The sequence below is a fragment of the Marivirga arenosa genome, assembly GCF_030503895.2.
Lineage (GTDB): Bacteria > Bacteroidota > Bacteroidia > Cytophagales > Cyclobacteriaceae > Marivirga > Marivirga arenosa.
In genome coordinates this window covers 115,343-230,685 of sequence record NZ_CP129970.2, presented here as the reverse complement: position 1 = coordinate 230,685, position 115,343 = coordinate 115,343, and the positions used below count along the sequence as shown (strand labels likewise).

Here is a 115,343-nt window from a genome sequence, read left to right as displayed (position 1 = left end):
TCATATTTGCCTTCAATCATTACATCCATTATTACTAAGGAAGGATCATGATCCTTTATGAATTCAATGGCATCTTCTCCTGATGTTAGAATATTGAGCACTTCATAGTTTGCTTTAAGTAGCACCTGTTTTAAGTGCATACTTACAATTGTTGAATCTTCAACTATTAAAATGCTTTTCCGCATACTGATTTATTAAATACAATTAAATATTAGGATTATAATAATAGTGAAATTCTTAAATTCTACCATACAAATTTTAATTTTTATGGTTCGATAAAATCTTAGAAATCGATGTTTAATGAACTGGGAGATATACTATAGGTAAAAATACGTATTAAAAAATATGTAATTCTAACCATGGTAAAATACATATTAATATTGATTGATTACAATTCTACCCGCTGTACTTTTACATTATCATTAAAACTTAAATGTCATGGTAAAAGCAGCCACTAAACTTGAAGAAAATATTAAGACTAAATCAGGGGAATCTTTAAGGTCCCAGTCAAATGGACAAGATTTAGAGAATCACATCGCAGCAGTTAATAATTCATTTGCATCAATTGAATTCGATCCTAAAGGAAATATTCTTTGGGCAAACGATCAATTTTTAGAGGCTGTGGGCTATTCAATTAATGAAGTCAAGGGTGAGCACCATAGCATCTTTGTAGATCATGATTATGCAGAAAGTGCTGAATACAAAAATTTCTGGAAGTCACTAGCAGCTGGAAACGCTCAAAGTGGAGAATTTAAAAGATTTGATAAGCAAGGAAATGTGCTATGGTTACAGGCATCTTACACACCTGTTCCAGATGATAAGGGTAAAATTGTAAAGGTTATTAAATATGCGTTTGATATTACAGAAAAGAAAAATGCTGAATTAGATGCTATTGAAACTGCTAAGGAATACGAGCAAATCAAAACTGAACTTCAAACCAGAATGGATCAGATTAATGTGGCTTGTTTGGTTTCTGAATCAGATTTGAAAGGTAATGTGATTTATGTAAATGATAAGCTTTGCGAGGTCACAGGATATACTCGCGAAGAATGTATGGGACAGCCACATAGTATGTTTAGACATCCAGACTCACCAAAATCAATATTTAAAGAAATGTGGGCTACTATTGGTAGAGGTAGAATCTTCAGGGGTGAAATTAAGAACAAAAAGAAAAATGGGGATCCTTACTATGTGGATGCCATCATTGCACCAGTAATGGGGCCAAACGGAAAGCCAGCTAAATATATTGGAGTAAGATATGATATTACTGAACAAAAACTCAAGGAGCAGGAAATCCAAAAAGCAATGGAAGAGCAATCGGCTGTAATTGAGGTGATTAGAGCTATGGCTAAAGGTGATCTTACACAAAGAGTAGAAAATGATTCTGATGTAGCAGCAGAAGTAAATGGAGCATTAGATAATTTAAATGAGGTTTTAAATAATATAAATAATGGTGCTGAAGTTGTCTCAACTTCTTCTGGAAATCTATTAAAAAGAAGTGAAGGGATTAAAAATAGTTCAAACGAGGTAGCTTCTGCTATTTCTCAAATGGCAAAAGGCGCTCAAGATCAGGCATTAAGAACAGATGAATCTTCGAAATTAGTTGAGGGTGTATTAAAATCTTCTGAGGAAATGCAAGGGAAAGCAGACTTCATTAAGAAAACTGCTGAGGATGGTCAAAAACGATCCGAAGAAGGCCTAAAAATCATCAAGAATTTAGTTCAGAATATGACGGGTATTGATAGCTCTGCAATTAAAACTTCTGAATCAATTGCCATTCTAACTGAGAGAGCTGAAGAAATTGCTAGAACTTTAAATGTTATCACGGATATCGCATCTCAAACTAATTTACTGGCACTAAATGCAGCTATTGAAGCAGCAAGAGCTGGGGATGCAGGTAGAGGTTTTGCGGTTGTAGCTGAGGAGATTAGAAAATTAGCTGAGGATTCAAGAAAATCTGCCGTTGATATTGAAAAAATAATCAGTGATGTTCAGAAAGATACAGTTTCAGCAAGCAAAGCAATAGAAAGTATGCAGACTAGTGTAAAGGAAGGCGGCAATGCTACTAAAGATGCTGAAAATATATTTGTTGAGATTGCAGGCTCAAGCGATACAACTTTCCAACATTCAAAAGAGATTTTAACAGCTTCAAATGGTCAAAAGGAAGCGATTGAAGCAGTTGTGAAAAATATTGAACAAATAGTAGTAGTGGCTGAAGAAACAGCTGCCGGAACTCAACAGGTGGCAAGCTCATCTCAGGAGTTGAATGCAGGTATGGTTGAAGTAACAGATGCTAGTAATCAGCTAAGTCAAATTGCTGAAGAGTTGAAAGCAGGAATCAAAAAATTCACTTTAACTAAAGCATAATATGGAAGCTGTAAAGGAACAAAAGATAACAGAAAACGAGCAAAAATCTCAGCTAATTATATTTCGATTAGGTGATGAAGAATACGGATTGCAGATAGGTCAAATCAAAGAAGTTGTACCTACTCCGCATATTACTCGCTTGCCACAAACTCCTCCTTATGTGAAAGGAGTGGCCAATATCAGAGGGAATATTATTGCTGTAGTTGATTTAGAAGAGAAGTTTGGATTGAAAGGAGAGAATGATTCCAATGCAAATAATTATACACTAGTAGTGGAAAGTGATCAAATTAAAATGGGAGTATTGGTGAGAGAGCTACCTAATACATTAAATGTTAAGAAATCTCATATAGAAGATTCAGCTAACATTATACAAGATGGTGGAGCTGAGCAGTCATACATAAAGGGTATAGTAAAGCTGGAAGACAGATTAATCATCATGTTGGATGTTTTCAAGACTATGTCAGAGAATGAATTAAATACAGTATTTAAAAATAATAAAGTTCATGAAACTGTTTGAGCATGCATTGAATTTAGGTGACATGATTGTCACAAATGAGCCTACCAACATTGCGTGTTATGGATTAGGATCATGTGTTGGACTTTTCATCTACGATAGAGTAAATAAAATATCAGGAGCGGCTCATGTAGTTCTTTCAGATGAATTAGAAAAGCACACGACTTATAATGCAAAAACAGCCTTTGAAAAGATTATTGAAGAAATAGAAAAAATAGGAGGTAATAAAAATGCATTAAGGGCAAAAATAGTAGGAGGGGCGAATCTATTTAATACTGGCTTCAAAACAGGAGAAAATAATGTTAAAGCACTGAAAAAGTTGATTTTAGACAATAAAATCTACTTAGCAGGGCAAGATACAGGCGGTAGTAAAAGTAGAACTGCTCGATTTAATACAATAAATGGGAACCTTAGTGTTTCCTCACAAAATTTAAAATACGCGATTTAAAGAATAGTAAAATGGGAAAGAAAGTTTTAATCGTAGATGATTCGCTTTATATGCGAACACTTATAAAAGACGCACTTGAAGAAGGTGGATATGAAATCGTTGGCCAAGCAGCTAATGGCGAAGAAGCTATAGATTTAGCCTTTGAGTTACAACCAGACATTATCACTTTAGATAATATTTTGCCAGACATGATTGGCACTGATATTCTAAAAGTTTATAAAGATGAAGGTCTACCATCAAAGGTATTTATGATCAGTGCAGTTGGGCAGGATTCAGTGATTGAAGAAGGTATGGGATTAGGAGCTGAAGATTACATCGTAAAGCCGTTTACTTCTGAGCAATTGGTTCAGGCACTTTCTAAATAATGACCAATGCCAAAACCATATCGACACTAATCGTAGAAGATTCTGCTCTGATGAGAATCCTACTTTCTGACATTTTAAAATCAGATCCTTCAATTGAATTGGTAGGAACTGCTAAAAATGGAAAGGAAGGAGTAGAAAAAGCAAGATTACTCGAACCAGATGTAATTATATCTGATATGATTATGCCAGACTATGATGGTGTTTATTTGGTTGAAAAGGTGATGAAGGAAAGCCCAACTCCTGTTATTTTATTGAGTTCTCTTGAAAAAAATGACGGATTGGTATTTGATGCTTTACAAAAAGGGGCATTTGATTTCTTAGATAAGCCTAAAGATGATATAACCAATTCAATAAAGGCGAAAAATTATCCTTTAACAAAATTGGTAAAGGCTGCGGCTGAATCGAAAATAAAGAAAATTAAAGTTAAGAAGAATAATCACAGTCATGCATTTAATGGTTCGGCTGCTTATTCTGCTATTGTAATTGGGGCTTCTACTGGAGGCCCAGGGGCAATCGAAACCTTACTAAAGCAACTGCCTAATAACCTGATTTTACCTGTTATTATTGCGCAGCATATGCCTGATAGTTTTATCACTTCTTTTGCTAAAAGATTAGATACGCTATCCGATTTACATGTGAAAGTTGCAGAGTCAGGTGAAGAAATTAAGTCAGGTTACATATATATAGCACCAGGTCATGCTAATATGAGGTTAAGAAAAAACCCGCATTCTGGAGCTGTTATAGTGAATTTTACGGATAAGGTGTATACAGAATTCAATAATCCCTCAATTGATTGTCTTTTGGAATCTGCATCTGAAATATACGGAAATAAAATGATCGGTCTCATTTTGACAGGAATGGGAAGAGATGGTACTGAAGGTTTGAAAAAAGTAAAAGCAAAAGGTGGGATTACAATTGCTCAAGATGAAGATACCTCAGTTGTATATGGTATGCCAAAAAGTGCTTTTGATTCTGGCGCTACAGATCGATTGGTGCCTTTGAATCAATTGGGAGGTTACATTGTAAGCTGTTTATAGAATATTATGGCTATGTCAAATAAGGAACAAGAATATAAAAAGTTATTTATCTCAGAGGCTGATTCAAGCGTGGAGGAGTTGGAAACACTACTTACACAATTAGAAAAATCACCTAAGGATCAGAAAACGATTGATTCAATCTTCAGAATTACGCATACCTTAAAAGGTAATGCAGCTGGAATGGGGTTTGAATTGATATCTAAATTTTCTCATGCGCTGGAGGATTTATTTTCGGAGATCAAACAAGCCAACATTAATATAGAAAGTGAAATTTTTTCTACTTTATTCAAAGCGGTTGATACTCTAAAAGAACTTGTTCAATCTCTTTCTGATGACAGCCTTAATGTTCGTTATAGAGGAATCCAGCGTAAGCTTGAGGTTATTGTTGAAAACAGTAAAAAGCAAGAATCCTATGCAGAAACAGCATCTGTAAAAGAAGTTGAGGACAAAGAAAAACCAGCAAAAAAAACCAAAGCAAAGAAGTCAACCGCTAAGCCAAAAGCTACAAAGAGTAAAGCTGTTGAAAAGCAGCAAAATGAGGAAGCAAAATTGGAAGAATTACGATCAGCAGTTGAAGCAAATCAAAAGCAAGAAGTAAGTAAAAAAGACCCAGTCTTTGAGCAAGAAATTGAGGTAATTCAAGAAGAAAAGGAAACTAAGAAAATCAGTTTTTCAGACATGGTACAAGTGCCCGTTGAAAAGCTCGATAATTTATTAAACTTAGTAGGAGAATTAATCATCGAAAGGGATAGATTAATCACAGCCCATGAAGCCAATGTTTCAAGAAATGAATTTAATAGCTTAAAAAGAGTATCCTCTGATTTACAATATTCTGTAATGGATGTAAGACTTGTACAAGTTGGCTTTTTATTCAATAAATTTCACAGAGTAGTAAGAGATGCTGCTTCAACTGAGAAAAAGCAAGTAGATTTAATTATTGAGGGAAGTGAAACTGAAATAGATAGAAATATTTTACAAATTATTTCAGACTCTTTAATTCACCTCATAAGAAACGCAATTGGTCATGGTATTGAATCAGAAACGGATCGAAAAGCGCATAAAAAGGAAATAGTAGGAAAATTAACCTTATCAGCTCGCAATGAAAGCGAAGGCGTAATCATTGATATAAAAGATGATGGAAAGGGAGTTGATGTAGATAAAATCAAACAAAAAGTATTAAATAAGGGCTGGGTTGACGCTGCAACCTTAGAAAAAATGTCAAAGGAAGAAATCATTTCTTTCATTTTTGAACCTGGCTTTTCAACCAATGATGCAGTTAATAGTATTTCTGGTCGTGGTGTAGGAATGGACGTGGTGAAAAAAGCAATCGATTCAGTTGGTGGAAATATAAAAGTAGAAACTGAAGCGGGTAAAGGAACTACTTTCTCATTAATACTGCCTTCATCAATGGCTGTTAAATCTACCTTATTATTTGAGGTTGGCCACAGTCAATATGCTGTACCATTAACCTATACCGATGCTGTTCTGTCACTTCAAAGGAAAGAGATATATAAAATTCAAAATAGGTTAATGATCAATCATCAAGATCAAACCATTGAAACTGTATTTTTAAGTGACTTATTCTTCCCAAATGAGTCAAGTGCAAAAGTTGATGCCTTAAAATCAGATGCAAAATGGAATGTGGTTTTAGTGCAATACAATGGGAAGAAATTAGGCTTAGTAGTAGATAAATTATTACAGCAAAAAGAAATAGTTGAAAAACCGCTTAAAAAGCCAGTAGATTTTGTACGCTATGTAAGTGGCGTTACCATTCTGGGTAATGGAAAAGTTTGTTTGGTTATTAACATACCACAAATCATTCAAAAATTATTTAATCATTCTGTTAACGTTAATGCTACTGCTGTAGCCTAGTATTTATGGAAAAAATTAGTAAAGACATAAAAGCAATTGCGGAGAGCATTTTTTTCAAAGGATATGAAAAAGCAAGTCAATCATTTTCGAATTTATCAGGAGAGGATGTTTCAGTTAAGAATTTCGAAATATTCTTTGGTGAGTCCGATGATTTATTAAAGAAAATAGTGAAGACTAAAAATCCTACTATCTTGATTACAGATATAATAGGGGAGGCAAAAGGTAAAAGCTATTTAGTTTTTAGCGAGAGAGATTCAAAAGCTATTCCAGAACTATTAATTAATAGAATGAAAAGCTTGCAGCACAATCCTGATTTTGAAGAGATAATTTTAAAAGAAGTAGATAATATGGTTTCTGCAGCTGTTATTACTGAACTATCAAACCAACTAGATTTAAAAATTTATGGTGATGTTCCTAAAATCATTTTACCAGAGGATGCAACTCGAACTTGGTTGAATGATGAGATTGAAGACAATCACCAAATGTTTGCAATTCTTTCTACCGCCAATTTTTCATTTGAAAGTTGCGGTAAAATCAATCCCTATTTTATCTGGATTTTAGATAAGCAATTTCAATCTACAATGAACCAAAAGAAATTTACTCATGCGAATTGACAGAAACCATTGGTATTTATTATTAGGATTTGGAGGAATGTTAATTGCCTTTGTAGCAAGTATTTTTCTTACTCTAATAGTAAAAACCATAAATCCATACTATCACCTTACTATTTATGCCGTAGCCTTCTTTTTCTTTATCGTAATGGTAATGAATTATATAAGAGAGAGAAAAGGCATAAAACAGATTTCAGATTTAGGTACAAACTTAGATGTGGATGATTCTAAATTTGAGTTCAAATCATCTAATAAATGGACTCAGAATTTTTATAAAGACATTCTAGCAAATCGTCAAAAAATTAAATTGGCAACAGATTGGATAAATGATATTGCAAATGGGAAGTCAATTGAATTAGTAGATAGTGAAGAAAACCAATTAACAAAAGCTGTTATTAACCTACAGTCTGAATTGACTACCTATCGAACTAAAGAAGAACGCAGAACGTGGCAAGCTGAAGGTTTAGCAAAATTCTCCGAATTATTACGGACCTACAATGAAAATATGCGTGATTTCGGATTTCAAATCATAAGTGAAACGGTAAAATATGTAGAGGCTAATCAAGGTGCGATCTTTTTAGTTCAAGAGGAGGAAGAGGAAGAATACTTGGAAATGGTTGGATGTTACGCTTATGAAAGAAGAAAATTAGCAAAAAAGAAAATATACAAGGGACAAGGACTTGTTGGGCAATGTCTACAAGAAAAAGACCTTATTTATATAACGGATGTGCCAGAAAAATATGTTAAAATCACTTCTGGATTAGGGCATGCATTACCTCGCCATATCATCATCATTCCATTACTGAATGATGAAAAAATGGTAGGAGCAATGGAAATAGCTTCATTCAAAATTTTAGAAGACTACCAGATTAAGTTTTTACAAGATTTGGCTAAAAATATTGGAGCATCTTTATCTGTCATTCAAGTAAATGAGAATACTCAAAAGTTATTGGAGGAATCTCAAAAAATGTCAGCTGAACTTCAGGCAAATGAAGAGGAAATGCGTCAAAATATGGAGGAAATGGAGGCTACTCAAGAAGAGATGTCTAGAAATCAACTTGAGTTAGATGGAGTTTTCAATGCTATAAATAACACCTTATTAAAAGCTGAAATTGATGTAGAGGGTAATTTTAAAAGTGCGAATCAAAAGTTTAAAGATTTCTTGAAATGGTCAGATGATGATTTGAAATATAAAAAGCATGAAAATATTTGTCGTGATCAGCAGCGATGTAATGATATTTGGAAGGCAGTGAGAAGCGGTGATAATTATATAGTAGAATATGAAACCAAAACTTCTAAAAAAGAGAAAGTTTGGATAGAGGCTTCTTACTCCCCCGTTTTAGATTTTAGCGGAAACTTGAGTAAGATATTAATGCTGGCTCAAGATATTACTGAGAGAATAGCTAATGAGGAGGAGCAAAGAAGGCTTTCATTAGTTGCTGATAATACTGATAATTCGGTAATCATAACGGATAAAGAAGGCTACATTGAGTATGTGAACTCTGGTTTTGAAAAAATGACGGGCTATACTTTAGAAGAAATAAAAGGTAAAAAGCCAGGACATTTCTTGCAAGGGCCTGAAACTAATCAGGATACCAAAAGAAAAATTAGTCAATTGTTAAAGGAACAAAAGCCGATTTATGAGGAAATTTTGAATTATGATAAAAGTGGAAATAGTTATTGGGTTTCATTGGCAATCAATCCTGTTAAGGATGAAAATGCAGAATTGAAAAACTATATTGCTATTCAAGCAGATATTACACATACCAAAAAATCAGCATTAGACGCAAAGTATAAATTAGAGGCTATAGGAAGATCAAACGCGGTTATGGAGTTTGATACCAATGGTATTATACTTGAAGTGAATCAAAATTATCTTGATATTATTGGGTATGATAGACATGAATTAATCGGAAAGCACCATGAAATCATGGTAGATAAATCTACATCAGAATCTACAAATTATAAGAATTTATGGGAGAAGCTTGCAAAAGGAGAATTTGTAACTGGAGAATTTAAGAGATATACTAAATCTGGAGAAAAGGTGATCCTAAAAGGTGTATTCAATCCAATATTTGACATCAATGGTAAGGCGATCAAGATAGTTAAATTTGCTACTGATATTACACAGGAGAAGAAACTAGCCAAAGATAACGAAAGACAGCAAGTTGAATTGCTGAATCATATGGAAGCTATAGATAAAACTATTGGCTCATTAGAATTTAATGAAAAGGGTAAAATTGTTAGGGCTAATGATATTTACTTGAGTATAACTGGTTTCAAATTTGAGGATATTAAAGGTAAGTCATATTTTGATTTACTTCCTGAGAAAGATCGATTTAAGCCTCAATATCAAATGATGTGGGAAAGCCTTCAAAATGGCAAGTTCTTCTCTGGAGAGTTCAAACAGGTTGATAGCCAAGGGCATGAGGTATGGCTTTCAGGTACAATAAATCCAATTTATAATAATTCCAATAATCTGGAAAAAGTGCTTCTATTGGCCCAGTTTACAACTAAATCTAAGCAGAAATTAAACGAATTGAATGGGTCAGTTTCTGCTATGAAAGGAGTAATTCCAATTCTTGAGGTTAATACTGATTTCAGCTTAAAGAATGCGAATCCTTTATTTTTTGAAGCCTCAGGTTATAGTAGAATGAATTTGAAATCAGTAAATTTTAAGGAGAATTTTAATTTTGAAAAAGGCATCACCGCTAAAACAGTATTAACTGATTTAGAAAATGGAAAGAAAGTTGAAACCTATTTAGAATTTAAAACAAAAGAGGGTGATTGGGTAGGCTCAAAAGTGAGCCTAGCAGGTGTTCAAAATCTTGATTTAGAATTAGATAAGATAATCATTCTTTTCACAGGAATGGTAGATCATAAAGTGCAATTGAAAAATGTCAACTGAACCCATTACAACGGCAGTAGAAATCACTGATGAAGAAATGCGCTCCATTCAGGACGCCATTATGAAGCGCTATGGAATTGATTTTTTCAACTATGAACCTAAATCATTCAAAAGAAGATTACAGAGGATTTACCGGAAGTTTAATTTCAAATCAAGCTTTGATTTATGGAGCAGAGCACTAAAAGATAAGGATTTCGTGCATGAATTCATTAATGAGGTTTCGGTTGGATTAACTTCACTCTTTCGTGATCCAGAATTTTGGAAAACATATAAATCATTATGTAAAAGTCAGTTCAAAGACCAATACAGGATTAACGTATGGCATGCTGGTTGTTCGTCAGGAGAAGAGATTTATACAACTGCAATAGTTTGGGATCAGCTAAACTTTCTTGACAAAGTAAAAAGTACTGCAACGGATATATCATCAAGATCTTTAGCGCAAGCGGAAAGTGGAAGTATACTTAAAGCAAAATTACCTGAGTACGATCGCAATTTAAAGGAATTTGATTCATCCATTAACATTCATGACTATTTTGATGAAGATAAAGATGAAATTGTCTTTAGAGAGAAATATCTTCAAAATGTAAAGTTTAAGAACTCAAATTTAATAATGGAAGATTATGGAGTTCATCAATATGATATTATTTTTTGCAGAAATGTTTTGATTTATTTTGATGGGCCAGCTAAGGAAAAAGTGATTGAAAAGATTTACAATGCCTTAAAACCTGGAGGTTTTTTCATTATCGGTTTCTTAGATAGTATGTTGAGTTATCTTGATGAAGATAAATTTGAATACTATGATCTAAGGCAAAGAATATTTAGAAAGAAGAATTAGTTATTACCATCTAACAAAAAAGCCTTTCAGATGTCTGAAAGGCTTTCTTAGTAAAAATATTCTTAAGCTTATTTCTTCTTTGCAGTAGTTTTTCTGGTAGTACGTTTCTTTTTTGGTTTCTCTTCCACAATCTCCTCTTCAACATCAGTAAGGATTCTACCACAGTGCTCACATACTATTAGTTTCTTTCTATCTCGAATGTCAGCTTGTCTTTGAGGAGGTACTGTATTGAAACATCCACCACATGCACCTCTTTTTACAGGTACAACAGCTAAACCGTTTCTAACATTTCCTCTTAATCTTTCATAAGAAGCAGCCAAACGATCTTCTAATTTTTTAAGGGCTTTTTCTCTATCTTTTTCAAGTTTAGCAACCTCTTCTTCTGTTTCAGATTCGATATTTTCTAATTCAGAACGTTTAGCGTCAAGATCTTTCAATCTATCCTCATGTAAAGCCTTAGTTTCTTCGATTCCTTTTTCTTTCTCCTCAATTTTAGCTTGCGCTTCTTTTATTTTTTTTTCGTGAATCTGAATGTCTAATTGCTGTAATTCAACTTCTTTAGTAATAGCATCATATTCACGGTTATTTCTAACGTTCATTTGCTGCTCACCATATTTAGCAATTAGTTTTTCAGATTCTTTGATGCCTTGTTTAGCAGCATCAATTTCATCTTTTATGGCTTGAACATTATCGTCAAATTTCTGGATACGAGTTTCATAACCCGCAATTTCATCTTCTAAATCAGCTACCTCGTCAGGTAATGCTCCCCTCACTTTTTTAATATCGTCAAGTTTTGAATCGATACCTTGTAATTTTTTCAAGGCGTCAAGCTTTTGTGCTACAGTACTTTCCATGCAGTTAATAATATTTTATCGGATTCGTGACAGTCTGTCCTAAATGGAGTGCAATATTAGCAAAATTTTCTTTCAATATTGCATAAAATATCTCATTTGTAAAACGTTCGCTCTCATAATGCCCTATGTCCGCTATAATAAGGCTTCCATCGGCATCAAAAAATTCATGATATTTAATATCTGAACTAATGTATATGTCGGCTTTTAGTGCTTTAGCTTGTGAAATTAAAAAAGAACCTGATCCTCCACAAAGTGCAACTTTTTGAATTTTACGGTTAATTTCGGCTGTATGTTTTATGACTTCCAAATCCATTTTTTCTTTTAAATAGTCAAAAAACTCTTTAGCTGGCATAGGTGAATCAATTTCACCTATCATTCCAGAGCCTAAATCATCAAAAGTATTTTCTAATTGATGTAAATAGTAAGCCACCTCTTCATAAGGGTGGGCCAATTTCATTGCCCCTAATATCTTTCCTTTCATGTGCATTGGAAAAATGACTTCTATTTTAGTTTCTTCAACCGATTCTAATTTTCCTTTTTCACCTATACTAGGGTTAGCCTTATCTGAAGGTAAGAAACTTCCCGTTCCCTGGCTTTCAAATGCACAATCAGCATACTCTCCAATTTGACCAGCTCCAGCCTTATGCAAGGCTTTCTTTAAGTTTGCTGATTCTTCTTGAGGAACAAATACACTTAATTTTGCTAGCTGCCCCTTCTTCGGGCTTAGTATTTTTAAGTTCTTCAAACCTAATTTCTCAGCAATTTTAGCATTTACACCATTTTTAATATTATCTAAATTGGTATGGGAAGCATAAATGGCAATATCATTCTTTATTGCTTTGATAACAGTACGTTCCACATAATTACCACCGGTAAGTTTTTTAAGGCCTTTAAATATTATTGGGTGATGAGCTACTATAAGTTCGCAATTTTTTGAAATGGCTTCATCAATAACTTCCTCAGTCACATCTAAGGTGATTAAGATATTGCTAACATTCTTAGAAGCATCCCCCACAATTAGTCCTGCATTATCATAAGATTCTTGATAAGCGAGGGGCGCAATCCTTTCTAAATGTTGGACGATATCCTTTATTTTGTTCATATTTGTTTTTATTTCAATTCTGTCAAAGTTATAAAGTTTTACAGCCCTTGCAAGTCTTCAAAAATAAGTATTGGCAATTATTAATGGCTCCTTTTAGTATTTTGTATAAATGGATTATGCAATTCCGAAACCATTTATACGACATTGAGTACAAAGCTGTTTTTAATTTTGAACCTAATGTAATTGGAGTTGGAAACTTATCCATGGGTGGTACTGGAAAAACCCCCTTTGTTGAATATCTGATACGATATTTTATTTCCACTGGAAAGTCAAACAAGGTGGCCACCTTATCACGGGGCTATGGAAGAAAGACCAAAGGATTCAGATTGGCAACTGATGAAGATTCTGCTTCATCATTAGGAGATGAGCCGTTTCAAATTTATGAGAAGTTTAAAAAGGATATTAGGGTATCGGTTGGAGAGGATAGAGTATTGGCAATTCCTAGTATAATTCTTGAAAATTCTGAGGTTGAGACAATTATCATGGATGATGGCTTTCAACATAGAAGCGTAAAGCCTAAGTTTTCAATTTTACTTTCCGATTATAATAATCCATTTTATGATGATTTTGTCGTGCCTTCTGGCACTCTTAGAGAGTCGAGGCGAGGTGTTAGAAGAGCAGATGCAATCATTATAACTAAATGCCCTGATAATTTAACTGATGATAAAAAAACTGAAATCAAGAATAGAATATTGAGTTACACTGATAAAAAGGTGTTTTTCACAAAAGTAGATTATCAAGAAGTAAAGCATACTTTTGATAAACGAAAAGTAGATGAAAAAATAATTCTAGTTACAGGAATTGCACATTCTGGAAAATTTAAAAGTCATTTAATAGAATCCGGATACAAAATAATGACACATTTTGATTTTCCAGATCACCATAATTTTTCTAAAAATGATATTCAAAAGATTTATGAATCAGCAAAGAATCAAAATGCTGATATTCTCACAACTGAAAAAGATTGGGTAAGATTAATTAGTCACAAAGGAATTACCAATGAAATCAAATCCATGCTTTTTTATCTCCCTATCGTGGTACAGTTTTTGGAAGATGAGAAATCTTTTCAGCAATTACTTGAAGATTCTATTAGAAGAACTTAAAAAATCCATGAGTTTACTTAATTTTGCGTCTGTTTTGAGAAAAATCTTATTCCTAATATCGATTTTATGCTTAGGCGCAACCTATGTTCGTGCTCAAGTTACGGATGATTCCACTAAAAATGTTTATGGAGCAGAAACTACTCTATTTACAACGGAAGAGAACATCAAAAATAATATTCAGCAATATCAAATCATAGATACAAGTTTAACCAATACTCATAATTGGGATCCTGTTAATATCAATGATTATTATTATCAAAATTTAGGGACAGTAGGTACTGCAATGCGTCCTGTTTTCTATGAACTACCAGATGTTATTGGCAAAAGAAGTGGTTTCAGTGTTTATGACACTTACATGAAAACGCCAGAGGAATTTAAGTATTTTGATACCAAATCACCTTATACTCAGTTAAGGTCAGTGCTGGGTGGTAATTACAGAGCATTCATTGGTATTGATTTTTCAAGAAATGTAAATGAAAATTGGAATGTGGGTTTTAGTTTTAGAAGATGGACAATCGATAAGCAAATTGGTCCATTGCAAAGCAGAGGAGATTTAAATGTATTATCACATTCCTATGATTTTCAAACCGATTATCGATCCCCAGATCGTAAATATCATGTATTATTTAACTTCGGCAGAACCTTCCATAAGGTGAATGAAACAGGTGGTATAAGAGACACTACGGCTGTAGTAGATAGTACTGGAGCCATTCTTTACAATCAATTATTTGATTATGATGATGAAGACATCAATTTAAGAAATGCAGAGGGGGGCGAATTAAGACAACAGTATCACCTTTATCAAGAGTATAAGCTAAACTCATTGCTTCAGTTTTATCATGAATTTGATCGAGCCAATAGAATGAACATCTTTAATAATAGTAGTCCTTCTGCTGAAACAGATGTAAATTATTTTGATCAGTTTTTAATAAGAACAGACTCTACTGTTGATCAAACAAGATTTGTATATTTCCAAAATGAGGTTGGGTTAAAAGGGAGTATCGGAGATGTTTTTTATCGTTTCTATGCAAGGAGAAAAGACATCAGGTTTACGGGTAAATATTTAAACACGGTTAACCCTACAGTTGAAAATTATGCTGGAGGTTATGCTCGATTTGCCCCAAGAGAAAATTGGAACTTGACCGCTAATGCAGAATATGAATTAAGTGGTAATTATAAAATTGCGGCTTCTCTGAAAGTCCCTTTCTTTTCGGTAAGTGCCACTTCTATGCAATTTGCTTCCCCATTCTTTTATGAACAGCACTTTGGAAATCATGACTATTGGCAAAATGATTTTAGAAGCGAACAAGTTCAAAAGCTCAGTGGGAAATTAGATGTAAAATGGAGGGATTATTTAAGGATTCAGCCTAAACTGGATTTACAACTCATCAGTAATCATATGTATTTCGATACTTTGGCAATGCCCCAGCAGTCAAATAATTCAGCTACACTTTTGCAGCCTGGTTTGGAAGCTAAAGTAAAATATGGTGTCATGAATCTTGATCTTGACTACATATATACATTAAAGGAAGGTACTGATGCCGATTTATTTAGAATTCCAGAGCATTTTTTAACATCTGATTTGTATTATCACAAAGTTTTTGAAAAGAAATTAGAGGCTAGATTGGGGATTGAAGCGCATTATAAATCAGCATATTTTGCTGATGATTATGATCCTGTTACTCAGCAGTTCTACTTACAAAATAACTTCGAGGTCCCAGGTTATGTAGTACTTGACTTTTATGTGAGTGCGAAAATCAACACAGCTCAATTGTTTGTTAAATTCAGACATATAAATCAAGATTTAATTGCTGGGGGATACTTCACTACTCCTTATTATACTGGGCAAGAAAGAGTTGTCGATTTAGGAGTAACTTGGTCTTTCTTTGATTAAAGGATAATGGAAAAAGAGAAATTCACATTAGGATTAGAATTACCGACTGACCCAAGATGGGTTAATATAGCTGAGAAAAATATTGAGGATATTTTAGTTGACCATGCCTATTGCGAGCAAAAAGCGGCCACCTCTTGCATCAGTTTAATCACCAACTTTCCAGAAATGGAAGAAATGGTAAAGGTGATGACTCCTGTAGTAGCTGAAGAATGGTCTCATTTTGAAAGAGTATTAGAGCAACTTGATAAAAGAGGTTTTAAATTGGGTTTTCAAAGAAAAGACGAGTATGTAAGTGAATTAATGAAATTGGAGGTGAAAGGAGGTAGCAGATCTTTCCAATTGAGTGAAAAGCTTTTAATCAATGCTTTAATTGAAGCCAGAAGCTGTGAGCGATTCAAACAATTGCATCTCCACATTCAGGATGAAGAGCTAAAGAAATTCTATTATGAATTAATGGTTTCTGAAGCGAGTCATTATAAGAACTTTATTAAGCTTGCTGAATTGTATCAACCAAAAGAACAGGTTAGAGCAAGATGGGAAGAACTTTTGGAAGCAGAGGCTGAAATCATGAAAAATTTAGAAATAAGAGAAGATAGATTACACTAGCTTACTTATATTTATTTAAACTGATATTTCTTTGACGGGTTGATTTAAACCTTTTTACCTCATCTTTTCTTAAAGCTTCATGTTTTGTTTTGCGACCTTGAACTCTTTTTCTCCACATTCTAAAGCTTGAAGGCTTCATTTCTTTGCGCATTATTTTGATGGTTTGCTTTTCAGAAATGCCAAATTGATTGTATATCGCATCAAAAGTGGTTCTGTCTTCCCAACCCATTTCTACTATTCGGTCTATTTCTTCAGGTTTTAGATCCTTAATTTTCTTCATATCCAAAAAACAGACTATTAAGCGTAATGTTTTTTAGATTAATAGAAAAACATATAGCTAATCAAAATAGCGGCAATAATTCCTACAGCATCTGCTATTAATCCACAACTTAAGGCGTAGCGTGAATTTCGAATATTAACAGCTCCAAAATAAACAGCTAAAACATAAAAAGTAGTTTCAGTTGAACCTTGCATAACACTCACCAATCGTCCCACGAAAGAATCAGCTCCATGCACTTCCATAGCGTCCACCATCATACCTCTAGCACCACTTCCACTCAATGGCTTCATAAGTGCAGTTGGGATACTCGGAACGAAATCAGTATTCAATCCAACAAAGGCTACAGCGGCTTCTAAACCATCTTTTAATAATGACATTGCTCCAGAAGCTCTAAAAACTCCAATTCCAACTAGTATTGCAATTAAATAAGGAATAATCATAATGGCATAATTGAATCCTTCTTTTGCCCCTTCTACAAATGATTCATAAACATTAACCTTTTTGCGAACTGCCAAAACTATAAATGCTACGATAATTGAAAATAGAATTAGGTTGGCAATATTCGAAGATATCGGCCCAATTTCTGATTGACTTAGACTGCTAAAATACCAGATGATAGCAGCAATAATAGTACTTAAAAGTCCTAAGGAAATGATAATATTTTTGTGAAATAAATTGATTTTTTGAACGATGGAAACTGCAATTAATCCGCTTAATGTTGAGAAAAATGTAGTTAGCAATATAGGAATGAAAACATCAGAAGGGTCTGCTGCTCCCAGCTGCGATCTATAAACCATTATGCTTATGGGTATAATAGTTAATCCGGAAGTATTCAATACCAAAAACATGATCTGGGCATTACTGGCAACTTCTTTGTTAGGATTTAATTCCTGCAAGCTATGCATGGCTTTTAATCCCAAAGGGGTTGCAGCATTATCTAAGCCTAACATATTGGCAGAGATGTTCATTAGCATGGCTCCCATAGCGGGATGATCTTTTGGAACTTCTGGAAATAACTTTGAAAAAAGTGGAGAGGTTATTTTGGCTAAAATATTAACCATTCCTCCTTTTTCACCAATTTTCATTATTCCCAACCACAATGACATCACGCCAGTTAGCCAAAGGGATATTTCAAACCCTAGCTTAGCATTATCGAAAGTAGCCTTTGTAAGAGCAGGAAATATTTCCATATCGCCCAAGAAGAGCCATTGAAACAGAGCAAAAACAAAGGCAATTAGGAAAAAAGCAATCCAGATATAATTTAAAACCATGTGCGCAATTAATCATTAAAATCAAGATTTTGCAATATACAATGGAATAAAGTAGTATAAATATTTGATGATAGTGAAGTATGGATTTTCCTATTTGCAGTAATTATTCAGTATATTGATGTTTAATTATCAACCAAAACCTAACCTATGAAAGAAGATTTTCTGCATTATGTATGGCGATATCAAAAATTTGATAATAAAAATCTGCTTACCACCCAAAAATTAAGCTTAAAGATTATAAAAACTGGCTTTCCACATACTGACTCAGGGCCAGATTTTAAGCAAGCGAAAATAAGGATTGATGATATTGAGTGGAATGGAGCAGTGGAAATACACATTAAATCATCAGATTGGAATCGTCACGAACATCAACATGACGAATCTTATCAAAACGTTGTTTTACATGTGGTCTGGCAAAATGACTTAGCCATTCATCATCCTGATGGAAGTTTGATTCCTACGCTGGAATTAAAAGACAGAATAGATATAGACTTAATTGAAAAGTATAATCAATTACAAAAATCTAAAGATCATATTCCATGTGCTTCTCAATGGCCAAAGGTGGATTCTATTTTAAAATCTCAAATGTTTGAAAAAGCATTAGTAGAAAGATTGCTTAACAAATCTGAAAAGGCAAAGAGTATGTTTGAGAATGAGGTTCAAGATTGGGAACAAGCTTCATATTTTATGTTACTGTCCGCTTTTGGGTTTAAAGTAAATCAATATCCTTTTGAGCGATTAGCTGAATTATTACCCTATCAGATAATTAAAAAATATAGATCATCTGTTTTTCAATTAGAAGCTTTATTGTTTGGTGCAGCAGGTTTTTTGGAATTTGATTTTAGAGATGAATATCCAAATCAATTAAAAAATGAGTGGCATTTTTTAAGACATAAACATGCTGAAGTATTTCAGAAGGAGTTGAAATTTTTAGAATGGAAATTTTTACGCTTAAGACCAGCAAATTTTCCGACCATCAGAATAGCTCAATTAGCTCAAATATTCCATCTGTTTGACTCTTTATTTGAAGCTTTCGTAATTGAAACAAATGCAAAAATTCTTTTAAAGAGACTAAAAGTAGGGGTTTCGGATTATTGGATGAATCATTACCAATTTGATAAATTAAGTACGTCTAAAAACAAACAATTGGGTGCTAATTCAATAAAGATAGTTGTAATTAATACAATTCCGCCACTTTTAGCATCATATGCAAATAGTATAGTTGAAGAAAAGTATATGGATAAAGCTTTAAGTATTCTCAAAGAGCTAAAGCCAGAGAATAATTATATCACGAAAAAATTCACTGTAATTAATACGGAATTCAATTCAGCTTTTGATTCACAAGCAGCAATTCAATTACATAATGAATATTGTCAGCCGAAAAGATGCCTCGATTGTACTATTGGCTTATCTTTGTTGAAGGCATGAGCGCAATTTTTTTTCATCTTTTAGTTATTTCACTCATAATATTCGGTTTCAATCGAAATATTAAACGAATAGAGGATAAGCTAATTTTTAATTCCTTTATAATTTTGAAAATTAGCTGTGGGATTTTAGTAGGCTTATTGTATTGGTCTTACTATGGAGGTAAGGGGGATACCATTTATTTCTTTGAACAAGCTCAGGCCTTATTTCATTATTTTAAAACTGATCGAATATCCTTTTTAGAATGGATAGGATTAAATCCTTTACCACTTACTCATGCTGAGTTTTCAGCTCAATCAGAGCCTAGGACTTTATTTTTTGTCCGAACTCTAAGCTTTTTCTGCGCACTTACTCAGTCTAATTATTTTACAATCAGTATTTATTTTAGTTTCATTACTGCTATAGTAGGTTGGTATTTTGTAAAAACAATAAGTGGCTTGAGTCATGTAAATAAATATGTAGGTGCATTTGCATTCCTTTTTATTCCTTCAGTTACTTTTTGGAGTTCAGGTGTATTGAAGGAAACTATGATGATGATGTTTCTTTTTGTTTTTGGTATTTCAATTGTTAAATGGACTCAAAATTTTAAAAATTGGTATTATGTAATACCTCTTATAATTAGTCTATGGATACTGTGGAAAGTGAAATATTATGTACCTATTACGCTAGTTCCCATTGTATTTATTACCCTTTTATTTAGTCAAAATGCCATTTTTAACAATCATAAATTCTCATCAAAACTCGTTTTATATTTTGTATTAATAATAGCCTGTGGGATGTCTTTTGCATTTCTTCATCCCGTCTTCAATAGTGGGAGGTTTTTTGAGCTGGTGAGGATTAGTCATGATACTATAGTTGAGAATACTTCAGAAGCTTTGATTGATTTTACATCAAATAATAATGATGCTCTATTCTTTTTGTTTAATCTTCCGAAAGCTTGGATTACTGGGTTTTTCGGTCCTTATTTTTGGGATGCTTTTAGTACTTTTTCATTATTCTGGATTGTTGAAAAAACAATATTTACGACTTTATCAATTTTAGCTTTATTTATTTCCTTTAGAGTTAAATTTACAGAACAGGAAAAGTGGTGGGGAATTGCCATAATTCTATACTGCAGCGCGCTTTCAACAGTAATCACACTTTCAAGTTCCAACTATGGAAGTTTGGTAAGGTACCAGGTGGCTTACATGCCCTTTTTATGGTATTTAGTATTAATGGTTTTGAATAAACATAAACTTAATTTAAAATAAGAATAGCAATATTGCGCAAGGAAAGTAGAAATCTTAACTTTGTATTTCTAAAATTCAAATATGGATAAAAAACCAGTAATAATATTAGGAGCAAAAGGTATCGGACCATCTGCTGCGGAAATTTTTAAAAGCAATAATGTGGAAATTTATTGCTTTTTGGATGATGATAAAAAGATACATGGAACTGAGATTGATTATGTCTCTGTGCTTGGGGAAACGGATGATGATGGCTTCTTAAAATATATTGGTAAAAAATGTGATGCTTTTGTGGCTGAAGATAATATGAAAGCTCGAAAGAAAATTACCAAAATGCTGAATGACAGAAGAAAAACAATGCCAGCTAATGCTATTCATGCACAAGCAATTGTTTCTGATTCAGCTCACTTAGGCTATGGTAATTTTATAAATGCAAGAGCCGTAATTGGAGCATCAGCAAAAGTTCCTAATCATTGTTTAATTCACTCTGGCGCTATAATAGAGTATAATGTAGAGTTAGGTGATTATGTACAAGTAGGAGCAGGTTCCCAAATCAATAGTGGTGTTCAAGTAGGAGAGGAAACCTTTATTGGGTCAGGTGTTACCATTGTATCTGGGGTTAAAATTGGAAAAAAAGCCAATATAGGAGCAGGTTCTGTTGTGATTAGAGATGTGAAAGATGGAGAAACCGTATTTGGAAACCCAGCTCAGACAATTGAAAATTAAGTATTAACAAATATAAAATCACCTTATTTACACTAAGGAGGAAATTATGGAAAATTCAGAAAACAAGTACAAAGTAATTCTTTATTACTGCTATGCAGAAATAGAAAATCCCGATGAATTCAGAGACCAGCATCATATGATGTGTCTTGAATTAGACTTAAGAGGTAGAATTATTGTGTCAAAAGAAGGTTTAAATGGTACAGTTTCAGGTTCTATAGAAAATGTAGATGAATACATGAAGAGAGTGAAAGCAGATCCTCGCTTTGCGGATACTGATTTCAAAGAGGATTTTCATCCTTCCCATACCTTCAAAAAATTAAATGTACGTCACAAACCGGAAATTGTACATTCTAGTCTTTCTCATATCAATCCTAGGAAAAAAACAGGCGCTTATGTAGAGCCTGAAAAATTCAGAGAGATGATTAAGAATGAGGAAGATATTGTTATATTGGATGTTCGTTCAAATTATGAACATGAGCTTGGAAAATTTAAGAATGCTATAACTTTAGATATAGACAACTTTAGAGATTTTCCAGATAAAATAAATGAACTAGAGCAGTACAAGAATAAAAAGATTGTGACTTATTGTACGGGTGGGATTAAGTGTGAAAAGGCTAGTGCATTTTTGTTGGAACAAGGATTTGAAAATGTTCATCAACTGCATGGTGGGATCATTAAATATGGATTAGAAGCAGAAGGAGAGGATTTTGAGGGTAAGTGTTATGTATTCGATAACAGACTTTCTGTTGATGTGAATAAAGTGAACCCAAAGGTTGTTTCAGAATGCTTTGTTTGCGGTACAAAATCTGACCGCATGGTGAACTGTGCTAATCCTACTTGCAATGTTCATGTTCCAATTTGTGAGAAATGTGGTTGGGAAATGGAAGGAGCATGTTCTCCAGAATGTAAAGAACATCCAGAAAAGAGAGAGTATGATGGTACAGGATACTATCAGAAGAAAACCAATGGATATGATCCATATAAAGGGTTTCAAGGTAAATTAGAGAAATCAAAACTATAGAATATAATATGAAATATCCTGAGTCAGAGTTAATCCTAAATAAAGACGGATCGGTTTATCATTTAAGTTTAAGGCCTCAGGATATTTCAGATGTGATCCTTACAGTAGGAGATCCCTCTAGAGTTCATAAAGTCAGTCAGTATTTCGATAAAATCACTTTTGAAATGAATAAAAGGGAGTTTATCACACATACTGGTACTTATAAAGGTAGAAAACTCACAGTCATGTCGACCGGTATGGGTACCGACAATGTTGAGATTTTAATGACAGAATTAGATGCTTTAGCCAATATTAATCTTAAAAAGAGGGAAGATAAAGCTAAACAAAAATCATTAAAAATTATTAGAATTGGTACTTCCGGTGGTTTACAGCAAGACTTACCAGTTGATTCTTTATTAGCTTCACAATTTGCCATAGGTTTAGATACCTTAATGCAATTTTACCCATTAGAAAGAACAGAAGCTGAAACGAATGTAGAATCAGCGCTTCAATTAGAAGTGGGCCTACCGTTTAGACCTTATTGTGTAGAAGGGTCTTCTTACCTTCTGAAGCATTTTTCTGAAGGTATAAATATAGGGAATACCATTACATGCCCAGGCTTTTACGCCCCTCAGGGCCGAAAATTAAGGAGTCCTATCAAGTTCCCTAAAATTGTAGAAAGCTTATCTATGTTCCATTATGGTGATTTATGGTTGACTAATTTTGAAATGGAAACAGCTGGCTATTATGCAATGGGCCGACTTTTGGGACATGAAGTTTTAAGCTGTAATGCTATCATAGCTAATAGAATTAGTCATGAGTTTTCTAAAAACTCTGATAAAACTATAGATTCATTGATCAAATTTGTGTTAGATAAAGCTTCTACTTTGTAAAATCTTAATATTTTTATATTTAGTCTGTAGCTCTTCAGTTATAGTTTATCGAAAATCATTGATTTTAACAGTATTTAATCCTATTTTGAAAAATAAGTTTCAATAAATGAGGGTTTTATATCTGTTAATAGTGCAATTTTTAGCTATCCCTGTAATAGCTCAAACACAGTTGGGAAATACTGATTTTAATCATTTAAATGTGAATGATGGTCTTGCCCAGAATATTGTAGAGGCTATTTATCAGGGTTCAGAGGGATTTCTATGGTTAGGAACTCAAAATGGATTAAACAGATATGATGGTTACAACTTTGTAAGTTATGAATATGTATTAGATGACTCTTCTAGTATCAGTAATAATTATATTAAAGATATTGTAGAAGATAAAAAAGGGAATTTATGGATTGGAACTTATGGAGGCGGGCTTAATAAATTTGATAAAAATTCCATTTTTAAGCATTATATAAATGATCCTAATAATCCCTATTCAATAAGTGATAATGTAGTATATCAAATATATAAGCAATCAGATTCTATTTATTGGTTAGGAACTAAGAATGGATTAAACCGCTTTCATTTACCTTCAGAAAAATTTGAACACAAAGTATCTCCTAAAAGCAAAATACCTCAATTAAATAATCCAGTAGTGTATTGCATTAGTAAAGCTGCCTCCATTAATGAAATATGGGTAGGTACTCGGAATGGTCTTCATAAAATTAATTTAGATACATTCAGTTCTGAGCTCTATTTGAAAGGAGATAATGGATTATTGGATGATGATATTCGTGATTTATTTTTAGATTCCAAAAATACCCTTTGGGTGGCTACAAAACTTGGTGGATTACATTATAAAGAGGCTAATTCTGATCGTTTTGTTAAGATTGATTTAATAAAAGACAGTAATCGAAATGTTTATTCAAGAAAGATTTACGCTGCTGATAATCAAGGTATATGGTTAGGAACTTTCGGAGATGGATTATTCCTTATTGATAATAATCGTAAAGTAAAATACCAATTTAAGGAGAACCAATTTAATCCGAAATCAATATCTAGTAATGACATTGTTGAAATTTTTAAAGATGAATCTTCAAATTATTGGATAGGAACACATGGTGGTGGGGTTTCTTCCTTCAATTTAAATAGTAAGAAATTTGATTTATATCAGGCTGATGCTAAAGATCCCAATAGCCTTTCATCCAATGCAGTAAATTATATTTATGAAGATACTAGAGGGAATATTTATGTAGCAAATGATGCTGGTATAGACTTAATAATTGAAAAGGAAGACGGATTAGAATTTCAGCAAATTATTAAAAGTGATTCTAAATTTCCTGACGACAGGGCTTGGTTGCTATATGAAGATTCAGATAACATTTTATGGGTTGGGATGTGGAATTATGGATTATCCAGATATGATCGAGATACTGGTAAATTAATTTCATATACGCATGTTAAAGGAGATTCTACTTCTATCCCTACTAATTTTATTGAAACTATATCGGAATCAGATGATGGAAAACTATGGATTGGTTTGTTAGGAGATGGTGGCCTAGCAATTTTTGATAAGGAAACTATGAAATTCAAAAGCTACCTACATGATTTAAATGATCCAAATTCATTATCTAATAATAGAGTTCATAAAATTTTAATTGATTCAAAAAATAGAATATGGTTAGGTACAGATTATGGTCTTGATTTGTACAGACCAAAAACTGATGACTTTAAGCATTTTCGATATGATCGAAATAATCCTTATAGCATAAATTATAACGTTATCAGAACCATTTCAGAAGATAGAAATGACAATATTTGGATTGGTACTGGTGGTGGAGGTATTGCCAAATTGATTGAAAATGGAGATAGTATTTATTTTAAAACCTACACAGAAGAAGATGGCTTGGTTGATAATAATATATCAGGAATTACAGAAGATTTAAATGGTAATTTATGGATTACTACTTATAGTGGGATATCTCTTTTTGATACTAAATCAGAAAGCTTTGTTAATTATACAAGTTCTGATGGTTTGCAAGGAGAAGAGTTTGTAAGAAGCTCTATAACAACCTTAGAGGATGGGAGAATATTTGCAGGGGGGTTCAATGGTCTTAACGTTTTTAAACCTGATGAAATTAAAAGAAGTAATTATTCTCCTGAAATTAATGTAATATCTATAGGGATAATAAGTGAGGAAGGCGAGAGATCGATAGATGATTTTACTACTGATACGGTTTTCCTTAAATATAGTGATTACATATTGTCCTTCGAAGTAGCTTCTACCGATTTAAGTAATCAGGGAGATAAGAAATATGCTTATAAATTAGAAGGATTCAATAAGGACTGGATCATGAATAATGAAAGAAGACATTTCTCGTTTACAAATTTACCTCCAGGAGAATATAATTTGAAAATTAAGGGCAGTAATGGGGATGGGATTTGGTCTTCTAATATTAAAGAACTTTACATTAAGGTAGATCCTCCCTTTTGGGCTACCAACTGGTTCCGTATTGTAGCTATAGTTGGTTTAGGGTTTCTAATATTTATCTACATTCAATTAAGAGTTAAATACCTTAAAGCTGCACAGATTAGGCTACAATCAAAAGTTGAAGAAAGAACTTCAGAGTTGGAATTGGCTAACAGGAAATTATTAGAGAACCAAAACCTAGTAATCAAACAGAAGGAAGAAATTACGAAGCAAAATGAGGAAATTGCTAGTAAAAATGCTATTATTCAAAAGCAAAATGATGAGCTTAAACTAAATAATATTCAGCTCGAGGAAGTAGTAAGTGAAAGAACACATGAATTAAGAGAGGCAAATGATGATTTGAAAATTGCCAAACATGAATTTGATACCTTTTTCTATAGAGCAGCTCATGATTTAAAAGGTCCCGTTTCAACTATATTAGGTTTATGCTATTTAGCATTAAAGGAAGAGGATAAAGTATTAGCCCATTCTTATTTTGAAAAGATAAATATAACGGCAGAAAGAATGAATAATATTCTTTTCAATCTTCAAAAAATCAATAAGCTTAAGCAAGAGGGATTAAAAATAAAAAATCATAATCTTCGTCAATTAATAATTAGTGCTGCGAAAGAAAATTTACCTGATAATGAGGACTGGCAACAATTCATTGATATTGAATTGAAAGCTCAAGATGAAGATATCTTAACAGATATGATGCATTTGAAGATTGTATTTTCTAATTTGATTGATAATTCAATTAAATTTTCAAAACGAGGAGAAAAACCAAATGTATTAATTCAATTTGAGAAAGATGAAAAGAATCATTCTTATCAAATCATTTTTGAAGATTTTGGATTGGGTATTAATCCTGATATTAGAGACCGCATATTTAATATGTTTTTTGTCGCTACAGAATATAAGAGAGGATTAGGGCTTGGTTTATACAGTGTTCGCTTAGCAGTATCTAAATTAGGTGGAAGCATACAGCTTGATAAAAATAAATCTGCATGCTTTAGAATTGATATTCCTATGCCGGAAATTCCTAAAGAAAAAATAAGCTAAAGGAGAAATTATATTTAAGATTCCTTATCCCATATTTTTTCAGCTTTCTTTCCTATAAACCAAAAGGAAATAGCTATAATTCCGAAAAATAATGCTTTATGGAGTTCATCCCAGAAATACTCAAAATAACGTGTGTAGAGATTGAGAAAGATAAAGGAAACTCCAATGTTTTTTAATGTGGAGTCTTCCTTTTTAATACCAATTAGGATAGCCGCAAAACTTGCTAGAAGAAGGATTAAGCTATACCACCATAAGTAATATTGTCTTATTTCTAACCATTTGTCATAACTATCATAATTTCCGAATATGGTTAAAAACCATAATGAAATGAAGAATACTAATAATGCACTCCAATAAGTGGGTTCAATAAAAATTTTCAACCTGTTAGATCTTTTAATTAAAGGACTTACTGCAAATAAAATTAATCCTAGAATTGTAAATCGCATGGGGAAATTCATCCCTATAAATCGGTATTCACTTTTGCCTAGATCATGAGTAATAGCACCATAGGCTATCAAAAAGGAAATAATTCCAAAAATCCACAATAACTCCTGTTTTCTGAATGAAGCGATTATAAAATACAAGATTGAAAGTAAGAGAATTATAATACCTGGATTTTCTTCTAAATTAAATACATAGGAAGTTAAGCCAGCAGCTATTGCTAAAAATATAGCACCAAAAAAGGAAAAGATGTACCGGCTATATTTTTTGTTTTTAACCTTGTCATTGAACTTTGTATCAAGCCAAAAGAATACAATACTTATTAGGAAGAAACTGATTGACTTGGTTGAATAAGAAGTTTCAATTAAAGAATCAATTAGTTGTAATAAAGCGTTGTCAGCAAAAATGCTTATTACGGCTATTAATAGGCTAACAATTGCAAAGAGAAAAGAATAATAAGCTAGATATTGCCAATTAAATGACTTTTTATCAAGGCTTTGCTTTAGCTCCTTTTCTTTTTCTTCTGATATTTTCCCTTCAGTTTTCCAGTAATTTAATACCTTATCAACTGTTTCAATGTCTTTTTTATTCAGCTTCATGAATTTCGAAAGATACTAGATTATTTAGAACTTTTATCTTTTTTAGTTCCAGCATATAATTCATATTCTAGCAATCTACATTCTATTTTTGCATTCATAAAAGGGATTCTTCTTTTGGTTCGAAGCCCTATTTTCTTGGCTAAATTTAGGTTTCCAGTAAATATATAGCCTGTTTTTCCTTTACAATCTCTTTTAAAGAAATCACCTATCTGGCTATAAACCTTGGCTAATTCAGCCTCATCACCTAATCTTTCCCCATATTCTGGATTCAGAAAAACCACACCATTATTTTCTGGAATGGTGCTGTCCCTAAAATCTTTCTTTTCAAATTGAATATATTCAGCTACTCCAGCTTCTTCAGCGTTTTGTTTTGCTGCTTGAATGGCTATTCGACTATAGTCCCCTGCAATTATTTCAGATTTTATTGGGATTTCATTCTCTATGGCTTTCTGCTTCATATTATCCCATTCATTTAGGTCAAAATCTTTTAAATAATGGAAGCCGAATTTTTCTCGGTTAAGCCCTGGAGCTTTATTTGCTGCTATACAAGCAGCCTCAATTGCTAGTGTACCAGATCCACACATAGGGTTTACAAATGATTGCTCAGGTCTCCAGTTTGACGCTAAAATAGTGGCTGCAGCTAATGATTCCATCATTGGCGCTTTTCCAGGAATTTTTCGGTATCCATGTTTTGCTATGGTTTCACCTGAAGTGTCTAAGTAAACAGAAACCTGATCTTCTTGCCAGTGCAAGAATACTACCATCTGATTTCTTAATGGACCAGAATCTGGTCTTTTCCCTGTTTTATCTTTCAAACGATCTACAATGGCATCTTTTACCCTAACATTCGCAAATTGTGTATTTAATATTTTCTCATTGTTAACGTATGAGGTAATACATAAGTAACCCTCTTCGTTTAAATAGTCTTCCCATTTTACTTGATAAAGTTGTTGGTATAATTTATCAGGATTATTGGCCTTAAATGATTTGATCAGAAATAAAACTTTATTTGCCGTTCTTAAATGAAGATTAAGATACATACAATCGTTTTTTGTGCCTTCTAATGCAACATCCAACGGACCTTCATGAGATATTTTGTAACCATGAGATTCTATTTCTTTCCTAAGGATAGGAGCTATATATGGGGGGCAGGGGAGTACAATTTTACTTTTTTCCATTAGGCAAAGTTAAAACAAATTCATGACCCATTTCCATTCGATTTTGAATTCCTTTATATTCGCAATCCAATTTGAATAATAAGATTATGAAGCAGTGGTTTTTGTGTAAGGTGAAATACCAAAAAGAAGATGAAAATGGTAGGTTGAAGTCAGTAACTGAGCCTTATTTGGTGGATGCGGTTTCTTTTACAGAGGCTGAAACTCGTATTTACGAAGAGATGGGCGAGAGAGTAAGAGGCGAATTCATGATTACGGGTATTAGCAAAAGTAAAATAGTAGATGTTTTTCACTATGAAGATGCTGACATCTGGCATAAATGTAAAGTGGTATATTATGTTGCAGAAGAAAGTGGAAAGGAAAAGAAAATTACCAATCAAATGATTGTGACTGCTAAGAATGTGAAAGAGGCTTACGATAGAATTTATTTAAGCTTGAATAATATGCTAGTTTCTTTTCAGGTTCCTGAAGTAATTGAAAGCCCTATTATAGAAGTATTTAATTATAGTGGTGATATTTCTCCTGAATCATCTGAGCTGGAGGAAGAATTATCTCCTGAAGAAAATGAATAAAAAAATTCCCCAAGGACTATATTTCCTTGGGGGAAACCATTTTATTGAATATTTAAGCCCCAATCATATTCATAAAATGAATAATCATAGTTAGATGGTATTTTCTGATTTCTATATTTATTGATGTAAGCCATTACATTTTCAGCCTTCATTTTAAAATCTCTGTCATACCATTTGAAAATCATGGATATCTCAACCTTATTTTCTTGATTATTAACTTTTATAAAATCAGGATTATTGATGGAGTTTCTGGTTCTTTCATTTAATTGGGCATCTAAATTATCAGCTGTAAATGCAAAATCTGCTAATTCAGGACAACCAATTGCTGCACATGAAAAGGCAAAATGAACTCTAGGATCTCCATAAGGAATAATCACTTTACCTTTTTCAATTTGATCCAGTGTCAGCATTTCTCCTCCAACATTATGCTTCACCTTATCAAAAAAGCCGTTTTTATCTAATGCAGATTTAAGCGGGTAATATTCTGTAATTTGTCTGATTACTATAATGTTATAAGCATTTATGTATAATGCTTTGATTTCATTATCAGATAATGTATTTATATTAATAGTAGCTAATGATTTGTATAGTTGATCAACTTCATCAAAGTTATTTTTCAAATTTTTGTAATCGACTTTACCGTCCATTACATATTTTTTAAGAAATTGATTTGCTTGCTGATTGAAATCTCTAAGCTCTTGTCTGTAAGCCATTAAGCTAATACTCGAAAAAATGATGGCGAAAAAGGTTAAATTTATTTTTTTCATAATTAATTAGTTTTTCATCAACAACGAGAACATTTTAAGTTTGGATTGCTTTTTATTGTCTTCGAAATGACAATTGATTAGTTTTAATAAGCTTAAAATTGAAAATCATCTAACAGAGCCCTAGAAAAAAGCTTATGCGTAATATTGTAATAATTGGAAATGGTATTTCGGGTATCACAGCCGCAAGGCATATTAGAAAAAAAAGTGATGATGCTATTACCATCATTTCCGCAGAGACCGATCATTTTTTCTCTAGAACAGCTTTGATGTATATTTTTATGGGGCACATGAAGTATGAGCATACAAAGCCTTATGAAGACTCCTTCTGGAAGAAAAATAAGCTCGATTTATTAAAGGATAAAGTTGAATCCATTGATTTCAAAACTAAGGAACTATACCTAAAGCAGTCTGATAATATAAAATATGATGTTTTGATTTTAGCCTTAGGTTCTAAGCCTAATAAATTTGGATGGCCCGGGCAAGATTTAGATGCGGTTCAAGGGTTATATTCTTATCAAGATTTAGAATCAATGGAAAAGTGGTCTGAGTCAACTCAAAAAGCAGCAATTGTAGGTGGAGGCCTTATCGGTATAGAAATGGGGGAGATGCTCCATACGCGTGATATAGAAGTAACATTTATAGTTAGAGAATCTAGTTTTTGGAATAATGTTTTACCTCCTGAGGAATCGGATATGATAAATCGCCATATTCAAAAACATGGATTTAAGTTACTTTTAGAGTCTGAAATTTCTGAAATACTAGATGATGGCAATGGACGTGCAACTGCGGTTAAGCTTCAAAATGGAGAAGAGATTGAGGCTCAATTTGTTGGGTTAACGGTTGGTGTTTCTCCAAATGTTGATTTCTTAAGAAAATCTGATTTAAAGGTAGAAAAAGGAATTATTGTAAACGAATTCTTTGAAACCAATCAAGATCAAGTTTATGCCATAGGTGATTGTGCCCAGTTTGAAAATGCCCCTGCAGAAGATAGAAGGCCAATTGAACAAGTATGGTATACAGGACGTATGCATGGTGAAACTGTGGCTAGGACTATCACAGGAACTAAAACTTCCTACAAACCAGGGGTGTGGTTTAATTCAGCTAAATTCCTAGATATTGAATATCAAACCTATGGACAAGTGCCAAATTTTCCTGATGATGAAAATGAAGTGCATTTTTATTGGGAGCATCCAAATGGAGAAAAATCTATTCGCTTAGTTTTTGATAAAGATAGTAAATTCCTAAAAGGGGTGAATGTGATGGGGATTCGTTTTCGTCATGAAATATGCGATAAGATGATCAAAGAAAAGTGGGAGATGAAAAAAGTATTTCAAAATCTAAAGTCAGCTAATTTTGATCCCGAATTTTTCAAGACCTATGAAAATGAATTGATTGAAATGTACAATAACAGATATCCTGAAGAGGCTGTGAAAGTAAAAAGAAATAAAATATTAGGATTATTTTAATATATCATGAAGAGCTTGAAAATTACACATAAAGTAGGTTTAATAGTATTTACAATTGGTTTTTTTACTTTCTTAAGTTTATTCTTCTTAAGTAAATTCCAGCTTGATCAATCATTATTAAAGCAAGAGTTAGGAGAATCAAACTATGAAATTGTCGAAAGCTTTAATTTAGATATTTATCAAAAAGAATATCAAAGTCAATTTTCATTTGTAAATGATGTTAAATCAATATTTGATAATTTTAATCAAAAAATTCAATCAGATTATCAGATCAATAAATCTCTGGCTGAGGAGATTGTAAACCGCAATGAAGGAAATACATTTGATGAATCAACCATAGCATCATCTTTTGAGAAGAATGATAGTGAAGTTACCCAATGGCAGCTAAAGCAATTTCAGGATTATACTTCATGGATGAGTGGAAGAGAATTTGATTCAAAAACTGAAATGAAATCTCAATTGGAGAAAGTAATTAGTGATGTAAATAATTCTATTATTTCTCAGAAAGGATTCAGTAATAATAATGTTAAAAATACAGTTTTCAGTATTGTAAAGCAGTCTCATTCAGGTATTATAGCTCAAAACCCATTATTATGGCTGCTATTATCTATTGGAATTCCAATTTTAGGAGCTTTATTGTATTTGCTACCTCGGTTAAGAACAGAATCAGCAGGAATTAAAAATGACGGTATTTTTCACAGCTCTTTAAAAAACAGAGGGTGGATTGGTATTTTGCTAGGCTCATTTTTAATCGCATTCTATATATTCTTATACTGGTTTCCAGAATATATGACAAGCTGGATAATCATAGTAGATCCTGTAAGTGAATTATTAAGCGGGAATCCTGCTAGTCAATGGTTTATGTATGGATTCTTATATACCCTAGCCATATTGGTAATGGGTATTAGAATGATATTAAAATACAGACATAGCCCGTATCAAATGGTTAGAACAGTTTCAGTCATGTTCTTTCAATTAGCCTTTGCTTTCGTAATACCTGAAATTTTGGTTCGCCTGAATCAACCTTATATGGATTTGAAAAATATGTGGCCACTGGATTATGATTTCTTTTTTGACTACCAGCTAAATGAGAAAATAGAGGCGGGTACTATCGGTATTTTTATGCTAGGTTGGGGAATAGCCTTGTTTGTTATTGGCGTACCTGTATTTACTTATTTGTATGGGAAAAGATGGTATTGTAGCTGGGTTTGTGGCTGTGGTGGACTTGCTGAGACTTTGGGAGATCCTTATAGACAATTATCGGATAAATCTTTAGGGGCATGGAAAATTGAGCGTTGGATGGTTCACAGTGTCTTGGTTTTTGCTGTATTGATGACTGCAGCAGTGCTTTACACGTATTTTTCAGGTAATTCAAATGTCCTAGGAATTAGCAGTTATCAAATAAGAGCTGTTTATGGCTTTGGGGTTGGTTCAGTATTTTCTGGTGTTATTGGTACTGGCTTTTATCCTTTAATGGGAAACCGAGTTTGGTGCCGTTTTGGTTGTCCATTAGCCGCCTATTTAGGAATAGTTCAACGTTTCAAATCTAGATTTAGAATTACGACTAATGGCGGGCAATGTATCTCATGTGGTAACTGTTCTACCTATTGTGAAATGGGTATTGATGTAAGATGGTATGCGCAGCGCGGTCAAAATGTTGTGCGTGCAAGCTGTGTGGGTTGTGGTGTATGTTCATCTGTATGCCCAAGAGGAGTGTTAAATCTTGAAAATAGAGATGAAGATGGAAGATTTAACCAGCCGTCACTAATTGGAAATGATAGTTTTGATAAGTAATTACTCCATCAAGCCTTTTATGAAATCAGTCACTAAATAAGAGAGTAATTTACCGGTTTGAGGGTCTTCTAGTCCGTTGTCTAATTTTGCTGCTGCTTCACAGATATGGAAGTAACTTGGCTTTAATTGGTAAGCAGTATTGTATGCATATTTACGTGCTTCCAATGCACTAAAACCAGTTGGTGTCATGGCCGAACTTAAAACATTTTCAACACTATCCATATCAAGTTCAATACCCGCTATTCCTTTTGTGTTTTCTATAAAATGATGTAAAGCTTTATCGAAACTTATTTTATTTCTAAGATAAATATCTTCATAGAAATACCATTGAATATCTTTTTGCTTGCTCATTTCTTCAAGCATTGTCTGACTATTATAATTTTCATGCAGACCTAATATATGATAAGGTCCAAGGAATCCCTCATGCCTAACACTGCTGAAAGGATTACCACTGTGTCTTCCTTCCAATTTCCTGAAATCAGCATGTGCATCCATATTAATGACAGAAACTGGAGAATTTTTAGCTTGGCTTACTCCTTTAATTATTGGATACGCATTGGCATGACTTCCGCCAATAATTATCAATCTTTTTCCGGCTAGACTGATTTTTTCAATTAGCGGACTTATGGAATCATCTATCAAACTAACTTTTTCTCTATAGTCTTCTGTTGACTCACATTCTTGAAAGATTTCCTGAAATTGGAAGCTTCCTAAAATATGAATAGGATCTCCGTTTAGTCTATCAGTATTTTGAACATTGAGGAAAGCATTTAAAAAGGCATTCCAAGCAGTGTGTGTCCCTGATTTTCCTAAATTACCTTTTACACCTATTGATTCTTCTATTCCTATAATTACGTATCTTGCAGTACTATTTTCAAAGTCTGAACCATAGCTAATTTTTTCTCCAATCTTAATTTCACCCTCTCTTTTATGGGTTAATGTAAAGAGTGTTTCCTTATCTAGGTATTTAAAATTTGCTATATCCATGAGCCGTTAATCATTACTTTGTCAATACTTTGAGAACCAAAAGCATAAGGTAAATAAGCTAATGAGGGAATTTCTTTAGTGAGAACTAGATTAGCTCTTTTTCCACGGGTAATTGATCCTACTTCTTTTTCTGATTCCATAGCAAATGCTCCATTGAGGGTTGCGGCATTAATTGCTTCTTCTGGAGTCATTTTCATTTGAATACATGATAATGCAATCAATAAAGGGATGTTTCCACTAGGAGAGGAGCCAGGGTTATAATCTGTCGCTAATGCAACAGCAGCACCTGCATTAATTAATTCTCTTGCAGGAGGATATTGCATTCTTAAGAAAAATGCGGCAGAAGGAAGTAGGGTTGAAATAATATCATGAGACCCTAGTAGCTCAATTTCTTCTTTACCTAATGTTTCCAAGTGATCGACTGAAAGCGCATTAGTTTTAATCCCTAACTGAACACCACCGCTATTATTTAGCTGGTTAGCATGAATTTTTCCTTTTAAACCATATTTTGCACCTGCATTTAATACCTTTTCGCTCATTTCCTGATCGAAGAATCCTGTTTCGCAAAAAACATCTATATAGTCCGCTAGATTTTCTTCTGCTACAGCTGGGAGCATTTCTTCAGTAACGATTTTAAGATATGCTTCTTTATTCTCTTTGTACTCAACTGGGAAGGCATGTGCCCCTAAAAAGGTAGATTTAATAGGTATATCAACACTTTCTTTTATCCTTTTTACTACTCGAAGCATTTTCAATTCAGCCTCTACCGTTAAGCCATACCCACTTTTGATTTCTAAAGCTCCAGTTCCTAAATGCATTACTTCCATGACTCTTTTCATGGCTTGCTCGTATAATTCATCTTCAGAAGTCTTAGCTAATTTCTTAGCTGAATTTAAAATTCCACCCCCTTTCGCGGCAATTTCAGCATAACTAAGGCCTTTAATTTTATCAACAAACTCTGACTCTCTACTTCCTGCAAAAACAATATGAGTATGAGAGTCGCAGAATGCTGGTAAAATAGATTGACCTTTTACATCATATATTTCATCATTGGAGTCAACAGTTAAAGAATCCATATCCCCATAAGCTGAGATTTTGCCATCTTTTATTTTAAGATAAGCATTTTCAATAGAAGGAAGAGTACTTAGCTCATTACCTCTTAATAACTTATTTTCTTCTCTAATTCCAAAAAGTGACTTTATGTTGGTTAGGATCATGATTAAAAAGTGGTTTGCAGGGTGAAGGGTGATGGATGTTTGAAGAATTTTAGTCTTTGATTTTTAAACATTCTCATTACCCTGAGTTGATTAATGTGTATTATTTAATTTTTGAACGATAACTTATCATCATATTCATTAAAAGGTAAGCTTGATCATAGTTATTTTTAAAACATTTACTGTCAATGTATTGTCTTTTTTCTGCTTTATATAGGCAAGTCACAACCTCTGCTAATGACCTGATTGAGTATCCTAAAAATTTTTTGTTTTCAGGTAAAGATTGAAGTATTGATCCTTCTGCAATATTTAAAGCAATTGAATCAACGGCTCTTCTGATTTGCGATGTTAAATTATAATTTTCAGTTTTAGGGAACGCTTCAGAAATTTTATAAATTTCCTCAGCAAAATCCATTGACATTTGCCAGATTCTAAGCTTTTCAAATTTAAAACTCATAATTGTAAGCTTGGTTGATTCATTCAATCTAAATAAATCTACTCAAGCTTACAAATGTATTATCCAACATCCATCATCCAACACCCATCAAAACTCAGCGTTATCAGGTGTTCTTGGAAATGGAATTACATCTCTAATATTTCCCATTCCTGTCACAAAAAGCATAAGCCTTTCAAAACCTAGTCCAAATCCGCTATGAGGAGCGGTACCGAATTTACGAGTATCTAAATACCACCAAAGTTCTTCTTCTGGGATATTCATCTCTTTCATTCTTTGAGTTAGCTTTTCTAGTCTTTCCTCTCTTTGAGATCCGCCTACAATTTCACCAATGCCAGGAAACAAAATATCCATTGCACCTACAGTTTTGTCATCATCATTCTGACGCATATAGAATGCTTTGATATCCTTAGGGTAGTCAAATAGTATGACTGGTTTTTTGAAATGTTTCTCAACTAAGAAACGTTCATGCTCAGATTGCAAATCAGCGCCCCATCCTTCAATAATGTAGTTGAATTTTTTCTTTTTATTTGGCTTACTGTTTCTAAGAATTTCAATAGCATCAGTATAGCTAACTTTCTCAAAATCATTATTTAAGATAAATTCTAGTCTTTCAATTAAGCCCATTTCTTGCCTTTCATTCTGAGGCTTTTGCTTGTCTTCATCATCAGCTCTTTTAGCAAGGAAAGCTAAATCATCTTTACAATTATCTAAAGCATATTTCACCACATACTTTAACATTTCTTCGGCTAAAGCCATATTGTCTTTTAAGTCATAGAAGGCCATTTCAGGCTCTACCATCCAAAACTCAGCTAAGTGGCGGGTGGTATTAGAGTTTTCGGCTCTGAAGGTTGGGCCAAAAGTATAAATTTCGCCTAATGCCATTGCACTCAATTCACCTTCTAGCTGACCAGAAACGGTTAGGTTTGTTTCCTTACCAAAGAAATCTTGTTTGTAATCAACTTTCCCGTCATCAGTCATAGGGATTTTGTCCAAATCAAAATTGGTTACGTGAAATGTTTCACCCGCACCTTCAGCATCATTTGCTGTTATGATTGGAGTATGAAGATTATAGAATCCTTTTTTATGGAAAAATTCATGTATCGCAAAAGCTAAAGAATGACGAATTCTAAAAATAGCGCTAAAAGTGCTACTACGCATTCTTAAATGAGCCTTTTCTCTCATAAACTCCATTGAATGCTTTTTGGGCTGTAGTGGATACTTTTCAGGATCAGCCTTGCCTAATACTTCGATAGTCTCAGCAAGTATTTCAACTGACTGGCCAGCTCCTTGAGAAGCTACTACTTTTCCTACTACATTTAAAGCGGCTCCTGTCGTAATATCTTTAATGATATCTTCAGAGATAACCTCTGGGTCGGCAACAATCTGAATATTATTGATAGTAGAACCATCATTTAGCGCAATAAAAAAAACAGGCTTTCCACCTCTTTTTGTTCTTACCCATCCTTTCACATTTGCTTGTTGCTCAGTAGCTTCACTAGCTAATAGTTCTTTGATTTTAATTCTTGCCGGAACAGTCATAAAATAATTACGTTTATTTTTTGTAAATTTTAGTCTGCCAAAATTCGATATTATTGGCTTTTTATCAAAGATTTCAAGAATTTAAAATAAATTTGGGTAAAGAAAATTGGCACAATTTTTAGTTTAATCCTTTTATGCAAAAATTAGTACTCACACAATCTTTAGGACAACGTTTGTCTCCTCAGCAAATTCAGTTTATAAAACTGTTGCAAGTGCCTACTGCTGAGTTGGATACGAGAATAGAAGAAGAATTAGAAATAAATCCAGCCTTAGAAGAAGGAAAAGAAGAGCCAGAAGAGGATAATTTTGAAGAAGATTATGAGGAGGATACTACTGATGATTTTGACATAGAAGATTATCTTCATGATGACGAAGCGGGCTACAAAATGCAGGGTGATGGCAATAATCAGGAAGAGGAAAAGGAAATGCCCATTGCAATGGGTACTACTCTAAATGATCAATTGATGACCCAATTGGGCTTTTTAGGGCTTGATGAACACCAATATAAAATAGGGAAGCAGCTAATCGGTAGCATAGAAAGTGATGGTTATATCCGTAGAGATATAAGTGCAATTGTTAATGATTTAGCATTTTCACAAAATGTAAATACTGATGAAGATGAAGTTGAAAGTGTATTAGCCAAAATTCAAGAATTTGATCCTGCAGGGATTGCTTGTAGAAATTTACAGGAATGCTTACTTCTGCAGTTAGAAAGAAAAATTGACCAATCTGAAACCGTTCAGTTAGCCCATCAAATCATAGATGAATGTTTTGAAGAATTCTCAAAAAAGCATTATGAAAAAATAGTGAAGAAGCTAAATGTTGAGGATGAGGAACTTTTCAAAGAGGCTATTGATACCATTAAAAGATTAAATCCAAAACCTGGTGGATCAGGATCAAGTGCCGTAAGAACACAGTATTTAATGCCTGATTTTATATTGACCAATCAAAATGGTGAATTAGTTATTACATTAAATTCTAGAAATGCACCTGATTTACGGGTAAGCCCTTCATATTCTGAAATGCTAAAAGCCTATGATAAAGGAGATAAAAAGGATAAAAAACTGAAGGAAACTGTTGGTTTCGTAAAGCAAAAATTAGATGCAGCTAAATGGTTTATTGATGCCATTAAACAACGTCAATTCACTTTGTTGAATACTATGCAGGCCATATTAGAATATCAATATGAATTCTTTAAAGAAGGTGATGAAAGTAAACTTCGCCCTATGATTTTGAAGGATATTGCTGAAAAAATTGATATGGATATTTCCACTGTTTCCAGAGTAGCTAATAGTAAATCGGTGCAGACTGAATTTGGTATATATCCATTAAAATTCTTCTTCTCTGAAGGTATAGCTACAGAATCTGGTGAGGATGTTAGTTCAAGAGAAGTGAAAAATACATTGAAAGAATTTATAGATAAAGAGGATAAAAGTAAGCCACTTTCTGATGATAAATTAGAAAAACTATTAAAAGGTAAAGGTTATAAAATTGCCAGAAGAACCGTAGCTAAATATAGAGAACAGTTAAATATTCCAGTAGCACGTTTAAGAAAAGAATTATAGTGAATAGGTTCTGGGCGCATTTCATATCAATTGTTTTTCAACCCTTACTCATTCCGAGTTATATATTTTTGGGCTTAATATTTTTATTGCCTTATGCCTTAAATATGTCTGATGAAATTGCCTGGAGGTTTATTTCTATGGTTTTTATGACCACCTTTTTAATTCCCTTGATGGGGATTTTATTGTTAAAGTTTACCCGAAATATTAGTAATTTGAATATGGAAGATAAGAAAGAACGTATCTTTCCATTTCTATTTAATGCTATATTCTATGGTGCTACCACCTATCTTTTTTGGGAGAAATTTCGATTTCCAAACTTGGTGACCGCCATACTTTTATCTATAACGCTAAGTATTGTAATTTTAACTGTTATCACCATATGGTGGAAAATTAGTGCACATGCTATTGCGATAGCAGGTGCTACTGGGATTTATTTGGCTTTATTATTACAATCTGAACCTTCTAATTTTTATTATGCTGTTGCAGCTTGCTTTTTGTTGTGCGGTTTGGTTGGAAGTGCGCGATTACAATTGGCAGCTCATGATTCTAAACAAGTCTGGTATGGTCTCCTGATTGGCTTTTTTGTAAATTTTCTCACAATTTTGATTCTAAATTAAACAGATATAAATAATGTACGAGTTTTTAAAATATGAACTTAATGATGGTGTTTGTACCATCACATTCAATAGACCAGATTTTTATAATGCTTTTAATGATGGAATTAGTTATGAATTTCAAAAAGCATTAAAAGAGGCTGGTAAAGACGATGAGGTAAGAGTAGTGGTTATTACCGGTGAAGGGAAAGCATTTTGTTCAGGACAAGATTTGAAATCAGCTCGTGATGAAGATGATAGAATGTTTTATAACTCATTAGAAAAGAGATATAACCCTATCATCAGAGCAATGAGAAAACTTCCTAAGCCTATCATTGCTAGATTAAATGGAGTAGCCGCAGGAGCTGGTTGTTCTTTGGCGCTAGCTTCAGATATGATTATAGCTGCTGAATCATCTAAAATGATCGAAGTATTCATTAACATTGGTTTAGTACCTGATTCAGGATCTTCTTTCTTCTTGCCAAATTTGGTAGGATATCAAAAAGCGTTTGAATTATGTGCTATGGGTACAAAAGTTAGTGCGCAAGAGGCTTATGAACTAGGTATTGTCAATAAGGTGGTAAAAGATGATGAGTTAGATGAAGCAGTGAAGTCTTACACTGATTATTTTGCAAAAGCACCTACAAAATCAATAGGGATGATTAAAAAGATGTTAAATAAGGCAGCTACTTCATCATTGGATGAAATGTTAGAGTATGAAAAATATTCGCAACAAATAGCGGGTACTTCAGAAGACTATAAAGAAGGTAAGCAGGCCTTTTTAGATAAAAGAAAACCAGAATTCAAAGGGAAGTAAATAATCTAGAAGAAAGCTTTTGTATTAAATCATTTTTAGATAGTGAAATTATTTTCTAAAAATGATTTAATTGGAAATTAAAGAATCTGATAAAATTTCAATATTCTTGATTATACTATTTATCGTTGCAGTGTCACCATAATTTAAGCTGATAGGCAAAGAATACACAAAATCTTTATCTCTTTGAATATCATCTATATCTACGTCAGTTTCACATTCTACAAGCTTAGCGTATACAGCATTAGTATACGCTAAGCTTGTTGTTATTTCTTTTTCTTCCAATAGTAAGTTTAAAATAACTGATGAGTCCGTATTGGTTATAATCGTGTCATGTTCTATTCCGATAATATCATTAAAAGACAGGCTCCAATCTAAATTATAAGCATATAAAAATTTTCTTGGACTCTGTGTGGTAATATTACAATCGGAGATTTTAGTAAAAAAATTAAAATAGCTTGAATCGTTTATTTCAAAATAACTTTCAATATTTACTTTACCATTTATTTTTGCTAATCCGTTTAAATCTCTTAGAATATCCCAATTTCTCGAATAAACACCTTCTATTTTAAAATTAGTTTCTTTAAAAAAAATGATGGCTTCTTTTTGTTTTAGATTTACTTCTTCCTCAACATCATCCATTTTTTGTGATGGAGCTGGTTCGTTTTTTTCGCATGCTAAAAAAAGTATACTAAATGCTACAATAAGAGTTAGTTTTACATTCAAATATTTGGTATTTTATCATTAAAATAAGTATAAATAAAAAATCCACTCAAAAATAACTTAAGTGGATTTTCTTTAATATTTGTGACCTTGCCAGGATTCAAACCTGGAACCTCTTGAGCCGTAATCAAGTGCTCTATTCAGTTGAGCTACAAGGCCATTTAAAAATTATTTTATTGTTCAAAATTAGATTGAGCAATAAGCTTTCATTCGCTACGTTTGCTAATGAGTTTGCAAAGGTAAATAATAATTTCTTATAAGAAAAAGGATTTATTTATTTATCCTCTGCATAAAACGCTATCTTTGTCGTTCGAAAGTAAAATTCAAAAAAATACTAATGAAAAAACTATTCGTAATTGCGATCATATTATTCACTACAGTAATAAGTATGCATGCACAAAACATGCAAGAAAAAAATACATTTGGACCAAGGCCTAATTTAAAAGGAGATCTTACCTTATCCTTTGGTTTAAATATGTTATACAATAATGATGTTGAAGCATTAAATCTCCGCACTTTTGGAAATAATGATTTTAAAATTGGATATATGTATCCGATTCAAATTTCTAATTCCAATTTCAGCTTTAATGCAGGGATTAACTTATCATTTGATAAATATGCATTTGACGGGGATTCCACTACTTTAGCCATAGTGTCAGGGAGTGATGAACTAAGAAACGTACGTTTACAAAGTATTGGGACTGATATTGTAGGTGAAAATAGTATAGTTGAGAAGTCTAAGTTTGAGACTAATTATGTGAACATTCCGATTGAATTTAGATACTATTTGAATAAAGATAAGGTGGATAATGGTGGGTTTTTCGTTGCCGCAGGAGGTAGTATAGGGTATTTAATTAATGGTAAAACAAAGATAGTATACAACCAAAACGAGCAGACAAAAAAAATTAAGCGAAAAGAAAATTTCGAGTTAAATCAATTTCGTTATGGTGCTCATATAAAAGTTGGAATTTCTGGTTTTGGTGCCTATTTCCAATATGATTTCTCAGAACTTTTTAATCCTGGAAGAGGGCCATTAAATAATGCTGAAGAACCTATTGCAACACAGGCAACTCCATTCAGATTTGGTTTAAGTTTCAATTTATTTTAAGACGAGAAAAAAATTATTTTATGTAAAGCCCGATTTATCGGGCTTTTTATTTCCACATGATCTCTGTCAGCCATCTATCTTGTGCCACAATTGTAGAATATTTTATATCTGCTTCTTTCTCAATAATTAAAAATTTCTGTTCTGATTCTATCGAAACAGTAAGTTCTTCCTTCACATTTTTATCAGAGCTTTTATGATATATCACAATTTCTTTAATTCCATCAGGAATTTGAATGGTATAATCATTTTCTGAAACTTCTACCTTAATCAATTTAGAACTAAGATTGTATAAACCTTTTTTTAATAGGGTTTTATGTATCTTCTTACCATTAGGGACCCCATACCCCAAATAGTTATTAGGTACTTCATTTAAATGAGCACTATTCTTGATGATTTCCATAACTTCGTAATTGCTTAAAGTTGAATCGTATTCCCAAATACATGCAGCCAAACCCGTTATGACAGGAGCTGAAAATGATGTTCCATTAGCAGCAAAACAAGCTACATCAGGTTTAACATATTCTAGCTTTTCAGGGCCAACAGATGAGTAATATATTCTAGACCAATCATCAAAACGAGTAGCTCCAACTGTTAAAACATCTTTTGCATCAGATGGCAAGGATATGATTTTCCATTTATTATGACCGTCATTACCTGCTGCACTAACAATCAACATTCCTTTTTCTGCAGCCATCTGAGCGGTTTTCGTTATCATACTACTTTTACCATTCACTTCATTTACGGAATGATTTTCCTTTCTTTTATCATAGCCATCTGTATAGCCAAGAGAGGAATTCACCAGTTTGATATCCATTTCGTGAAATAATTCAATTGCTTCAATCCAATAATCTTCTTCTAATCTTCTTTCTCGTATTCCATGATCAGTTCGTGCAAGATAAATACTCGCATTTTTAGCCATTCCGTATCGAATGATGGTATTATCATTTGAGCCGGCAATCATTTTTAAAACTTGCGTTCCATGGTCATCTTGTGCTAAACGTTTACCGTAAAATGGATTATTATTTCCAGCTAAAAGAAAATCTTTAAAAAACTTTATTTGGTCGTTTTCAACTAAATGAAGGAGGGATGGTTCTTTATCTGCATCCATAAAACCACCATCTATAATTCCAATATTAACGCCTTTGCCGCTAAGTTTCATACTGTCCATAAGATAATGAGCTTGGATTTGTTCCAAGGCATAAGACAACTCACTACTATTAGTAGATATGAGAGAGGTGGGTACCAATTCTATTTGTGATGTGATGGAATTAATCCATTCATAATCAGATAATTCGGTGGCAATTTCATGGGTAGTCTCGATGCTAATAACAGGATGCCATTTAGACTCATAGTGAAAACTAATATCTTCCTGATATTTATTTTTTAACTCAGCTTTTAAGTTTTCTAATTCTATTTCCGGAACATCTTTTAATCTAGCGTTATATTCTAACCAATATTTCTGTTGTGAGAAAATTTCAATTGAAAACAGAAATAAAGGGATTAATAGGAAGATATTCTTGAAAAAAGCCTGTTTAAGCATGTTGATTGAGATAATAAACTGTAAATTTGAAATTTACGAAGCATAAACGATTAATTTCAATAAAAAGCAATTTTATGAGATACAAAACTTTAGACTCGTCTCTTTATATCAAAAACCGCAAGAACTTCATGAAGCAAATGCCAGCACGTTCATTAGCTGTATTCAATGCTAATGATGTGATGCCCTTAAATGCTGATGGTACTATGACCTTCTGGCAAAATAGTGATTTGTTTTATTTGAGCGGAATTGATCAGGAAGAAACTAAATTGGTTTTATTCCCTGATTTTGATAATGATAGCTGGAGAGAGATATTGTTTGTTACCGAAACCAATGAGCATATTGCGGTTTGGGAAGGACATAAATACACCAAAGAAGAAGCTACTGCTGCCTCTGGAATCCAAACCGTAATGTGGCTTTCACAATTCGAGACTGTTTTTAATACGTTAATGGCGGAAGCTGAGCAAGTTTTTATCAATACGAATGAACATATAAGAAATGCTTCTCCAGTGGAAACTCGTGATATGCGTTTTATCAAGTGGTGTCAGGAAAGATACCCTGCTCATCAATACAGAAAGGCAGCTCCAATATTATACGATCTAAGAGCTATTAAAGATCCACTCGAGATAACTCAGATGGAACGTGCTTGCAAAATTACGGAGGATGCGTTTAGAAGATCCTTGAAATTTGTAAAGCCTGGAGTGAAAGAATATGAAGTGGAAGCGGAAGTTTTACATGAGTTTGTAAGGCAAGGATCAAAAGGCTTTGCTTATACGCCAATAGTTGCTTCTGGAGCTAATGCTTGTGTATTACACTATATTGAAAATAAAGATGTTTGCAAAGATGGAGAGCTATTATTAATGGATGTAGGAGCCGAATATGGTAATTATAATGCAGATATGACAAGAGCTATTCCTGTAAATGGCAGATATACGCAAAGACAAAAAGATGTTTATAATGCTGTCTTGAGGGTAATGAAGGAGTGCTATAAGATTCTAAGACCGGGTAATAGAATTCCAGAGTATCATAAAGAAGTCGGGAAATTAATGGAGAGCGAATTATTGGGACTTGGTCTGTTGGATAAAACTGATATTAAGAACCAGGATCCAAATAATCCTGCTTACAAGAAATACTTCATGCATGGAACTTCACACCATATTGGTTTAGATGTACATGATGTAGCAAATATCTATAGAGAATTTGAACCTGGAATGGTATTCACGATTGAGCCAGGTATATACATACAAAATGAAGGATTAGGTATTCGTTTGGAAAATGATGTAGTGATTACTAAAGATGGTCATCATGATATGATGGCAAACATTCCAATTGAAATTGAGGAGATAGAAGAAATCATGAATAGTTAATAAATAGGAAAGCGATGATTGAAAGATCATCGCTTTTTTATTGCTTCAATTATTTTAATTTATTCAAATACAGCCACGGCTCTAACAGGAGAACCTGTTCCGCCCCTAATCTTTAAAGGGAAAGCAATAAAACGAAATCTTCCTCTACCAATTAATTGGTGAAGATTGACCATATTCTCATAATGTGTAAATCCTAACTCTCCGCAGATTTGATGTACCTCTTTATTAGAGACTTTTCTTACTCCAGGCGCCATAGTTTCAACTCCAAAAGCAGAGATTTTTTGTTCACCTAACCATCTTGCACAATCCGAAGATATACCGGGTCCAAAAGGCCAGTCGGATGTATTAAAATATTTTCTGTAATGGTCTGTATAAATAAGTACGGTGTCTTTTTCCTTTATTTCAATTTTATCCTTGGTGCAAGCTGCTTTGAAATCTTCAATCTCTATTAGTTCATTAAGGTTTTTGTGGGAAAAATCCAGACAAATGCCTTCTGTGTAAAATATGGATAAAGGCATGATGTCAATGGATTGGCCTTCATATTCTTGTCCCATATGATTAATAGCATCTACATGAGTGCCGGTATGTTCACCTAATTCTAGTTTATGAACTGCAGGGGTTCTTTTCTCAGGGTTTTTAATACCAGCCCATTCTTCATGAGAATTATGAATTTCCATTTTTACCTGTGGTAAATCCTTAAATACAGGCATTCCTTCGTATATTTCTTGACTTAAGTCAATGATTTCTGGCATTTCCAAATATATGATTAATAAGATATTCATTCATCAGCTAAAATGAAAAAAATGAAAAAATTCATCCTACTGTTTTTACTACCACTAAATCTAATGGCAATTGACCCAGATCCAAAATATATACTCACGCCAGATTCAATTGGCTGGGAGTATGAACAATTAGTGCTTAATACCCCAGATGGCAATGATTTAAATACTTGGATTTATGCTCCTAATGCTGAAAATGAAAAAGATGAAGTTTTGATTCTTGCTTATCCGGATGCTGGCAATATGTCCTATTTTGTTTATCATGCTTCTGTATTGGCTAATTTAGGATATACAGTGATTACATTTGATTACAGAGGATTCGGGAAAAGCTCAGATTTTGAAATAAAGTCTGATCATTTATTTCAAACCGAATTTTCAATTGATCTAAAAACTGTTGTTCAGTTTGCTGCTAATAGGTTTGAAAATAAAAATATTGGCATTTGGGCTTGGTCAATGGGCACCATGGTCACTACCTATTCATGGCCAAGTATTAAAGATACAGTAGATTTCTTAATTTTTGATGCTTTTGTTATGAATCCCGAAAATTCATATTGAAAGATTGAAATCTTTAAAAGGGAAGCAAACTTATTCTCCGATAGATGATCAAACCTACCTTGATAGAAGAAATAAAATTGCTATTCCTATCTTACTTTTTGCCGGTAAAAATGATGATCTAACTACAGCAGAAGACGCTAGAAAATATGCCGCTAAATTTGGTAAAGATGCTATAATCTCCTTATATGATGGAGGCCATCTGATGGGGTTTCAGCACAATATTAAAGAAATGGGGTTTGGGGGCTGGTATTTTGATCGTATTCGGAGGTTCTTGGAAAATTTAAACTGAAAACTATTTATTAAATACTAAGAACCTTTTTAGATTATATCCGAATAGAAAATATGATTTGGCTAAAAGATGTAATAAAAGACCTGAAAGAAATTGAGACTATTACCACAGAAGAGTTTCAAAACTTAAGCGAGGAAGAGTTGATATGGAAACCTGCACCAGATAAATGGTCGATAGCGGAATGTTTACAACATATCATAATCGCAAATACAATTTACAATAAGGATATAAATAAGCGACTTCAAACGGCTGAAGTAAAAACAATAGAGTATCCTATTAAATTTTCAATAACAGGTAAGCTCTTTTTATATGCAGTGGATCCTAAATACAAATGGAAAGTGCCTGCCCCAAAAATCTTTAAGCCGATAAAAGACAATAAAGTATTAAATGGAACTGAAACCGTTAAATATTTTCTAAAATTGCAAGAAGAGATAATTGAAACGGCTAAAAAAGGCTGTGCTTATGATCATCAGCACGTCCACACTTATAGTCCTTTGAGTAAATTGCTTAAATTTAATGTTGGTGAGCAATTGTATATTATGATGCGCCATACAAAAAGACATATCAATCAAGCACTTAATGTTAAAACAAAACTTCATAAAACAGTAGCATAATGGATGATAGTATTAGAAATTCTGACCGAGCACCATTACCAGTAGGCTTATATCCCCATGCTCGAAAAGTGGGTAACTTATTATTTCTTTCAGGTGTAGGGCCTAGAAAGAAAGATAGTAAGGATATTCCTGGTGTTGAATTAAACGAGCAGGGTGAAATTGTATCCTATGATATTGAAAAGCAATGTCGGTCTGTATTCGAAAATGTGCGCATGATATTGGAAGACTGCGGAAGTAGTTGGGAAGCTTTGGTGGATGTTCAGGTTTTTCTAACCAATATGAAAGATGATTTTAAAACTTTCAATAAAGTATATGCAGAATATTTTAAGGATATTCAACCATGCAGAACTACTATAGAAATTAATGCATTACCAACACCCATAGCCATTGAATTAAAATGCGTGGCTGAGTTATAATTAGGTTTCTTGAGGTAGATTTATTCTTTCATAGAAATTATGAATCCATAGAATTAATACTCCGAAGGTTATAGCAGATACAATCAGTATATTATTCATGACACCTTCAGTACTAAATGATATTTTAATCAGCATTGTTGAAATTACAAAACCAGAATTCCTAATAACCGACCTAAAGCTGGAGGTGTGAGTATAGGATATCAACAGTAATAATACATCACTTAAAATTAGAATGGTGAAAAATTCATCAAAGAAGATTTTATTGATGTCCTTTATTGAGCTAACATCATGATTGGCAGAAACTAACACATCATAAAAGTAGTCACCAAAGCTATACACAGCTAAACCGAATAAAATGGGGATTAATATTACTGCAAACCTTTTTTTAGTTTGAATGAATTTTTGTGTTTGCTCTAGCTCAACAGACTTACTTTTCTGTAAGCTCGTTCTTTTTCCATTTAGATTGTAAAAAATAAATATTAATGCAAAAATGATTAAGGTTGCGGCTATATCATAAGTGAATTGTAAATCTTCTTTATTGCTGAACCAGCTGACATCTAAATCTAGTTGAGCCAAATCTTTAAATAATCTCCTGATTAATACTAATAAGATAATTTCATATTGCTTTCCAATATATATGGTTATGGATTTTGGTAAAAAATAAACCAATAAATAGACCTCATAGATCAAAATAAATGAGAAAGGAGTATAGATAGATGCGATTGGGTTTTCCAATAGATTATTGGAGTATGGCGCATTAAATAATTCTAATTTTGTTAAAATAATAAGTGATAGGTGAGTAAAGAAACCGAAAATAGCAATGATGATAATAACTTTTTCGGTGCGCTCTTTCATCTTTTCTGATAAAAGCCTGCTATATAATTTAGTCCAGAAGGTATTGGAGATAATCTTCATTTTTCAATATAAAATGTAAATCATTCTGGGCGTGTAACTGAAGTTGCACTCTAATTCTCTCAAAATGCTAGCAATTCTCCGTCCATGTAAAAATATGAATTAATTTATATTTATATAAACTAAAGAGTTATCACTCTGTTTATTATGTGTATCTACATTTAAATTATAAAATGAAGTATATAAAATTTATAACTATAATAATCTTAATTACAACAACATTTCAATCTTTTGCAGAGAGTCCTTACGTATCAGGACAAGTTACAGACTCTGAGTCAAATGAAGTCATACCGTTTGCTCAAGTAGCATTTTATGAAGGGGATTCTAATTCCCCAGTAACAGGAGCCACTACCAATGCAGCCGGTAAATTCAGAATAAATATAAAAGCAGGTACCTACAGAATGGTAGTTTCATTTGTTGGCTATCAAGATTATAAAAGAAGAGTTACTGTTGGCAATGCTGGTGTTGATATTGGAACTATAAGACTTTCGGTAGAGGAAGAGATAATGGATGAGGTTGTTGTAAAAGGAAATGAAGTAAAAAGACCTGTTCTCACAACAATGGAGGGGATGGAGATAAAACCAGATCAGACTATAGCTAATATTGGAGGCTCATTATTAGATATATTAAGAAATACCCCATCCGTAAATGTTACGGATGATGGATCTGTAACATTAAGAGGTAGTGGAAGTACTAATGTATTAATTGATGGTCGAAATTCGGCTTTAGCTTCTGATCTAGAACAGATTCCAGCTAGTGCTATAGAATCAGTAGAAATCATAAATAATCCAAATGCAAAGTATGATGCCTCTGCTGATGGTGGTGTAATCAACATAAAACTGAAAAAGGGAAAAGATTTAGGAACTACAGCCAGAGCTGAATTAACCATGGGGACACGCATGAGAACCAATGCTAATGTTAATTTATCTCGAAGAACAACAAATTATGCCGTATACGGTGGATACAGTTTTAGGCAATGGCCAAGAGTTGGAAGTAGATTTACTGAAAGAGTAAGTACGTTTAATGATCAAAATGAATTGTTCAGACAAGAACAAGACAGTAGGAATGAGGATACGGAACATACCGTTAATTATGGTGCAGATTACTTTTGGGGACAAAATAAGATAAGCTTAGAAGGGGTATTCAATACTGAAGCTGAAAATGATTTTCAATCAAGTAGATCATTTGTTCAGAATTTAGATACAGAGGAGTTTTTAACTTCTTATGTTAGAGATAATACTGAAACTGAGCAGAACTATACGTATGACAATGCAATTGTTTATGAAAGAGATTTTAAGGATAAAGAAAAGTCATTAAGAGCTTCAGCTAGTATTTCAATTAGAGATCAGCTTGAAAATCAAAATATAGATATTTACAATAATACTTTATCAGTAGAGGGGAGCCCAAATCGTACTGAAGGTAGTGAAACAGATGAATTTAGAAATACTTCAGTTATCCAGCTAGATTATGCAACACCTGCTTTTGGTGGATTAGTTGAAACGGGCTACAAATCAATTTTCAGAAGATTTGATAATGATTATTTGTATGGATTAAAAAATCCCTCAACTGGAGAAATAAATTCATACGATAGTATTAGTAACCGATTTGTATATCAAGATCAAATTCATGCAGCCTATGCTATTTTCTCTGATAGTCTATCTAATTTCAATTATGCCTTAGGTTTAAGAGCTGAGCAAACTATTTTAGAAAATGAATTATCAAATGTTAATACTTCTCTAGTGGCTGCAGAAGATTTAGTAAATAGCCAACGCTATTTGAATTTTTTTCCAAGTGTTCAAATGTCTTATCAATTGAATGAGGGGAATATTGTGAAGGCTACCTATTCAAGAAGAATAGATAGACCTGGAGGATGGAGATTAAATCCTTTTCCAGATTTTGCTGATTCATTAAATGTAAGGGTAGGGGAGCCTAACTTACAACCTGAGTACATCAATTCATTTGAATTGGGGCATATGTACCAGAATGGTATTATTACTTTAACTTCTAATGCTTTTTACAGAAGAATTAATGGTCAGGTGGATTGGATTGTGCGAGTGGAAGACGGAATTTCTTATAGAGGCCCTCAAAATTTAAATACTGCAGATTTATATGGTTTTGAATTCATCAATACTACACAGCTAACTAATTGGTGGAATTTAAATGCTAGTTACTCTATTTTCGAATCTCGAATTGATGGTACAAATCTAGACGATAGTTTTACCAACAGAGGATTATCATGGTATGCTAAAGTTACAACTGATATTAGTTTACCATTAGATATTAATTTACAGTTTACAGGAAATTATTTTGCTCCTGAGATTGAAGCTCAAGGGAGAGACTTAGCCCGATATTACATAGATGGTAGTTTACAAAGATATTTCTTTGATAAGCAATTAACCTTAAGCGCTAGTTTCAGAGATTTGTTTGATACTCGTAACTTCAGAGGAGAGAATTTTGGTCCTGGATTTGAGCAAAGATTTGAAAGGAAGAGAGAAACTCAAATCATTTTAATCACTGCATCTTATAATTTTAAAACCGAATAAGTCTGATAATGGAGGATGTCTTGCTTAAATATAAGACATCCTCTATTCTCTTTAGATCTAATTTTTCAATAATTTATAATTGCTTGAAATTAGGCCCTTTTTCGTTTTAGACCATATCAATAGTTGATAATAACCTACCGGTAAGTCAGCTATATTCAATTCTAATTGATTAGCCTCTTCAACTGTTTCTTTCTTTACTATTTGTCCTTTTGTATTTACGAATTGAATAGTAGTTGCTCCCACTGCCTCATCAAAATTAATATATATTAAATTTGAGGCTGGATTGGGATGAATGTTGATATTAAAGAGTTGAGCTGAAAATTGAACCTTAACAACATCAGAAAACTCAAATTGCCCATCAAAATCTAATTGTTTTAAGCGATAATAACTAACATTGCCATGATTTGAATAATCCATAAACTCATACTCAATAATACTAGAGGAGTTACCGTTTCCTTGAACGATTCCTAGAGTTTCGAACTCTTTCCCATCATTAGATTTTTGAATTTCAAAATGTGAGTTATTTTTTTCAGAGGCAGTTGACCATTCAAGTTTTACTCCGTTTTGTTCTTGAACTGCCTCAAAGGAAATTAATTCTACTGGTAAAGGACCTTGGGTTGATGAGCCAATTGCAAAGTCACTAAATCCAGTAAGGTTTGAACGGCTAACTGTTATAGGATCTGTAAAACTTCCACCTTCATTTTCGGAAGAATAATCTCCCAATATCTCCCAATCTGCAGTAGCATCTTCACGTTTTAAAAGAATATGATTTCCAATCTCATTACCATTAGCATGGCCTTGAGAAGTAACCGAAATATTATATACGTAAGTACCGGTCGTATTAGTAGGAGTTAAAGTCCAGAAGCCATAGTCCAATAGTTGTTCAACCTGATTTCCATCTACAGATAAATTTAAATCACTTATATCTGTAAATGATGGATCGGAAGAGCTTTCATTAAAAAATACGTCTAGGCTAGTACTTGAAGACATGGAGTTAAAGAAAATGTTTACTGCTTGTTTAAAATCCATTGAACCCACAGGTAGAGTGTAGTTTATTCCTGCAGTAACTGCTCTTCGTAATGTTCCGGCAATAAATGAATTTGCAGATGTGCTTAAGCCTTCTTGAGCATTATTAGAAACATTAATAAGCCCATTAGTGCTTATCAACTTACCTTCTATAAGCTCCAATTGATTATTGATAATTATGGTATTTTCAATTTCAAACTGACCATTTGTTACATTTATAATCAAGTTAGATAATTGGTTTTGTGTGATGCTATAAATGATCTTACCTGCATCATTTGCTGAGTTAATTCTTAAAATAGCGTTAGGTAAAGATGCTAAACGACCGTTTTGAATTTGACTATAGCCATTTAATTCTAATGTATTGTTACCTATGTTAAAAGTACCTGTTGATAAGCTTAAAGTATCAGCAATCTGAAGATTTCCATTTAATGTTAAGCCACTACCATTATTCAGTTGTAGTTTTCTTAAGTTATTAATAGAAGCGGGAACTGTAATACCCGCAGTAGTTCCTTCAATATTTAAGGTAGAAGTAGCATCCATAATCAAGCTATTAGCATTTCCAGCAATAGGATTTCGTATAGTGAGGCTATTATTCCCTACATTTAGTTGCCCTGCTTGAAGATTTAAAGGTCTTTGCGTAGAAAGGTCATTTTCTAAATTAACGCCACTTCCATTATTAATAATTAATCCACTGATCCTTCCCATAATCCATTGAGTGCTTAAACCTACCATTGTAACACTGCCATTGCCAGTATATTCAGTACCTAAATTAGTTAAGTTTCCATAAACGTCTAGATTCCTTCCTGCATTTACGGTGATTTTGGCATTATCATTTATAATTAAATTATTCACTTCAGCAGCATTATTGATTACTGGGAAATTACCTCCTAAAGGGTTGGCAGGTATTACTGCTGAAATTACATCAGATGGAACTCCTGCAGACCAGTTGTTGACTGCATCCCAAACCGTGGTATTTCCTAACCAAACATTACCTACAAATAATTCGAAACTTTCCGTAGTGCTACATGTGCCATCATCAACTGTTACACTGATCGTCACTAATCCGAACTGATCATTTTCTGGGGTGATTTGTAAAAATCTATTGGAGCCACCACCTATCACATTGATATTTGCATCTTGTACTAAGCTTTGATTTGAACTGCTGGCTACCACATTTACGTTATTAGCACCAACATTGGCGTCATCTACTGTGAAATTAATATTTGGAGAGGGGGTATTGATATCTAGAATGACATCATCAATTTCGCTAATAATAGGAGCATCATTATCCAAAACTTCAATATCAACACTTCCAGCGTTGTTACTAAAGTCAGAATCATTTTGATTGTAAGATCGCACACTGGCATATGCTGTGATAATGTTATTGTTTTCTCCTGCATTTACAGTTCCAAGCATTTCTAAGGTTATCGTTTCACCATCACCTATGAAAGGAATTCTCCAGAAACCGCTTTCTTGATTGTAAGTACCTCTTTGTGCATCGAAACCAGTAGGGGTGAAGCCAGAAGGCAAGGCAGAAGTTACTACCACATTGGTAGCGTTATTTGGACCATTATTTGTGATTTCAACACTGTAGGTTACCAAACTATTGACGCAAGGTGTATTTGAATTAGAAGAGAAAGTAATTGATAAATCAGATACTTGAGAAGGAGTTTCCCCGAAAATCATCATTCGATTCATTCCTCTACCGTTTATGTATAGACGTTCATTTAAATCGAAATTGATACCGTAAGGTGTATCCATATTCCTATCTGAAGGAGTTCCTGTGTTACCGTTTCCATCATTAAAGGAAACTCGCTCATTAAAATTTCTTTGACCTAAAACCACATCAGCATCCACTCCGTTTGTTGTTGGTATCTCATTGAAAATTAGAGCTCTGTTATTGCTAAAATCTGCTACAGCTATAACTCCTGAAGGAGATACTGTTACACCTGGAAATGAAAATCTATTAGCTCCTATGCCAGGGTTGCCAGAATTAAAATCATCCTGTCCAATTACTACATCTGCAGAAGCCCCATTAGTTGTTGGGATAGAATTAAATACTAGCACTCTGTGATTTTCATCGTCAGCAATCAAAAGTTTTCCATCGGGCGAAATAGAAGTACTCCAAGGAATTCGGAGTCTATCTGGTGCTGTGCCAGGATTATTATTAGTGAAATTGGTTTGGCCGATCACAACATCAGCATTTTCGTAATTTGAAGTAGGAATTTTATTGAAAATTAAAACTCTACTGTTTCCTCTATCCGTAACAATCATTTTACCACTTGGGGTTACTTGAACATCTGAAGGAAAATTTAAGCCGTTTTGAGTAGTACGCGCATTACGAGAGTTGAAATTATTTTGTCCCACTACAACATCTGCTGGGGCATTATTAGAAGTGGGTATACTGTTCCAGATTAATATTCTATTATTTCTAGAATCTGTGACAATTAGCTTGTTACCATCGGGACTAAAAGTAACTCCATTCGGACTCCATAATCTATTATTTCTTGTCCCATTTCCTGTATTGGTGAAATTTGTTTGTCCTACTACCACATCAGCAGGTTCTCCATTTGAAGTAGGCACTGAATTCCATATTAAAACACGGTTAGTTGTTTGAGAACCTACTGCTAAAACACCTTTTACACTCACGGCTGAACTGTTGGAACCAGGAGCTACTATATCAGATGGCGTTGTTGATCCTGAAGTAAAGTCAGGTTGCCCTACCACAATTTTTGCTGCTTCAAAATTGTTAAAGATCTGGCGAAATACTTCTACCTCAAAAGTTTTAATAATCGGACATGTCCCGTCTGAAAGCTCAACCGTTACGGTAGTAATTCCAAACTGATTCAATGCAGGTTGTAATGTTAATTCCCTGTTTTCTCCGCTTCCTCCTACTGTTATATTAGCATTCGGTAAAAGAGTCTGATTAGAGGAACTTACTGAAATAATTAAATCATTAGCAGCAGTTTCAGCATCTGAAACAGTAAAATCAATAGGTGCAGAAACGCCATTATAAGGAGCAGTTTGATTAGGAATAGTAGATAATTGCGGACTAGAATTAGAACCCACCGTCAAGTCGACTGAAGCATTGTTGTTAGATAGGTTTGGATCAGAAGCTGTTGCGCTAAGAATTTCAGCAATTGCATTAATCGTACTGCCTTCCATACCAGCATCTACTGATACAATTATATCCAAAACAGCGGTTTCGTTAGCTCCTAAAGTTGGAATACTGTAGATTCCTGTATTTTCATCATAAGTTCCATTTGAGGCACTAGCTGAAATGAAAGAAAGGCCTAAAGGAAGATTGAATTCTGCTTCAATGTTAGAGTTGTCGGATGCAGAAGAATTTACCACTTCTAAGGAATATATAAATTCCTGTTCTGCACACAATTCAGCTACGTTAGGAAAAAGGTTGATGCCTAAGTCAGATTCATTTCTGGAATAAGAGAAATTCAGATCAGTACTTGGAACACTATTAAACCATAAGTCTACAACGCTGTTATTATTAACAGCATTTTCTGTGTTAGTTGTATTCCAATTTTCTCCTTGGAATAAATTCCAATTAAGTTGTCTGGAATTAAAATCAGTATTTGAATTACCTCTTAAACCGACCTGAACATCATATCCTAGTGAGAAGTAATCGCCAAATCCATTGTAGTCTATAGAATTATTTCCATAACTGAATTCGATTTTACCGGAACCTTCAAATAATTTTAATTGGAAGTTCAAGTTTCCGTTTCGATTGTTATGTCTGAAATTTCTCCATTGGATTATTCTAATTCTATTTGGAGAGGATCCTTGCAATTCTGTTCTTATAGATGAGCCATTTTTAGATCTTAAATCTCCACCTAAAGGACTTATTGCATTATTTAGATCAGCAATTGGAGAATTTGAACTAGTATTAGCGAGTGTTCCTAGTACAACATAACCATTAGCGCTTACACCAAACTTATTGAATGTATTATTACCATAACTAAAATTGAATCCGATGTTGATGTCATCAAAAAACTGATCGTTTAAGTTGGTACTATTTGAAATCAGTTGTCCTCCAGTAATCTCCTGATAGGTTTCAATGCTAGCCTCAAACTGATACTCTGTAATGTTTTGAGCTTGTATGGTTGAATGTTGAAAAAATGCAATTAATGATAATGCTAAAAATAGTAAGATTCCTCTCATACTTAATTTAATTTTTTAACTAAATACAAAATTAGTAACACTGATTCATTCAAGGGCATTACAATTGACTTAATTTCTAAATAGTTCGATGAGTTTCAGTTTATTATCGGTGAGTAAGAGATGTTGAAATAATTCAATAAGAATATTTGATATATTACAATTATTGAATTAATAACCTGATGAGTAGAAACAAAAAAACCTGTCTCAATCAAATTGAAACAGGTTTTGTAATTTTATATGATTTGAGTTTTTATATTTTATCCCAAACGTTTCCTAAATATTTTTCAAAAGGAACATGATCATAACCGTATGCATCTGCAACAGCATCATAAACCACATCACCTTTGATGATATTTAAACCTAATGCTAATTCTCTATTGTCCTGACAAGCTTTTACCCATCCTTTTTCAGCTAATTGAATTGCATATGGTAAAGTGGCATTCGTTAATGCTAAAGTTGAAGTATAAGGAACTGCACCTGGCATATTCGCTACACAATAGTGAACTACATCATCAATGATGTAAGTTGGGTCTTGGTGAGTAGTAGGTTTACATGTTTCGATACAACCTCCTTGATCAACTGCAACATCTACTAAAACTGTACCTGGACGCATTTCTTTCAACATATCACGAGTAACCAAATGAGGTGCTTTTCCACCAGGAATTAAAACTGCACCTACGATTAAGTCCACTCTATGTAACATTTCACGAATGTTATATTCACTAGACATGAAAGTGTTAACGTTTGCTGGCATTACATCATCTAAATAACGTAATCTCTGAAGATTCACATCCATAATAGTTACGTCAGCTCCCATACCAGCAGCCATTTTTGCAGCGTTTGTACCTACAACTCCACCCCCTAATATCATTACCTTTGCAGGTCTAACACCTGGAACTCCACCTAATAAAATTCCTCTTCCTTGTAAAGGTTTTTCTAAGTATTTAGCACCTTCTTGTATTGCCATTCTTCCAGCTACCTCTGACATTGGTACCAAAAGAGGTAAGCTTTTGTCTGGTCTTTCAACTGTTTCGTATGCCAAACAAATTGATTTGCTCTTGATCATTGCTTTAGTCAAATCCTCGTAGGCAGCAAAGTGGAAGTAAGTGAATACTAATTGATCTTCTTTAATCAATTCATATTCTTCTTCAATAGGCTCTTTTACCTTCATTATCATATCAGCCTTAGCATAAGTACTCTGAATGTCTGGTAAAATTTGAGCACCTGATGCTACATAATCATCATCAAGAAAACCACTTCCTTCTCCAGCGGTAGTTTGAATGTATACTTCATGGCCTCTTTTCACTAACTCTTGCGTTCCAGCAGGTGTCAACGCGACACGATTCTCGTTGTTTTTGATTTCTTTTGGTACCCCAATGATCATATCACAATATTTTTAATGATTTTTATTGTGGGCAAATATAAAGCAAACTATAGAATTTCCATTCGATCCTATTACTTTTTTAATCCACTTTATTTTAGAATTTTAAAATCAAATTAATATTTTATTTTGAATACCTTTCCATGGGTATTGTTTGGTGGAATAATATTTTGGCAGAATGATAAAAGTCATTAATATAATCTGACTTACTTAATCCAAACAGTTGTTAGGCAATTCTCGTTAATACCAATTTGAAAGCCTCATCATTTTGGTTATTTTTGTTGAGCTTACTGAAAAAGTGAGCCTATAATATTTCAATAAAACGATAAGCTGATGACAACCACCAAAAGCAAAAAGAAGAATAAATTTAGTATTTCGAAAGAAGAAATTTTGAATGATTTCCGATTAGGATGGGAGAGTAGACATGCCAGTTTAATGGGCCGTAAAGAGGTCTTCATGGGAAAGGCTAAATTCGGAATCTTCGGTGATGGTAAAGAGCTAGCTCAATTAGCCATGGCGAAAGCCTTTAAAAATGGTGATTTTCGCTCTGGTTATTATAGAGACCAAACCTTTATGTTTGCTACTGGGGAGTTGAGCATTCAGGCTTATTTTGCTCAGCTTTATGCTCACACAGATGTAAATGCTGACCCAGCTTCAGCCGGTAGATTAATGAATGGTCATTTCGCTACCAGAATGTTAGATGAAGCAGGTAAATACACTAATCTTACGGAAAGTAAAAACAGCTCTTCTGATGTTTCACCTACAGCTGCTCAAATGCCTAGATTAGTCGGCTTGGCATTTGCTTCTAAATTATTCAGAGAAAATAAAGATTTACACAAAAAGGAATTCGAAAAATATTCAATTGAGGGTAATGAAGTAGCTTTTGGTACCATTGGTAATGCTTCTACTTCTGAAGGAATGTTTTATGAATCGATAAATGCTGCTGGTGTTTTACAAATTCCGATGTTAATTTCAGTTTGGGATGATCATTATGGTATAAGTGTGCCACAGGAATTCCACACTACAAAAGGAAGCATTTCTGAAGTTTTATCGGGTTTCCAAAGATCAAAAGATAAAAAGGGCTATGAAATATTAACCGTTAAAGGTTGGGATTACGAAGCCTTAGTTGAAACTTATCAAAAGGCATCCAAGATTTCTAGAGAAGAGCACGTGCCTTCAATGGTTCATGTTTTGGAACTAACTCAGCCTCAAGGTCACTCTACTTCAGGTTCTCATGAGCGCTATAAATCAAAAGAAAGATTAGAGTGGGAAGCTGAATATGATTGCTTAAATCAATTCAGAAAGTATATCATTAAAGAGAAATTAGCCACTGCTGAGGAGCTTGATCAAATTGAAAATGAAGCGAAGCAAACTGCAAAGGATGCAAAAGATTCGGCTTGGAAAGCTTTCATTGGTGAAATTAAAGATCAACAAAAAGAAGCATTAGGCCTACTAAATGAATTAGCGGAAGAATCAGCTGAAAGTAAGATTTCTGAGATTGCGGATGAGCTTAAGTCGGCTATGAACCCGTTGAGGTTAGATAATATTAAAGCTGTTAAAAAATCTTTAAGATTAGTTATTAATCATGAAGGTGAAGCGAAAAACAAATTGCTTAATTGGCTTAATGCCGTAATGGAGGAGGGTCATGACAGATACAGTTCACATTTATATAGTGAATCTGACGAGTCTGCTTTAAAAGTTGAAGTAATTGATGCTGAGTATTCCGATGACCCTAAAAAGGTCGATGGTAGAGAAGTATTGCAAGCTTGTTTCGATGCAGCTTTAGCTCGTGATCCTAGAGTATTTGCTTTTGGAGAAGATGTAGGAAAGATTGGAGACGTAAACCAAGCATTTGCTGGCTTGCAAGAAAAGCATGGTGAGCTAAGAGTAATGGATACAGGTATTAGAGAATGCACCATTATGGGGCAAGGAATAGGTGCTGCTTTAAGGGGATTAAGACCAATTGCTGAAATCCAGTATTTAGATTATTTATTATATGCAATTCAGATCATGTCTGATGATTTGGCTTCTCTTCAGTACAGAACAAAAGGAGGTCAAAAAGCGCCATTAATTATCAGAACAAGAGGTCATAGATTAGAAGGAGTTTGGCATTCAGGTTCTCCTATGGGTATGATTTTAAATTCTATTAGAGGTATATATGTTTTAGTGCCTCGTAATATGACTCAAGCAGCTGGTTTCTACAATACTATGCTTCAATCTGATGATCCTGCTTTAATCATAGAATGTCTAAACGGGTACAGGTTGAAAGAAGAATTACCTGAAAACGTTGGTGAATTCACTGTACCTCTTGGTCAGCCAGAAACGATCAGAGAAGGTGAAGATGTTACGATCGTTACTTATGGTTCAATGTGCAGAGTAGTAATGGATGCTGCTGAACAATTAGCAGAACAAGGTATATCATGTGAAGTGATTGATGTTCAAAGCTTATTGCCATTTGATATTGATCATAAAATTGTAGAATCAGTAAAGAAAACCAATAGAGTAATTTTTGCTGATGAGGATGTGCCAGGTGGTGCAACTGGATTCATGATGCAGAAAGTACTTGAAGAGCAAAAAGCTTATAAATATCTAGATGCTCAACCAATGACTATAACTGCTGAAGAACATAGACCAGCTTATGCTTCAGATGGTGATTATTTCAGTAAGCCTCAAGTTGAAACTGTATTTGATAGGGTTTATGAAATGATGAATGAATTTGATCCGGAACAATATCCGGCTTTGTATTAATATTTGAAAAGGCTTACCGATCGGTAAGCCTTTTTTATTAAAACACCTCTTTTGCAATTCTATAGATAGGATCTGATTTTCCCATAGAATAATAATGCAAGCAAGGCGCACCAAATTCAATCAATTCTTTAGATTGCTGTATGCACCATTTAATACCTACTTCTTTTGCTTCAGCATTATCTTTACAGTTTTCTAGTTGATCTACCAACTCATCTGGTAAGTCCAAATAAAAGGATCTAGGTAAAGCAGACATTTGCTTCAGGGAGGTGATGGGTTTCAAACCTGGAATTATAGGTACATTTATTCCTTCAGCCTTACATAATTTTACAAAATCAAAATATTTCTGATTATCAAAGAACATTTGAGTCACCACATATTCAGCTCCTCCTTCTACCTTTTGTTTCAGTATTTTCAAATCAGACTTCATGCTAGGCGCTTCAAAATGTTTTTCCGGATAGCCTGCAACGCCTATGCAGAAATCTGTAGGAGTTGCCGATTGTAATTCTTCATCTATGTATTTACCATGGTTCATGTCCACGACCTGTCCCATTAATTCAATTGCATAAGCATGACCATTCGGATCAGGAATAAATTTATTCTCTGACTTAATAGGGTCACCTCTTAATACTAGCAAAGAATCAATTCCAAGGAAATCTAAATCAATTAAAGCATTTTCTGTTTCTTCCTTACTGAAACCACCACAAATGATATGAGGGACAGTATCTACATCAAAACGGTTTTTGATAGCAGCACAAATACCTACAGTACCAGGTCTTTTCCGGGTAGTCCTTTTTTCAAGTAATCCATTTCCTTTATCTCTATATACATATTCTTCCCTGTGATAGGTAACATCAATAAAAGGAGGTTTGAATTCCATCAATGGTTCAATATTCTCAAATAGAGACTTAATATTTTGTCCTTTTAATGGAGGCAATATTTCAAATGAGAATACTGTGCTTTTTGCATTTGCTATATGTTCTGTTACTTTCATAGTCAAGTTTTCAGGTTTTCCTGTTGGCAGGTTGTCAAGTTGCCATTCTATTTGATATTAATTTTTAATTCGATTTTGATCTTAAGTATTTAATAAGTGCCAAAAGCTGGAAGTGAAGTTTTTCATTTTGCTGAATTAGATCATCGATTTTTGATTTAGCAATATATTCAAGATCGAATCCTAAATACAACATACTTTTCACTTCTAAATTAGATGCAGCTGCTATATCCAAAAATCTTCTAAATTCCTTATTATTATATCTTCCAAAACCTTCTGCAATATTATTCATAATCGAAATTGATGCTCTTCTTATTTGGTCTTTAAAAGCATAATCTTTTTTAAGCACATCCTTTGTTGAGAGTTCGTATATTATTTTAACATATTCTCTAGCATCTTTCCATACTTCTAAATCTTCAAATCTTTTTACGGTTGCCATTTTTTATTTGGTTGAATTAATTTTTAACTTGTAAACTATAAAACTTGTAAACATGTCAACTTAATTTAATAATTTAAATTTGGTTTTAGCCATCTTTCGATTTCCTTGAAATCCTGATTTTTACGTTTGGCGATGTCTTCAACCTGGTCTTTTCCAATTTTACCCAATCCAAAATATCTGCTTTCAGGATGACCAAAATAAAAGCCACTGACGGATGCAGTAGGCCACATGGCTAAATTTTCCGTTAAGCTTATGCCCGTTTCTTTTTCAACATTCAATAAGTTGAATAAGGTAATTTTCTCTGTATGATCAGGGCAACCCGGATAACCAGGAGCAGGCCTAATTCCTTTATATTCTTCCTTAATAAGCCCTTCATTATCTAGTTTTTCATCATTCGCATAACCCCAGTATTCAGTTCTCACTTTTTTGTGTAATAATTCAGCGAAAGCTTCTGCTAAACGGTCTGCAATGGCTTTAGCCATAATGCTGCTATAATCATCATGATCTGCTTCATATTTTTCTGTCAATTTCTCCAAGCCAATTCCAGTAGTGACTGCGAAACAGCCCATATAATCTGTAATAGGCTGCCCAGCAGGAGCGAGAAAATCAGAAAAAGCATAATTAGGATTGTTTTCTCCTTTTTTGCTTTGTTGTCTTAAAGTATGGAATTCAGTGAGCTTTCTTGTTTTGCTTTCATCAGCAAATACCTCAATGCTGTCATCATTTTTTGTATGAGCTGGATATAAACCAAATACAGCATTAGCTTGTAAGGATTTTTGCTCGATAATCTCAGATAACATTTTCTGAGCATCATCAAATAACTTTTGAGCCTCAATTCCTTTTTCAGGATCATTCAATATTTTTGGATATCTACCCTTCATCTCCCAAGTATGAAAGAATGGCGTCCAATCTATGTATTGAGATATTTCTTCTAAATCATAATCTAGTAATACTTGATTCCCGAGTGATTTGGGTTGAGTACTTTCATAATTAGACCAATCTATTTGGAATTTATTATTTCTCGCTTCCTCAATGCTTATGTAATTTTTGGTCTCATCTCTGCGGCTGTGTCCTGCTTTTGCTTCCGCATATTCGTTTGCAATTTCTTTAAAATAGGACTCCTTTTCTTTGCCCAATAACTTACCAGCTACCGTAACAGAACGCGAGGCATCATTTACATGCACTACAGGTCCGCTGTAGTTCGGCTTAATTTTAACTGCGGTGTGAATCCGAGAGGTAGTAGCTCCCCCGATCATAACAGGAGTTTTCAATCCTCTTTTCTCCATTTCTTCCACTACATAGATCATTTCATCTAAAGAAGGGGTGATTAGACCACTAAGTCCGATAATATCCACTTGCTGTTTTTCAGCTTCTTCAAGAATTTTTTGCAAAGGAACCATAACGCCCAGGTCTATGATTTCATAGTTGTTGCAAGCTAGCACTACCCCTACAATATTTTTACCGATATCATGAACATCACCTTTCACAGTCGCCATCAATATTTTGCCTTTGCCCCCCTGGGCGGAGGACTTCTCAGCCTCGATGTAGGGTAGGAGGTGAGCTACTGCTTTCTTCATCACCCTGGCACTTTTCACTACCTGTGGCAAGAACATTTTACCTGATCCAAACAGATCTCCTACTACATTCATCCCATCCATTAAAGGGCCTTCTATCACATCAAGAGGACGGTCTGCTTGCAATCTTGCCTCTTCCGTATCCTCTACTATGAATTCGGTTATTCCTTTGACTAGTGCATGTTCTAGTCTTTTATTTACCGGTTCATTTCGCCATTGTTTAGTTTCCTTTTCTGCTTTTTCACCGGGCTTCAAGTTTTCAGCATAAGCCATTAACCGTTCTGTAGCATCTGCTCTGCTATTGAATAATAAATCCTCAACATATTGCAGTAGCTCCTTATCTATTTCATCATAAACCTCCAGCATGCCCGGATTGACAATTCCCATATCTAAACCAGCTTTGATTGCGTGGTAAAGGAAAGCAGAATGCATGGCTTCTCTTACTACATTATTCCCTCTAAATGAAAATGAGATATTACTAACACCACCACTTGTTTTCGCATGGGGTAGGTTTTCTTTGATCCATTTTACAGCATTAATAAAGTCAACCGCATAATTATCATGCTCCTCCATGCCGGTACCAATTGTAAGAATATTGGGATCGAAGATGATGTCTTCAGCTGGGAAATCAGCCTCCTTGACCAGTAAATCATAGCAGCGCTTACATACTTCAATTTTGCGATCAAAAGTATCCGCCTGTCCTTTTTCATCAAAAGCCATTACTACTAGAGCGGCTCCGTATTCTTTTATCTTTTTGGCTTTTTTAATAAAATCTTCTTCTCCTTCTTTTAAGCTAATGGAGTTTACAATTCCTTTTCCTTGTAAACACTTTAGCCCGGCTTCTATTACTTCCCATTTCGATGAATCAATCATGAATGGAAGCCGTGCAATATCCGGTTCTGAAGCAATTAGATTTACGAATTCAGGCAATACTTTTTCTGCATCAAGCATACCATCATCCATGTTGATGTCAATAATTTGGGCACCACCTTCCACTTGGTTTAGAGCGATATCAACTGCTTCTTCAAACTTTTCCTCTCTTATTAATCGGGCAAATTTCTTGGACCCCGATACATTGGTTCGCTCACCAATATTCACAAAGTTTATTTCAGGAGTGACTGAAAGAGGTTCCAGTCCGCTTAACTTCATTATTTTATCAGAAGTGCTTATTTCATGAGGTTTTGATTTCTGTGAATAATCAGCAATTGCTTTAATATGCTCGGGTTGAGTACCACAACAGCCTCCGATAATATTCACCAAACCTTCATCGAAGTAACTTTTTATGATTCCGCTCATTTCAGCTGGACTTTCATCGTATTCCCCAAATTCATTTGGTAGTCCAGCATTTGGGTGACAAGAAATTGCTACGTCTGATATTCTCGCTAATTGTTGTAGATAAGTTTTTAATTGATCAGCTCCTAAAGCACAATTAAAACCAACACTTAAAAGCGGGAAGTGACGGATACTGTTCCAAAATGCTTCCACTGTTTGACCAGATAATGTTCGACCGCTGGCATCTGTAATCGTTCCGGAAACCATTACTGGAATATCGATACCTTTCTCATCTTTTAATTCTTGTATGGCCATTAAGGCAGCCTTACAATTAAGCGTATCGAATACAGTTTCGACTAAAAATATATCAACTCCTCCAGCAGCTAGGGCTTCTGCCTGTTCTTTGTAGGCGAGCCTTAATTCATCAAAGGAAGTAGCTCTAAACCCTGGTCGATTTACGTCAGGCGATATAGAGGCAGTTCTATTAGTAGGCCCAATTGATCCTGCCACAAAACGAGGCTTATCTGAATATTCTTCTGTTACCTCTCTAGCTAATTTAGCGGACTGCTCATTTAACTCCCAAACTAGCTCCTGCATGTTATAGTCGGCCATAGCGATGCTTGTCCCACTGAAAGTATTGGTTTCGATTATATCTGCGCCTGCATCTAAATAAGCTCTATGAATGTCCTTGATGATATCAGGCTGGGTGATAGAGAGTAGATCATTATTGCCTTTTAAGTCAGAAGGGTAACCTTTAAATCGTTCCCCGCGATAGTCAGCTTCTGTTAATTTATATTGCTGAATCATAGTGCCCATAGCACCATCTAACACTAAAATTCGGTCTTGAAGTATGTCTTTTGAAAATCTGCTCATTCTGAATATTTAATTGTCATATCCAGAAAGTGCCTAAAGAGTGGCTGTTCTTATCTTTACCAAACTATTTGTTTGGATGGGAAGTAGCACCTTTTCCTATTGTAAGGAAGGGTTGCTAAGACTTCAAAGGGCCCAATCCCTCAGTCTTTCTGGATAAGTAATGTCAAATAAAGGTATAATAACCTAAATGAAAAAGCGAAAGTTCAGAATTTTTTATCTTTTGAAGCGAAAGAACCTCTTTTTATTATGTTTTTTATAGGTTAATCTATCTGAAGAAAAAGTAGTGTTTGTGTTCTACCCAATTGTGCTTTTTCATGAATGCCTGGATTTGCTGTTTACTTTTTGCTTCTCCTACAGTGATGATGATTTGTGGTTCTATAAATTCAGCTAACTGATCCATGCCTAAAGTATAATCAGAATATTTTGAAGCTGTGTTTTCTTGCTTAGATTTAGAAATGGAGTTCACCCAGTAAAATTTTTCTTCTTTATCTATTAAAAAATTAGCCATGATTTTTCCTTTAGTTCCTGCACCAAAAATCAGAAATGGTCTATTCCTATCCCGTTCAAACTTAAGGAAATACATAAGCTTTAGTTTAAAAAATGCAGTTTGATTGCAATAAGCAGCTGTTCTACTTGTTCTTTTTGGATGCTCTCGCCAAAAATGGATACAATCTCTTAAAGCAAAAATCTTAAAACCTGCAGCATACCAACGGAAAACCAAGTCATAATCTTCGGGGTAGTAATTTGAGTTAAAGCCACCACATTTTTCGAAATCTTGTATAAACATCATCCAGGCAGGGGAAGCAACTACACATTCCTCGTAAAGATGCTGCCAGTGCGAATTATCTTCACAAAGCGAGTTCAACCAGTATTGGTATTGTAGGTAACCTTCAGAAATTGGTTCTTCAGAAAAGTATTCAACTTTTCCTGTAACTACGGTGTTTAGCCCTTCTTTAAGAAGCCCTTCTTTCAATAGTCTCAGCTTGTTATTGGGCATTATATCATCAGAATCCATTCTGTGAATAATGTCCCCAGTTGCTAATGAATAAGATGATTGAAGAGCAGAAATGATTCCGCTTCCTGCGGAACTTATTAGCTTGATTCGGGAATCTTTTTTCACAAATTTTTCTACTACTGCTCTACTATTATCAGTGGAGTGATCATCTGCCACAATTAATTCCCAATTCTGTTCTGATTGATTGATGATGCTATCCAAACAGGCTGGAAGAAACTGTTCAGTGTTTTTAACAGGCATAATAATTGAGATAAGAGGAATGGCCATCTTGCTGCGATATTTTTTGAAATTATAAGTTATTTAACAGGTTTTGATAGAGAAGGCCTATTAAAATTGCAAAGCCAAAACTTAATAAAGTGCCTATTAAGATGTATTCAGTAAGTTTACGATCTTTTGCTCTTGATAAATCTCCAAATCGAAATACAGATTTAGCTGCTATTAGAAATCCTATGGCTTGCCATTCTTCCATAAGTACAAATGCAAAAACAAAAAGTCGTTCAATGATACCGATGTATTTTCCAGCTTTGGAAAGGGAATCTTGGTCAGAGTCTTCTGGTAGTTCCCATTGAGACATAATGATCTTAATAAAAACAGCTATTCCATAGGTAAGTAATAGAATACTTAAAACAAACAGTAATAGAGTTTCTGATAGTTGAAATTCAAAAGAAAGCATTATGGGGTAGTAATAAGCACAAATAGCTAAAATCACTGCTAAATGAGCTAATTGGTCAACTATAAATGATAAACGAGAATTTAGGATTTTTCCAAGATAGATTTTGAAGAGGTCAATTACAAAATGACTTATCGGTAAAATGAGGAATGCCAACCAATAGTCTACATTGAATTGCAATAAAATCAGTACTAAAATAGTATGAATTATGATATGTATATATAGAAATTTTGATTTTGCTTTCTTTGATTCTTTGTGTTGAACCCATCGGTCCGATTGAAAAACGAAATCACCTAATACATGAGCAACTAAGATTTTGAGAAGAAATGAAATCATAACGAATGGGTTTGTTTCTTATAATAGTCAATTATTTTTTGCAGCTTATCAAATCCACTTCGATCGAGGGATACGCTAATGGTACTTTGAGTTTTTTCTAGTAGTTCTGCAAGTTGGTTTTGGTTTTTATCAGGATTTTCTATACTTGCTTTTATCACCTCGGCTTGGCTTGCAGTCCATTTATCTGCAGTAAATAGCATTAATTCCAACATGATATTGAGTGGCTCATCCCATTTTGCATCATTTGATCTTATAGCAAGAGTATTTTTTTTGAGAGTTTCAAAGCATACACCTGAATTTTGATAGGCTATGCCATTCGACTCTGATATTTTTTCAGATACATAATCTTCCTTTCCAATTCCAATGGCAATTCTGACATCTTTGTTTTTAATTTGTTTGATGGTGGCTTTGATATGAAAAGCTGCTAAAATAGCTTCCTCAATGGAGATTTTTAATTGAAAGCTGTCCCCTCTATAGATTTCCCATTTTTCAGGGCTAGTGCCATATTGATTTAAAACTGATTTCAGTTCTTTCAACCAATTTGAAGGAGCCTTCTCTGTAGAATTGATAATGTCGCCTGTTAATATTGCTATCATTAGAATGCTATATTTCTTTTTTAAATATCGATAAAAATATCGATAAATAATAATATAGATATATTTATCAATAATTATTAATATTGATGCATTTAACGATATATATAGTCAGATTGAAACAATAGTATTACTTCATGAAAATTAATTTCCTTTAACAGTTATTTCATCAAGTTTTAATATTTCTGATTTAGAGCCCTTTTTTTGCATTAAATCAATAAAATAGAAACAGATATCACCTTCCTCATCCATTTCTCGATAAAAAGCTCTTGACCTATTGACACCCAAAATATGTTGGTTTGTGGATGCTATGTATTGGAGTTCATTAGCCTCAAGATTATAGGAATAGACCTCATTGATCTCTTTTTTCCTATTTCTTATAAAGAATATATCGCTATTGGAACGATCAACAATAGCATACCATGCTTCTTTATTTTTGTCTTCAATTGCAGGGAATTGCTTTATTGTAGTTTTTTTATTTTTAAAATCATGTACGATGAATGAGTTGGCTTCCGAATGATTAATAATTAAATTATTGTCAGTAACATAATAGTCAGCTAAATTACTCATGCCTTGATAGTATCTTGATTTAAGGGGTAGTGGTTCATTTAGGATTAAAAGCTGTGAATCTTTTTTATGTATTAATGCAAATTGATAAATACTGTGCTTTCTAGGTGCATTTTTATTTGGGGTCATTCCTATTACATAATCTCTAACTGGTATTTTTAGCCCCGTTTCATATTCATCAATTAAGAAATGAGAAGGAATTTCTTCCTGAATTGAAAACTGATTATTCGATATTAGAACTTTAAGTCCATGCTTCCCTAAAGCTACTGAAAAGGTAGAGTCAGAAGTTGCAATAATACTCATAACAAATCCCCATTCCTTTTTTAATTCTAGGGTGTCCGATATTAAACCATTAGGTTTAGCTAATACTAAAAAATCTGATTTTTCAGGTCTTATAATAACCTGATCATTCATTGGAACTATATTTTTCATGCCTGCATTAGCTCTGCAAAAGAATAAAATACCTTCACTTTCTTCATTTTGAGCTTTTATCGAAAAACTATTCAATATCAGAAAGAGAAATAAGAGCAAATTCAAGGAAGTCTTCATTGTTATTTGGGTTAAAGGGATTATCAGTATTTATTAATAGGCCTCTCTTTGTAGGGATTATAATGGATGGATTAAACTTGTTAGATGGTAGCGCTATTGTACCAGATAATTCTCCGTCTGGCTCAAAAAACAATAGTGTAAAGTCGGATCTATAATATGCATTGGATCGGTCTTCATTTGCCTCCAGCAATATTGTCTTTTTGTATAGCCTAATCAATTTATTACGATATGGGTCATATACTATTTCTCCTAATTGTGGACTCTCAATTACATATAATTGATTTGAAACGAAGTCATTATCATCCATGCTAACAGCTTTTGAAAGCTTTCTTGATCCTATATCCAGTTCGATATTTTTTTCTTGTTTGTTTTCAATCTTAATTAGTTTTTTACTCATATTAAACCCTACATAAATAGCGCTGCCATAATGATGAAAATAAGGATTTTGACTCCACGGATACCACTTATTATTTTGGTGAGCTGCTAATATTTCGTTTGGGTATTTTAGATTTTTTATTTCTGATATTTTTCCATTTTCAAGCTTGAGATAACTTAAATGGTTTACATTAAAGAAAGCTAAATCATCTGGGTAAAAAGATTGAGTAGAAATACTATAGAAGTATAACTTATTATCAATTAGAAATGGGGAGGCATTACTATGCCAACCAGCTCCTAAAGTCATATCTGTACTTTCCCATTTTTTAACTAGGTTTTTGGAAGTATCCGTTAAGTAAAAAGTAAGGGGAAATGCTTCATTATGAAAAAATATTGAATCGAAATTATGAACATAGAAATTTACAACCTCTTCGAAAGCATTATTTCCATATAAAGGAAACTGTATTACTTTTTCTATTTTTTGTTCTTCTAAGTTTATAATTTCTAATTGCAAGGGATTATTACTGCTTTGATAATCATTAAATCGAAAAAGATAATTTACGCCATTAATTTTTTTATGCTGAGTATTAGAGGTTGTTTCCTTAACTCCACTTTGAAGCTCAATTGCTGTTGTATCCAGTATCTCTATTTCTTGACAATAATTTTGTTGTATGGAAAAAAATAAAAGGACAGAAGTAAGGGGGGGGATAAATATTTTATTCATTTACAATAAATTGACGGTTGATTAGTTTTTTTATAAGTTTACTTCCAACTATAACCTTAAAATGTGCAAAATATTATAATCAAAACAGAAAAAGGAGCTATTAGCTACATATTTTTCATGCTTTTAGCGTTTGAACTTATCTTAGCGAATCCATATCAATCTTTTTCTCAATCCTATTCTAGGCAATCTAAAATCCATATTTCTGCTTTCCCTGGTTTTAGTAATCATCAAATAGATGAAATGGCCAATCATTATAAATTATCATTGAACCTGACTTCAGGAATAACGGGCAGTGTCAGCGGTATTGAGTTGGGACTTATTTCAAATTATAATTTTGAAAAATTTCAGGGTATTCAATTGGCAGGCTTTGTCAATATTTCAGGAGTTAATAATCGTTTAAATCCAAAAGAATCAATTGATGAGACTTTTAAAGGCTTTCAACTCGCTACAATTTCTAACAGAACTTACGGAAATGGGGTAGGAGTACAGATATCTTCATTTAATAGCAGCTATTCTGGTTTTATAGGTTTACAATTAGGTGTTTTAACTAATAAAGCAAGAAATTTACAGGGTGCGCAGATTGCAGGCTTAATCAATTCCTCTAAAATAGGAATGGTAGGTTTCCAGATTGCGCCCTTATTCAATTATTCAGATGGGCAAACTAACGGTTTACAATTGGGACTTTTCAATTATGCCAGAACAGCTGGTTTTGGTCATGAATTCAGTAGTTTATTTAGTGATACCTGGCAGATTGGATTAATCAATTTTAGTAAAGTGAATAATGGTAATCAAATTGGACTTATCAATATAAGCGGTAAGAATAATGGAGTGCCTTTAGGATTACTCAATGTCGATGCCAGTGACGGATATGTAGCTTTAAGAGCCACAGATATGTTTTTATCTAATATTGCTTTATCCACTGGGAGTAGATTCTTTCAAAATCTATTACAATTTGGTTATAACTTTTCAATTTCAGGTTTACCATCATGGGGATTAGGCTATGGTTTGGAAAAAGAGTGGACTGACCAGAATAGAAAAAAGTATTTATTACTTAATACATCTTTATGGCAACAAAAAGCAGTGGATATCAAGCTTTTTAAAGGTCCAAGAGTAGTAAGGTCAGAACTGATTTATGGATTTAAAATAAGCAAATACAGATATCTAGAATTGGGTGCGGCCATTAATTATGAGTTAGCTTCTGTGGATCAACAAGAAACTTCTTTACTGAGTATAGGCCAATTTTTTCCAGGCTTAATAGTAGGGATACAGTGATTTATAAGTCTGTTAGTCACTCTTTTTAAAAAAAGACCGTTATAAATTACTAAATAGCAATAATCAAATAATGGAATCATGAGAAAACTTAAGTTTTTGAATACCCTAGCGGTATTAATTGGGTTGATATGGTCTTTTTCTTCTGTAGCGCAAGTCAAATATTGTAATCTGTCGTCAATAAATGAGGAATTAGCAAAAAGAAAAGAAGCAGAACAGAGCATAAGAAAAGAGGTGATCCCTGCTGTTCAGGAACATAACAAAACAGGCAAAGGGATATTAAAAGTAATTAGGCTTGCGAATAAAATGAATAAAATAGATGAAGACAATCAGAAATATTTAGATAAACTGATTGGAAAATGTGGTTGGGACGATAATTTAAATGCAGAGAGTCATCGTACAATTTTTTTAATTATTGATCATGGTGATAAGGATTTTATAAATAGATATATTGATCTAGTAAAAGTTAAAGCCGAAGCTGGCGTTTTAGAATCAGATGATTATCCTACTGTGCTAGATCGTAAATTAATGTATGATGATAACCCTCAATTGTTTGGAACTCAAACTTTCAGTTATATAGATGATACTGGTGATAATAATTATGTTTGGCCAATTGCAGACCCAGATAACTTAAAGGCAAGGAGAGATTCTGTCGGTTTACCCACAATGGAGGAATATTTTCGAATTGCCATGGAAGAATTTAACATCAAAATGGTCTGGGATAAGTCTCTAACAATAGAGAAGGCCTTGGAAATGAATAATTGAATTGATCAAAAAAAAAGCAGTGCTTTTGACACTGCTTTTACTTTATGCAAAACTTAAATTAGTCATTTTCTTTTTTCTTTCCTTCTTCTTTAACCTCAATCAGATCTCCATCTTTTAAAGTTTTAGAAATAGCTAAGAATGGTCCTTTTACGATTTTTTCTCCTTCTTCTAATCCACTTACCTGAATAAATTCAAAATCACTGATTCCAGTCTTAACCTGAGTCATTTTAACCGTATTGTCATCTTGAACTACAAATACAACTTCTTGCTCTTTTTTAACTTCTTTAGTCTGTTCAGTTGTTGTCGAATCTTTCTCAACTTCTGGAGATCTTAATGTAACTGAAGCTAATGGCACAGTTAAAATATTCTCTTTGGTTTCTGTCATGATTTCAACACTTGCCGTCATCCCTGGTCTGAAAGGAGAATCTCCATTTTCCGAAATTAAATCCTCATATGAAGAATTCAATATCTTCACCTTCACTTCAAATTCGGTAACGGCATCTTGTGAAGCTTTGTCATTAGCAGTATTAGCAATAGCCGTAACCACTCCTTTAAATTCTTTTTCCATATAGGTATAAGAATCTACTTCTATATTAGCAGTGTCTCCAATGTTGATTCTGATAATATCGTTTTCATTTACATCAACACGCACTTCCATGTTGTTTAAGTTCGCAATTCTCATCATTTCAGTACCTGCCATTTGCTGTGTACCTACCACTCTTTCACCTAATTCAACACTTAACTTAGAAACTGTACCATCAACTGGAGCGTAAATAGTGGTTCTTCTTAAATTTTCCGCAGCTTCGTTTACAGTCGCCTGACTACTTTTAACTGTATATCGAGCAGCTAGTACATTTTTCTCTGCAGCCACTTTATCGTTTTGTGCTACCTGATAGCTAGCCAATGCCGATTCGTAATCAGCAGTTGAAATTACTTTCTCATCATAAAGTTTTTTCTGTCTGTTGAAAGTTTGCTTGGCTTGCGTTTCCTGCGCTTTTGCTCGTTCCAATGCAGCTTCAGCTTGAGCCAATGATGCTTTCTGCTGATTCAAATTCGCTTTCGCTCTTTCTAATGCACTTTCAAAATTATCAGGTCTGATTTCTACAAGCAAATCTCCTTCTTTAACAGGATCACCTTCTTCAACCGCTAATGCAATAATCTCACCGGCTACATCTGGGCTGAGTTTTACTTCCACGACAGGCTGAACTGTTCCACTGGCATTTACTTTTTCAATTATGGTTCTTTTTTCTACTTTAGCTACTTCAACTTTTGTAGAAGGTGGCTGTCCAATTACGCCTGATTTTTTACCAATAATTGCAGCTACTATTAATACAACTACCGCTGCAATTAATATATATAATGTCTTTTTAGATGATTTCTTCTTAGCCATGGTTAAAAGTTTAATGGTTTACCTTGATAAAAGTCAAGTACTTTAAGTTTGAAAATATAATCGTATTTAGCTCGAATTAAGTCAGATTTAACTCTTTCGAAATCATTTTTAATTTGAGTAAACTGAACTGCATCAATTGCGCCTAATTCTAGCCTTTGCTCAGCATTTTTGAAGCTAAGTTCAGAGGCTTCAAAACTATTATTTAAAGCTGAATATGATTTTGCAGCAGCTTTTACATCTAAATAAGCTTGTTCAATTGTTTGCTGCAAATCATTTTTAGCAGCTGTTAATTGATAATCGCTTCTTTTTTTAGTTATAATGGCTTGTTGAACACTATTTCTTACCTGGAATTGATTGAAAATAGGAATATTCAAGCTTAAGCCAACAAATCTTCTTTGGTTAAAATCTAACTGATTCCAATAGGTATTCTCTCTGAATTCAGAAGGGATTTCATCTTGCGTTACTACCAGCTGACCAGTATTTTCAACTATCCCAATTGGTCTAGTAATCGTAATGTTTTCTGAACCTAATACCGGAAATTGTGCTGGAGCGGCATCAGAATAGTTGGTAGAAATTCCAGCATTCAAACTTAGAGAAGGATAATACCTGCTTCGTGCTACACCAATACTTCTAAATGCGCTTTCTTTTCTGTATTCAGCAGCTTTAATTACAGGCTGATTCTGCAATGCATATTGATAAACATTTGCGGATGATTCCATTAATTCTCCTGTATTGGGTTCAGGTAATTCAGGAATTTCAATATCGAAATCTTGATTCGCAGGAATTTGTAAGGCTTGTTTAAGTTGTAAGTAAGAAAGGTTAAGATTGTTTTCAGCTCTCACTACTTCTAATTCATCATTTGCTTTTTGTTGTCTGATTTGAAGTAAATCTGCCTGAGCTAAAGCTCCAATCTCCACTTGCTTTTCAATTCTACTTTCTTGGCTCTCTGTGGTTTCTAACCTTAATTTGGCAGTTTCCAGAAGCTCTTTATTGAATAAAATGTTCGTATAAAAAGTAACAACGTTAAGCGAAACATTATTTTGTATGGTTTTCAAATCACTTTCAGCTGCTAATTGTCCATACTGATCTCTCTTAATACTGTTATATCTTTGGAAACCATCAAAAAGAGGCACACTAGCGCTAATGCCTGCAGTTTGTGAATTAATACCTCTATCGTTAATGGTATTGGTAAATGGATCAATGGTTCTACCAGTAGAGGTATTCAAACCCAAATTACCATTCACACTCGGTAAATTGCTCATTTTTGAACCAAATAAGCTTATATCTGCACTTTCTACATCCAGATTGGATTGCTTTACTTGCAGATTGTTCTCTAAAGCGTAATCAATACATTTCTGTAATGACCATTTATCCTGAGCCTGTACTTGAAAAGTAAAAGCTAAGAATAAGCTAACAATAAATATTCTAAGCATAATTATAATTAATAGTTTACATGTCAATGTCTGGAATATAGATAACATCTTGTACCCAATCCAGATTTTTAAGGTATTCTAACGAAATTTCTTTTAAACCAGTATCCATTTCAATAGCTAAACAAGCAATATCTTTTTTGCCTTTTCTGGTTACACTCATAGTTGCAATATTGGCTTTATCATGGGTAAGAATACTTGTGATAAAGGCAATACTTCCTTCTCTATCATCTGCGGTGATGATTAAAGTGTGTAATGTAGCTGAAATATTAGCGGTAAAGCCATTTACTTTGGAAATGTTTATTACACCGCCTCCAAGGCTTTCACCAATTACTTCAACTGACTTATCTCCCTTTTTTAAATTTAATTTAATGGTGTTGGGATGATAGGTTCCAGCACTTCCTATTGATTTGAATGTATAGGTTAGGCCAGCTTCTTTAGCTAATTCAAATGCTTCTTTTATTCTTTTATCGTCAGTTTTTAAGTTCAATAAACCGGCAATAATGGCTTTATCACTGCCGTGGCCTTCATAAGTTTTAGCAAAGGAATTATAAAAAGTTACCGTTGCTTCGTTCGGAATTGCTCCTAAAACTTTAATTGCGGCTCTAGCAATCCTCACCACTCCTGCGGTATGAGAACTGGATGGTCCGATCATTACAGGGCCAATCATATCAAAAATACTGCTTCTTTCTGCCATTTTATAAAATAAAACCCAATATTAGACAATTAATTGCTCTGGCAAAAGTAATATTGATGAATGGATTAAGGAAGTTTTAAATGTGATATTAGTATGATTAACTACAATGGTAAATTAACTTCTTCAGAATCAATCAATTTCGATTATAATAACAGAGGGTTTCAGTACGGGGATGGAATTTTTGAAACCCTAATTTTTGAAAATGGAAATATCAAATTCCAGTCAGAACATTGGGAAAGAATAACCGAAGGATTAAAGACTTTAAAAATTTCAATTCCTGCTAATAAAGAAGAATTATTTCATCAGATTGATGAATTGTTGAATGAAAATAAGTTAGCTGCTAATTCAGCTAGAATTAAAATTTACTTTTGGCGGAAAAACGGTGGTTTATACACACCCACTAGTTCAGAATGCAACTATTTAATTTCAGCCGATCCGACTGTGATTAAAGTAAGCAAACTTTACCAGAATGTAGCGATATCAGAAAGTGTAGCCTTACAGTATTCTAAATTCAGTGCTTTAAAAAGCATTTCTGCTATTGAATATGTATTAGCAGGCATTGAGAAAAAGGAGAGAGCCTTAGAGGAGCTTATAATTTTGAATTCAGAAGGACTACTAGCCGAGGCATCCGCAGCAAATTTATTTTTCTTTAATTCTGCACAAAAAAAGTTATTCACCCCTAGTTTGAAAACAGGATGTATAAATGGTGTTGTTAGGCGATTTATCATGAAAAATGTAAAGCGACATGGGTTTGAAATAGAAGAAATAGAATGGAAATTAAATGAAATCCCTTTAAATTATTCTGTTTTTACTGTGAATGTAGCAGGAGTAAATCAACTAATGAAAGTTGAAAATCAACATTTTAATGATAGCCAAGAAGATTTAAAATCATTTTTGCAGCTTCTGAAAGCTTAGGAATTTTCGCTAGTAAAAGCTGGAATTTCCTCTTCAAACACAATTTCTTTTTCATTAGGTCTGAAGCAGTAATGATCCAATCCATTGGTTACGATCATATATTTCGCTTGAAACTGACTGTAATAATTCGTGATTTGGGTGAATGTTTTTTTAGTGATTTTAACATCTGGCGCCTTACATTCCACTAAGAGTAATGGCTCCATATTACGATCAAAGGCAATTAAATCAGTTCTTTTATTTCGTTCATGATATTTTAGCCCTGATTCCATTTTAATTAAGCTAGCAGGATAATTTTTATGATTGAGAAGGAATTGTAAAAAGTGTTGCCTTACCCATTCTTCCGGTGTTAATACCAAAAACTTCTTCCTGATGGGGTCAAAAATGTGTATCTTGCCGCCCATTTTACGCAGGTTCACATCATATGGCGGAAGATTTAATTTTTGCATAATTTTTCCCTTAATTTTGTGGCAAGTTAAATTTAATTGTAGATAAAAAATATAGTTTGGTTAAAGCTGTCAGGTTTTTCAAATAGAAATATTAGAATATGTTGATAAAAGCTGATTTATTTCAGTTAGAAGTAAACCTGACAGGTTTTTAAATAATAAAATAAAGCTGATTAATGAAAACAAAAAAGGAAATTGTAGACAACTGGTTGCCACGTTACACAGGAACGGGCTTAGATGAATTTGGTGATTATATTTTATTGACTAATTTCATCAATTATGTAGAAATGTTTGCTAAACAATACGATGTGGAAATTAAGGGTAGAAATAAGCCCATGCAAACTGCTACAGCCGAAGGAATTACGATCATTAACTTTGGAATGGGAAGTTCTGTTGCGGCTACCGTAATGGATTTGTTGTCAGCAATTATGCCTAAAGCGGTTTTGTTTTTAGGAAAATGCGGGGGTATAAAAAAGAAATCTAAAATAGGAGATTTAATATTACCACTTGCTGGAATCAGAGGTGAAGGTACAAGTAATGACTATATGCCACCAGAAGTGCCCGCTTTACCTTCTTTCCGTTTACAAAGAGCTGTTTCATCCATGATTAAAAAGCATGAGATGGATTATTATACGGGAACAGTATTTACTACAAATCGCAGAGTTTGGGAGCATGATGATGAGTTCAAAGATTATTTAAGACGAATCAGAGCCATGGCGGTTGATATGGAAACGGCTACGATCTTCTCTGTAGGTTTTGTGAATAGTATTCCGAGAGGCGCTTTATTATTAGTTTCAGATAATCCAATGACTCCGGAAGGCGTGAAAACTGCTGAAAGTGACCAAAAGGTGACCGGTAATTATGTGAATTATCATTTGCAAATCGGGATTGATGCCTTAATCGAATTGAAAGATTCTGGTGAATCCGTTAAGCATTTGAAATTTACTGAAACATTATTCGATAACGATTGATAGTATTAAAAGTGAATCAAGCAGCTTTGATAATGGCTGTTTGATTCCTTATTTATTAACTTATAATCTGACTTCTGCCCACATGAAAAACCTATTTCTTTTCTTTATCTCTCTAATTATTTTCAGCTCTTGTTCTAAAAGAGAGAAAGTAGATTCCATTTATTTTAATGGCAACATTTATACGGTAAATAGCAATTTTGAGAATGCGGAAGCTTTTGCCATAAAGGATGGTAGGTTTGTGGCAGTTGGAAGTTCACGTGATATTCAAAATAAGTATGCAGCCGAGGAGGAAATAGATCTTTTGAATTCTCCCGTTTATCCGGGCTTTATTGATGGGCATTCTCATTTTATTCGCTATGCCAAAGGATTGAGAGAGGTCGATTTATTCGGAACCCAATCATTCAACGAACTGATTCAAAGAATTCAGAAACACGTAGAAGAACATCCAGAAGAGACCTCAATTTTAGGATTAGGTTGGGATCAGAACAATTGGAAAGGAAAGCAATTTCCTACCAAGGATACATTAGATATTCTATTTCCTGAAAAGGTTGTGATTCTCAAAAGAGTAGATGCTCATGCCTTATTAACGAATCAAAAAGGGCTTGATTTGGCTGGAATTAATGGTCTGACCAAAGTTTCAGGGGGTGAGATCATTACAGAAAAAGGTGAACCCACTGGTGTGCTAATTGATAATGCTATGAAGCTCCTGACGGATAAAATGCCTGAATTGAGCAAACAGCAAAAGAAGAGTTTAATTCAACAAGCTCAGGCCAATTGTTTTGAAGTGGGTATCACCTCACTGGGCGAGGCAGGTTTAGATAAATCGCAGATTGACTTATTAGATGAAATGCATCAAGATAGTCTGCTAAGCATGCGCGTTTACGCGATGATTAACCCTACTGCTGAGAATTTGAATTACTACTTCAGTAATGGACAGTACAAAACAGATTATTTGAATGTAAGAGCCTTCAAGATTTACGGAGATGGCGCTTTAGGTTCCAGAGGGGCTTGTTTAATCCGCCCTTATTCAGATGATGAAGATAATTATGGATTTTTAAGAAGTGAGCCTCAGGTTTTTGACAGCTTAGCCAGACTTATCTTTGCCAAAAACTTTCAAATGAATACCCATTGTATTGGCGATTCAGCCAATAGAGCCATCACTAATATTTATGCTAAATACCTTAAAGGCAAAAATGATAGAAGATGGAGAATTGAACATGCACAAGTTTTAGCGGAAAATGATTTTAGCAAATTTGGAGATTATGATATTCTACCTTCTGTGCAACCTACCCATGCTACCTCTGATATGGATTGGGCACATGAAAGGCTGGGAGAGGAGCGCGTGAAAAATGCCTATGCGTATCAGGAATTGTTAGAGCAAACTGGAAAATTAGTGTTAGGATCTGACTTTCCGGTTGAGGATATCAATCCCATTTACGGTTTTCATGCAGCGGTAGCAAGGCAGGATGATCAAAATATGCCGGAAGAAGGTTTCCAGATGGAAAACGCTTTAAGCCGAGAAGATGCCTTGAAAGGGATGACCATATGGGCAGCTTTTGGTCAATTTGAGGAAAAGGAAAAAGGAAGCATTGAAGCGGGTAAATTTGCTGATTTCGTGATTTTGGATCGTGATATTATGGAAGCTCCATATGAAGAATTACGCACCACAAAAGTGTTAGAGACCTATTCAGCAGGCGCAAAAGTGTTTGATTTAAAGGCAGATCTTTAAGATGAAAGACGAAATTACAATTTCAGAAGCTCAAAAAACCGTAGATGAATGGATTAAAACGGTGGGTGTAAAATATTTTAGCGAGCTCACCAATATGGCCATCCTTACTGAAGAAGTGGGTGAACTAGCCAGAATTATTTCCAGAAAATACGGTGAGCAATCCTTTAAAGAAAGCGATAAAAAATACGATCTGGGAGATGAAATGGCGGATGTTTTATGGGTATTGATCTGCCTAGCCAACCAAACCGGAGTAGACCTGACTGCAGCTTTAAAAAAGAACCTTGAGAAAAAGAATATTCGTGATGCCGAGCGCCATAAGAATAATGAGAAGTTGAAGCCTTAATTGTAGATAATGCTGAAGAATATGTATATAGTTCAGCTAGAGATTATTGTGGAACGACTGGTTTGGTTCAACTTAGCTTTTTGAGTTAAAAACTCATATTTTCAGAATCCTCGTTACAAACGAGGACTAGTGGACAACTTCAAAAAGGGAATGTATTGGACCTTGAGAAATGTCACAGATGATATTGAAACGTTTGGTGGAAAAAACATTAAGTTTGAACATAGTATTGGTAATGCCAGAAATACTAACTCTTCTCTAGATGTATTTTGTAATAATTGTAAAATTCCTAATTTAAAGGTTGAGTATAAAACAGGGCCTGGTAGTGTTACCTCTGATATTATAAAAAGTCAATTTATTGAACGAGATTTATTCAATGCGAATAATTTAGATGAAATACAATGGAGAATTGAAGACTCAAATTTCGATGCGGAACAATTAAAAACATGGTTGATAGAAAATAAGAGCTCCATAATGGATATTATAGAAGGGGATAATGCAGTCAAGGCTGCCAATTTTGAAAGGATTTTTAAAATGAGTGATGCGGATGATATTATAACGGATAATCAAATTGATGAATTTGTTAACTTGAATTACAGTTTGATTTTTAAGTAATGAAGTTTAGTGTAAACAAGCTTGTTGGAGGTGTACTTTATATCGATAAGGAAATTGTCTGTATAAAATTAGATAGAACTTTGTTAAAGGTTTTTGAATTTTCACCAGAGTTTAGTGAAACCCTATCTATTAAATTAGCTAAAAGAACTAATAAAATAGGGAGATATAAAGAGGGGATTTATTTTTATCAAGATGAAGTAAGTTATTTTTACTCCTTAAAAAATGGCTTCGATAAAAAGTTTAATGGAAAGTTTTTTTATATATATGGTGATATTTACAAAGCCTATTTATTAATTGAAAATAAAGATGTTATAATTTTCGATTCAGAAAAAAAAGTTAGAGTTCCAGTTCTTCAACAAGGTGGTCCCAAACTCTTTTTAAAGGACGGTTTTATTCAGGCAGAACAAGTTGGCTCTGGTGACGGTTCTATCTGCTATTACGATATATTTAATGATGGACAAATTGTTTGGAATCATAAATATGCCTTATTGGCAGAGGCTCAAAAAGGGAACCTTCATAGCAATCTTTTGAGCAATTATAATAACTTGTTCTTTGTAATAACAGGTAATCAAAATAATGGACTTTATGTATTAGATGTTCATTCAGGTAAGTTATTGAAAAAATTTGATGAAGTGTGTTATGAAATTTTTCAGGACGGTGATTTTATCTATTCTACAAAATTTGAAAATGTCCTTTGTAGAATTAATACTCAAAACTTAGAACTTGAGGAATGGGATTGTAATTCCTTAGTTAAATCTAATGGGTTTGATGCCATACATGACCATAGATGTGCTGTACTCAATGATAGATTTTATTTCACCCAAACGATAGGTGATAACAAAGCCAAATTGGGCATATTAGATTGGGATAAAAAGGATCTGATATATAAATATGAGTTTGAACCTAAAAATGGGGGTATAGGAAGCATCCAAGTGAATGAGAGCAGAATGTTTGTCCATACACAGGATAATACTTTGCATATATTTGAAATTGATTAAAATGAAGTTATTACAAAGCAGCTTAATCATAAGAAAAAAATACTAAACCAAATTATATGAATGATAAGAAGGAGATGTCAATAACCGAATTATTCCTTTATGGAGCCATCCAATTTATTATTGCCATCATGGTCCTTTTTAATGGCTTTACCTATATTACAAATCAATTTATTGTAGATGGCCAAGTCGAGGGTGGTCCAACAAAACAAAAGGGACTACTAGCCATGTTATCGCTATTAGAAAAAGGTTGGTGGAAATATCCTATTATATTAATTTTTGGGACAATAGGTTATTTGATGATTAGGGAGGGCCGTAGAAAATTCCTCAATAGAAGAAAGTAAATTTTACTTTCCCCATTTCCCCAACTCGTCCTCGTTTGTAACGAGGATGCTTAAAACCAAGCATTTGCAATGCTTAAAAGACATAATTGATCTAAAGCAAGTAGATTTTTTTCAAAAAAGTCCTTACATTGTAAGATAAGCAAAAGGCAATTAATCAACCAAAACATGTCTGGCGACCGATATAAAATAGCAGATCAAAATGCTTTGTATTTTGTAACATTCACAGTGGTAAATTGGATAGATGTCTTTACCAGAAAAGCCTATAAAATTGAAGTCGTAAATTCATTGAATTTCTGTATTCAACAGAAAGGGTTAAAAGTATATGCTTGGTGTTTGATGAGTAAACACCTTCATTTGATTATATCAGCAGATGAAGGATTTAAATTATCGGATATAATCAGAGATTTCAAGAAATTTACAGCTAAACGTATCCTCAACATGATAGAAACGGAACCAGAAAGCAGAAGAGAATGGATGTTGCAACAGTTTAAATTTGTGGGCACTATATTACAAAGAATCAAGAATTACAAGTTTTGGAAAGATGATAATCATGCTATTGAATTAACTTCTAAAATGATAGAGGGACGGCTTAATTATATTCATCAGAATCCGGTTGAAGCCTTAATTGTAGATAATGCAGAAGATTATGTATATAGTTCAGCAAGAGATTATTGTGGAAGGACTGGTCTGGTTGAAATTAGCTTCTTGAGTTGAAAACTCATTTTTTCAGAATCCTCGTTACAAACGAGGACTAGACAATGCGTATCCATTTTGCAACCCGCATATATGCGGACTCTAAAAATTGGATATGCGCGATTGCAATTTTTGACCACGCATAATTATTTCATCAAAATAGATATGCGCATAATTTAAATGTGGCTTAAAACTATTGTTCCCGTACCATTCTGGATGGAGGTAAAATATGTTCAAATTTTAAAATATTGTACTCCCTAAAAATAATAATCTTCTCAGTTAATTAAGTAAGGATTATGAGATTAAACATTGCTCTTCCCAAATTTCATTTTAAATCTAAAAAAATATCTGATCTCCAATTAATACTTGTATTTTAAGGTGATTTTTATAATTAATCGGCTATATTTACTTATTGATTTCTTCAACGACCAAAACCTGCTATTCATCAATTTTTTTGTTTTATCGATAGTATTGGTGCATGTTCTGGTCCAGAAGAATTATAAGCACAATAACAAGAGTTTATATTGTTTCATTAGGATAGTAAGCCCTTTAACGCTATTATTTCTTATGCTTGAATAGGCAAAATGAGTACTAGCTTTTTTTTTGAGATTTATTTTTCAAAAATAATGAAAAGAGTTTTGGATGTATTGAAAATGGTGAAGCTGTTAAATTACAGTAACACTAACGAATTTTGAATGATAAGTAATGTCCTTGTGAAGTTTAAAAGTTGATAAAGAGAAAAATAGTAGATGTAAACAATTACTTAACTTATATAAATAGCCAAAACCAAATAATAAGATCATGCTTGAAAAAGAAAAATGTATTCTCGCCATCGAAAAGTGGGAAAAGACCAGAGCGCATTATAATGAAATCAAATCTTTAGTACCTCCAGCCGCTGCCTTCAGCTTTAATCAAAAAGAATGTCAATGGCTTGAAGAAAACAATGATAACGGTAAGTTCCATACCTATATAGGAGTTAATGAAGATCAGCTAATTTTAATTGTGGTTCCTTTAGATAAAAAGGGGACAGAAAAAGAACTTCCTTCCTATTTATATTCAGAATTAAAAAGATTAAATAAAGAAATAGTAATAACGGAAACAGATGTTGTTACGACTAGAAAGAAAACCGTGCTTTCTGAAAATCTAGAGATTACAAAATATAGTGAAGAAAAGGATTTCCCCACTTACAATGAACCTAGTATAACGGAAAGAGCTTCTGTAAAAGACATAGAGAAATGGAAAAATGAATGTTTAGATTGGTTTTATTATCAGTCTAAAAAATCAAATGGGAAGAATATCTTTAGAACCTTTACGGTACCGTTTTCAGATATATCACGAGAAACGGGCCAAGATGGTGAAGTGGTTGCTTTCTTTGGTTTTAAACATTCTTCCATTTATCAAAAAGCTTTGCCCATATTAATTTTTATTGCTGTAGAAAATCAAACCAAATCTGCACAGATTATTAGTTCGCAGGCTGTTGATGAAATAATGCTAACGAACTCGCAAGATTGGGCTCATCCTTGCCCACCGCTTTGCAAAGACGGAGTAGATTTCGGGCTTTTAGGTTGATGAACAATTATATTTTAAGCTCTATCATTCTCTCTTATTCTTTATTGATTACCGCTTTTTTGTATGGTGTAAGCAATGAAGTAATACGGAATAATGAATTTAAAAAATGGCATATAATCTATCTGGGTTTTATTTTAGGAATTGAGAGTATGTCGATATTCTCAATTTATGTATTGGAGAGTAAGACTACACAGTATTTATATCCAATCTACGTCACAGGAGAGTTTTTGATATTAATGAGCTTATGCCTAACAGAATTCAAAGCGACAAAAATGTGGAAACTAGTAACAGGAATAGTGGCTAGTTTTATCTTTATTGAAACCACTATCTTATGGTTTGTTCATCAAGATGCTTCTACCGGTTATGCAAAGATTATTTCTCATTTAATTATTATTTGTTTACTGGCTATTCTACTCGTTAAAAACATGAGGGAAGTTGAAAGAAGCAAACAGAGTTGGTTTATTTTCGGAGCCCTATTTCTGTACTATAGCGTATCTTTATTTTTATTCTTGTTAATTAATCAATTGACTGAGCACAGCATCAATCTTTGGATTATAAATAATATTCTTTCTTCTATTTTATACGGTAGTTTCATCTATACATTTTACAGTTTCAAAAAATGGAAGTCAAGATCTTATATATAGTAATTATGATTATCGTACTATCGATAATTATAATTACTTCTTTTGCGGTATATAGAGCCTTTATTCAAAAGATTTTGAGAGAACAATCCAGGCAACATCAATTAGAGTTAGAGCATCAAAAAGAGATTAGCATGCAATATACCATTGTGCAGGAAAATGAAAGGAAACGGATAGCTGAAATGCTGCATGATGATGTGGGGAACAAGCTCAATATTCTCTCACTCTGGATTAATAACGAAGATACATGGAATAGCAATCGTTCAAAGGAAGTGGTTAGTCAACAGATACCAACGCTAATTGAAGCGGTTCGGAACATATCGCACACTTTATATCCAGCTAATCTGGAGAAATTTGGTTTAATTTTTCAAATTGAAGCTTTAATTGCTTCGGTTAATACATCTCTATCAATTCAATTAATAGCCCAGCATGATTACCAAAAAAAAGATATTTCAATTGAAGTGAAAATCTATCGTATCATCCAGGAGTTTTTAACTAATGTTATTAAGCATGCTCATGCAAAAAAAATGCTAATCCATTTAAGAGATACTGAGACCTCTTTTGCAATGATTTTATCGGATAACGGCATAGGGTTTAATCATGACACGCTGCAAAAGGGGATGGGACTTAAAAATATTGATGGTAGAATTCAATCTATTGATGCATATAGTAAGTGGAAAAGTAAAACAGCTAAGGGGACTAGATTAATTATAGCCTATTTAAAACCGTGAGTACAATAATAAAATTAGCATTAGTAGATGACGAGCCTTTAATTTTAGAAGGACTCTCGCTTTTATTTTCAAATGTAGAAAATATAAAAGTTGTTAAAACAGCCAGTAGTGGTGAAGATTTTCTATACGAGATGGAAGGAATTCAAAAATCAGATTTTCCTGATATTGCCCTGATCGATGTTCAAATGAAGCCAATGGATGGTTTTGATTTAGTTGAAGTTTTGAGAGCGAAATATCCTGATTTGAAAATCATTATACTCTCATCTCATTACAAAAGTAATGTGCTCGGGCATATGATTAAGTTAGGAGTTTCAGCTTTTATCCCTAAAAACTCAAATAAGATTGAGCTTTTGCAAGTTGTAGAATCAGTATATGAAAAGGGGGTATATTTTACGAAGAAGGATCAGGATATGCTTGTAGATTTTATGATAAGTAAACCAAAACAACCCACTTTAGAGGCTGAACAAGAGTTATCGAGTAGAGAAATTGATGTATTAAAATTAATTTGTCAAGAATACACCAATCAAGAAATTGCAGATCAATTGTTCATTAGTAAAAGAACGGTTGAAGGTCATCGTCAAAGAATATTAGAAAAAGTTGGAGCGAAGAATACCGTTGGACTAGTCGTTTATGCAATAGCTCATAATATTCACCCCATTTCATAATTCCATTATCAGGTATAAATACGTGCCAGTCAATTAGGTATTTTCTACTCTAAAATACCTTGATATAATTCTGTCTATTTGTAATGATCAACCTATTGAATAGTTCAATAGCAATGTGAGCAATTGTGCAGCCACAATAATCACAGATCAAAAGAACGACCTATACAGAATTAAAACTTGACCTATGCCTGATACGATGAAAAAAAACTCAAATCAATTGCCTAGAGAGGATATTAAAGCCTATTCTCAACTTGCTGGTAATCAACAAATCATTCGAAAGATAAAAATAGGAGATTTAGATGTAATTGTGTCTGCAGAAGATAATCATACGATAGATCTCAATGCATATGCTGGATTGAATTTAGCACTTTTTGCTGAGCAAATCACTTTATCAGGATCTGTAAAAGCAAATAAGCTTGCTGTATCTACAGATATCTTGGTTTTAGGTACAGGTGCTGAGCTAGACACTTCGGGAGCAGATGGACTAGTTACTCCCGGAGTAGCAGTTGATTCACCCGGAAAAGAGGGAGATAATGGGCATGATGGAGGTCATTTATATCTTTATGTCAATTCATTTTCAACAGATGGGATGCCTATTACCTTCAATGCTAAGGGTGGAAGGGGAGGAACCGGGCAAGCAAGTGAAAATAAAAAAGGAGGAACTGGCGGAACGGGAGGAAAAGGTGGTGATATAGTAATTCTTTTCAGCAATAGTTACTTAGTTGCACAGGATTATTTAAAGAAAATAGCAAGTAGTTTTTCGGATTCGACTGAAACGGAAGGCAACCCGGCTAATATTGTAGCTTATATTGATGCTTTTTGTTCTATTATGACTATGCTTTATCCGACATCTTCCTCTCAAAAGAATGCTACGTTAACGGATAATTTAACACTTAAAGAGGCAATTGAAGAACTACAGAACTTTTCAAAAACATTCAGTACAGGTGGATCTTTAGTACTTCCTTCCAATATCAAATCAATTATTATTGACTTGAATAACATGCTTCAAAGTTTAGGAGATCAATTTAAAAATCAGTACTTAAAACAAAATTTAAATGCGAGTGGAGGTGAACAAGGATTAGGCGGACAAGGAAGTGGAGGAAGCGATAATGGATTACTTGGAAAAGCTGGTAAAAATGGGGAGGTTATTGAATTAGGTTTTACCTCATCAGAAAACTTAATAGAAGGTCTTTTATCTCCTGATTTTTATAATTTGACAGACCCATTCTTATTTATACATCCTAACCAGTTACAAATGGTGCTGGAAAAAGCTCGACTTCAGATTCTATTTAGTGACCCTTCTAAATCAGGAGGAATCGCCAATATTAAAGATGCAAAAAACCTATTAGACCGATTAAGCTTTAAAACGAAATACCTTTCACAGTTGAAGGATGATGAAAGTTTTGCCAAATTTTTCGGAGAGCACGAACAGCTCCTAGGTTGCCAAAATAGCTTAGCTATTTTCAATCAGGTTTACAATGAAGCCACGCAAATGTCGAATCAGCTCATTCAAGGGTTAGATGCCTATGGACATGATTACAACTTTGCCCCAAGAGGTACTTATCAAATGTATAAAAGTGCTTTAGATGAAATGATAAATTCGTTTATAGAAATTGAAACTGCCTATCTACAGTATTCAAAAAAACTGAGCGAACAAACTGCTGAGGTAAGCTATTTAACCGACCAAACTTCTCAATTAAATACGATCGAATCTCAATCCCAACAAAACATTAATGCAATAAATTCGGAGATTGAAACAAGTATTGATTTAGTAGAATCATTAACCAAACAACTAACTCCATATACAAGTATTATTACCGGAGACATTTCTCAAATTGTATTAGCTATTAAAGATTCCTTCGATTTTGATGTTAAAGCTTTTCTTGGTTCACTAACTTCTATCGCATTTGCACCGGAAAGTGCTCTGATGTGGGGTACACAAGCTACATCAATCTTATATTCTGGTATCACTAACATAAAAAATGATCAAGGAATTGATGTAAAAAAAAGTTATTTGGTTGATGGAATTAAGCAGATCAGTGGGGTAATAAAAGGTCAAACTTTAGCTGAGAGTTTTAATCAATTAAACAGTGGTATAATTCAATTGCAAGATCCTGGTGGGAATAAAATAATTGCAGATGAAAACCAACTCATGAAAATGTTGGATCAGTTCTATTCCAAATTTCCGACAGAAATAGATGATCTTAAAAAGGAATTCAAAAATTACATCGATCTCATCCAAAAAAGAAATTCAGAGATTCTGAAATATAATCAACTATTGGTAATGGCTGAAAAAGAGCTTATCTCTTTAAATAAGGCTCGCCTCCTTATTAGTAACATCAATCAAAAGAAGTTTGACGATATTGATCCGGCTCTTCCTGAAATTTCTTCTTACATGACTTACATTTACAATCACGCCAGATCTGAATTATTGGAACAATTGTATAGGGCCTCAAAAGCATTTGACTTCTGGTCAGTGACTAAATCAAATAAACTAGCCAACAGTTTAAATGGAATTAGCCCGCAAAAAGTAGATAGTTATTTGCTTCAATCTATTAATTTAAGTCTTGAATCCGCTTTCGAAGGATCACCTGGTTTTTTTCCAAGTCCGACAGGAACTTTCTCTGGTGATTCGGCTCTAAGAATCTCATTAAATGATTTTCAAGTGGGCTTATTGAAAGCTGCGAATTCCTCAACCCTCACTATACCAATTCCAAATAGCGGCTCTTTTTTTAACCGGGCTGATGTTAGATTAACGCAGGTAGGCGTAGATATAAAGCTTAAACAAGCAGCCAGTGTGGGGCAAGAAATTTTCATTGATCTAATTCAACTGGGTAAGGAGAAAATTCAAAATCCCTCAAGTTTGGAATGGTTCGATTATGTACATAGTCCTGTTGTGGTTCAATGTGGCTACAACACCAAAACTGGTAAAATAATACCGGCTAGTTTGGTTTCCAACCAAACAAACAACAATCAGGAATTACAGCTTGCCAATATTGGGCCTTATGCGACCTGGAGAGTACAAATTAACCCTAAGAAAAACATAAATTTTGACATCAGTCAAATTCAATCAGTCACTTTGATTTTTGATGGTACATTCTACGACACTATTTCATCAAAATACAAAGCTTCAATTATTTAACATCTATAAACTATTAATCACAGAAATTATGAGTACAATTAACAATGATTCGGGCACAGTAATTTTTGACAACTTTAGTCAAATGTCAACGGCAATGAAGGGGGAAAACACGACTAACGGATGGGACGTAGTTTGTTCCTATGATCTGACAAAGCTTAATGAATTATTATCCGAAAAATACAAACAAGGTAAGCTTGTTGCCGATATTCCAGGAGTAGTAATTTGGGATTGGGTTTTGGATTTTGGTGGGCTTAACATGACTACCTACGATTTTAAGTTGAGTGAACCAGTTTTAAATTTCAACTTAGATGGTCGTGCAACCTTAAACATGCCCATTTCAAAAATAAGTTCTACTAATCAGGGAGTGGTGGTAAGTAAAGTTGGTGCAGTAGATACGCCAGCAAAATATAAGTCAGAAACTTGGTATTCTGTAAGCAATGGAGAATATACAGAGCTGACAGACCAATCTAAAATTGCGATTGGAGATTGTGCCATGTATGAAAATGACTGGTATAAAATCACTAGCATAAAATCACCAGAACCAGGCCCTTCAGTGACTGGAACGCACAGTTTGGTTGGATCTATTCCAATATCTGCTATTTTAGGAGATAATCAAATATATAATAAGGGAACGATTGTTGTTTTTAAAGAAAGCGCCCCAACTTCACAGGCGCACATCGTTTTACACTTTAGCAATAAAGCATCTAATCCGGCAACATTCGCTATTTCGCCAAAGCTGGATAGCAATTTCAATAAAGAGGCTCAATTGTTAAATAGTATTACCAATTTTTTCAGTAATTCAGTTAATGATATAGATTATGCGCTAAACTCTATTGCGCCAACTCCTTCACCAACAGGAGAGACCATGATTACTCCGAAGTCGTTTGTGTTTAACACTGTAACTACTGGTAATAATACTGGCGTACTTAGTACTTATATAGCAACCACTCAAAATAAAGGTGTTGGTCAAACAAACCCTAGCTTTACTGTTGCTGGAAAGCGCTCTTCACCAATTCCGAAAGGAAACACTGCAAGTATGATATTTTCTCAAAGTTTCATTCAAAACATCTTTTTAACTAGCCAATTGCAGAAAAGCTTAACAGATTGTTCCGTTACCTTTACCAATTTAGATTCCGGAATTCAAGCTAACATTCATGCTAGTAATATAAACATAGCGATCAACATTCCAAAGACAGAAACAGGAAGTCAATCTTTTCCAGGTTCAGGGAGTTGTTCATCTTACTCTACTTCTTATTTAAAGGTTAATAATGATGTGTTAAGCTCTAATGATTACCCTATTACAATGATCTTAACTGGTGATCAAATATCCTTAGAGTGGAGCATACAGCAAGCAGGGTTTAATTACGAAACTGGATCGGACATGACAACTATTTGTCCATTTTATAGTCATACCTCAGATATTAATTGGTCGACAGATTCTGGACATAAGGTTACCATTGATATTAAATCTAATCCAAATAGTCCGTCAAAAATAATACTTGATTCTTCAGATAATATTGATATTAATCCAAAATTAAGCTTTGAAGAGAGTACGTATAGTGCAACTGTTTCACCTAAACCCGCTCACAAAGATTGTTGGGATAAATTTTGGACAGGTGATGCTGCTAATGAAATTCACCAGGCACTTCAGGCTGCTCTGGGAAATTTTGCTCCAAAAATATCTTTATCCTTCGCTGGGATTAATTACTTCGCAACAACGAATATTTTATTCCCTGGAGGAAACATATTTGATGTAGATGTTAATTCAGGATTGCAAGTGCCCCGAGATATGGTCTTACTTGGAAATATAGATAAATCAGCTAACTAAAACTTGAATAAACTATGGCATTTCCAGTTTTAAGAAATTATGTATTTAAAGGAGCTCCTTTTGTTAACGGAGCTCTAAATTTGACCATGCGAGGAGCCAATTTAGCACCATTGTCAAATATTAATTATAATCAGGTTCAAGATTGTTTTTCTGCAAGTCATATTCAGCAAAAAGATATGGCCAGCTACTTGGTTTCTTCCCTGAAAAATGATCGCTCTTCCTACTTGAAAGGAATAGGAGATTATACCAAACTTGTAGGTTTACAAGCTATTAAGCAGCAGATGCAAGAATTCGGTTTAGATTCTTCCGGTTGGCCTAGTGCGGCAAAAAGGCGCGTTTTTACTAATAATTTTTCTACTCCTGAAGCTCATGCGGTAGTTGTGGTAAGTTTAGAACCATGCCCAGATCCTATTGCAGCAGTTAAAGATTACAATTTGCAACGTATGGCCATGGGAAGTTTTCCTGGTGGTGGCGCCACTATTAGCGATTCCATTTTTGCAGAAATGGTAGCAGGTGGAAGGGCAATTGATGGAACACCAGTAAATGCAATACAAGAAAATTGGTTGGAGATTAGAAAGATCAATCGAGAAGCATTTAAACAAGGAAGTAGGGTAGTTGGTACCCATCTATTAGGAGATAACTCTGTGATTCATTCCTTGAATCAGGATGTTTATACTCATGATGGGGGCACCATCCAATCAACATTAAATATGACATCCATGCTTCATTCACAGCATGGTATTGTTCCCTGGTCGTTTTATGCTCATCCTTCCTTTGAAGGTGTGATATGTACTTCCTTGCATTTTGGAGCAAATCCTATCATTGGCGGTGATGTTGTAAATGCTGCCATCTCACCCGCTCTTTTCAAAAATGTGTTTAGAAGGACAGTCTTATTGAATAATAATCTTGAGAAGCTTAAAGACCTAGTTGGAGAAGATGCAGTAGCAGAATTACTGTTAAATCCTGAAGTTGTAAAAAACTTTAGAGAGATACTTGCACATGAAGACTTCGCTTTGATCAGAGATGCAGCCATCCTAAGTGGATTAGATTCCACTGGTGGAGCGCTATTAAATGAAATGCATTTATTTACCTATACTAGGGTCAGTGAGGTAAACATCAAGGAATTAATGGAAACCAGTAATTGTGATGAATTTAATGCAGTAGGTGAAGAAGGTGAAAAACGTGCAATTGCTTCGGGAAATTTAGGTGAAACAGGCTTTATTAGATCGGAACCTACTGATCTGGTTCCCGATCGGAGTAGCCTTCAAAGTGGTTTAATTCTAGATACTTCCGTTGTTTCTTCAAATTGGAAGGAATACCCAATTCCTCCAGAGCTGGAATCAATGTTAAAAGATAACAAGGCAGAACTTGATAAATTGAATGAAAAGATCGACTGGAAAGCTATTCAAGATGCTGCTAGTGAAGTGATAAAGGAAAGCGCTTTAGTTGAGGTTCAAGCTTTTGAAACACGCCTCGTAATGGGTAGTGCTACAGATGTAATTGCCACAGCTCTTCTGAATGATTCCCTTAAATCTAAGGTTGCTTCAACTATGGCCAATACAATAGAACAACAGCTTGTGGCAGATCCGGATTTTCAAAAATTGGTACAAAAGTTAAATCCGGATATAACAGAGGGATTGAAAACTACGAAGCAATTAATTTCTATCGATAAAATTGCTTCTCGTTTTCAAGATTCGGCAATGGACTCTTTCTTAAATCAAAAACTAATTGCAGAGGTTTCCTCACATAAAGTAGCGCTCCTTCAAAATCATGAAAGTGAAGTTCAAGCGGCTATTACAGAGACTGAAACTAGCATTAGTCAAACTAGTAAGGAAAAAGCCGATTCTCAGGAAGAATTAACCAAAATTCAAAATGAGCTCAAAAAAGATCCGCCAAATAAAGATGTTCTAACTCAGCAAGAAGCACAATTGAAACAACAGTTGGATGATTTAGCAAAAGAGGAAGAGGCACTTAAGGAACAAAAGGAAACAGCTGAAAGCACAACAGAAGAAAGCGAAAAAAGCAAATCAGCTGAAGCTGAAGAATCTGCTGAACGTTACGGACAAGAGGCTTTTGCAAATGAGCGATAAGAACAGGTTTATCTGATTTAAATCCAGATAAATTGAATTAACAGAGGTACTAAATAGAATATTCAATTACATCGTCCTTTAATTAAAGTACATGTTTTTTTGAATATTCTATTTTTTTATTTGAAAACATCTTTCCATTGAATCCATGAGAAAACTATAATAAAAGACAATAGGAAAAAAGCCCTTGTGCTAATTATTATTGTATAACACAAAGCCAGCCGTTAATCTATCGGTGAATAATTAAACGTCCCACTATTATATATAATTTCTTAGAAAGATTTTAATGGCTTTCAAATTGCTGCTTTAAGATATCGGATGCAAAAACATTCTAGCTAATTGTAGCCTTGCAAAGCAAGAAGAGGATTCTGATTTAAGTAGGTAAGAGTATACTGGTACAAAATCACAGATTAAATGTAGTCCAGAGAAATCTTCTTCTGAAGGACTAAAATCAGCAGTGTAGAATCGGCTTTTATTAAATTTGTTTGCACTTAAAGTGTTATCTTATTAATTGCTTCGGAGGGTTGGGAGATTCAAGTTTCTAGCTTATGAAACTTTTAATTAAAATTTAAATCAAGTGCAAAGAAATAAATTTGTAAAAGATAAAGCCCCGAAAATTCCACTGAAATTTTCGGAGCTCTAATATATAAAGGGTAAGAAATTATATTTCGCTAATTTCGAATCTTCTAAAAGAACTGCTTTAAGAAAATCGCTGGCTTTTCTCCTTTAATGACAGTATAGCCAGTTTGAGAAAATATATCCCCTTTTTTGGTCTTAGCTGAAATTATAATATTCTTAGATCCTACTAAAATTGAATCTAACCAGTAACCATCATTAACCTGTACACCCATTTCGTGTGGCGTGCCAAATCTTGTGGCAATAATATTTCCTGTCCCATTAGTGATCAATGTACGTTGACCAATACCTGGGGAAGGAAAAACTTGTGAAACAGTAATATCAGTTAATTCGCCAAGTGTTATAAAACCTGACTCATCTGCTAAATTTACACCAATATCATTTGTGTCTGAAGGCACCATACTAATAGTTCTACCAAAGTCGGGCTTCGATGAATTATTTAGGCAATACATCCAAGGAGTAGTACCTTTATGTCCTGACTCTGTCTCAAATGTTGCATAGTACTTAGCATGAACATTTAACGGGTTTGTGACTTTGCCCTCATTTTCTAGCGCTAAATTGTAAAAGGAATTGAGCCCTAAAGTGCCAATGGAATAAGTACCAGTCGCATTTGTTAATATTACGGCTGACAACGGTTCCAATGGATTGAAATACATATAGACAGTAACGTTTTTAACTTTAATTGGAATTGATTGCATAACTTTAAAGTTTAGTTGATTTCTTTGATGTTGTTAATAATAGCAGAGCCTTCTAATGGCTTATAAATACTGACAATCGCTGCTCCAATTACGGGTTGTCTTGTTGCAGATTCGGTATTACAGAAGAAATGGTAATTAGTACCCGATACAACTTGATGAGACACTGCTACTGGTGCATATCTAACACCTACAAGCCCTTTCATGGCTTCATCAAAAGCTGATTTACTTGCTTTACTTATTTCACTTGAATATGGTGAAAATGCGCCTAGTTTATTTGTTTGTTCTGACATGTTTTTATTATTAATTTTCCTACTCTATTTAATATGGGCTTTTCGGATTACGCCTTTATACTTCGATGGTATTAATACTAGCTAGCGGTCTAATCGAAGTTTTTTTACGATTACATTATAAATGTCTGATAATGAGTGGATATTTTTTAGCGTAGAAATACTGGTTTTGCTGAAATAGGTAGAATTACCTACCATATGATTTGGGATTTTATTGATATAGAGGTAGAGGTCCAGTTTCAGGAATTAATTCTATAAACTATGAATTTATAAACCGATTAAATCTATGAGCCGCAAAGTTGTTTTAGGACGATACAGTGGCTTAAAACTGTTTTTCACGCGCTGCCTGTATTCAAATGAACCTCATCAGTAGATTTAAATGTTCTGATTGAGAACAATCTTATTAAGTATTTCCGACAAAGGTTTTTCGAAATTCTGCCAAAGCATTCTGATTTCCAATAACCGTTATGAAATCTCCTAATAATAATTTTGTATCACCATGCGGAATAAAAACTTCCCCATCACGCTTTTGAATCACTAATGAGCCAGTAGGAGGGAGTGCTAATTCTTTTACTTTCCTTTTATGAATTTCCTTTCTTTTAATCTGTATTTCCTCCAATCTATAATTTTCAAAGCTCTCGGATAAAGAGGAAATGGAATCAGGGCTTACAATCAAAGATTCCACATGGCTGGCCAATACTTCATCGTGATCAATAAATTTAATTTTCGAATTGGGTCCTATTAATTTGCGGTTAGCAGATTGCTTTCGTGCAATAATCTTACTGTGGTGAAGTTTCTCTTTTATGAAGGTCGTTAACTCTTGGTTTAACAACTTAGATTCAGTTAATACAATCACTAAATCTCCTGTTTTGATATTTAAACCCGAAATTACTTCTTCAGAAACTTGCTCTACATAATTGAAATTAAGATGCTTTCTTTCATATTCTGGGATTAAATCCTTTTTCTGTACTATACTTAAAGCAGAAATCCCATGCATTTTGAGTCGCTCGGCTAAAATGATACTGGCTCTAAGTCCTCCCAATATGTAAATTTCATAGTGTTCTTCAACTTCTGATTTATTTAAAATTTTGTAGAGCAGCGGAGAAATTAGACTAATCAAAATCGAAGAAATGACAATTCCTGCGTTTTCTGCTGAATTAATCACCCCAAGATTTAAACCAATTTGAGCAGCCGCAATAGTAAGGCCCATTCTTGCACAAAGTAAAACCCCACCCGCTAGCGCTTTTTTCAGACCAAATACTTTCCACATAATAAGGGCAGGAAGAATTTGGGTAATGGAAAAACCTAAAAGCAGGGTGATGATAAAGGGAATAGATTCTCCAAACTGACTTAATGAGGATAAATCGAGGTTTACTCCCACCATGATGAAAAAGATGGGAATGAAAAAGCCATAACTCATGCCGTCTAATTTGAACAGTAAAGAAGAGCGTTTTTTCTCCACAAAAAGACTCAGTAAGGCTCCCGCAAAAAAGGCACCCATAACGAGTTCGGTATTGATGAGATGGGCAATTAATACAAAGAACATGAGCAGGGCTACTGTTCCCCGTATCCGAATTTGGCTTGCAGCATGCTCCAATTTGTAGAGTATAATCTGAAACCTTCTCTTTCTGCTAATTTGCTTTCCTATGATATAAACTAGGGTAAAAGCAAAAAATATGAGGATGAATAATAAAAGCTCTACTTCAAATCCGTTTTCTAATACTCCTGAATAAACTGATATAATGATGATACTCATCACCGTGGCAATGGCTCCTTCCATCAGCATGACCTGTCCAAACTTTCTGCTTAATTCTCCATCTGCTTTTAAGATGGGAACCGTTATACTTAAAGCGACAGTGGGTAATAATAAAGCAAAAAAGAAAATATCTATTTCCATAAATAGGCTAATGAACCAGGCAAAGGGAAGAGACAAAATCAAGGAGCCAAAATAAATGAATACGGCAAGTAAAAATGAATTTTTGAGTAAATTAGAAAGCGTTACTTTACCTTTTGGAAAAGAAGAGATGATCTTCTGCATATCAATTTCTAAACCAGAAAGAAAAATCAAGAATAAGAAACCAGTATCAGCTAAAAAGCTTACTATAGGGGTATCAGAGATTATATTGAGAACAAAAGGGCCACAAGCTACTCCTACAATGATTTCTACAATAACAGAAGGGACTTTTGAGACCTCAAACCAAGAAAGCAGCATGGGAACCACCCAGGCAATCATAAAAACAATAAAGAGTGGCCAATAGTCTAAGTTTTCCATAAATATAGTATAAAGCAAAGCTTTGGTTGTGAAAAATAATGGAATAAATACTTCCCTCAAAGTTCAAATATAAGAGAACTTATAATTGCTTATGCTTCTAAATTATTTGAACTGTTTTTAACTACCTTATGAAATCCTTCTTTCCCTTTTTCTGTCAAAGTGGGTCGCACTAAATTAAAGAAAAGCTGCATATAATAATCGACCTTATCTTCCTCTTTGCCGCTGTAAAAAGTCTCAGCATCCGATATCCATGAATTGCTGATCATCAATAATGAATGAATCAACATGTTTTTCTGTCTGCTGTCTTTAAAAGGTTTCATGTAGCCATTAGCTATCAGGAAATCAGAGATCATATCTAATATTTTCCAGCGCTGTTCAAATTGTTGCTGAGCATGTTTTTTAATATGATCGAAATGACGCATTACTTTGGTAATACCCAAATAAATGAATTTATACTTATAGATTTCTTCGAAAAGTACTTTCAGCCTGCTCAACATAAATTCAAGATTGATCACCTCTTCCTTAATGTTTTTAAATTGAGCATCAATTCTTTCCTGCATGTTTAAATAAAGCTGAAGAATGATGTCATCCTTCTTAGGGAAATGATAGCATAAATTCCCATAGCTGATTCCCATTTCTTCCGCTATAGTTTTACTGGATATAGCGGATATGCCATGCTCGTTAAATAATTCTAAAGCTTTATCTAGGATTTTATCTTTGGTTTTCATGCTGATTTATTCAAGGCAAATCTATAAAAATAGAACTAATAAAAATAATTAGGCAATCATGCCTAATTGATGGTTTTATTCTCTATATTTGTTAGGCAATAATGCCTAATTAATTAATAAATGCAAGAAAAAATAACAGATAGATATCTTAAGCCTGGTTATTTTACAAATTCAGACCATCCAGATGTTCAGGATTTTGTAATTGAAAAAACGAAAGGGCATGAACATTTAGAATATAAATTAAATGCGCTTTATTATGCAGTTCGCGATGGATTCAAATATGATCCATACACTTTAGATTTTTCAAAAGAAGCAATGCGTGCCAGCCATTTGGTAAATAGAGATTATGGATACTGTGTAGAGAAAAGCTGTTTGTTTGTTGCGGGTGCCCGCATTTTGGGTGTGCCTGCTCGTTTGGGTTTTGCTAATGTTAGAAATCATATAGGAACGGCTAAGCTGGAAGAAATTTTGCAAACCAATACATTGGTTTTTCATGGTTATGCCGAAATATTCTGGAACGATCGCTGGCTTAAATTGACTCCTGTTTTTAATGAATCCCTATGTCATATGCTGAATGTTGAGCCTTTAGCTTTTCAGTTAGATGATGATTCAATCTTCCAGGAATATGATAAGAACGGTGGCAAATTCATGGAATATACACATCAATACGGCCACTTTGAAGATATTCCTTATGAATTATTCATGAGTGAATTAGCGGCTCATTACCCACACCTTGCTGAGAATTTTCAAGATGGAAAACTTATAAAACTTAAATAGAACTATGGAAACTCAAGAAAAATTTCAACCAACTATCACGGGTGGTTCTTTTTTAATCAATCAATCCCCGAAAAGAATATTTGTGAATAGTGATTTTACGGAGGAACAAAATATGATGATTGCCTCTGCTAAAGATTTTGTAGAGCAAGAAGCAATGCCCTTGGCTGACGAACTGGAGAAAAAGAAGGACTTAAGCCAGACGATCAATTTATTAGAAAAAGCAGGTGAACTTGGTCTGCTAAGTTTGGGTGTTCCTGAAAACTATGGCGGTATTGAGGTGAGCTTTAATACTACTTTGAAAGTAATAGAAGAGGTAGCAAAATGCACAGAGTTTTCCCCAGCATTCGGTGTACAAACCAGTATCGGAATTGCTCCCATTCTATTGTATGGAAATGAAGATCAAAAAGCTAAATATATCCCTAATTTAATTTCTGGCAAATGGAAAGGGTGTTACTGTTTAACGGAGCCAGATGCAGGTTCAGATGCAAATTCGGGAAAGACAAAAGCAGTTTATGATTCGAATAAAAAAGCTTATGTGCTGAATGGCCAAAAAATGTGGATTACCAATGCGGGTATCGCTGATATATTTATTGTTTTTGCTAAAGTAGAAGATGATAAAGATCTATCAGCATTTGTAGTTGAAAAATCATTTGAAGGCTTGAGCTTGGGAGATGAGGAAGATAAGATGGGAATCAGAGCATCATCTACCAGACAGGTATTTTTAAATGATGTTGCTGTACCTGAAGCTAATATGCTTGGTAAAAGAGGTGAAGGCTTTAAAATTGCATTGAATGTATTAAGCACAGGTAGAATAAAATTAGGAATTGGTGGAGTAGGGGTTTCAAAAAAGGCAATTTGTCATTCGGTAGAATATGCGAAGCAAAGAAAACAATTTGGAAAGTCTATTAGTGAATTTGGCGCTATTAAGCATAAGATTGCCCAGATGGTTACCAAAACCTATGCATTGGAAGCTGCAGCCTATAGAACTGGCGATTATATAGATCAGAAAGAAGCTGAATTATTATCAACTGGTGTTTCAAAAGAGCAAGCAAAACCTAAATCAGTTTCTGCTTTTGGAATTGAATGTGCTATCATTAAAGTATTCGGAACAGAAGTTCAAGATTTTGTAGTAGATGAAGGCCTACAGGTATATGGCGGAATGGGGTTTTCTGAAGAAGCCCCAATGGCTCGATTATACAGAGATGCCAGGATCAGTAGGATATTTGAGGGAACGAATGAAATAAACAGAATGCTCATAGTGGATATGCTGTTGAAGAAGGCAATGAAAGGCGAGCTAGATCTTATGAGTGCTGCACAAGAAGTTCAGTCTGAATTAACTTCCGTACCTAGCTTAACCCCAGATAATGAAACGGATGAATGGGCAAAAGCATTTTCTACAATCCAAAATTTGAAGAAAGCTATTTTAGCAATTGCGGGTAGTGCTGCTCAGAAATTGATGGTGAAATTGAAAGATGAGCAAGAAATACTGATGAATATAGCTGATATGGTCATTCAATTATATGTTGTGGAATCTTGTTGGTTGAGAAGTCAGAATAAAAAGGACTTATTAGGAGAAGAAGCAGCGCAGATTGAATTAGAGATTTCAAAATTACAATTATACGATGCCATAGAGGAAATTAAATCTGCGGGACAAAAAGCTATTTTGTCTTTTGCGGAGGGTGATGATGCTAAGATGTTGCTTATGGCACTCAAAAGGTTTACCAAATTTAATACTTTCAACCTTAAAGAGTCAGGTAGAATGATAGCTGATAAAGTCATTGAAGAAGGTGAGTTTTGTTTCTAGTTGTGATGAAATGCAGAACTGGTGAAAGCCAGTTCTGCTATTTTATCAGTTATTTTTAAACCATTTTATAAAATTTCTCTTTTATATTAAGCTATAAATCAAACAGGATTAAATTCTTTGATTAAAGATTTTTTAATTTTAATCCATTAATAAGTATGCAGAAAGAAGAAATTATTAATCATTTCCAATCGAAAGTCCCTATAACCACTGATGACATTAACTGCTTTTTTGATCTAGTCGAATTTAAATCTGTTAAAAAGAATGAGCATATAGTAAGGCAAGGAGATTCATCTCTGTATTTTATTTTAATAAAGTCAGGTTGCCTCATGACATATTTTAAAGATAAACATGATCATAAGCATGCCATACAATTTGGTCAAGACATGTGGTGGACAGGTGATTTAGACGCTATTTTTAATAGCCATGAATCCAGTTATTCTGTAAAAGCGATTATGCCTTCTGAGGTGTATTTATTGAGTAAAGAAAATTTTGAGCAATTAATTCAAAAGTGCCCTGTTTTTGAAAAGTATTTTCGAATTCTATATCAAAATGCCTTGATAAGCCATCAAAAAAGAATTATTAGAAATATTTCCTATACCGCTGAAGAAAAGTATCTGGAGTTTGTGAAAATTCATCCTCGTTTAGAATTGATAGTTCCTCAAAAATACATTGCGTCCTATATGGGCATCACACCTGAGTTTTTAAGTAAGTTGAAACGCAAATTGGCTCAATCTTAAACTAAATTAAGATTTAAGTTCATATAGTAAACATTTGTTTGAAATACAGAACAACCTCTAACTTCTATGGTTAATTTCACCTAAACAAATTAAAATTTTACTACTATGAATCCGAACGAATATATCACGGGACTACACCACTTAACTGTAAGTGTTGGTAGCGCTCAAGAAGACATTGATTTCGTAACTCAGGTAATGGGGATGCGAATGATTAAGCAAACAGTATTATTTGATGGCTCAGCAAGTGTTTATCATTTATATTATGCAAATGCTGATGCTGAAGTAGGATCTGTTTGGACTACTTTTCCATTTAAAAAAGCAGGTGTTTACGGTAAAAAAGGTTCTGGTCAAATTGAAGTTTCTGGTTTTTCAGTTCACCCTGATTCCCTTCCTTTTTGGAAACAGCATTTAGATAAGCACAATGTAAAAAACTCTGGAATCTTAGAACGCTTTGGTCAAAAAATGATTCATTTTGAAGATCCATCTGGAGTGGGTATTGGTGTTTTCGGAGATGCCAACGACAACCGTAATGCGTGGTCAACAGATGAGATTTCTAAAGAGAATGGTATTAAAGGTATCCACAGTGCAGTACTATCTGTTAGAGAGGTAGAAATGATGGATAAATATTTAACAGAAACCTTAGGCTTTAATAAAGTAGGGCAGGAAGGTGATTATCACCGTTATCATATCAAAGACGGTGGAGCAAGAAGAGTTATTGAATTACACCATCAGCCAGATTTACCACAAGGAAGCTGGACATTCGGTGTTGGAATTCCTCACCACATTGCTTTTGCTACTGCAAACGATGAGCAAAGTGCTGAATTAAAAGCATATATTGAAGGTACTGGTTATACGGATGTGACTGAAATTAAGGATAGAAATTATTTCCATTCTATCTATACTAGAACTCCAGGTGGTCAACTATTTGAATTTGCTACTTCCGATATAGGATTTGCAGTGGATGAGCCAGAAGATTTATTAGGCCATGAGTTACTTTTACCACCATTCTTCGAAGATAGAAGAGAAGAATTGATTAAACCATTGGAGCCAATTCAAGTACCTGATTACTTAAGAGATAAATAATGAATTTTCATTTAGAAGAATCTCCAGTAAAATTAAATATCCCGAAGCAAGACGCTTCGGGATATGCTATTTTATGCCTTCATGGAAGAAATCAAACACCGGCTTTCATGCAGGATATTTTAAAGAAAATGGGTTGGGAAAATATACCTGTAATCTTACCCACAGCATCTGAAAAAGCCTGGTATCCTAAAGGCTTTATGGCCGATTTAAATGAAAATCTACCAGATCTTGATTATTCCTTAGAGACGGTTGAACATTACCATAAAGAATTAAATGATTTAGGATATTCAGATGAAAACATCATATTGATGGGCTTTTCTCAAGGAGCTTGTTTGATGGCTCAATATGCACTTTTACATCCTAATCGATATAAATCGATCATTATTTTTACAGGAGGTTATATAGGACAGGATGAAATAGATTGGAAATTCAAAGGAGATTTTGAAGAAACTCCGGTATATATTACTACTTCAGAAATAGATGAATGGGTACCTGTTTCAAGAACTAAAGAAACAGCAAATGAATTCAATAGACTAAATGCTAAGGTTGAATTGAAAATATTTGAAAAAAGACCTCATGAAGTTTCAGAAGAAGAAATTAAAGCTACTGCTAATTATTTATAAGCAGTAGCTTTTTTTTATAAGCTATTTTTAAAAGGAGCTCCAGTACTCTTCTCTATACTTTCTACAGTTTCACCCGGCATTAATTCAATTAATTCAAATCCTTCATTTCCTATTCTAAAGACAGCCTTATCTGTAATAACAATATCCACTGCTTGCATAGCCGTTACTGGTAAATTACATTCTTTAACAAGCTTAGGACTTCCATCTTTATTAAGATGACTCATGGTAATGATTAATTTTTTAGCTCCAGATGCTAAATCCATGGCACCACCAACTCCTAGTAAAGGTTTGCCTGGAACAGCCCAGTTTGCTAAGTTTCCTTTTTCATCCACTTCTAATCCTCCCATTATTGCCACATCAACATGTTTTCCTCTAATCATCCCAAAAGAAGTGGAGGTGTCAAAATAACTAGCACCTTTAATAGCAGTAACCGGAATTTTTCCGGCATTTACAGGATTGACCATTGCTCCTGAACCATCAGAAGGCTCTGGACCTACACCCAACATTCCATTTTCGGTATGTAGCACAATTTCATCTTCAGCTTTAATAAGATCAGCCACAAGCGTAGGAATTCCGATTCCCAAATTCACTATATCTCCTTTGCTGATCTCTTTTAATGCTCTTCGCGCAATATTCATTCTGGTTTCACCTGCTTTTTTGCTTCCAACAGATGCAGAGGATCCTAAGTTTTCCTCTTTTAGCTTTGATTCAACCAAAAAGTCCACAAAGCAAGCCTGAGTATGAATATGATTAGGGTCTAGTTCTCCTACTTCTACAATTTCTTCTACTTCTGCAATTACCAAATCTGCAGCTGTTGCCATGGCAGGATTAAAATTCTGTTCTGTCATTCTATAGGTCAGATTCCCGGCTTTATCAGCTTTCCAGGCACGAATAAAAGCAACATTTCCTCTAATAGAATTCACAAATACTTGTTCCACTCCATTCAGGACTTTTGTTTCAAGCTCCTTTGCCAAAACAGTTCCAGCTGCGGTAGGAGTGAAAAATCCTCCGATACCCATTCCACCGGCCCTGATAGCTTCTCCTAATGTTCCCTGTGGCAACAATGCATAATCAACCTTACCATCTTGAGCCCATTTTACAGCATTGGGGTTACTTGTAAAATAAGAACCAATCATTTTTTTGAGCTGACCATTGGTAAGCAATCTATCTCCCCCTAAACCTGGTTCTCCTACATTATTACCAATATAGGTTAACTGCTTGGTATCCGTTTCTGCCAGAGCATGCAGTAAATTCACCGGTGCTCCTGTCATACCAAATCCACCACATAAAATGGTGTCATTTGATTTTACTTTTTTTGCTGCTTCTTGAGCAGTAATAATTGGAACATTTTTCATCTTATTTCCCTAAAATTTTTTCAAATGCATTTTTTAAATCACTTTCTGCATTTTGACTTACTTCCTTTGCTCTAAATGCTATGTGATAATCTGGCCTAATTAATAAACAGCCAGAATCTTTAATATCTCTAACTTCTGCCCATGCGCCATACAAATCAGTATAATCTCTGTCTGGGCCAATCTGAACAGTTTTGATATGGATACCAAGAGATTTACTTAGCTCTTTGGCAGCTTCAATCCATTTTTCACCTCCAATACTTGTAAATAATGTGAATTCTCCTTTTCCTGATACATCTAAGGTAGAAACCTTATGCCCGTTCTCACCTAGCCAAACATGGGGTAAATGTGCTCCCGGTCTTGTGGAGGCTTGGTAATACAATTCTTTATCTCTTTTAAATTCTTCTTCAGGGCTACCATCAGCTATGGTAGCATTTGAGTTATATCTTTGATTCATTTCTACGCCATGGCAGTTGAATTCATAGGATTTCAATGCAATAGCCTTTCTTAAATCTTCTCTTTGCTTTTCAGAAGTTGGATTATTATCCTTTAACTTCTCCATATTTGCCCTCATCTGTTCAGGTTTAATATCTTCACCCAAACCTAATGATTGGAATATTGGACCAAACTCTTCAATACTTTTATTCGCTCTATCTACTATTTGCTTTGCTATTGGCCCTCTTTCATCTTGATAACTTTCTAATAGTGATTCATTCGCCTCACCTTTGATTACTTTAGCAAGCTTCCAGCTAAGATTAAAAGCATCTTGTATTGAAGTGTTAGAACCTAAACCGTTTGAAGGTGGGTGTCTGTGGATAGCATCACCCATGCAAAATACTCTTCCTTCAGATATTTTTTTGGCATAACAATGATTTACCGTCCAGGTTGAAGTTTGTGTTATTTCTATAGGAATACTATCATCGCCAACTAGCTTGAAAGCAATTTCTTTTGCTAAATCATCATTTACTTCTGGTGGACCATCGTTGATGTCATACCCCCATACTATTAGCCATTCGTTCCAAGGTCTTACCATTCTAACCAATCCCATTCCAATTCCGCCTACATTAGAACCCGGCTGAAGCACCCAGTATAAAACACTTGGACGATGAGCAACATATTTGCTTAAGTCCATTTTGAAAACAATATTCATGCTTCCACCAACTCCCATTTCACCCTCGTAAGGAAGACCTAAGTTTTCTGCTACTTTACTATTACCTCCATCAGCACCTACTAGATATTTAGCTCTTACTGTAAATTCTTCATCTGCTAGCCTATCTCTGCAAGTGACGGTAACTCCATTATCATCTTGCACATGACTTACATATTCTGTGTCGAATTTGAATTTTGAGCCCGTTCTCGCTGCAGCACCTACTATGATGGGTTCTGCTAAGTTTTGTGGTATATCACATATTTTTGAAGGACTTGCTAAAGTATAATCTGCCATTCTATTTGGATGGTTTCCCCAAGAATATAATCTACCTAATTCTTCGCCAGCCAAACTAGTACAAAACACATTATTCCCCATTAATTCTTGTGGGACGGCTTTTTCAATTACCTCTTCTTCAATTCCAAGGTCTCTGAATACCTCCATTGTCCTTTGATTTGTAATATGGGCTCTAGGGGAATTGGCTAGCCAACCATATTTTGTAACCACCATATTTTTAATCCCATATTTACTTAAAAGAGCTGAAGTGGTAGATCCTGCTGGGCCGCTTCCCACAATAAGTACATCCGTTTCGTATCTAGCTTTTTCCATAGCGTTTTTTCTAAATGTTTATATAAAGAACATAAGTTTAATAATAAAACAAAAGTTTGAAATAATTGTTTATAAAAAAAATAGACGTCAAATGAGAAACTTAACTGAAGAAAACCTTACCGATATCGTATTGCAGAAGATCAATAGCGATGATCCTAGAAGTCAAGAAATCCTAACTAAATTGGTAAAGCACCTACATGCTTTTATCAAAGATTTAGAGCCTACAGAAGAAGAATGGTTTAAAGCAATAGACTTTTTAACTAGAACGGGTCAAAAATGTGATGATAAACGTCAAGAGTTTATTTTGTTATCTGATGTTTTAGGCGTGTCAATGCTAGTAGATGCTATCAATCACAGAACTCAGCAAGACGCCACTGAAACTACAGTAACAGGGCCATTTCATGCACCAGCCATGAATATGGAAATGGGAGATAATATTGCGAGAGGTAAAGAAGTAGAAACAGGTGAACCGGCTTTATTTAGAGGTAAAATTTTAGATCCAGAAGGAAAGCCATTGAAAGGGGCTACAATAGATGTTTGGCAATCTAATGATGATGGTTTTTATGATATTCAAGATAGTTCTCAACCTGAGATGAATTTAAGAGGGATTTTCACTACGGATGAATCAGGAGAATTTTGGTTTAAATCAATTAAGCCTTCTCCATACCCAGTTCCAACTGATGGTCCAGTAGGTGAAGTGCTGAGAGCTTCTGGCAGACATCCAATGCGTCCTGCTCATATTCATTTCTGGATTGAAGCTGAGGGCTATCAAACTTTAATTACTCATATTTTTGTAGAAGGAGACGAATATTTAGATTCTGATGCCGTGTTTGGTGTAAAAGAGTCCTTAATTCTAGATTTTCCTTTAAATGAAAGTAAGGAGGATATGGATAAATACGGTTTTAAATCGTCATTCTACGATGTTGAATATGATTTTAAATTGGTGAAGAAATAAGTTAAGGTCAAAATACTTATTCAAGATGGTATAGCCAGTATTTTACTGCCAATTTAATTCGGTCATTTTCACTTTAAATCTGCACATTTGTAAGATGGAATCTATCAAAAAATCTGATTTTGTTCAGTCTCTGGAAAAGGGATTAAACGTAATTGCTTCATTTGATCCAGAGAATCAAAGCATGACCTTAACTGAAGTCGCTAAAAAAGTAGATTTGACTCGTGCTAATGCACGTAGAATTTTGTTAACCTTACAGTATTTAGGTTATGTTCAATGTGAAGACGGTAAAAAATTTAGTTTAAGTCCAAAAATTCTTACCCTTGGTTATTCTTATTTATCTGGCTTGCCATACCATGAAATTGCAAAGCCTTTTTTGAGGCAATTAGCAGATCAGGTAAATGAATCTTGTTCTATGTCGGTGCTTGATCAGAATGATATAGTATATGTAGCGAGAGTTCAAACGAATAGAATTATGACCTTAGCTTTAGGAATTGGAACCCGCTTACCAGTTTATGCTACCTCAATGGGAAGAGTACTATTGTCAAGGATGGAGGATGAAGATTTAAGGGAATACCTTCACAATCTTAAAATTGAAAAGTTAACTGAGAACACGATTACAGATCCGGATAAGCTTTTTGAAAGAATTAAATTAGTAAGAAATAGAGGTTGGGCAATTGCAGATCAGGAATTAGAAATAGGAGTGCGGTCAATAGCTTGCCCGATTAAAGATAAAAGTGGAAAAACCATTGCCGCATTAAACATAAGTGGGCATGCCAGCAGAGTAAGTAAGGATGAAATGCAGGAGAAATTTTTACCACCTTTAAAGAGTACAGTAGTTCAAATAGAAAACGCAATACATAAATTATAGATTATGAATTTTACGTATACATCATATCCTAATCAAGTTTATTTTGGAAAAGGTAAAACCGATGAATTACCGAATATCTTAAAAGATTACTCCAAAGTAATGGCGATGGGAGAGGAACGTTGGGAACCTCAAATTAAGAAAGTAGCAAAAGAGATTGGTGAAGAAAACCTTTATTATTTTCCAGAGATCATACAGCATGTACCCCAGTCATTAGTGGATAAGGCGATGATTAAGCTAAAGGAAGAAAAACCAGATGTACTATTGGCCTTTGGGGGAGGTTCTGCTGTTGGGCTTGCTAAAGCTTTAGCCTTAGAAACTGATATTCCTATTATTGCAGTACCTACAACCTATTCAGGTTCTGAGCAAACCAATATTTGGGGCATTAGCACAGAGGAGGGCAAAACAACCGGAAAATCTATGAAAGTTATGCCGAAAGTAGTCGTGTATGATCCTGATCTGACATCCAGTTTACCCTTGAGTTTAGCTGTAACTAGTGGTATGAATGCTATGGCTCATTTAATGGAGGCTATTTACGCTCCAAATGGAAATCCTGTAACTCGACATCATGCATTATTAGGAGTTGAATATATTAAAAAGGGATTGGAGATATTAGCAAAAGAAAAGCAATTAACGGAAGAAGCTAATACCGATATTCAATTTGGAGCTTATCTAGCTGGTAAGTGCTTATGTGAAGTGAGCATGTCATTACACCATAAAATGGCTCATGTTTTAGGGGGTAGCTTTAAATTGGAACATTCTTATGTTCATACAGTACTTCAGTCTTTTGTACTTAAATATCAGTGGGATTCCTTATCTGATGAAATTAAAACTGATTTTAGACAAGTATTGGGTCATAATCCAGCCCATAAATTACAAGAATTGTCAGGTAATGCGGGCGGACCAACAGATTTAAAAAGTATTGGGTTTAAAATTGATGATATCGAAAAAGCAGTAGAAACTGTTTTGGCAAAACCTTACGAAAATGTAGCGCCATTAGATAAATCAAAATTAGTTGATATGCTGCATCATGCATATGAAGGAAGTTTAGAGGGTTGATTTGGATAGGCTTCCAAATCAACCACTTTTATTAACTATTTTTTGGGAGCAGTTATTATTTTATAATTCTGTTTACCATTCTTTATCAGAATTTTTTCAGTGTTAAAGCCTACTACTTCCCCTTGCTCATTTGCCGGAAGCATTTCTTGTTTTACTGCAGGAAAGTGATTTGAATTAACTACGAAAAAAATATCAGAGATTTTTAGTGTTTTTGTTTGGTAACCATTGCCTTCAATATACGAAACTTTAGCCTCATTTTTATTTAAATCATCTATTAAAGCTTTCCGACCATCTGACAGGAAAATGGGATCATACTGCTTAACATTGTGCCAATACTTACCTAATGGAATTGAACCAAGTAACTTTGCATCTTCGGTTCTTTTTCTCAGGTAATTTTCCCTAAACTCAGTACTCATGGGATTGTCTTGCGTCTCATTAATAGAAATTATGTCGGCATGCACTGTGAAGAGTTGTTTTTTTACGATGCCAAAGTAAATGCTCGTTTTTTTATCAATAACATAGTTTATATATCGCTCATTAGGAGCTAGGAATCTGCTACTTTCTAAATTCTGTTTTGCTTGATTTATTAAATCATCTTTCTTACTGATGCCAATTCCAAAAATTATTAATGAACTAGCCTGCCCCATTGCAGATTCTTTATATGTAAAATTTGATTCCACGAGGTTAGAGCTGATATTTCCTTGATGTAGGGAATAGCAGCTGCTTGTAATTAGTGCTATAAATAGGCAGAAAATCGGAAGATTGAATTTTTTCATTTTTATTAATTATGGTTGAATGCATTAATTTGTACTCTATCCATTGGATATAAAATCAATAATACTTAAAAAAGGGTTTGGATACCAATCATTACAGTAAAATTAATGTCATTTTTTATTTTGGCTATTGTAAGATATTGTTTTGTTTGAAAAGACTCGAAACTTTCTTTTTGGAAAATAGTTGTATATACATATATTGTTGTTGTATTAATTAATTTAGAATGTCAAATACATTACATTTATTTGAAAACACCATTTTTGAAGGTACTGCTGTAAATGAAGCAAAACATGCGATCATCATGACACATGGTAGAGGAGATGATGCTTCCAAAATGCAGCAATTAGTAAAGAGCTTAAACTTAGTTGATCAAACTGCCATAGTTTACCCTATTGCTACTAATAACACATGGTATCCTACAGGCTTTATGAAGGATTGGGAGGAGAACCAACCATGGCTTGATTCCGCTCTTGAAAATTACGGTACTATCATCAAGTATTTAAATGAGCAAGGTGTTGATACTGAAAATATTTTTCTTTTAGGTTTCTCGCAAGGTGCATGTTTAACATTAGAATATGCTACCCGAAACGCAGAAAAATATGCAGGTATAGCCATTCTTAGTGGAGGGTTAATCGGTCCACAAATTCAAATGAATCATTATAAAGGTGATTTTAAGGGTACGGAAGTTTTGATAGGATGTAGCGATATAGATCATCATATTCCGGAATCAAGACTTCACGAATCAGATGAGGTGCTAAGCTCTATGGGTGCTAATGTTGATAAAAGAATATACCCAGGAATGGATCATATGATAAATGATGATGAAATTAAGAAAGTAAATGAAATGTTGGCATCATTAAAATAAATCAGAATGAACTTTAAAGGAATAATAAAAGGATTACATCATATTACGGCTACCGTTAATGATGCTCAAGAAGACTATGATTTTTATACAAAATTATTAGGTCAAAGATTAGTGAAGGAAACTGTAAACTTTGATAATGAGAAGGTTTACCATTTTTATTATGGTAATGAAATCGGTGCGCCTTCTACTATTTTTACAACTTTTCCTTATAAAGATCAGGGCGTAAGAGATGGAATTATTGGATCAGGACAAGTATTTGAAACCGTTTTTTCTGCACCTGCTAATAGTCTACAATATTGGGAAGATAGGTTAAAGAAACATAATGTAGACGTTTCAAAGACCAATTTATTCGGAAAAAAGAAATTAACCTTTAAAGACCCATCAGGATTGAATTTAGCAATTATTGAAGATGGAGAAGATGAAAGAAGCCCCGTTTGGAAATCGGATGAAGTACCTACTGAACAAAATATTATCGGGATTCATCATGTTGTATTAGCTATTGAGAATGTAGAGGAGACTTTAAAGTTTTTAGAAGTATTTGGATATGAATCTACCCAAAAGGAAGGTGATTTTACTTTATTGAATTCTTCAATTGGAGGTGCGGGTAATTCTTTGGTTGTTATGGATGCTAAAGGCTTACCAGTAGGTAAAAATGGTTTAGGAACTGTGCATCATGTGGCTCATAGAGTAGAGAATATTGATGAATCACTTAAAATTAAAGATTATCTAGAAAATGAACTTGACTTAAAAGTTACTGAAGTAAAAGACAGAAAATATTTCCAATCTATTTATTTCAGAATACCAGGAGGAGTATTATTCGAAATTGCTACCGAAGGACCTGGTTTTATGGTGGATGAATCGAATGAGGAATTAGGAAGCTCACTAAAATTACCAGATTGGCAAGAGGAAAGAAGAGCAGAAATTGAAGCAGGCTTACTGGATTATGAAAGATAAAATAGCAAGACTTGCAGCTATTAAGAACAATGCCATTGCATTTTATGAAATGGCATTTACTGGAAACCCCTCTAAGGCAGTTAAATTGTATGTGGGGGATCAATATATTCAACATAATCCTTTGGTAGAAAATGGTACTGATGGGTTTATTAGATATTTTGAGAAAATGCAAGTGAAGTTTCCTGATAAACAAATTGATTTTGTAAGAGCCGTAGCGGAAGATGATTTGGTAGCACTTCACACCCACCAAGTTTGGGCTGGAGATGGAGAATATATTACTATGGACTTTTTCAGATTTGATGAAAAAGAGAAAATAGTTGAACATTGGGATAGCATACAAAAGATACCATCAGAGTCAGCCAATCTTAATACCATGTATTGATTTCAAATTCTCAGATTACTATAAGATGCAAAAATCAAATTTAATATTAATGATGGTGGTGTTTTTAGCGGGCGCCATATTACCTATTCAGGCTGGGTTTAACATACAAATTGGTAAAGCCGTGCAACAGCCTGTGTTTGCTGCATTTGCTTCCTTTTTAATTGGGACAGTAGCACTATTTTTATATTTATTAGCTGTCCGTTTTAATTTTTCAAGCATTATCGCTACTCAAACCGTTTCTCCATTATTTTGGACAGCAGGGATTTTAGGAGCTTTCTATGTGGCTTCCGTAATTATTATTGCACCACGCCTAGGGACAGCCCTAACATTCTCATTAATAGTTGGAGGTCAAATGATTATATCATTAATTTTAGACCACTTTGGCTTATTAGGTTTTTCAATAAAAGAAATTAATTGGCAAAGAATACTTGGCGTTATATTCCTGGTTTTAGGCGTTTTATTAATTAGAAAGTATTAAGCTATTCCGTTAGATTAAAAGTTGAAATGTAGAAATTTGGATCAACCATAATATCTGTGTTTTCAGGGAGATTTTCTAATGTTTCATAGCTTTTGGAATTAGGAACCAGCCATTCTTCTTCCCCATTGATAAAAATGCGAATAGGCATTTTAAAATCTTCAACTGTATTTTCCCATTTATAAAGGAGCTTGTTGTCCAGTATTCTGTAGGTAAAAGTAGGAATTAGTGTAGTTCTTAAATATTGGTCAAATACAAAGCTCAAAGTATCTCCATAAGCCTTTTCGATATAGTCTTCAATTTGCTGTGTGCTTACCGTTTGATGGTAGAATACCTCATTTAAACCTCTTAAGGTTTTACGCCATTTCTTATCGTCATCAAATAATTGACGTATTGTGTGAAGCATATTGGCTCCTTTATAATACATATCTCCAGAACCTTCATGAGACACACCATATTGCCCTATTATGGGTCTATCATTAGATATGGAAGATCTTACCCCTCGCACATAAGCATTGGCAGCTAATGAATCGAAATGATAATCTAAAAATAAATTTTCTGAATAATGGGTAAACCCTTCATGAATCCACATATCCGCTACATCATTATGGGTTATGTTATTTGCAAACCACTCATGACCAGATTCATGAATGATAATAAAATCAAATTTTAATCCCCAGCCCGTTTGGCTTAAATCTCTTCCTCTGTAGCCATTTTTAAATTCATTCCCATAGGTTACTGAACTCTGATGCTCCATTCCTAAATAAGGAGCTTCAACTAATTTATAGCTATCTTCATAAAAGGGATAAGGCCCGAACCAATATTCAAAGGCTTCCAACATTCGGGGCACTTCTTTAAACTGCTTTTTGGCTTTTGCCAGATTGTAGCTTAATACCCAGTAGCTGCAGTCCAATACACCTTTTTCACCTTTGTACTTTTCTTCAAAATTTACATAATCCCCAATGTTGAGATTGACTCCATAGTTATTGATGGGATTACTTACAAACCAATTATAAGTTCTGCTATCTCCCAGATCTTCAACTTTTCTAAGTCGGCCGTTAGAAACATCAACTAAGGGCTTTGGGATATTTACACTAATCAGCATGCTATCGGGTTCATCATAGGGATGCTCCTTGCATGGCCACCAAATACTAGCTCCTATACCTTGATTTGAGGTAGCAATAAAATGTTGATTATTTTTATCCTTTTTCCAGGAAAATCCGCCATCCCAAGGTGCATTTTTAGCTTTCCTGGGCTTACCTGAAAAATATACAATTAAATCTTGATAGCTATCTTTTGGTTGTGGGTCATGTAATTCAATAAAATGAGCTGCTCCTGTTGATTGATAAGCTAGTTTTTTTCCATTTTGAACCACGCTATCTATCTGCATTGGAGCTTGTAAATCAATTTGCATCACGTCATGAGATTTTAGAACTCTGTATCGAATCAAATTTGACCCCTCTATTTTTTGTTGATCAGGATGTACTTTTGTGCTTAAATGATAATAATTTAAATCCCACCATAGTCTTTCTTCAGTTAAACCTCCTTTTAAGCTATCTGCTTTTGTGAATACTTTTTGGGCTGAAGTTGTAAAATAAATTGTAGAATAAATCAGTATGGTAAGTAGTATGTTTTTGATGTTCATCATAAACTAGGTGATTGAAATTCAATTAATTAATTAGTAAGTCATGCAAAATCCATCACTAATAGTTACTATATTTAGTATGCAAATACCTAAATGTAGGTATTTCGATGAAATTTTTTCAAATTTCTTGTGATTTCCTCATCTTGCGCATGTATGAAAAACTCCATTTTTGTAATTCTATTAATCTTTGGCTTTTCTGCTATTATCTCAACGCAAAGCTATGCCCAAAGCTCATGGGAAGATTCATTTTCTGCACTACAGCAAGCTCAAAATGAGAATAAGCTTGAATTGGCTAATTCTTTATTAGAAAAGGCACTCCAACAAGCTGAAAAAACCTATGGTGAGGTACACCAAGCCTATGTGCTCAC

100 protein-coding genes, 1 tRNA gene and 1 riboswitch (2 of these 102 running past the window's edge) are annotated in these 115,343 nt (G+C 34.0%); of the genes, 62 read left to right on the top strand and 39 right to left on the bottom strand.

Translation table 11 applies throughout. The features are described from left to right. A protein-coding gene (locus QYS48_RS00950) for a response regulator (protein ID WP_308357149.1) crosses the window boundary here: on the bottom strand, positions 1-185 show its beginning. It extends 1,216 nt beyond the left edge of the window; the window shows 185 of its 1,401 coding nt (coding positions 1-185); it begins with the start codon at positions 183-185; the stop codon falls past the left edge of the window. A gap of 253 nt (positions 186-438) precedes the next feature. Between QYS48_RS00950 and QYS48_RS00945 the strand changes: the two genes are divergently transcribed. From QYS48_RS00945 to QYS48_RS00905, 9 genes are read left to right on the top strand one after another with little or no spacing between them, the layout of a single operon-like run. Beyond that, positions 439-2,367, top strand: a complete 1,929-nt coding sequence (locus QYS48_RS00945; RefSeq protein WP_308357148.1) for a PAS domain-containing methyl-accepting chemotaxis protein — start codon at positions 439-441, stop codon at positions 2,365-2,367. Position 2,368: 1 nt separating this feature from the next. Further along, positions 2,369-2,884 (top strand): chemotaxis protein CheW, encoded by a 516-nt coding sequence (locus QYS48_RS00940; protein WP_308357147.1) that lies wholly within the window; start codon positions 2,369-2,371, stop codon positions 2,882-2,884. Next, a complete protein-coding gene (locus QYS48_RS00935) occupies positions 2,871-3,329 on the top strand; it encodes a chemotaxis protein CheD (RefSeq protein ID WP_308357146.1) in 459 nt (152 codons plus the stop codon). Before QYS48_RS00940 ends, QYS48_RS00935 begins: the two co-directional genes overlap by 14 nt. 11 nt (positions 3,330-3,340) lie before the next feature. Further along, on the top strand, positions 3,341-3,694 hold the full coding sequence (locus QYS48_RS00930; protein WP_302099793.1) for a response regulator: 354 nt from the start codon (positions 3,341-3,343) through the stop codon (positions 3,692-3,694). Next, positions 3,694-4,731 (top strand): chemotaxis-specific protein-glutamate methyltransferase CheB, encoded by a 1,038-nt coding sequence (cheB, locus tag QYS48_RS00925; protein WP_308357145.1) that lies wholly within the window; start codon positions 3,694-3,696, stop codon positions 4,729-4,731. Before QYS48_RS00930 ends, cheB begins: the two co-directional genes overlap by 1 nt. A 12-nt stretch (positions 4,732-4,743) precedes the next feature. Next, positions 4,744-6,603: a chemotaxis protein CheA gene (locus QYS48_RS00920; RefSeq protein WP_308357144.1), complete on the top strand. Its 1,860-nt coding sequence runs from the start codon at positions 4,744-4,746 to the stop codon at positions 6,601-6,603. A 5-nt stretch (positions 6,604-6,608) separates the two neighbouring features. Beyond that, on the top strand, positions 6,609-7,217 hold the full coding sequence (locus QYS48_RS00915; RefSeq protein WP_308357143.1) for a hypothetical protein: 609 nt from the start codon (positions 6,609-6,611) through the stop codon (positions 7,215-7,217). Continuing rightward, the gene (locus QYS48_RS00910; protein WP_308357142.1) at positions 7,207-10,122 is read left to right on the top strand and encodes a PAS domain S-box protein; all 2,916 of its coding nucleotides are present in this window, start codon (positions 7,207-7,209) and stop codon (positions 10,120-10,122) included. Before QYS48_RS00915 ends, QYS48_RS00910 begins: the two co-directional genes overlap by 11 nt. Then, complete coding sequence (locus QYS48_RS00905) at positions 10,112-10,957, top strand: protein-glutamate O-methyltransferase CheR (RefSeq protein WP_308357141.1); 846 nt, start codon at positions 10,112-10,114, stop codon at positions 10,955-10,957. Before QYS48_RS00910 ends, QYS48_RS00905 begins: the two co-directional genes overlap by 11 nt. 68 nt (positions 10,958-11,025) lie before the next feature. Here the strand turns inward: QYS48_RS00905 and QYS48_RS00900 are convergent, their stop codons facing one another. Together QYS48_RS00900 and QYS48_RS00895 are read right to left on the bottom strand one after the other, a co-directional pair. Beyond that, positions 11,026-11,811 (bottom strand): C4-type zinc ribbon domain-containing protein, encoded by a 786-nt coding sequence (locus QYS48_RS00900; RefSeq protein ID WP_308357140.1) that lies wholly within the window; start codon positions 11,809-11,811, stop codon positions 11,026-11,028. A gap of 4 nt (positions 11,812-11,815) precedes the next feature. Continuing rightward, entirely contained in the window at positions 11,816-12,913 is a 1,098-nt protein-coding gene (locus tag QYS48_RS00895) for a Nif3-like dinuclear metal center hexameric protein (RefSeq protein WP_308357139.1), read from the bottom strand. A 47-nt stretch (positions 12,914-12,960) separates the two neighbouring features. Between QYS48_RS00895 and lpxK the strand changes: the two genes are divergently transcribed. From lpxK to QYS48_RS00880, 3 genes are read left to right on the top strand one after another with little or no spacing between them, the layout of a single operon-like run. Next, positions 12,961-14,016 carry a tetraacyldisaccharide 4'-kinase gene (gene lpxK, locus QYS48_RS00890; RefSeq protein WP_308357138.1) on the top strand — a complete coding sequence of 352 codons (1,056 nt, stop codon included), beginning with the start codon at positions 12,961-12,963 and terminating at the stop codon, positions 14,014-14,016. Between the two features lie 7 nt (positions 14,017-14,023). After that, positions 14,024-15,910 carry a putative porin gene (locus QYS48_RS00885; RefSeq protein ID WP_308357137.1) on the top strand — a complete coding sequence of 629 codons (1,887 nt, stop codon included), beginning with the start codon at positions 14,024-14,026 and terminating at the stop codon, positions 15,908-15,910. A 6-nt stretch (positions 15,911-15,916) separates the two neighbouring features. Beyond that, positions 15,917-16,516, top strand: a complete 600-nt coding sequence (locus tag QYS48_RS00880) for a tRNA-(ms[2]io[6]A)-hydroxylase (RefSeq protein ID WP_308357136.1) — start codon at positions 15,917-15,919, stop codon at positions 16,514-16,516. 1 nt (position 16,517) lies between these two features. Here QYS48_RS00880 and QYS48_RS00875 read toward each other — a convergent pair whose 3' ends face one another. After that, positions 16,518-16,796, bottom strand: coding sequence for a TIGR03643 family protein (locus QYS48_RS00875; protein WP_308357135.1), 279 nt, complete (start codon positions 16,794-16,796; stop codon positions 16,518-16,520). A 38-nt stretch (positions 16,797-16,834) separates the two neighbouring features. Further along, the gene (locus QYS48_RS00870; protein ID WP_308357134.1) at positions 16,835-18,067 is read right to left on the bottom strand and encodes a nucleoside recognition domain-containing protein; all 1,233 of its coding nucleotides are present in this window, start codon (positions 18,065-18,067) and stop codon (positions 16,835-16,837) included. A gap of 147 nt (positions 18,068-18,214) precedes the next feature. Here QYS48_RS00870 and QYS48_RS00865 point away from each other — a divergent pair, with 147 nt between their 5' ends. From QYS48_RS00865 to QYS48_RS00840, 6 genes are all read left to right on the top strand, one after another. Beyond that, on the top strand, positions 18,215-19,495 hold the full coding sequence (locus QYS48_RS00865; RefSeq protein ID WP_308357133.1) for a DUF2851 family protein: 1,281 nt from the start codon (positions 18,215-18,217) through the stop codon (positions 19,493-19,495). A gap of 104 nt (positions 19,496-19,599) precedes the next feature. Then, positions 19,600-20,742 (top strand): hypothetical protein, encoded by a 1,143-nt coding sequence (locus tag QYS48_RS00860; RefSeq protein WP_308357132.1) that lies wholly within the window; start codon positions 19,600-19,602, stop codon positions 20,740-20,742. A gap of 60 nt (positions 20,743-20,802) precedes the next feature. Continuing rightward, positions 20,803-21,444, top strand: a complete 642-nt coding sequence (locus QYS48_RS00855; protein ID WP_308357131.1) for an acetyltransferase — start codon at positions 20,803-20,805, stop codon at positions 21,442-21,444. A gap of 46 nt (positions 21,445-21,490) precedes the next feature. Continuing rightward, positions 21,491-22,465 carry a rhodanese-related sulfurtransferase gene (locus QYS48_RS00850; RefSeq protein ID WP_308357130.1) on the top strand — a complete coding sequence of 325 codons (975 nt, stop codon included), beginning with the start codon at positions 21,491-21,493 and terminating at the stop codon, positions 22,463-22,465. Positions 22,466-22,473: 8 nt separating this feature from the next. Then, positions 22,474-23,337, top strand: coding sequence for a nucleoside phosphorylase (locus QYS48_RS00845; protein ID WP_308357129.1), 864 nt, complete (start codon positions 22,474-22,476; stop codon positions 23,335-23,337). Between the two features lie 106 nt (positions 23,338-23,443). Then, complete coding sequence (locus QYS48_RS00840; RefSeq protein ID WP_308357128.1) at positions 23,444-26,857, top strand: two-component regulator propeller domain-containing protein; 3,414 nt, start codon at positions 23,444-23,446, stop codon at positions 26,855-26,857. Between the two features lie 14 nt (positions 26,858-26,871). On the opposite strand, the gene QYS48_RS00835 is transcribed toward QYS48_RS00840, so the two are convergent. Both QYS48_RS00835 and QYS48_RS00830 read right to left on the bottom strand, forming a co-directional pair. After that, positions 26,872-27,897 carry a hypothetical protein gene (locus tag QYS48_RS00835; protein ID WP_308357127.1) on the bottom strand — a complete coding sequence of 342 codons (1,026 nt, stop codon included), beginning with the start codon at positions 27,895-27,897 and terminating at the stop codon, positions 26,872-26,874. 20 nt (positions 27,898-27,917) lie between these two features. Further along, complete coding sequence (locus QYS48_RS00830; RefSeq protein ID WP_308357126.1) at positions 27,918-29,075, bottom strand: class I SAM-dependent RNA methyltransferase; 1,158 nt, start codon at positions 29,073-29,075, stop codon at positions 27,918-27,920. Between the two features lie 86 nt (positions 29,076-29,161). Between QYS48_RS00830 and QYS48_RS00825 the strand changes: the two genes are divergently transcribed. Beyond that, positions 29,162-29,644: a DUF4494 domain-containing protein gene (locus tag QYS48_RS00825; protein ID WP_308357125.1), complete on the top strand. Its 483-nt coding sequence runs from the start codon at positions 29,162-29,164 to the stop codon at positions 29,642-29,644. Positions 29,645-29,685: 41 nt separating this feature from the next. Here the strand turns inward: QYS48_RS00825 and QYS48_RS00820 are convergent, their stop codons facing one another. Then, the gene (locus QYS48_RS00820) at positions 29,686-30,411 is read right to left on the bottom strand and encodes a DUF547 domain-containing protein (RefSeq protein ID WP_308357124.1); all 726 of its coding nucleotides are present in this window, start codon (positions 30,409-30,411) and stop codon (positions 29,686-29,688) included. A gap of 134 nt (positions 30,412-30,545) precedes the next feature. On the opposite strand from QYS48_RS00820, the gene QYS48_RS00815 reads away from it, so the two are divergent. Further along, positions 30,546-31,877 (top strand): FAD-dependent oxidoreductase, encoded by a 1,332-nt coding sequence (locus QYS48_RS00815; RefSeq protein WP_308357123.1) that lies wholly within the window; start codon positions 30,546-30,548, stop codon positions 31,875-31,877. 6 nt (positions 31,878-31,883) lie between these two features. Next, positions 31,884-33,671 carry a 4Fe-4S dicluster domain-containing protein gene (locus QYS48_RS00810; protein ID WP_308357122.1) on the top strand — a complete coding sequence of 596 codons (1,788 nt, stop codon included), beginning with the start codon at positions 31,884-31,886 and terminating at the stop codon, positions 33,669-33,671. On the opposite strand, the gene QYS48_RS00805 is transcribed toward QYS48_RS00810, so the two are convergent. The 4 genes from QYS48_RS00805 to asnS all read right to left on the bottom strand — a co-directional run bounded on the left by QYS48_RS00805 (position 33,672) and on the right by asnS (position 37,868). Then, entirely contained in the window at positions 33,672-34,658 is a 987-nt protein-coding gene (locus QYS48_RS00805; protein ID WP_308357121.1) for a formimidoylglutamase, read from the bottom strand. Beyond that, entirely contained in the window at positions 34,649-35,875 is a 1,227-nt protein-coding gene (hutI, locus tag QYS48_RS00800) for an imidazolonepropionase (RefSeq protein WP_308357120.1), read from the bottom strand. The genes QYS48_RS00805 and hutI overlap by 10 nt, the downstream gene beginning before the upstream one ends. Positions 35,876-35,975: 100 nt before the next feature. Further along, positions 35,976-36,329: a four helix bundle protein gene (locus QYS48_RS00795; RefSeq protein WP_308357119.1), complete on the bottom strand. Its 354-nt coding sequence runs from the start codon at positions 36,327-36,329 to the stop codon at positions 35,976-35,978. Between the two features lie 87 nt (positions 36,330-36,416). After that, complete coding sequence (asnS, locus tag QYS48_RS00790) at positions 36,417-37,868, bottom strand: asparagine--tRNA ligase (RefSeq protein WP_308357117.1); 1,452 nt, start codon at positions 37,866-37,868, stop codon at positions 36,417-36,419. Between the two features lie 134 nt (positions 37,869-38,002). On the opposite strand from asnS, the gene rpoN reads away from it, so the two are divergent. The 3 genes from rpoN (at position 38,003) to QYS48_RS00775 (ending at position 40,843) form a co-directional block, all read left to right on the top strand. Continuing rightward, positions 38,003-39,433, top strand: a complete 1,431-nt coding sequence (rpoN, locus tag QYS48_RS00785; protein ID WP_308357116.1) for an RNA polymerase factor sigma-54 — start codon at positions 38,003-38,005, stop codon at positions 39,431-39,433. Positions 39,434-39,501: 68 nt separating this feature from the next. Then, positions 39,502-40,050 (top strand): PA-phosphatase, encoded by a 549-nt coding sequence (locus tag QYS48_RS00780; RefSeq protein ID WP_308357115.1) that lies wholly within the window; start codon positions 39,502-39,504, stop codon positions 40,048-40,050. A gap of 13 nt (positions 40,051-40,063) precedes the next feature. After that, positions 40,064-40,843 carry an enoyl-CoA hydratase/isomerase family protein gene (locus tag QYS48_RS00775; RefSeq protein WP_302099848.1) on the top strand — a complete coding sequence of 260 codons (780 nt, stop codon included), beginning with the start codon at positions 40,064-40,066 and terminating at the stop codon, positions 40,841-40,843. Between the two features lie 66 nt (positions 40,844-40,909). Here the strand turns inward: QYS48_RS00775 and QYS48_RS00770 are convergent, their stop codons facing one another. Further along, entirely contained in the window at positions 40,910-41,566 is a 657-nt protein-coding gene (locus QYS48_RS00770; RefSeq protein ID WP_302099849.1) for a hypothetical protein, read from the bottom strand. An 82-nt stretch (positions 41,567-41,648) separates the two neighbouring features. Continuing rightward, positions 41,649-41,722, bottom strand: a tRNA-Arg gene (locus tag QYS48_RS00765). Between the two features lie 178 nt (positions 41,723-41,900). On the opposite strand from QYS48_RS00765, the gene QYS48_RS00760 reads away from it, so the two are divergent. Continuing rightward, entirely contained in the window at positions 41,901-42,671 is a 771-nt protein-coding gene (locus tag QYS48_RS00760; protein WP_308357114.1) for an outer membrane beta-barrel protein, read from the top strand. A 46-nt stretch (positions 42,672-42,717) separates the two neighbouring features. Here the strand turns inward: QYS48_RS00760 and QYS48_RS00755 are convergent, their stop codons facing one another. Next, positions 42,718-44,211, bottom strand: coding sequence for a S8 family serine peptidase (locus QYS48_RS00755; RefSeq protein WP_308357113.1), 1,494 nt, complete (start codon positions 44,209-44,211; stop codon positions 42,718-42,720). 74 nt (positions 44,212-44,285) lie between these two features. On the opposite strand from QYS48_RS00755, the gene QYS48_RS00750 reads away from it, so the two are divergent. Continuing rightward, positions 44,286-45,575 carry an aminopeptidase P family protein gene (locus QYS48_RS00750; RefSeq protein WP_308357112.1) on the top strand — a complete coding sequence of 430 codons (1,290 nt, stop codon included), beginning with the start codon at positions 44,286-44,288 and terminating at the stop codon, positions 45,573-45,575. A 59-nt stretch (positions 45,576-45,634) separates the two neighbouring features. Here the strand turns inward: QYS48_RS00750 and QYS48_RS00745 are convergent, their stop codons facing one another. After that, positions 45,635-46,357, bottom strand: a complete 723-nt coding sequence (locus QYS48_RS00745; protein WP_308357111.1) for a cyclase family protein — start codon at positions 46,355-46,357, stop codon at positions 45,635-45,637. A gap of 21 nt (positions 46,358-46,378) precedes the next feature. Between QYS48_RS00745 and QYS48_RS00740 the strand changes: the two genes are divergently transcribed. The 4 genes from QYS48_RS00740 to QYS48_RS00725 are packed head-to-tail and all read left to right on the top strand — an operon-like array spanning position 46,379 to position 48,228. Continuing rightward, the gene (locus QYS48_RS00740) at positions 46,379-46,909 is read left to right on the top strand and encodes an alpha/beta fold hydrolase (RefSeq protein ID WP_308357110.1); all 531 of its coding nucleotides are present in this window, start codon (positions 46,379-46,381) and stop codon (positions 46,907-46,909) included. A gap of 4 nt (positions 46,910-46,913) precedes the next feature. Continuing rightward, the gene (locus QYS48_RS00735; RefSeq protein WP_308357109.1) at positions 46,914-47,198 is read left to right on the top strand and encodes a hypothetical protein; all 285 of its coding nucleotides are present in this window, start codon (positions 46,914-46,916) and stop codon (positions 47,196-47,198) included. Between the two features lie 53 nt (positions 47,199-47,251). Further along, the gene (locus tag QYS48_RS00730; protein WP_308357108.1) at positions 47,252-47,812 is read left to right on the top strand and encodes a DinB family protein; all 561 of its coding nucleotides are present in this window, start codon (positions 47,252-47,254) and stop codon (positions 47,810-47,812) included. Next, positions 47,812-48,228, top strand: coding sequence for a RidA family protein (locus QYS48_RS00725; protein WP_308357107.1), 417 nt, complete (start codon positions 47,812-47,814; stop codon positions 48,226-48,228). The genes QYS48_RS00730 and QYS48_RS00725 overlap by 1 nt, the downstream gene beginning before the upstream one ends. On the opposite strand, the gene QYS48_RS00720 is transcribed toward QYS48_RS00725, so the two are convergent. Beyond that, positions 48,229-49,143 (bottom strand): hypothetical protein, encoded by a 915-nt coding sequence (locus QYS48_RS00720; RefSeq protein ID WP_308357106.1) that lies wholly within the window; start codon positions 49,141-49,143, stop codon positions 48,229-48,231. Positions 49,144-49,313: 170 nt separating this feature from the next. Here QYS48_RS00720 and QYS48_RS00715 point away from each other — a divergent pair, with 170 nt between their 5' ends. Then, a complete protein-coding gene (locus tag QYS48_RS00715; protein ID WP_308357105.1) occupies positions 49,314-51,683 on the top strand; it encodes a TonB-dependent receptor in 2,370 nt (789 codons plus the stop codon). A 57-nt stretch (positions 51,684-51,740) separates the two neighbouring features. On the opposite strand, the gene QYS48_RS00710 is transcribed toward QYS48_RS00715, so the two are convergent. Together QYS48_RS00710 and ald are read right to left on the bottom strand one after the other, a co-directional pair. Beyond that, on the bottom strand, positions 51,741-56,885 hold the full coding sequence (locus QYS48_RS00710) for a T9SS type A sorting domain-containing protein (protein WP_308357104.1): 5,145 nt from the start codon (positions 56,883-56,885) through the stop codon (positions 51,741-51,743). A gap of 250 nt (positions 56,886-57,135) precedes the next feature. Next, positions 57,136-58,269: an alanine dehydrogenase gene (ald, locus tag QYS48_RS00705; RefSeq protein ID WP_308357103.1), complete on the bottom strand. Its 1,134-nt coding sequence runs from the start codon at positions 58,267-58,269 to the stop codon at positions 57,136-57,138. 330 nt (positions 58,270-58,599) lie between these two features. Here ald and QYS48_RS00700 point away from each other — a divergent pair, with 330 nt between their 5' ends. After that, positions 58,600-61,014 (top strand): thiamine pyrophosphate-dependent enzyme, encoded by a 2,415-nt coding sequence (locus QYS48_RS00700; RefSeq protein WP_308357102.1) that lies wholly within the window; start codon positions 58,600-58,602, stop codon positions 61,012-61,014. Positions 61,015-61,051: 37 nt separating this feature from the next. Here QYS48_RS00700 and metF read toward each other — a convergent pair whose 3' ends face one another. The 8 genes from metF to QYS48_RS00660 form a co-directional block, all read right to left on the bottom strand. Further along, positions 61,052-62,005: a methylenetetrahydrofolate reductase [NAD(P)H] gene (metF, locus tag QYS48_RS00695; RefSeq protein WP_308357101.1), complete on the bottom strand. Its 954-nt coding sequence runs from the start codon at positions 62,003-62,005 to the stop codon at positions 61,052-61,054. Between the two features lie 64 nt (positions 62,006-62,069). Continuing rightward, complete coding sequence (locus QYS48_RS00690) at positions 62,070-62,441, bottom strand: four helix bundle protein (RefSeq protein ID WP_308357100.1); 372 nt, start codon at positions 62,439-62,441, stop codon at positions 62,070-62,072. Between the two features lie 65 nt (positions 62,442-62,506). Continuing rightward, positions 62,507-66,160: a methionine synthase gene (gene metH, locus QYS48_RS00685; protein WP_308357099.1), complete on the bottom strand. Its 3,654-nt coding sequence runs from the start codon at positions 66,158-66,160 to the stop codon at positions 62,507-62,509. Between the two features lie 47 nt (positions 66,161-66,207). Next, a riboswitch (SAM riboswitch) is annotated at positions 66,208-66,320 on the bottom strand. Positions 66,321-66,425: 105 nt separating this feature from the next. After that, positions 66,426-67,442, bottom strand: a complete 1,017-nt coding sequence (locus QYS48_RS00680) for a glycosyltransferase family 2 protein (RefSeq protein ID WP_302099875.1) — start codon at positions 67,440-67,442, stop codon at positions 66,426-66,428. Positions 67,443-67,464: 22 nt separating this feature from the next. After that, on the bottom strand, positions 67,465-68,181 hold the full coding sequence (locus QYS48_RS00675) for a DUF3307 domain-containing protein (RefSeq protein ID WP_302099876.1): 717 nt from the start codon (positions 68,179-68,181) through the stop codon (positions 67,465-67,467). Beyond that, entirely contained in the window at positions 68,178-68,777 is a 600-nt protein-coding gene (locus tag QYS48_RS00670; RefSeq protein WP_308357098.1) for a SatD family protein, read from the bottom strand. Before QYS48_RS00670 ends, QYS48_RS00675 begins: the two co-directional genes overlap by 4 nt. 141 nt (positions 68,778-68,918) lie before the next feature. Further along, positions 68,919-69,848: a hypothetical protein gene (locus tag QYS48_RS00665; RefSeq protein ID WP_308357097.1), complete on the bottom strand. Its 930-nt coding sequence runs from the start codon at positions 69,846-69,848 to the stop codon at positions 68,919-68,921. Further along, the gene (locus QYS48_RS00660; RefSeq protein WP_308357096.1) at positions 69,841-70,989 is read right to left on the bottom strand and encodes a hypothetical protein; all 1,149 of its coding nucleotides are present in this window, start codon (positions 70,987-70,989) and stop codon (positions 69,841-69,843) included. The genes QYS48_RS00665 and QYS48_RS00660 overlap by 8 nt, the downstream gene beginning before the upstream one ends. Positions 70,990-71,052: 63 nt before the next feature. Here QYS48_RS00660 and QYS48_RS00655 point away from each other — a divergent pair, with 63 nt between their 5' ends. Together QYS48_RS00655 and QYS48_RS00650 are read left to right on the top strand one after the other, a co-directional pair. Next, entirely contained in the window at positions 71,053-72,261 is a 1,209-nt protein-coding gene (locus QYS48_RS00655; protein ID WP_308357095.1) for a hypothetical protein, read from the top strand. Positions 72,262-72,339: 78 nt separating this feature from the next. Further along, positions 72,340-73,023, top strand: a complete 684-nt coding sequence (locus tag QYS48_RS00650; RefSeq protein WP_302099886.1) for a DUF6624 domain-containing protein — start codon at positions 72,340-72,342, stop codon at positions 73,021-73,023. 58 nt (positions 73,024-73,081) lie between these two features. Here the strand turns inward: QYS48_RS00650 and QYS48_RS00645 are convergent, their stop codons facing one another. From QYS48_RS00645 to sdaAB, 3 genes are read right to left on the bottom strand one after another with little or no spacing between them, the layout of a single operon-like run. Further along, positions 73,082-74,413: an efflux RND transporter periplasmic adaptor subunit gene (locus QYS48_RS00645; RefSeq protein WP_308357094.1), complete on the bottom strand. Its 1,332-nt coding sequence runs from the start codon at positions 74,411-74,413 to the stop codon at positions 73,082-73,084. A 2-nt stretch (positions 74,414-74,415) separates the two neighbouring features. Then, entirely contained in the window at positions 74,416-75,846 is a 1,431-nt protein-coding gene (locus tag QYS48_RS00640; protein ID WP_308357093.1) for a TolC family protein, read from the bottom strand. 16 nt (positions 75,847-75,862) lie between these two features. After that, positions 75,863-76,540, bottom strand: a complete 678-nt coding sequence (gene sdaAB / locus QYS48_RS00635; RefSeq protein ID WP_302099888.1) for an L-serine ammonia-lyase, iron-sulfur-dependent subunit beta — start codon at positions 76,538-76,540, stop codon at positions 75,863-75,865. Between the two features lie 93 nt (positions 76,541-76,633). Here sdaAB and QYS48_RS00630 point away from each other — a divergent pair, with 93 nt between their 5' ends. Then, positions 76,634-77,455 (top strand): aminotransferase class IV, encoded by an 822-nt coding sequence (locus QYS48_RS00630; protein ID WP_308357092.1) that lies wholly within the window; start codon positions 76,634-76,636, stop codon positions 77,453-77,455. On the opposite strand, the gene QYS48_RS00625 is transcribed toward QYS48_RS00630, so the two are convergent. After that, positions 77,452-77,901, bottom strand: a complete 450-nt coding sequence (locus tag QYS48_RS00625; protein WP_308357091.1) for a type I restriction enzyme HsdR N-terminal domain-containing protein — start codon at positions 77,899-77,901, stop codon at positions 77,452-77,454. The two genes, QYS48_RS00630 and QYS48_RS00625, sit on opposite strands and share 4 nt — an antisense overlap. 173 nt (positions 77,902-78,074) lie before the next feature. Between QYS48_RS00625 and QYS48_RS00620 the strand changes: the two genes are divergently transcribed. The 14 genes from QYS48_RS00620 (at position 78,075) to QYS48_RS00555 (ending at position 94,251) form a co-directional block, all read left to right on the top strand. Next, on the top strand, positions 78,075-78,869 hold the full coding sequence (locus QYS48_RS00620) for an AMP nucleosidase (protein ID WP_308357090.1): 795 nt from the start codon (positions 78,075-78,077) through the stop codon (positions 78,867-78,869). 82 nt (positions 78,870-78,951) lie between these two features. Beyond that, entirely contained in the window at positions 78,952-80,598 is a 1,647-nt protein-coding gene (locus QYS48_RS00615; protein WP_308357089.1) for an amidohydrolase, read from the top strand. A 13-nt stretch (positions 80,599-80,611) separates the two neighbouring features. Continuing rightward, positions 80,612-80,941 carry a nucleotide pyrophosphohydrolase gene (locus QYS48_RS00610; protein WP_308358443.1) on the top strand — a complete coding sequence of 110 codons (330 nt, stop codon included), beginning with the start codon at positions 80,612-80,614 and terminating at the stop codon, positions 80,939-80,941. Positions 80,942-81,070: 129 nt separating this feature from the next. Continuing rightward, positions 81,071-81,553 (top strand): hypothetical protein, encoded by a 483-nt coding sequence (locus tag QYS48_RS00605; RefSeq protein WP_308357088.1) that lies wholly within the window; start codon positions 81,071-81,073, stop codon positions 81,551-81,553. Then, positions 81,553-82,551, top strand: coding sequence for a hypothetical protein (locus tag QYS48_RS00600; RefSeq protein ID WP_308357087.1), 999 nt, complete (start codon positions 81,553-81,555; stop codon positions 82,549-82,551). Before QYS48_RS00605 ends, QYS48_RS00600 begins: the two co-directional genes overlap by 1 nt. Before the next feature lie 56 nt (positions 82,552-82,607). Beyond that, entirely contained in the window at positions 82,608-82,892 is a 285-nt protein-coding gene (locus tag QYS48_RS00595; protein WP_308357086.1) for a hypothetical protein, read from the top strand. Positions 82,893-83,057: 165 nt separating this feature from the next. Further along, positions 83,058-83,606, top strand: coding sequence for a transposase (locus QYS48_RS00590; protein WP_302099901.1), 549 nt, complete (start codon positions 83,058-83,060; stop codon positions 83,604-83,606). A 780-nt stretch (positions 83,607-84,386) separates the two neighbouring features. Further along, positions 84,387-85,154 (top strand): hypothetical protein, encoded by a 768-nt coding sequence (locus QYS48_RS00585; RefSeq protein WP_308357085.1) that lies wholly within the window; start codon positions 84,387-84,389, stop codon positions 85,152-85,154. Beyond that, positions 85,154-85,798, top strand: a complete 645-nt coding sequence (locus QYS48_RS00580) for a hypothetical protein (RefSeq protein ID WP_308357084.1) — start codon at positions 85,154-85,156, stop codon at positions 85,796-85,798. Before QYS48_RS00585 ends, QYS48_RS00580 begins: the two co-directional genes overlap by 1 nt. Beyond that, positions 85,774-86,526 carry an ATP-binding protein gene (locus QYS48_RS00575; protein WP_308357083.1) on the top strand — a complete coding sequence of 251 codons (753 nt, stop codon included), beginning with the start codon at positions 85,774-85,776 and terminating at the stop codon, positions 86,524-86,526. Before QYS48_RS00580 ends, QYS48_RS00575 begins: the two co-directional genes overlap by 25 nt. Further along, positions 86,523-87,191, top strand: a complete 669-nt coding sequence (locus QYS48_RS00570) for a response regulator transcription factor (protein ID WP_308357082.1) — start codon at positions 86,523-86,525, stop codon at positions 87,189-87,191. The genes QYS48_RS00575 and QYS48_RS00570 overlap by 4 nt, the downstream gene beginning before the upstream one ends. A 196-nt stretch (positions 87,192-87,387) precedes the next feature. Continuing rightward, complete coding sequence (locus tag QYS48_RS00565) at positions 87,388-90,333, top strand: hypothetical protein (RefSeq protein WP_308357081.1); 2,946 nt, start codon at positions 87,388-87,390, stop codon at positions 90,331-90,333. Positions 90,334-90,361: 28 nt separating this feature from the next. Next, positions 90,362-92,161 (top strand): hypothetical protein, encoded by a 1,800-nt coding sequence (locus QYS48_RS00560; RefSeq protein WP_308357080.1) that lies wholly within the window; start codon positions 90,362-90,364, stop codon positions 92,159-92,161. 14 nt (positions 92,162-92,175) lie between these two features. After that, the gene (locus QYS48_RS00555) at positions 92,176-94,251 is read left to right on the top strand and encodes a hypothetical protein (protein WP_308357079.1); all 2,076 of its coding nucleotides are present in this window, start codon (positions 92,176-92,178) and stop codon (positions 94,249-94,251) included. Positions 94,252-94,934: 683 nt separating this feature from the next. Here the strand turns inward: QYS48_RS00555 and QYS48_RS00550 are convergent. The 4 genes from QYS48_RS00550 to QYS48_RS00535 form a co-directional block, all read right to left on the bottom strand. Beyond that, on the bottom strand, positions 94,935-95,582 hold the full coding sequence (locus tag QYS48_RS00550; protein WP_302099914.1) for a hypothetical protein: 648 nt from the start codon (positions 95,580-95,582) through the stop codon (positions 94,935-94,937). 11 nt (positions 95,583-95,593) lie between these two features. Then, positions 95,594-95,872 carry a hypothetical protein gene (locus QYS48_RS00545; protein WP_308357078.1) on the bottom strand — a complete coding sequence of 93 codons (279 nt, stop codon included), beginning with the start codon at positions 95,870-95,872 and terminating at the stop codon, positions 95,594-95,596. A 400-nt stretch (positions 95,873-96,272) separates the two neighbouring features. Continuing rightward, entirely contained in the window at positions 96,273-98,141 is a 1,869-nt protein-coding gene (locus QYS48_RS00540) for a cation:proton antiporter (RefSeq protein WP_308357077.1), read from the bottom strand. A gap of 89 nt (positions 98,142-98,230) precedes the next feature. Beyond that, entirely contained in the window at positions 98,231-98,869 is a 639-nt protein-coding gene (locus QYS48_RS00535) for a TetR/AcrR family transcriptional regulator (protein WP_302099917.1), read from the bottom strand. Between the two features lie 120 nt (positions 98,870-98,989). On the opposite strand from QYS48_RS00535, the gene QYS48_RS00530 reads away from it, so the two are divergent. From QYS48_RS00530 to QYS48_RS00510, 5 genes are all read left to right on the top strand, one after another. Further along, positions 98,990-99,646 (top strand): transglutaminase-like domain-containing protein, encoded by a 657-nt coding sequence (locus QYS48_RS00530; RefSeq protein WP_308357076.1) that lies wholly within the window; start codon positions 98,990-98,992, stop codon positions 99,644-99,646. A gap of 4 nt (positions 99,647-99,650) precedes the next feature. Beyond that, positions 99,651-101,450 carry an acyl-CoA dehydrogenase family protein gene (locus QYS48_RS00525; protein ID WP_308357075.1) on the top strand — a complete coding sequence of 600 codons (1,800 nt, stop codon included), beginning with the start codon at positions 99,651-99,653 and terminating at the stop codon, positions 101,448-101,450. 155 nt (positions 101,451-101,605) lie between these two features. Next, complete coding sequence (locus QYS48_RS00520) at positions 101,606-102,187, top strand: Crp/Fnr family transcriptional regulator (RefSeq protein ID WP_302099919.1); 582 nt, start codon at positions 101,606-101,608, stop codon at positions 102,185-102,187. 105 nt (positions 102,188-102,292) lie between these two features. Beyond that, on the top strand, positions 102,293-103,270 hold the full coding sequence (locus QYS48_RS00515) for a ring-cleaving dioxygenase (RefSeq protein WP_308357074.1): 978 nt from the start codon (positions 102,293-102,295) through the stop codon (positions 103,268-103,270). Continuing rightward, positions 103,270-103,893: an alpha/beta fold hydrolase gene (locus QYS48_RS00510; protein ID WP_308357073.1), complete on the top strand. Its 624-nt coding sequence runs from the start codon at positions 103,270-103,272 to the stop codon at positions 103,891-103,893. The genes QYS48_RS00515 and QYS48_RS00510 overlap by 1 nt, the downstream gene beginning before the upstream one ends. 14 nt (positions 103,894-103,907) lie before the next feature. On the opposite strand, the gene QYS48_RS00505 is transcribed toward QYS48_RS00510, so the two are convergent. Then, on the bottom strand, positions 103,908-105,248 hold the full coding sequence (locus QYS48_RS00505; RefSeq protein ID WP_302099926.1) for a 3-oxoacid CoA-transferase: 1,341 nt from the start codon (positions 105,246-105,248) through the stop codon (positions 103,908-103,910). Between the two features lies 1 nt (position 105,249). Further along, positions 105,250-107,001 (bottom strand): FAD-dependent monooxygenase, encoded by a 1,752-nt coding sequence (locus tag QYS48_RS00500; RefSeq protein ID WP_308357072.1) that lies wholly within the window; start codon positions 106,999-107,001, stop codon positions 105,250-105,252. A 91-nt stretch (positions 107,002-107,092) separates the two neighbouring features. On the opposite strand from QYS48_RS00500, the gene QYS48_RS00495 reads away from it, so the two are divergent. The 3 genes from QYS48_RS00495 to QYS48_RS00485 all read left to right on the top strand — a co-directional run bounded on the left by QYS48_RS00495 (position 107,093) and on the right by QYS48_RS00485 (position 109,880). After that, positions 107,093-107,956, top strand: coding sequence for an intradiol ring-cleavage dioxygenase (locus QYS48_RS00495; protein ID WP_308357071.1), 864 nt, complete (start codon positions 107,093-107,095; stop codon positions 107,954-107,956). 94 nt (positions 107,957-108,050) lie between these two features. After that, on the top strand, positions 108,051-108,824 hold the full coding sequence (locus QYS48_RS00490; RefSeq protein ID WP_308357070.1) for an IclR family transcriptional regulator: 774 nt from the start codon (positions 108,051-108,053) through the stop codon (positions 108,822-108,824). 3 nt (positions 108,825-108,827) lie between these two features. After that, positions 108,828-109,880 (top strand): maleylacetate reductase, encoded by a 1,053-nt coding sequence (locus QYS48_RS00485; protein ID WP_308357069.1) that lies wholly within the window; start codon positions 108,828-108,830, stop codon positions 109,878-109,880. Between the two features lie 35 nt (positions 109,881-109,915). On the opposite strand, the gene QYS48_RS00480 is transcribed toward QYS48_RS00485, so the two are convergent. Beyond that, complete coding sequence (locus QYS48_RS00480) at positions 109,916-110,656, bottom strand: DUF6567 family protein (RefSeq protein ID WP_308357068.1); 741 nt, start codon at positions 110,654-110,656, stop codon at positions 109,916-109,918. A gap of 221 nt (positions 110,657-110,877) precedes the next feature. Between QYS48_RS00480 and QYS48_RS00475 the strand changes: the two genes are divergently transcribed. From QYS48_RS00475 to QYS48_RS00460, 4 genes are read left to right on the top strand one after another with little or no spacing between them, the layout of a single operon-like run. Next, a complete protein-coding gene (locus QYS48_RS00475; protein WP_308357067.1) occupies positions 110,878-111,519 on the top strand; it encodes a dienelactone hydrolase family protein in 642 nt (213 codons plus the stop codon). Between the two features lie 6 nt (positions 111,520-111,525). Further along, on the top strand, positions 111,526-112,473 hold the full coding sequence (locus tag QYS48_RS00470; RefSeq protein WP_308357066.1) for a ring-cleaving dioxygenase: 948 nt from the start codon (positions 111,526-111,528) through the stop codon (positions 112,471-112,473). Further along, entirely contained in the window at positions 112,463-112,855 is a 393-nt protein-coding gene (locus QYS48_RS00465; protein ID WP_302099945.1) for an ester cyclase, read from the top strand. Before QYS48_RS00470 ends, QYS48_RS00465 begins: the two co-directional genes overlap by 11 nt. Positions 112,856-112,880: 25 nt before the next feature. Beyond that, a complete protein-coding gene (locus QYS48_RS00460; protein ID WP_308357065.1) occupies positions 112,881-113,333 on the top strand; it encodes a DMT family transporter in 453 nt (150 codons plus the stop codon). A gap of 1 nt (position 113,334) precedes the next feature. Here QYS48_RS00460 and QYS48_RS00455 read toward each other — a convergent pair whose 3' ends face one another. Then, positions 113,335-114,978 (bottom strand): M1 family metallopeptidase, encoded by a 1,644-nt coding sequence (locus QYS48_RS00455; RefSeq protein ID WP_308357064.1) that lies wholly within the window; start codon positions 114,976-114,978, stop codon positions 113,335-113,337. Between the two features lie 150 nt (positions 114,979-115,128). Between QYS48_RS00455 and QYS48_RS00450 the strand changes: the two genes are divergently transcribed. Next, positions 115,129-115,343, top strand: partial view of a tetratricopeptide repeat protein gene (locus tag QYS48_RS00450; protein WP_308357063.1) — the beginning only. 3,874 nt of this gene lie beyond the right edge of the window; the window shows 215 of its 4,089 coding nt (coding positions 1-215); it begins with the start codon at positions 115,129-115,131; the stop codon falls past the right edge of the window.

Bases quoted from the DNA above. Each gene is read 5' to 3' on its own strand.
- QYS48_RS00945 (WP_308357148.1), top strand. From the start codon at position 439: ATGGTAAAAGCAGCCACTAAACTTGAAGAAAATATTAAGACTAAATCA.
- QYS48_RS00940 (WP_308357147.1), top strand. From the start codon at position 2,369: ATGGAAGCTGTAAAGGAACAAAAGATAACAGAAAACGAGCAAAAATCT.
- QYS48_RS00935 (WP_308357146.1), top strand. From the start codon at position 2,871: ATGAAACTGTTTGAGCATGCATTGAATTTAGGTGACATGATTGTCACA.
- QYS48_RS00930 (WP_302099793.1), top strand. From the start codon at position 3,341: ATGGGAAAGAAAGTTTTAATCGTAGATGATTCGCTTTATATGCGAACA.
- cheB (WP_308357145.1), top strand. From the start codon at position 3,694: ATGACCAATGCCAAAACCATATCGACACTAATCGTAGAAGATTCTGCT.
- QYS48_RS00920 (WP_308357144.1), top strand. From the start codon at position 4,744: ATGTCAAATAAGGAACAAGAATATAAAAAGTTATTTATCTCAGAGGCT.
- QYS48_RS00915 (WP_308357143.1), top strand. From the start codon at position 6,609: ATGGAAAAAATTAGTAAAGACATAAAAGCAATTGCGGAGAGCATTTTT.
- QYS48_RS00910 (WP_308357142.1), top strand. From the start codon at position 7,207: ATGCGAATTGACAGAAACCATTGGTATTTATTATTAGGATTTGGAGGA.
- QYS48_RS00905 (WP_308357141.1), top strand. From the start codon at position 10,112: ATGTCAACTGAACCCATTACAACGGCAGTAGAAATCACTGATGAAGAA.
- QYS48_RS00900 (WP_308357140.1), bottom strand. From the start codon at position 11,811: ATGGAAAGTACTGTAGCACAAAAGCTTGACGCCTTGAAAAAATTACAA.
- QYS48_RS00895 (WP_308357139.1), bottom strand. From the start codon at position 12,913: ATGAACAAAATAAAGGATATCGTCCAACATTTAGAAAGGATTGCGCCC.
- QYS48_RS00885 (WP_308357137.1), top strand. From the start codon at position 14,024: ATGAGTTTACTTAATTTTGCGTCTGTTTTGAGAAAAATCTTATTCCTA.
- QYS48_RS00880 (WP_308357136.1), top strand. From the start codon at position 15,917: ATGGAAAAAGAGAAATTCACATTAGGATTAGAATTACCGACTGACCCA.
- QYS48_RS00875 (WP_308357135.1), bottom strand. From the start codon at position 16,796: ATGAAGAAAATTAAGGATCTAAAACCTGAAGAAATAGACCGAATAGTA.
- QYS48_RS00870 (WP_308357134.1), bottom strand. From the start codon at position 18,067: ATGGTTTTAAATTATATCTGGATTGCTTTTTTCCTAATTGCCTTTGTT.
- QYS48_RS00865 (WP_308357133.1), top strand. From the start codon at position 18,215: ATGAAAGAAGATTTTCTGCATTATGTATGGCGATATCAAAAATTTGAT.
- QYS48_RS00855 (WP_308357131.1), top strand. From the start codon at position 20,803: ATGGATAAAAAACCAGTAATAATATTAGGAGCAAAAGGTATCGGACCA.
- QYS48_RS00850 (WP_308357130.1), top strand. From the start codon at position 21,491: ATGGAAAATTCAGAAAACAAGTACAAAGTAATTCTTTATTACTGCTAT.
- QYS48_RS00845 (WP_308357129.1), top strand. From the start codon at position 22,474: ATGAAATATCCTGAGTCAGAGTTAATCCTAAATAAAGACGGATCGGTT.
- QYS48_RS00840 (WP_308357128.1), top strand. From the start codon at position 23,444: ATGAGGGTTTTATATCTGTTAATAGTGCAATTTTTAGCTATCCCTGTA.
- QYS48_RS00835 (WP_308357127.1), bottom strand. From the start codon at position 27,897: ATGAAGCTGAATAAAAAAGACATTGAAACAGTTGATAAGGTATTAAAT.
- QYS48_RS00830 (WP_308357126.1), bottom strand. From the start codon at position 29,075: ATGGAAAAAAGTAAAATTGTACTCCCCTGCCCCCCATATATAGCTCCT.
- QYS48_RS00825 (WP_308357125.1), top strand. From the start codon at position 29,162: ATGAAGCAGTGGTTTTTGTGTAAGGTGAAATACCAAAAAGAAGATGAA.
- QYS48_RS00820 (WP_308357124.1), bottom strand. From the start codon at position 30,411: ATGAAAAAAATAAATTTAACCTTTTTCGCCATCATTTTTTCGAGTATT.
- QYS48_RS00815 (WP_308357123.1), top strand. From the start codon at position 30,546: ATGCGTAATATTGTAATAATTGGAAATGGTATTTCGGGTATCACAGCC.
- QYS48_RS00810 (WP_308357122.1), top strand. From the start codon at position 31,884: ATGAAGAGCTTGAAAATTACACATAAAGTAGGTTTAATAGTATTTACA.
- QYS48_RS00805 (WP_308357121.1), bottom strand. From the start codon at position 34,658: ATGGATATAGCAAATTTTAAATACCTAGATAAGGAAACACTCTTTACA.
- hutI (WP_308357120.1), bottom strand. From the start codon at position 35,875: ATGATCCTAACCAACATAAAGTCACTTTTTGGAATTAGAGAAGAAAAT.
- QYS48_RS00795 (WP_308357119.1), bottom strand. From the start codon at position 36,329: ATGAGTTTTAAATTTGAAAAGCTTAGAATCTGGCAAATGTCAATGGAT.
- asnS (WP_308357117.1), bottom strand. From the start codon at position 37,868: ATGACTGTTCCGGCAAGAATTAAAATCAAAGAACTATTAGCTAGTGAA.
- rpoN (WP_308357116.1), top strand. From the start codon at position 38,003: ATGCAAAAATTAGTACTCACACAATCTTTAGGACAACGTTTGTCTCCT.
- QYS48_RS00775 (WP_302099848.1), top strand. From the start codon at position 40,064: ATGTACGAGTTTTTAAAATATGAACTTAATGATGGTGTTTGTACCATC.
- QYS48_RS00760 (WP_308357114.1), top strand. From the start codon at position 41,901: ATGAAAAAACTATTCGTAATTGCGATCATATTATTCACTACAGTAATA.
- QYS48_RS00755 (WP_308357113.1), bottom strand. From the start codon at position 44,211: ATGCTTAAACAGGCTTTTTTCAAGAATATCTTCCTATTAATCCCTTTA.
- QYS48_RS00750 (WP_308357112.1), top strand. From the start codon at position 44,286: ATGAGATACAAAACTTTAGACTCGTCTCTTTATATCAAAAACCGCAAG.
- QYS48_RS00745 (WP_308357111.1), bottom strand. From the start codon at position 46,357: ATGAATATCTTATTAATCATATATTTGGAAATGCCAGAAATCATTGAC.
- QYS48_RS00740 (WP_308357110.1), top strand. From the start codon at position 46,379: ATGAAAAAATTCATCCTACTGTTTTTACTACCACTAAATCTAATGGCA.
- QYS48_RS00730 (WP_308357108.1), top strand. From the start codon at position 47,252: ATGATTTGGCTAAAAGATGTAATAAAAGACCTGAAAGAAATTGAGACT.
- QYS48_RS00725 (WP_308357107.1), top strand. From the start codon at position 47,812: ATGGATGATAGTATTAGAAATTCTGACCGAGCACCATTACCAGTAGGC.
- QYS48_RS00720 (WP_308357106.1), bottom strand. From the start codon at position 49,143: ATGAAGATTATCTCCAATACCTTCTGGACTAAATTATATAGCAGGCTT.
- QYS48_RS00715 (WP_308357105.1), top strand. From the start codon at position 49,314: ATGAAGTATATAAAATTTATAACTATAATAATCTTAATTACAACAACA.
- QYS48_RS00710 (WP_308357104.1), bottom strand. From the start codon at position 56,885: ATGAGAGGAATCTTACTATTTTTAGCATTATCATTAATTGCATTTTTT.
- ald (WP_308357103.1), bottom strand. From the start codon at position 58,269: ATGATCATTGGGGTACCAAAAGAAATCAAAAACAACGAGAATCGTGTC.
- QYS48_RS00700 (WP_308357102.1), top strand. From the start codon at position 58,600: ATGACAACCACCAAAAGCAAAAAGAAGAATAAATTTAGTATTTCGAAA.
- metF (WP_308357101.1), bottom strand. From the start codon at position 62,005: ATGAAAGTAACAGAACATATAGCAAATGCAAAAAGCACAGTATTCTCA.
- QYS48_RS00690 (WP_308357100.1), bottom strand. From the start codon at position 62,441: ATGGCAACCGTAAAAAGATTTGAAGATTTAGAAGTATGGAAAGATGCT.
- metH (WP_308357099.1), bottom strand. From the start codon at position 66,160: ATGAGCAGATTTTCAAAAGACATACTTCAAGACCGAATTTTAGTGTTA.
- QYS48_RS00680 (WP_302099875.1), bottom strand. From the start codon at position 67,442: ATGGCCATTCCTCTTATCTCAATTATTATGCCTGTTAAAAACACTGAA.
- QYS48_RS00675 (WP_302099876.1), bottom strand. From the start codon at position 68,181: ATGATTTCATTTCTTCTCAAAATCTTAGTTGCTCATGTATTAGGTGAT.
- QYS48_RS00670 (WP_308357098.1), bottom strand. From the start codon at position 68,777: ATGATAGCAATATTAACAGGCGACATTATCAATTCTACAGAGAAGGCT.
- QYS48_RS00660 (WP_308357096.1), bottom strand. From the start codon at position 70,989: ATGAATAAAATATTTATCCCCCCCCTTACTTCTGTCCTTTTATTTTTT.
- QYS48_RS00650 (WP_302099886.1), top strand. From the start codon at position 72,340: ATGAGAAAACTTAAGTTTTTGAATACCCTAGCGGTATTAATTGGGTTG.
- QYS48_RS00645 (WP_308357094.1), bottom strand. From the start codon at position 74,413: ATGGCTAAGAAGAAATCATCTAAAAAGACATTATATATATTAATTGCA.
- QYS48_RS00640 (WP_308357093.1), bottom strand. From the start codon at position 75,846: ATGCTTAGAATATTTATTGTTAGCTTATTCTTAGCTTTTACTTTTCAA.
- sdaAB (WP_302099888.1), bottom strand. From the start codon at position 76,540: ATGGCAGAAAGAAGCAGTATTTTTGATATGATTGGCCCTGTAATGATC.
- QYS48_RS00630 (WP_308357092.1), top strand. From the start codon at position 76,634: ATGATTAACTACAATGGTAAATTAACTTCTTCAGAATCAATCAATTTC.
- QYS48_RS00625 (WP_308357091.1), bottom strand. From the start codon at position 77,901: ATGCAAAAATTAAATCTTCCGCCATATGATGTGAACCTGCGTAAAATG.
- QYS48_RS00620 (WP_308357090.1), top strand. From the start codon at position 78,075: ATGAAAACAAAAAAGGAAATTGTAGACAACTGGTTGCCACGTTACACA.
- QYS48_RS00615 (WP_308357089.1), top strand. From the start codon at position 78,952: ATGAAAAACCTATTTCTTTTCTTTATCTCTCTAATTATTTTCAGCTCT.
- QYS48_RS00600 (WP_308357087.1), top strand. From the start codon at position 81,553: ATGAAGTTTAGTGTAAACAAGCTTGTTGGAGGTGTACTTTATATCGAT.
- QYS48_RS00595 (WP_308357086.1), top strand. From the start codon at position 82,608: ATGAATGATAAGAAGGAGATGTCAATAACCGAATTATTCCTTTATGGA.
- QYS48_RS00590 (WP_302099901.1), top strand. From the start codon at position 83,058: ATGTCTGGCGACCGATATAAAATAGCAGATCAAAATGCTTTGTATTTT.
- QYS48_RS00585 (WP_308357085.1), top strand. From the start codon at position 84,387: ATGCTTGAAAAAGAAAAATGTATTCTCGCCATCGAAAAGTGGGAAAAG.
- QYS48_RS00580 (WP_308357084.1), top strand. From the start codon at position 85,154: ATGAACAATTATATTTTAAGCTCTATCATTCTCTCTTATTCTTTATTG.
- QYS48_RS00575 (WP_308357083.1), top strand. From the start codon at position 85,774: ATGGAAGTCAAGATCTTATATATAGTAATTATGATTATCGTACTATCG.
- QYS48_RS00565 (WP_308357081.1), top strand. From the start codon at position 87,388: ATGAAAAAAAACTCAAATCAATTGCCTAGAGAGGATATTAAAGCCTAT.
- QYS48_RS00560 (WP_308357080.1), top strand. From the start codon at position 90,362: ATGAGTACAATTAACAATGATTCGGGCACAGTAATTTTTGACAACTTT.
- QYS48_RS00555 (WP_308357079.1), top strand. From the start codon at position 92,176: ATGGCATTTCCAGTTTTAAGAAATTATGTATTTAAAGGAGCTCCTTTT.
- QYS48_RS00550 (WP_302099914.1), bottom strand. From the start codon at position 95,582: ATGCAATCAATTCCAATTAAAGTTAAAAACGTTACTGTCTATATGTAT.
- QYS48_RS00545 (WP_308357078.1), bottom strand. From the start codon at position 95,872: ATGTCAGAACAAACAAATAAACTAGGCGCATTTTCACCATATTCAAGT.
- QYS48_RS00540 (WP_308357077.1), bottom strand. From the start codon at position 98,141: ATGGAAAACTTAGACTATTGGCCACTCTTTATTGTTTTTATGATTGCC.
- QYS48_RS00535 (WP_302099917.1), bottom strand. From the start codon at position 98,869: ATGAAAACCAAAGATAAAATCCTAGATAAAGCTTTAGAATTATTTAAC.
- QYS48_RS00530 (WP_308357076.1), top strand. From the start codon at position 98,990: ATGCAAGAAAAAATAACAGATAGATATCTTAAGCCTGGTTATTTTACA.
- QYS48_RS00525 (WP_308357075.1), top strand. From the start codon at position 99,651: ATGGAAACTCAAGAAAAATTTCAACCAACTATCACGGGTGGTTCTTTT.
- QYS48_RS00520 (WP_302099919.1), top strand. From the start codon at position 101,606: ATGCAGAAAGAAGAAATTATTAATCATTTCCAATCGAAAGTCCCTATA.
- QYS48_RS00515 (WP_308357074.1), top strand. From the start codon at position 102,293: ATGAATCCGAACGAATATATCACGGGACTACACCACTTAACTGTAAGT.
- QYS48_RS00510 (WP_308357073.1), top strand. From the start codon at position 103,270: ATGAATTTTCATTTAGAAGAATCTCCAGTAAAATTAAATATCCCGAAG.
- QYS48_RS00505 (WP_302099926.1), bottom strand. From the start codon at position 105,248: ATGAAAAATGTTCCAATTATTACTGCTCAAGAAGCAGCAAAAAAAGTA.
- QYS48_RS00500 (WP_308357072.1), bottom strand. From the start codon at position 107,001: ATGGAAAAAGCTAGATACGAAACGGATGTACTTATTGTGGGAAGCGGC.
- QYS48_RS00495 (WP_308357071.1), top strand. From the start codon at position 107,093: ATGAGAAACTTAACTGAAGAAAACCTTACCGATATCGTATTGCAGAAG.
- QYS48_RS00490 (WP_308357070.1), top strand. From the start codon at position 108,051: ATGGAATCTATCAAAAAATCTGATTTTGTTCAGTCTCTGGAAAAGGGA.
- QYS48_RS00485 (WP_308357069.1), top strand. From the start codon at position 108,828: ATGAATTTTACGTATACATCATATCCTAATCAAGTTTATTTTGGAAAA.
- QYS48_RS00480 (WP_308357068.1), bottom strand. From the start codon at position 110,656: ATGAAAAAATTCAATCTTCCGATTTTCTGCCTATTTATAGCACTAATT.
- QYS48_RS00475 (WP_308357067.1), top strand. From the start codon at position 110,878: ATGTCAAATACATTACATTTATTTGAAAACACCATTTTTGAAGGTACT.
- QYS48_RS00470 (WP_308357066.1), top strand. From the start codon at position 111,526: ATGAACTTTAAAGGAATAATAAAAGGATTACATCATATTACGGCTACC.
- QYS48_RS00465 (WP_302099945.1), top strand. From the start codon at position 112,463: ATGAAAGATAAAATAGCAAGACTTGCAGCTATTAAGAACAATGCCATT.
- QYS48_RS00460 (WP_308357065.1), top strand. From the start codon at position 112,881: ATGCAAAAATCAAATTTAATATTAATGATGGTGGTGTTTTTAGCGGGC.
- QYS48_RS00455 (WP_308357064.1), bottom strand. From the start codon at position 114,978: ATGATGAACATCAAAAACATACTACTTACCATACTGATTTATTCTACA.